General features: G+C 65.4%; 98 protein-coding genes, 2 pseudogenes and 1 riboswitch. Of the genes and pseudogenes, 42 read left to right on the plus strand and 58 right to left on the minus strand.

Features of this window, described 5'->3' with window-relative positions; all coding sequences use genetic code 11:
- The first annotated feature begins 365 nt into the window (after positions 1 to 365).
- On the plus strand, positions 366 to 1,859 hold the full coding sequence (locus tag D3I60_RS15235) for an alanine/glycine:cation symporter family protein (protein ID WP_262777249.1): 1,494 nt from the start codon (positions 366 to 368) through the stop codon (positions 1,857 to 1,859).
- Between the two features lie 111 nt (positions 1,860 to 1,970).
- On the plus strand, positions 1,971 to 2,270 hold the full coding sequence (locus D3I60_RS15240) for a hypothetical protein (protein WP_262777250.1): 300 nt from the start codon (positions 1,971 to 1,973) through the stop codon (positions 2,268 to 2,270).
- Positions 2,271 to 2,325: 55 nt separating this feature from the next.
- Here the strand turns inward: D3I60_RS15240 and D3I60_RS15245 are convergent, their stop codons facing one another.
- The 8 genes from D3I60_RS15245 to gcvP form a co-directional block, all read right to left on the minus strand.
- The gene (locus D3I60_RS15245; RefSeq protein WP_262777251.1) at positions 2,326 to 2,844 is read right to left on the minus strand and encodes a hypothetical protein; all 519 of its coding nucleotides are present in this window, start codon (positions 2,842 to 2,844) and stop codon (positions 2,326 to 2,328) included.
- A 162-nt stretch (positions 2,845 to 3,006) separates the two neighbouring features.
- Positions 3,007 to 3,414 (minus strand): ectoine synthase, encoded by a 408-nt coding sequence (locus tag D3I60_RS15250; RefSeq protein ID WP_025778555.1) that lies wholly within the window; start codon positions 3,412 to 3,414, stop codon positions 3,007 to 3,009.
- Between the two features lie 170 nt (positions 3,415 to 3,584).
- The gene (gene ectB, locus D3I60_RS15255) at positions 3,585 to 4,889 is read right to left on the minus strand and encodes a diaminobutyrate--2-oxoglutarate transaminase (RefSeq protein WP_262777252.1); all 1,305 of its coding nucleotides are present in this window, start codon (positions 4,887 to 4,889) and stop codon (positions 3,585 to 3,587) included.
- Positions 4,890 to 5,052: 163 nt separating this feature from the next.
- Positions 5,053 to 5,448 (minus strand): diaminobutyrate acetyltransferase, encoded by a 396-nt coding sequence (ectA, locus tag D3I60_RS19530; protein ID WP_440588583.1) that lies wholly within the window; start codon positions 5,446 to 5,448, stop codon positions 5,053 to 5,055.
- A gap of 643 nt (positions 5,449 to 6,091) precedes the next feature.
- Positions 6,092 to 7,624: an L-serine ammonia-lyase gene (locus D3I60_RS15265; protein WP_262777254.1), complete on the minus strand. Its 1,533-nt coding sequence runs from the start codon at positions 7,622 to 7,624 to the stop codon at positions 6,092 to 6,094.
- Positions 7,625 to 7,774: 150 nt separating this feature from the next.
- Positions 7,775 to 8,173, minus strand: coding sequence for a glycine cleavage system protein GcvH (gcvH, locus tag D3I60_RS15270; protein WP_262777255.1), 399 nt, complete (start codon positions 8,171 to 8,173; stop codon positions 7,775 to 7,777).
- 112 nt (positions 8,174 to 8,285) lie between these two features.
- Positions 8,286 to 9,548, minus strand: a complete 1,263-nt coding sequence (locus tag D3I60_RS15275; RefSeq protein WP_262777256.1) for a glycine cleavage system aminomethyltransferase GcvT — start codon at positions 9,546 to 9,548, stop codon at positions 8,286 to 8,288.
- Positions 9,548 to 12,481: an aminomethyl-transferring glycine dehydrogenase gene (gcvP, locus tag D3I60_RS15280; protein WP_262777258.1), complete on the minus strand. Its 2,934-nt coding sequence runs from the start codon at positions 12,479 to 12,481 to the stop codon at positions 9,548 to 9,550. Before gcvP ends, D3I60_RS15275 begins: the two co-directional genes overlap by 1 nt.
- A 98-nt stretch (positions 12,482 to 12,579) precedes the next feature.
- A riboswitch (glycine riboswitch) is annotated at positions 12,580 to 12,695 on the minus strand.
- A 412-nt stretch (positions 12,696 to 13,107) separates the two neighbouring features.
- Between gcvP and D3I60_RS15285 the strand changes: the two genes are divergently transcribed.
- Positions 13,108 to 13,722 carry a TetR/AcrR family transcriptional regulator gene (locus D3I60_RS15285; RefSeq protein ID WP_262777259.1) on the plus strand — a complete coding sequence of 205 codons (615 nt, stop codon included), beginning with the start codon at positions 13,108 to 13,110 and terminating at the stop codon, positions 13,720 to 13,722.
- Between the two features lie 160 nt (positions 13,723 to 13,882).
- On the opposite strand, the gene D3I60_RS15290 is transcribed toward D3I60_RS15285, so the two are convergent.
- Positions 13,883 to 14,710 (minus strand): SDR family oxidoreductase, encoded by an 828-nt coding sequence (locus tag D3I60_RS15290; RefSeq protein WP_262777261.1) that lies wholly within the window; start codon positions 14,708 to 14,710, stop codon positions 13,883 to 13,885.
- Positions 14,711 to 14,962: 252 nt separating this feature from the next.
- Between D3I60_RS15290 and D3I60_RS15295 the strand changes: the two genes are divergently transcribed.
- Positions 14,963 to 16,261: a DUF1990 family protein gene (locus tag D3I60_RS15295; RefSeq protein WP_262777263.1), complete on the plus strand. Its 1,299-nt coding sequence runs from the start codon at positions 14,963 to 14,965 to the stop codon at positions 16,259 to 16,261.
- A gap of 119 nt (positions 16,262 to 16,380) precedes the next feature.
- On the opposite strand, the gene D3I60_RS15300 is transcribed toward D3I60_RS15295, so the two are convergent.
- On the minus strand, positions 16,381 to 16,590 hold the full coding sequence (locus D3I60_RS15300; RefSeq protein ID WP_262777635.1) for a hypothetical protein: 210 nt from the start codon (positions 16,588 to 16,590) through the stop codon (positions 16,381 to 16,383).
- A 272-nt stretch (positions 16,591 to 16,862) separates the two neighbouring features.
- Positions 16,863 to 16,925 (minus strand): annotated as a pseudogene (locus tag D3I60_RS15305) (helix-turn-helix domain-containing protein); the annotation flags it as partial.
- Positions 16,926 to 17,202: 277 nt separating this feature from the next.
- On the opposite strand from D3I60_RS15305, the gene D3I60_RS15310 reads away from it, so the two are divergent.
- From D3I60_RS15310 to fabG, 3 genes are read left to right on the plus strand one after another with little or no spacing between them, the layout of a single operon-like run.
- The gene (locus tag D3I60_RS15310; RefSeq protein WP_262777265.1) at positions 17,203 to 18,438 is read left to right on the plus strand and encodes a CaiB/BaiF CoA transferase family protein; all 1,236 of its coding nucleotides are present in this window, start codon (positions 17,203 to 17,205) and stop codon (positions 18,436 to 18,438) included.
- 31 nt (positions 18,439 to 18,469) lie between these two features.
- Positions 18,470 to 19,633 (plus strand): acyl-CoA dehydrogenase family protein, encoded by a 1,164-nt coding sequence (locus D3I60_RS15315; RefSeq protein ID WP_262777266.1) that lies wholly within the window; start codon positions 18,470 to 18,472, stop codon positions 19,631 to 19,633.
- A gap of 30 nt (positions 19,634 to 19,663) precedes the next feature.
- Positions 19,664 to 20,473: a 3-oxoacyl-ACP reductase FabG gene (fabG, locus tag D3I60_RS15320; RefSeq protein WP_262777267.1), complete on the plus strand. Its 810-nt coding sequence runs from the start codon at positions 19,664 to 19,666 to the stop codon at positions 20,471 to 20,473.
- A 123-nt stretch (positions 20,474 to 20,596) separates the two neighbouring features.
- Here the strand turns inward: fabG and D3I60_RS15325 are convergent, their stop codons facing one another.
- Together D3I60_RS15325 and D3I60_RS15330 are read right to left on the minus strand one after the other, a co-directional pair.
- On the minus strand, positions 20,597 to 21,910 hold the full coding sequence (locus tag D3I60_RS15325) for an acyltransferase (RefSeq protein WP_262777269.1): 1,314 nt from the start codon (positions 21,908 to 21,910) through the stop codon (positions 20,597 to 20,599).
- Positions 21,911 to 22,009: 99 nt separating this feature from the next.
- Positions 22,010 to 23,884 (minus strand): amidohydrolase, encoded by a 1,875-nt coding sequence (locus tag D3I60_RS15330; protein ID WP_262777271.1) that lies wholly within the window; start codon positions 23,882 to 23,884, stop codon positions 22,010 to 22,012.
- Between the two features lie 180 nt (positions 23,885 to 24,064).
- Between D3I60_RS15330 and D3I60_RS15335 the strand changes: the two genes are divergently transcribed.
- Entirely contained in the window at positions 24,065 to 24,562 is a 498-nt protein-coding gene (locus D3I60_RS15335; RefSeq protein ID WP_262777273.1) for a hypothetical protein, read from the plus strand.
- A 346-nt stretch (positions 24,563 to 24,908) separates the two neighbouring features.
- On the opposite strand, the gene D3I60_RS15340 is transcribed toward D3I60_RS15335, so the two are convergent.
- The 16 genes from D3I60_RS15340 to D3I60_RS15415 form a co-directional block, all read right to left on the minus strand.
- Positions 24,909 to 25,571 carry an ATP-binding cassette domain-containing protein gene (locus tag D3I60_RS15340; protein WP_262777275.1) on the minus strand — a complete coding sequence of 221 codons (663 nt, stop codon included), beginning with the start codon at positions 25,569 to 25,571 and terminating at the stop codon, positions 24,909 to 24,911.
- Positions 25,568 to 26,608, minus strand: coding sequence for an ATP-binding cassette domain-containing protein (locus D3I60_RS15345; protein WP_262777277.1), 1,041 nt, complete (start codon positions 26,606 to 26,608; stop codon positions 25,568 to 25,570). The genes D3I60_RS15340 and D3I60_RS15345 overlap by 4 nt, the downstream gene beginning before the upstream one ends.
- On the minus strand, positions 26,605 to 27,387 hold the full coding sequence (locus tag D3I60_RS15350) for an ABC transporter permease (RefSeq protein ID WP_262777279.1): 783 nt from the start codon (positions 27,385 to 27,387) through the stop codon (positions 26,605 to 26,607). Before D3I60_RS15350 ends, D3I60_RS15345 begins: the two co-directional genes overlap by 4 nt.
- Complete coding sequence (locus D3I60_RS15355) at positions 27,384 to 28,394, minus strand: ABC transporter permease subunit (RefSeq protein ID WP_262777281.1); 1,011 nt, start codon at positions 28,392 to 28,394, stop codon at positions 27,384 to 27,386. Before D3I60_RS15355 ends, D3I60_RS15350 begins: the two co-directional genes overlap by 4 nt.
- Entirely contained in the window at positions 28,379 to 29,971 is a 1,593-nt protein-coding gene (locus tag D3I60_RS15360) for an ABC transporter substrate-binding protein (protein ID WP_262777283.1), read from the minus strand. The genes D3I60_RS15355 and D3I60_RS15360 overlap by 16 nt, the downstream gene beginning before the upstream one ends.
- 95 nt (positions 29,972 to 30,066) lie before the next feature.
- Positions 30,067 to 30,801, minus strand: coding sequence for an urease accessory protein UreG (gene ureG, locus D3I60_RS15365; protein WP_262777285.1), 735 nt, complete (start codon positions 30,799 to 30,801; stop codon positions 30,067 to 30,069).
- A gap of 115 nt (positions 30,802 to 30,916) precedes the next feature.
- Positions 30,917 to 31,798, minus strand: coding sequence for an urease accessory protein UreD (locus D3I60_RS15370; RefSeq protein ID WP_262777287.1), 882 nt, complete (start codon positions 31,796 to 31,798; stop codon positions 30,917 to 30,919).
- Entirely contained in the window at positions 31,776 to 32,531 is a 756-nt protein-coding gene (locus D3I60_RS15375) for an urease accessory protein UreF (protein WP_262777289.1), read from the minus strand. Before D3I60_RS15375 ends, D3I60_RS15370 begins: the two co-directional genes overlap by 23 nt.
- Before the next feature lie 8 nt (positions 32,532 to 32,539).
- The gene (locus D3I60_RS15380) at positions 32,540 to 34,252 is read right to left on the minus strand and encodes an urease subunit alpha (protein ID WP_262777290.1); all 1,713 of its coding nucleotides are present in this window, start codon (positions 34,250 to 34,252) and stop codon (positions 32,540 to 32,542) included.
- Positions 34,245 to 34,862: an urease subunit beta gene (locus tag D3I60_RS19535; RefSeq protein ID WP_262777291.1), complete on the minus strand. Its 618-nt coding sequence runs from the start codon at positions 34,860 to 34,862 to the stop codon at positions 34,245 to 34,247. The genes D3I60_RS15380 and D3I60_RS19535 overlap by 8 nt, the downstream gene beginning before the upstream one ends.
- A complete protein-coding gene (locus tag D3I60_RS15390) occupies positions 34,862 to 35,182 on the minus strand; it encodes an urease subunit gamma (RefSeq protein WP_216657116.1) in 321 nt (106 codons plus the stop codon). Before D3I60_RS15390 ends, D3I60_RS19535 begins: the two co-directional genes overlap by 1 nt.
- A 252-nt stretch (positions 35,183 to 35,434) precedes the next feature.
- A complete protein-coding gene (locus D3I60_RS15395; protein WP_262777294.1) occupies positions 35,435 to 36,235 on the minus strand; it encodes a gamma-glutamyl-gamma-aminobutyrate hydrolase family protein in 801 nt (266 codons plus the stop codon).
- Positions 36,236 to 36,315: 80 nt separating this feature from the next.
- Positions 36,316 to 37,035 (minus strand): gamma-glutamyl-gamma-aminobutyrate hydrolase family protein, encoded by a 720-nt coding sequence (locus tag D3I60_RS15400; protein WP_262777296.1) that lies wholly within the window; start codon positions 37,033 to 37,035, stop codon positions 36,316 to 36,318.
- On the minus strand, positions 37,032 to 37,853 hold the full coding sequence (locus D3I60_RS15405; protein WP_262777297.1) for a substrate-binding periplasmic protein: 822 nt from the start codon (positions 37,851 to 37,853) through the stop codon (positions 37,032 to 37,034). The genes D3I60_RS15400 and D3I60_RS15405 overlap by 4 nt, the downstream gene beginning before the upstream one ends.
- Positions 37,787 to 39,265 carry a glutamine synthetase family protein gene (locus D3I60_RS15410; RefSeq protein WP_262777299.1) on the minus strand — a complete coding sequence of 493 codons (1,479 nt, stop codon included), beginning with the start codon at positions 39,263 to 39,265 and terminating at the stop codon, positions 37,787 to 37,789. The genes D3I60_RS15405 and D3I60_RS15410 overlap by 67 nt, the downstream gene beginning before the upstream one ends.
- Before the next feature lie 147 nt (positions 39,266 to 39,412).
- Positions 39,413 to 40,621, minus strand: coding sequence for a cytochrome P450 (locus D3I60_RS15415; RefSeq protein WP_262777626.1), 1,209 nt, complete (start codon positions 40,619 to 40,621; stop codon positions 39,413 to 39,415).
- 412 nt (positions 40,622 to 41,033) lie between these two features.
- Between D3I60_RS15415 and D3I60_RS15420 the strand changes: the two genes are divergently transcribed.
- The 4 genes from D3I60_RS15420 (at position 41,034) to D3I60_RS15435 (ending at position 44,428) form a co-directional block, all read left to right on the plus strand.
- Positions 41,034 to 42,374 (plus strand): FAD-dependent oxidoreductase, encoded by a 1,341-nt coding sequence (locus D3I60_RS15420; RefSeq protein WP_262777301.1) that lies wholly within the window; start codon positions 41,034 to 41,036, stop codon positions 42,372 to 42,374.
- Between the two features lie 2 nt (positions 42,375 to 42,376).
- Positions 42,377 to 42,829, plus strand: coding sequence for a flavodoxin domain-containing protein (locus D3I60_RS15425; RefSeq protein ID WP_262777303.1), 453 nt, complete (start codon positions 42,377 to 42,379; stop codon positions 42,827 to 42,829).
- Positions 42,830 to 42,935: 106 nt separating this feature from the next.
- Entirely contained in the window at positions 42,936 to 43,700 is a 765-nt protein-coding gene (locus D3I60_RS15430) for a FadR/GntR family transcriptional regulator (protein ID WP_262777304.1), read from the plus strand.
- Between the two features lie 11 nt (positions 43,701 to 43,711).
- A complete protein-coding gene (locus D3I60_RS15435; RefSeq protein ID WP_262777306.1) occupies positions 43,712 to 44,428 on the plus strand; it encodes a cache domain-containing protein in 717 nt (238 codons plus the stop codon).
- 123 nt (positions 44,429 to 44,551) lie between these two features.
- Here the strand turns inward: D3I60_RS15435 and D3I60_RS15440 are convergent, their stop codons facing one another.
- The 7 genes from D3I60_RS15440 to D3I60_RS15470 form a co-directional block, all read right to left on the minus strand.
- Positions 44,552 to 46,048, minus strand: a complete 1,497-nt coding sequence (locus tag D3I60_RS15440) for an APC family permease (RefSeq protein ID WP_262777307.1) — start codon at positions 46,046 to 46,048, stop codon at positions 44,552 to 44,554.
- 512 nt (positions 46,049 to 46,560) lie between these two features.
- Positions 46,561 to 47,316 (minus strand): iron ABC transporter ATP-binding protein, encoded by a 756-nt coding sequence (locus D3I60_RS15445; protein WP_262777309.1) that lies wholly within the window; start codon positions 47,314 to 47,316, stop codon positions 46,561 to 46,563.
- Positions 47,313 to 48,341 (minus strand): iron chelate uptake ABC transporter family permease subunit, encoded by a 1,029-nt coding sequence (locus D3I60_RS15450; RefSeq protein WP_262777628.1) that lies wholly within the window; start codon positions 48,339 to 48,341, stop codon positions 47,313 to 47,315. The genes D3I60_RS15445 and D3I60_RS15450 overlap by 4 nt, the downstream gene beginning before the upstream one ends.
- A gap of 153 nt (positions 48,342 to 48,494) precedes the next feature.
- Entirely contained in the window at positions 48,495 to 49,577 is a 1,083-nt protein-coding gene (locus tag D3I60_RS15455; protein ID WP_262777311.1) for an ABC transporter permease, read from the minus strand.
- Positions 49,577 to 50,566: a siderophore ABC transporter substrate-binding protein gene (locus D3I60_RS15460; RefSeq protein WP_262777313.1), complete on the minus strand. Its 990-nt coding sequence runs from the start codon at positions 50,564 to 50,566 to the stop codon at positions 49,577 to 49,579. Before D3I60_RS15460 ends, D3I60_RS15455 begins: the two co-directional genes overlap by 1 nt.
- Positions 50,567 to 50,734: 168 nt before the next feature.
- The gene (locus D3I60_RS15465) at positions 50,735 to 51,700 is read right to left on the minus strand and encodes an inositol monophosphatase family protein (RefSeq protein WP_262777315.1); all 966 of its coding nucleotides are present in this window, start codon (positions 51,698 to 51,700) and stop codon (positions 50,735 to 50,737) included.
- Between the two features lie 502 nt (positions 51,701 to 52,202).
- Positions 52,203 to 52,355 carry a hypothetical protein gene (locus tag D3I60_RS15470; RefSeq protein WP_164742748.1) on the minus strand — a complete coding sequence of 51 codons (153 nt, stop codon included), beginning with the start codon at positions 52,353 to 52,355 and terminating at the stop codon, positions 52,203 to 52,205.
- A gap of 359 nt (positions 52,356 to 52,714) precedes the next feature.
- Here D3I60_RS15470 and D3I60_RS15475 point away from each other — a divergent pair, with 359 nt between their 5' ends.
- Positions 52,715 to 55,789, plus strand: a complete 3,075-nt coding sequence (locus tag D3I60_RS15475) for an FAD-binding and (Fe-S)-binding domain-containing protein (RefSeq protein ID WP_440588584.1) — start codon at positions 52,715 to 52,717, stop codon at positions 55,787 to 55,789.
- Between the two features lie 30 nt (positions 55,790 to 55,819).
- Here D3I60_RS15475 and D3I60_RS15480 read toward each other — a convergent pair whose 3' ends face one another.
- Complete coding sequence (locus D3I60_RS15480; protein ID WP_101546446.1) at positions 55,820 to 56,209, minus strand: universal stress protein; 390 nt, start codon at positions 56,207 to 56,209, stop codon at positions 55,820 to 55,822.
- Between the two features lie 135 nt (positions 56,210 to 56,344).
- Entirely contained in the window at positions 56,345 to 57,400 is a 1,056-nt protein-coding gene (locus tag D3I60_RS15485) for a helix-turn-helix transcriptional regulator (protein WP_262777320.1), read from the minus strand.
- Positions 57,401 to 57,525: 125 nt separating this feature from the next.
- Between D3I60_RS15485 and D3I60_RS15490 the strand changes: the two genes are divergently transcribed.
- On the plus strand, positions 57,526 to 58,128 hold the full coding sequence (locus D3I60_RS15490; protein ID WP_262777322.1) for a DinB family protein: 603 nt from the start codon (positions 57,526 to 57,528) through the stop codon (positions 58,126 to 58,128).
- An 86-nt stretch (positions 58,129 to 58,214) separates the two neighbouring features.
- Here the strand turns inward: D3I60_RS15490 and aceB are convergent, their stop codons facing one another.
- Both aceB and aceA read right to left on the minus strand, forming a co-directional pair.
- Positions 58,215 to 59,822 carry a malate synthase A gene (gene aceB, locus D3I60_RS15495; protein ID WP_262777324.1) on the minus strand — a complete coding sequence of 536 codons (1,608 nt, stop codon included), beginning with the start codon at positions 59,820 to 59,822 and terminating at the stop codon, positions 58,215 to 58,217.
- Between the two features lie 242 nt (positions 59,823 to 60,064).
- Positions 60,065 to 61,375, minus strand: a complete 1,311-nt coding sequence (gene aceA, locus D3I60_RS15500) for an isocitrate lyase (RefSeq protein WP_262777325.1) — start codon at positions 61,373 to 61,375, stop codon at positions 60,065 to 60,067.
- 238 nt (positions 61,376 to 61,613) lie between these two features.
- Between aceA and D3I60_RS15505 the strand changes: the two genes are divergently transcribed.
- Positions 61,614 to 63,008, plus strand: coding sequence for a helix-turn-helix domain-containing protein (locus D3I60_RS15505; protein ID WP_440588585.1), 1,395 nt, complete (start codon positions 61,614 to 61,616; stop codon positions 63,006 to 63,008).
- A gap of 90 nt (positions 63,009 to 63,098) precedes the next feature.
- Here D3I60_RS15505 and D3I60_RS15510 read toward each other — a convergent pair whose 3' ends face one another.
- From D3I60_RS15510 to D3I60_RS15520, 3 genes are all read right to left on the minus strand, one after another.
- A complete protein-coding gene (locus D3I60_RS15510) occupies positions 63,099 to 64,385 on the minus strand; it encodes an alpha/beta hydrolase-fold protein (RefSeq protein WP_262777327.1) in 1,287 nt (428 codons plus the stop codon).
- On the minus strand, positions 64,382 to 64,948 hold the full coding sequence (locus tag D3I60_RS15515; RefSeq protein WP_262777329.1) for a hypothetical protein: 567 nt from the start codon (positions 64,946 to 64,948) through the stop codon (positions 64,382 to 64,384). Before D3I60_RS15515 ends, D3I60_RS15510 begins: the two co-directional genes overlap by 4 nt.
- 130 nt (positions 64,949 to 65,078) lie before the next feature.
- Positions 65,079 to 66,707 carry an FAD-dependent oxidoreductase gene (locus D3I60_RS15520; protein WP_262777330.1) on the minus strand — a complete coding sequence of 543 codons (1,629 nt, stop codon included), beginning with the start codon at positions 66,705 to 66,707 and terminating at the stop codon, positions 65,079 to 65,081.
- Between the two features lie 37 nt (positions 66,708 to 66,744).
- On the opposite strand from D3I60_RS15520, the gene D3I60_RS15525 reads away from it, so the two are divergent.
- Both D3I60_RS15525 and D3I60_RS15530 read left to right on the plus strand, forming a co-directional pair.
- Positions 66,745 to 68,187, plus strand: coding sequence for a site-specific DNA-methyltransferase (locus D3I60_RS15525; protein ID WP_262777331.1), 1,443 nt, complete (start codon positions 66,745 to 66,747; stop codon positions 68,185 to 68,187).
- A 40-nt stretch (positions 68,188 to 68,227) separates the two neighbouring features.
- Positions 68,228 to 68,524 carry an antibiotic biosynthesis monooxygenase family protein gene (locus tag D3I60_RS15530; RefSeq protein ID WP_262777333.1) on the plus strand — a complete coding sequence of 99 codons (297 nt, stop codon included), beginning with the start codon at positions 68,228 to 68,230 and terminating at the stop codon, positions 68,522 to 68,524.
- A 115-nt stretch (positions 68,525 to 68,639) separates the two neighbouring features.
- Here D3I60_RS15530 and D3I60_RS15535 read toward each other — a convergent pair whose 3' ends face one another.
- Together D3I60_RS15535 and D3I60_RS15540 are read right to left on the minus strand one after the other, a co-directional pair.
- On the minus strand, positions 68,640 to 69,377 hold the full coding sequence (locus D3I60_RS15535) for a potassium channel family protein (RefSeq protein ID WP_262777335.1): 738 nt from the start codon (positions 69,375 to 69,377) through the stop codon (positions 68,640 to 68,642).
- A 110-nt stretch (positions 69,378 to 69,487) separates the two neighbouring features.
- Complete coding sequence (locus D3I60_RS15540; RefSeq protein ID WP_262777336.1) at positions 69,488 to 70,822, minus strand: TrkH family potassium uptake protein; 1,335 nt, start codon at positions 70,820 to 70,822, stop codon at positions 69,488 to 69,490.
- 166 nt (positions 70,823 to 70,988) lie between these two features.
- Here D3I60_RS15540 and D3I60_RS15545 point away from each other — a divergent pair, with 166 nt between their 5' ends.
- Positions 70,989 to 72,443, plus strand: a complete 1,455-nt coding sequence (locus D3I60_RS15545; RefSeq protein ID WP_262777338.1) for an APC family permease — start codon at positions 70,989 to 70,991, stop codon at positions 72,441 to 72,443.
- A gap of 295 nt (positions 72,444 to 72,738) precedes the next feature.
- Here D3I60_RS15545 and D3I60_RS15550 read toward each other — a convergent pair whose 3' ends face one another.
- Complete coding sequence (locus tag D3I60_RS15550; protein WP_262777340.1) at positions 72,739 to 74,022, minus strand: glycine cleavage T C-terminal barrel domain-containing protein; 1,284 nt, start codon at positions 74,020 to 74,022, stop codon at positions 72,739 to 72,741.
- Between the two features lie 164 nt (positions 74,023 to 74,186).
- Here D3I60_RS15550 and D3I60_RS15555 point away from each other — a divergent pair, with 164 nt between their 5' ends.
- The gene (locus D3I60_RS15555) at positions 74,187 to 75,047 is read left to right on the plus strand and encodes a methylenetetrahydrofolate reductase (RefSeq protein WP_262777341.1); all 861 of its coding nucleotides are present in this window, start codon (positions 74,187 to 74,189) and stop codon (positions 75,045 to 75,047) included.
- An 83-nt stretch (positions 75,048 to 75,130) separates the two neighbouring features.
- Here the strand turns inward: D3I60_RS15555 and D3I60_RS15560 are convergent, their stop codons facing one another.
- Positions 75,131 to 75,880: an IclR family transcriptional regulator gene (locus tag D3I60_RS15560; protein ID WP_262777342.1), complete on the minus strand. Its 750-nt coding sequence runs from the start codon at positions 75,878 to 75,880 to the stop codon at positions 75,131 to 75,133.
- Between the two features lie 118 nt (positions 75,881 to 75,998).
- Here D3I60_RS15560 and D3I60_RS15565 point away from each other — a divergent pair, with 118 nt between their 5' ends.
- The 6 genes from D3I60_RS15565 (at position 75,999) to D3I60_RS15590 (ending at position 82,304) form a co-directional block, all read left to right on the plus strand.
- Positions 75,999 to 76,775, plus strand: coding sequence for an IclR family transcriptional regulator (locus D3I60_RS15565; protein WP_262777344.1), 777 nt, complete (start codon positions 75,999 to 76,001; stop codon positions 76,773 to 76,775).
- A gap of 198 nt (positions 76,776 to 76,973) precedes the next feature.
- Positions 76,974 to 79,487, plus strand: coding sequence for a GcvT family protein (locus D3I60_RS15570; protein WP_262777346.1), 2,514 nt, complete (start codon positions 76,974 to 76,976; stop codon positions 79,485 to 79,487).
- A gap of 1 nt (position 79,488) precedes the next feature.
- Positions 79,489 to 80,301, plus strand: coding sequence for an electron transfer flavoprotein subunit beta/FixA family protein (locus D3I60_RS15575; RefSeq protein WP_262777347.1), 813 nt, complete (start codon positions 79,489 to 79,491; stop codon positions 80,299 to 80,301).
- A complete protein-coding gene (locus D3I60_RS15580) occupies positions 80,298 to 81,296 on the plus strand; it encodes an electron transfer flavoprotein subunit alpha/FixB family protein (protein WP_262777349.1) in 999 nt (332 codons plus the stop codon). The genes D3I60_RS15575 and D3I60_RS15580 overlap by 4 nt, the downstream gene beginning before the upstream one ends.
- Positions 81,297 to 81,433: 137 nt before the next feature.
- On the plus strand, positions 81,434 to 81,829 hold the full coding sequence (locus tag D3I60_RS15585; protein WP_262777351.1) for an acyl-CoA thioesterase: 396 nt from the start codon (positions 81,434 to 81,436) through the stop codon (positions 81,827 to 81,829).
- A gap of 67 nt (positions 81,830 to 81,896) precedes the next feature.
- Positions 81,897 to 82,304, plus strand: coding sequence for a VOC family protein (locus tag D3I60_RS15590; protein WP_262777353.1), 408 nt, complete (start codon positions 81,897 to 81,899; stop codon positions 82,302 to 82,304).
- A 103-nt stretch (positions 82,305 to 82,407) separates the two neighbouring features.
- Here the strand turns inward: D3I60_RS15590 and D3I60_RS19210 are convergent, their stop codons facing one another.
- Complete coding sequence (locus D3I60_RS19210; protein ID WP_262777355.1) at positions 82,408 to 83,157, minus strand: AraC family transcriptional regulator; 750 nt, start codon at positions 83,155 to 83,157, stop codon at positions 82,408 to 82,410.
- Between the two features lie 134 nt (positions 83,158 to 83,291).
- Here D3I60_RS19210 and D3I60_RS15600 point away from each other — a divergent pair, with 134 nt between their 5' ends.
- From D3I60_RS15600 to erm, 6 genes and pseudogenes are all read left to right on the plus strand, one after another.
- On the plus strand, positions 83,292 to 83,966 hold the full coding sequence (locus D3I60_RS15600; protein WP_262777357.1) for an HAD domain-containing protein: 675 nt from the start codon (positions 83,292 to 83,294) through the stop codon (positions 83,964 to 83,966).
- Positions 83,963 to 84,745, plus strand: a complete 783-nt coding sequence (locus tag D3I60_RS15605) for a glutamate racemase (RefSeq protein ID WP_262777359.1) — start codon at positions 83,963 to 83,965, stop codon at positions 84,743 to 84,745. The genes D3I60_RS15600 and D3I60_RS15605 overlap by 4 nt, the downstream gene beginning before the upstream one ends.
- 96 nt (positions 84,746 to 84,841) lie before the next feature.
- Positions 84,842 to 85,888, plus strand: coding sequence for a slipin family protein (locus tag D3I60_RS15610; RefSeq protein WP_262777361.1), 1,047 nt, complete (start codon positions 84,842 to 84,844; stop codon positions 85,886 to 85,888).
- Positions 85,889 to 86,004: 116 nt separating this feature from the next.
- Positions 86,005 to 86,601, plus strand: a complete 597-nt coding sequence (locus D3I60_RS15615; RefSeq protein ID WP_262777362.1) for an HdeD family acid-resistance protein — start codon at positions 86,005 to 86,007, stop codon at positions 86,599 to 86,601.
- Between the two features lie 349 nt (positions 86,602 to 86,950).
- Positions 86,951 to 88,453: an inorganic phosphate transporter gene (locus tag D3I60_RS15620; RefSeq protein ID WP_262777364.1), complete on the plus strand. Its 1,503-nt coding sequence runs from the start codon at positions 86,951 to 86,953 to the stop codon at positions 88,451 to 88,453.
- Between the two features lie 575 nt (positions 88,454 to 89,028).
- Positions 89,029 to 89,724 (plus strand): annotated as a pseudogene (erm, locus tag D3I60_RS19540) (23S ribosomal RNA methyltransferase Erm); the annotation flags it as partial.
- Positions 89,725 to 90,199: 475 nt separating this feature from the next.
- On the opposite strand, the gene D3I60_RS15630 reads toward erm, so the two are convergent.
- Positions 90,200 to 90,862 carry a metal-dependent transcriptional regulator gene (locus D3I60_RS15630; protein ID WP_262777367.1) on the minus strand — a complete coding sequence of 221 codons (663 nt, stop codon included), beginning with the start codon at positions 90,860 to 90,862 and terminating at the stop codon, positions 90,200 to 90,202.
- Positions 90,863 to 90,994: 132 nt separating this feature from the next.
- On the opposite strand from D3I60_RS15630, the gene D3I60_RS15635 reads away from it, so the two are divergent.
- The 3 genes from D3I60_RS15635 to D3I60_RS15645 all read left to right on the plus strand — a co-directional run bounded on the left by D3I60_RS15635 (position 90,995) and on the right by D3I60_RS15645 (position 94,446).
- Positions 90,995 to 91,549: a hypothetical protein gene (locus tag D3I60_RS15635; RefSeq protein WP_262777369.1), complete on the plus strand. Its 555-nt coding sequence runs from the start codon at positions 90,995 to 90,997 to the stop codon at positions 91,547 to 91,549.
- A gap of 299 nt (positions 91,550 to 91,848) precedes the next feature.
- Positions 91,849 to 93,378, plus strand: coding sequence for a lipase maturation factor family protein (locus D3I60_RS15640; protein ID WP_262777371.1), 1,530 nt, complete (start codon positions 91,849 to 91,851; stop codon positions 93,376 to 93,378).
- Positions 93,379 to 93,384: 6 nt separating this feature from the next.
- Positions 93,385 to 94,446 carry a hypothetical protein gene (locus tag D3I60_RS15645; RefSeq protein ID WP_262777374.1) on the plus strand — a complete coding sequence of 354 codons (1,062 nt, stop codon included), beginning with the start codon at positions 93,385 to 93,387 and terminating at the stop codon, positions 94,444 to 94,446.
- Positions 94,447 to 94,526: 80 nt separating this feature from the next.
- On the opposite strand, the gene D3I60_RS15650 is transcribed toward D3I60_RS15645, so the two are convergent.
- A complete protein-coding gene (locus D3I60_RS15650; RefSeq protein WP_262777376.1) occupies positions 94,527 to 95,798 on the minus strand; it encodes an Nramp family divalent metal transporter in 1,272 nt (423 codons plus the stop codon).
- An 85-nt stretch (positions 95,799 to 95,883) separates the two neighbouring features.
- Here D3I60_RS15650 and D3I60_RS15655 point away from each other — a divergent pair, with 85 nt between their 5' ends.
- From D3I60_RS15655 to D3I60_RS15675, 5 genes are all read left to right on the plus strand, one after another.
- Positions 95,884 to 96,579: a TetR/AcrR family transcriptional regulator gene (locus tag D3I60_RS15655; protein WP_262777378.1), complete on the plus strand. Its 696-nt coding sequence runs from the start codon at positions 95,884 to 95,886 to the stop codon at positions 96,577 to 96,579.
- Entirely contained in the window at positions 96,576 to 96,935 is a 360-nt protein-coding gene (locus D3I60_RS15660; RefSeq protein WP_262777380.1) for a DoxX family protein, read from the plus strand. Before D3I60_RS15655 ends, D3I60_RS15660 begins: the two co-directional genes overlap by 4 nt.
- A 253-nt stretch (positions 96,936 to 97,188) precedes the next feature.
- Positions 97,189 to 98,004 (plus strand): class I SAM-dependent methyltransferase, encoded by an 816-nt coding sequence (locus tag D3I60_RS15665; protein WP_262777381.1) that lies wholly within the window; start codon positions 97,189 to 97,191, stop codon positions 98,002 to 98,004.
- 167 nt (positions 98,005 to 98,171) lie between these two features.
- Positions 98,172 to 98,684, plus strand: a complete 513-nt coding sequence (locus tag D3I60_RS15670) for a hypothetical protein (protein WP_262777383.1) — start codon at positions 98,172 to 98,174, stop codon at positions 98,682 to 98,684.
- A 415-nt stretch (positions 98,685 to 99,099) separates the two neighbouring features.
- On the plus strand, positions 99,100 to 100,572 hold the full coding sequence (locus tag D3I60_RS15675; RefSeq protein ID WP_262777385.1) for a uracil-xanthine permease family protein: 1,473 nt from the start codon (positions 99,100 to 99,102) through the stop codon (positions 100,570 to 100,572).
- 82 nt (positions 100,573 to 100,654) lie between these two features.
- Here the strand turns inward: D3I60_RS15675 and D3I60_RS15680 are convergent, their stop codons facing one another.
- The 3 genes from D3I60_RS15680 to D3I60_RS15690 form a co-directional block, all read right to left on the minus strand.
- Entirely contained in the window at positions 100,655 to 101,866 is a 1,212-nt protein-coding gene (locus D3I60_RS15680; protein ID WP_262777386.1) for a LacI family DNA-binding transcriptional regulator, read from the minus strand.
- A gap of 121 nt (positions 101,867 to 101,987) precedes the next feature.
- Complete coding sequence (locus D3I60_RS15685) at positions 101,988 to 102,698, minus strand: sulfite exporter TauE/SafE family protein (protein WP_262777388.1); 711 nt, start codon at positions 102,696 to 102,698, stop codon at positions 101,988 to 101,990.
- The gene (locus tag D3I60_RS15690; RefSeq protein WP_262777390.1) at positions 102,698 to 104,296 is read right to left on the minus strand and encodes an amidohydrolase family protein; all 1,599 of its coding nucleotides are present in this window, start codon (positions 104,294 to 104,296) and stop codon (positions 102,698 to 102,700) included. Before D3I60_RS15690 ends, D3I60_RS15685 begins: the two co-directional genes overlap by 1 nt.
- A gap of 116 nt (positions 104,297 to 104,412) precedes the next feature.
- Here D3I60_RS15690 and D3I60_RS15695 point away from each other — a divergent pair, with 116 nt between their 5' ends.
- From D3I60_RS15695 to D3I60_RS15705, 3 genes are all read left to right on the plus strand, one after another.
- Complete coding sequence (locus tag D3I60_RS15695) at positions 104,413 to 105,666, plus strand: methyltransferase domain-containing protein (RefSeq protein ID WP_262777392.1); 1,254 nt, start codon at positions 104,413 to 104,415, stop codon at positions 105,664 to 105,666.
- 399 nt (positions 105,667 to 106,065) lie between these two features.
- Complete coding sequence (locus tag D3I60_RS15700) at positions 106,066 to 106,446, plus strand: VOC family protein (protein WP_262777394.1); 381 nt, start codon at positions 106,066 to 106,068, stop codon at positions 106,444 to 106,446.
- Between the two features lie 307 nt (positions 106,447 to 106,753).
- Positions 106,754 to 108,469: a BCCT family transporter gene (locus tag D3I60_RS15705; RefSeq protein ID WP_262777396.1), complete on the plus strand. Its 1,716-nt coding sequence runs from the start codon at positions 106,754 to 106,756 to the stop codon at positions 108,467 to 108,469.
- A 143-nt stretch (positions 108,470 to 108,612) separates the two neighbouring features.
- Here the strand turns inward: D3I60_RS15705 and D3I60_RS15710 are convergent, their stop codons facing one another.
- The 5 genes from D3I60_RS15710 to hutI form a co-directional block, all read right to left on the minus strand.
- On the minus strand, positions 108,613 to 109,356 hold the full coding sequence (locus D3I60_RS15710; RefSeq protein WP_262777398.1) for an IclR family transcriptional regulator: 744 nt from the start codon (positions 109,354 to 109,356) through the stop codon (positions 108,613 to 108,615).
- A gap of 3 nt (positions 109,357 to 109,359) precedes the next feature.
- Positions 109,360 to 110,754 (minus strand): formimidoylglutamate deiminase, encoded by a 1,395-nt coding sequence (locus D3I60_RS15715; RefSeq protein WP_262777399.1) that lies wholly within the window; start codon positions 110,752 to 110,754, stop codon positions 109,360 to 109,362.
- A complete protein-coding gene (locus D3I60_RS15720) occupies positions 110,751 to 112,019 on the minus strand; it encodes an allantoate amidohydrolase (RefSeq protein WP_262777401.1) in 1,269 nt (422 codons plus the stop codon). The genes D3I60_RS15715 and D3I60_RS15720 overlap by 4 nt, the downstream gene beginning before the upstream one ends.
- 120 nt (positions 112,020 to 112,139) lie before the next feature.
- Positions 112,140 to 113,816, minus strand: a complete 1,677-nt coding sequence (hutH, locus tag D3I60_RS15725; protein WP_262777402.1) for a histidine ammonia-lyase — start codon at positions 113,814 to 113,816, stop codon at positions 112,140 to 112,142.
- A 115-nt stretch (positions 113,817 to 113,931) separates the two neighbouring features.
- Positions 113,932 to 115,203 carry an imidazolonepropionase gene (gene hutI, locus D3I60_RS15730; protein WP_262777404.1) on the minus strand — a complete coding sequence of 424 codons (1,272 nt, stop codon included), beginning with the start codon at positions 115,201 to 115,203 and terminating at the stop codon, positions 113,932 to 113,934.
- Between the last annotated feature and the right edge of the window lie 140 nt (positions 115,204 to 115,343).

Genomic DNA, 115,343 nt, shown 5'->3' on the forward strand with positions numbered 1-115,343 from the left:
GGTGGGGGTGGCGAGGGTGATGGGCATTTCAGAACTCCTCCACGGAGACTGCGGGTGGCGTTCGGGCGCCGGATCCAACTGCTGCGCGGTGGCCGAACGATGAGTACTAGGCCGCCCAGATTAGGTGGCCAGAGCAAGTTCCGGATGATGCGAGAGTGGACGGAACATGAATCCTGACGGTGTCGACACTGGTCGTCGCCTGGGCCGATGCTGACCCGCTCGAATGAGAACGGCACCCTTCGGGCAGGGGCCACTGCCACAACCTCGGGAGCCGGGGTGGCAGACTGGGTATAACCACGGACGGAGTTCCCGCGTTCTGCACCTCCGATCCTCTCCAGCACTATTGCCGAAGGAGGCGCAGTTCGATGGAGATGCTCCAGAGTGCTTTCGACAGTGTCAGCACCGTATCGTCATACATCCTCGTGGCTGTTCTCATCCCCACTGGTCTGTATTTCACCATCCGCACGGGAGTCGTGCAGGTCCGCCTGCTGCCCGAGATGTTCCGCACCCTGACGGAGCCGGGCGGACGGGATTCCGAGGGCAATCGGAACATTTCTCCTTTCCGTGCCTTCTCGATCTCTGCGGCCTCGCGCGTGGGAACAGCGAACATCGCCGGTGTCGCTCTGGCGATCTCGCTGGGCGGTCCGGGTGCGATGTTCTGGATGTGGCTCACGGCCATCGTCGGCGGGGCCACGGCCTTCGCCGAGTCTGCCCTCGGCCAGCTGTACAAGCTCAAGGACGGCCCGAACTTCCGCGGCGGACCCGCCTATTACATCAAGCACGGGCTGAACATGAAGTGGCTCGGACTGGTCTTCGCCGTCATCGTCGCCATCACCTACGGCATGGTGTTCAACTCGGTGCAGTCGAATTCCATCGTCGACGCGGTCGGGGCCTCTTTCGGAGTCGAGAGCTCGGACGGCGTCTTCGCTGCCGTGGCCGGGGCGATCATCGCTGTTGCCGCCTTCGCGATCTTCGCAGGCGGCGCCAAGCGCATCTCGAATATCTCGGCTTATCTGGTGCCGATCATGGCCGGCCTCTACCTCATCGTCGGCATCATCGTCGTGGTGCTGAACATCGGTGCCGTGCCGTCGATGATCGCAACGATCGTCACCGACGCATTCAGCATGGATTCGATCGCCGGCGGAACACTGGGGTCGATCATGCTCATCGGTGTGCAGCGCGGTCTGTTCTCCAATGAGGCCGGCATCGGTTCGGTGCCGAACGCGGCCGCCACCGCATCGGCGTCGCACCCGGCCAAGCAGGGCTTCGTGCAGGCGCTGGGTGTGTACTTCGATACGATCCTCGTCTGCTCGATCACAGCGTTCATCATCCTGCTGTCGAACCCGGAGTACGGCAGCTCGGCTGAGGGCATCCAGCTCACGCAGACAGCGTTGAGCGGTCAGCTCGGGCAGTGGGCGATCCACTTCCTCACCCTGGCGATCTTCCTCTTCGCGTTCTCGTCGATCCTCGGCAACTATTACTACGGCGAGGCGAATATCGAGCATCTGACGACGAACCGCGTCGCGCTGCGCGTGTATCAGGTCATCGTCATGGTCTCGGTGTTCATCGGTGCGATCGCAGCCCTCGATCTGGTCTGGACCGCGGCGGACATCTTCATGGCGATCATGGCTCTCATCAACCTCTTCGCTCTGCTGATGCTCTCGCCGCTGGTGTTCTCGCTGCTGAAGAACTACCAGCAGCAGCGTAAGGCGGGCTTCGAACCGGTGTTCCGACGCGGCGACCTGCCCACGTTCAAGCGCATCAACACCGATGTCGACGCCTGGGACGGCACCGACGAGGTGACCACGACGAAGTTCTGGCATGACCGCGGGAAGAAGGTTCGCTCCGACAACGAGTGAGGCTGCCGAACAGCAGTCGACAACGCATATCGGGCGCCCCCTTTCGGGGCGCCCGATATGTTTTCATTTCCCAGGGTCCGCAGGCAGTCCCCTGACCATAAGGAGGTCCCGATGAGTATCGACCGCGCTGAGTTGGCGAACGCCCTCGCCGAGGCGACCGGATGGTCGGTCACGGCCGATCCCCACCGTGTGACGTTCACGAATGATGATCCACCACAGGTGGTCATCTGGAGCGTTACCGACGCTGAGATCGGTCAGCTGCGATACAGCCAAAATCTCACTTCCCGGGAAGCCGGGGGTCGTCAGAGCGCCGAGCTCGGCACCTTGGGCCTCCCACTCGACGGAGCTTTAGGCCCATTCGAGGGATCCCGTGGATATATGGATGGGACGGATCTGACGATTCGCGAGTGAAAAGGCCGGTCCGCATCACGCTCACGTTGCAGACCGACCTCTCACGCCGAGACTGTCAGCGCTTGACCGACTTCGAGGTGGCTCCGGTGGCCCAGCTGACCTGGCTGAAGGTCACGCGGTAGTACCGCTTGCGCTTCGAGGACAGAGACGTGTAAGACTTGCCCCGGACGTAGAAGTAGCCCTTGGTGTGGTCCGTGAATGCGTCCCACGAGTAATCGTTGTCGACGTTAGCTTCTGATGGGCCGATTCGGTATCTGCCGAGCCCGTCAAGACTCGGACAGATCATATTGCGGTCTTTGGTGCTGGGATTCTTGTAGCTGCCGAAGTACGCATCGGTCGTGTATCCGTGTCGACCAGCAATTTCTGAGTCGACCGTCCAATAGCCGACGTCGTCCTTCTTGTATTTGCGATAGACACTGAAATATCTGCAGTTGTCATTCGAAACAACCATGTTGGCGGCTGACAGCTTCGTCACGTCGAATGACATAGACGCAGCCTCGGCGAAGACAGCGGGACCGATGGCAAGAGCAAGAGCGGCAACAGAGGCCACGAGGGCGCGTTTGAGGAACTTCACGGAGACTCCAACTGAAGATGGGATGGAAGAGGGAAGTGTCCTCGGGTTCGGCTCACGCGCACAACTCAACCGCACGAAAAAGGCGGCCCGAGCGCAATGCTCGGGCCGCCTCGGCGAGTGAAGCTCAGTCGGTGTCCGCCGACTCAGCATTCAGAAGCCGAATCAGTTCGCGGGTGCTGCTTCATCTTCGAGGATGAGGGGGTACACGCCGTTCTCGTCGTGAACCTCGCGGCCGGTGACCGGCGGGTTGAACACGCAGGCCATGCGCAGCTCTTCCTCGGCCACGACGGTGTGCTTCTCGTTTCCGTCGAGCAGGTACATGACGCCATCGTGGAGCGGGTATTCCTTGCCGGTCTCCAGATCGGTCAGCGTTCCCTTGCCCTGCACGCAGTACACGGCTTCGACGTGGTTCTGGTAGTGGAACGTCGAGGTGGTTCCGGCGTAGATCACGGTGTCGTGGAACGAGAATCCGACGCGCTCCTTGCCGAGCACCATGCGGCGGCTGCGCCAGGTCTCGGACTTCACATCGCGGTCGGTGTCGTTGAGGTCATCGCGGTTGACTACGTACATCTGTGGTCCTTTCGCAAAAGGTCGGTGAAAGTGTTCAGAGGCGGGCGGCCGACACCCATCGCACTGCGACGGCATCCGCCGGCCCGGGTGGGCGATCGAGCCGGTGAGCTCGGTTCGGCCCAAAGCTCAGGCCGGCGCCACTGCTGCGGCGCCGGCCCGGCAGAGGTGGGTCAGGCCAGTGCGGCCGTCGTGGCGGCGGGAGCGAACTTGAGCACTCCGGCCTCGATGATGTCCAGGCCCGCCTGCAGATCGCGCGAGTCGATCGTCAGCGGCGGCATGATCTTGATGACTTCGTCATCGGCACCCGAAGTCTCGAGCAGGAGACCGTTCTCGAAGGCATAGGCTGCGACTTTCTCGGCCACCTCGAGGTCTTCGAAGCAGACGCCGGCCAGCAGGCCGCGTCCACGGATCGAAGCGCCTTCAGCCTTCTCGACGATCGTGTCGAGACGCTGGTGCAGCGCGGCGATGGTGTCGGCGAGCTGGTTCTGGAACTCGTTGTCGGCCCAGAAGGTCTTGATGGCGGCGGTCGCGGTCACGAACGCGGGGTTGTTTCCACGGAAGGTGCCGTTGTGCTCGCCGGGCTCCCAGACGTCGAGCTCGGGACGGAACAGGGTCAGTGCCAGCGGCAGACCCGAACCGGAGATCGACTTCGACAGGCAGACGATGTCGGGCTCGATGCCAGCCTCTTCGAAGCTGAAGAACGAACCGGTGCGGCCACAGCCTGCCTGCACGTCATCGACGATGAGGAGGATGTCATGTTTCTTGCACAGGTCGGACAGTGCGCGCAGCCATTCGGCGCGAGCGGCACGCAGTCCGCCCTCGCCCTGCACGGTCTCGACGATGACAGCGGCGGGCTTGTCGACGCCCGAGCCGGAGTCCTCGAGGACCTTCTCCAGCCACAGGAAGTCCGGGACCTCTCCGTCGAAGTAGTCGTCGTACGGGATCTTCGAGCTGTTGGTCAGCGGGATGCCCGCGCCCTCGCGCTTCATCGAATTGCCGGTCACTGACAGCGATCCCAGCGTCATGCCGTGGAACGCGTTGGTGAACGAGAGCATGTGCTGACGGCCGGTCACCTTGCGAGCGAGCTTGAGAGCCGCCTCGACGGTGTTGGTTCCCGTCGGTCCGGGGAACATCACGGAGTAGTCGAGTCCGCGCGGCTTGAGGATGAGGTCCTGGAAGGTCTGCAGGAACTCACGCTTGGCCGGGGTCTTCATATCCATCGAGTGCAGAACGGCACCCGACTGCAGGTACTCGATGAGCGGGCCCATCACGGCCGGGTTGTTGTGGCCGTAGTTGAGGGCACCGGCACCGGAGAAGAAGTCGAGATACTCGTTGCCGTCCTCGTCCCACTGCTTGGCGCCCTGCGAACGGGCGAAGGTCGCGGGCCAGGAACGGCAATAGCTGCGCACGGCAGACTCGCGAGTTTCGAAGATGTCGGGCTTGTCAGTGGGTGTGGGCTTAGCGCTTTCAGTCATGACTTGAGTCCTTTCGACTTCTTTAAGTTCTGCGTCTGCATCGGATGCAGTCGCCGAGGCGGTGGCCGCTGCCGCTCGAGTGCGGGCGATCTCTTCCGCCTCCTGGCGCCTGGCGCGTCCGCTCCCTTGCAACAGGGGCCCGCGCGGCGCCGGTCAGTGCTCGTTACAGGGGTGCGATCTCGTAGAGGTACTCGGTGTCGTGGCCGTCCGGGTAGAGATCCGGGGTGAACAGCGGGCGACGGTTGAATCCAGCCCCACGCTTCTCAGCGAACGCCTGGAACAGGCGGTTGGACGCCGCATTGTCCTCGGTGATCGTCGTCTCCATGCGGAGAGCGCCGGTCCGGTCGGCCAGCTCATGGAGCATGGTCGATGCGAGTCCGTGTCCACGGAAGTCCTCATTGACGGCGACCTGCCAGATCATCAGGGTGTCCGGATTCTCCGGACGCGTGTACCCGGTGATGAAGCCGGCGGGCGCTCCGTCGATTCGCGCAATCACCGAGGTGTCCGCGAAGTCGCGGCACCACAGCAGGTACGAGTACGAGGAGTTCAGGTCGAGCACGGCTGTGTCTTTCGCGAGCCGCCATAGATGTTGACCGTCCTCCAGGTCTGGAGTCCGGACGTCGATTTGCGTCTTCGGTTCAGCGAGTGCGTTAATCACGCCAATAAACCTAGCGGGATGAGAATGAGCGTCAACCTCGAAAGTGCCGATTCCGGGGCACTTCCGCAACGATCGTCCCGACCTACTGACATGTAACGGACCGGACCTTCCCCATGGCATCTCTGGGATGTGACGGGGCACTCCTTCGCGCTCATACCGCGCCAGAGGTTCGTTATCGTTTCGTTACATTTGGCAGGAGTTGGAACAGGGGTTCCACGTGTTCCATGTCACTTCGGTCGAATTGGGACAGCAAGGAGGCCTGTTGCCCGAGGCGGCCTTCTCAGGCTCTGTGAGCGGCTTCGCAGATGTTTCGGGGCGCAGGTGGCCTGAGGACTGGGACTTGTGGTCGCTATCGGATGCCTGCCCCAAAGACTTAGGTCGCTATCGGATACCTTTCGGCGCTGAAAGTATCCGATAGCGACCTATTCTCCGAGGGCAGACCGCTGGTGGTTAGGCGGACGGCTGGTCCGAGGGCATGCGGGTAGGCGAGGCGTGCGACCGTGAGCGGGCGGCCAACCCACTCGCCCGGCGACCATTCACCCGCTCAGCACTCGACGACGTTGACGGCGAGGCCGCCCATCGCCGTCTCCTTGTACTTCGAGGACATGTCCGCGCCGGTCTGTCGCATCGTCTCGATCACCTCGTCGAGGCTGACCCGGTGCTGGCCGTCGCCCCACAGAGCCATTCGGGAGGCGTTGATGGCCTTGCCGGCGGCGATCGCATTGCGTTCGATGCACGGCACCTGCACGAGCCCGGAGATCGGGTCGCAGGTCAGTCCGAGGCTGTGCTCCATCGCGATCTCGGCGGCGTTCTCCACCTGCTCGGGCGTCCCGCCCATAACGGCGGCCAGTCCCCCGGCGGCCATCGACGAGGCGGATCCGACCTCTCCCTGACAGCCCACCTCGGCGCCGGATATCGACGCACGTTCCTTGTAGAGGACTCCGATGGCCGCCGCAGTGAGCAGGAAGTCGACGATGGCCCGGTGCTTCGCGGACTCGCCGCCTTCCATCACCGCGGGCACGTAGTTGAGCACGTAGTGCAGCACGGCGGGGATAATGCCGGCCGCTCCATTCGTCGGCGCGGTGACGACGCGGCCTCCCGAGGCGTTCTCCTCGTTCACCGCCATCGCGATGAGGTTGACCCATTCGAGGTAGTAGCCGGGATCCCGGTCGGGGTCCTCGGACTTGAGTTTGAGGTACCAGTCGTGTGCGCGGCGGCGGACCTTGAGCCCTCCGGGCAGATAACCGGAGCGGTCCAGGGACGCCGAAGCGCATTCCTCCATCACCGAGTAGATGTGGAGCAGTCCGTGCCGGATCTCGTCCTCGTCGCGCATCGACAGTTCGTTGGCGTGCATGATCTCGGCGATCGACAGATCGTTCTCGCGGCAGCGCTGAAGCAGCTCGACGCCGGAGTGGAAGGGATACGGCAGCTCTTCGTCGTAGGACTCGAGTTCGGCGTCGACGACAGAATCCGCGACTGCGTACTCGGCGCCCGCGCCTGCACCGCTGCCGGCAGCCACATCGCCGCCGTCGTCGGCCGCACCGTCGCCGCCATCATCGTCAGCTGCACCATCCTCGGCGGTCTTCTCCTTCTCGAGGAATTCGGTCTCGGAGGTCACGAATCCGCCGCCGACAGAGTAGTAGGTCTCCTCGGCGAGGGTCTCCCCCGCAGCGTCATAGGCGGTCACGGTCATGGCGTTCGTATGGCGAGGGAGGACGGTCAGCGGTCGTTTGACCATGTCATCCTCGGTGAACTTGAGTTCGACGCCGTTGCCGGTCGAGTCGCCGAGGATGATCGTCCCGGTCTCGGACATCCGTGTCCGTCGGGCGGTCAGTTCGTTGGCTTCGATGAGATCGGGACGGCAGCCTTCGAGCCCGATGAGGATGGCGTCGAAGGTCCCATGACCGGCACCGGTGGCGGCCAGGGAACCGAACACGTCGACGCGCAGATCAGCCACGGATCCAAGCGTTTCGCCGAGGAGGTCGATGAAGCTCGCGCCGGCACGCATCGGTCCGACGGTGTGGGAGCTCGACGGTCCGATGCCGACCGTGAAGAGGTCGAAGACACTCAATGGCATGGCAATCACTTCGTTTCTGATGAGATGACGACGGGGCCGACCGAACAGCCGTGCACTCACATGCACGGCGAGCCGATGCCGACGATGTGTCGGCACCGACCTCGACCGACCCCGTTTCAGGGTTTATATCCTCCGCCCGGAGGATGAGGCTCAGAGGGAGTTCGCCTCGGCGTAGTTTGCGGCGTCCATGACTTCGCCGACCTCGGTCACGGCGACCTCGAACAGCCAGCCCTCGCCGTAGGGGTCGGAGTTGAGCAGTCCGGGTGAGTCCACGGCCGCCTCGTTGATGGTGACGACCTCGCCGGTCACCGGGGTGTAGAGGTCGGACACGGACTTCGTGGATTCGACCTCGCCGCAGGTCTCACCTGCGGTGATGGAGTCGCCGACTGCTGGCAGGTCGACGTAGACGACCTCGCCGAGGGCATCGGCGGCGACGGCGGTGATGCCGACCTTGACGGTCTTGCCGACGAGTTCATCGGCAGCGCCGTCGACCCATTCGTGTTCGGCGGAATAGGTGAAGTTCTGCGGGAGCGGGGGCAGCTGTGCCATATGTCTTCCTTACTGTGACTACCGCCGGAGGGGGCGGTCACGACGTTGTTGTGCCTGGTGGGACCAGTCTACGAGCCACGGGTCCCACCAGGATGAATAGTGGGTGAGAGCTTCAGTCGGCCTGGCGTTTGTAGAACGGCAGCTGTGTGACGGTGAAGTCGTGTGCCTTGCCGCGGATGTCCACAGTCACGGCGGTGCCCACCTCGGTGCGGTCCCGATCGATGTAGGCCAGGGCGATCGGGTGGCCGAGTGTCGGCGAAGGCTGGCCGGAGGTGACGGTGCCGACCTCGGCGCCGTCGATCGACACGACGGCACCGGAACGGGCGGCACGGCGTCCCTCCGAGCTCAGGCCGACGAGCACGCGCGGCGGTTCGGTCTCTCCGAGCCTCGCCAGCGCCTCGCGGGCGAAGAAGTCGTCCTTCGTGTTGAACCCGATCATCCGGCCCAGTCCCGCATCGTACGGGGTGGTGTTCTGATCGAGTTCGTTGCCGTAGAGCGGCATTCCGGCTTCGAGGCGAAGCGAATCGCGTGCGGCCAGACCGCAGGGAACGAGTCCGTAGTCCGCACCCGAAGTCACGAGCGTGTTCCACAGGCGGGAGGCGCCGATGTTCGGGGTGTAGAGCTCGAACCCGTCCTCACCGGTGTATCCGGTGCGGGCGAGCATGAGGTCGATCCCGGCGATCGTCAGCGGCATCCACGCGTAGTACTTGAGTTCACGTACCGCCTGACCGATGGTGATCTTCGCATCCCCCGCCGAGGTGGCTCCCCCGTTGGCATCGTCGGTGACCTGGGCCTTCGCCTGGTCCCCGGCGCCGGTACGGGGTCCGAATTCGCCGTGGCCGGACTCGTCGAGGGCGCGCAGGATGATCGCCTCGGAGTTCGGGCCCTGCACAGCGATGAGCGCGGTGGCGTCGGATTCGTCGGTCAGGTGCACATCGGAGCCGGGTGCGACGGTCTGGACGAATTGGTGCACGCGGTCCTTCAGCGCGGCGACCACGGTGGGCGTGTTCGAGGCGTTGGGGACGATGAGGAACTCTTCGTCGCCGATGCGGTAGGTGATGAGGTCGTCGAGAAGGCCGCCTGACTCGTTGACGATGACTCCGTACTTGGCCTTGCCGATCTTCATCTTCGAGTACTTCGCGACGAGCGCGTAGTCGAGGAAGGCGGCGGCGTCGGTTCCGGCGATGCGCACCTCACCCATGTGGGAGAGGTCGAAGAGGCCTGCGGCCTCACGCACGGCACGGTGCTCGGCGAGTTCCGAACCGTACTTCAGCGGCATGTCCCAGCCGCCGAAGTCGGTGAACGAGGCACCGAGCTCGGCGTGGATACTGTGCAGCGGGGTCTCTTTGGGCGTGTTCGCGGTCGTATCGGTCATCACTTGTCCTCTTCCTCGAACTCTTCGAAGGCCTCTGGCGGCGGGCAGGAGCACACCAAATTGCGGTCGCCGTAGGCTCCGTCGATGCGGCTGACCGGCGGGAAGTACTTCGTGAGGCGCAGCCCGGGAACGGGGAACACCGCGGTCTCGCGGCTGTATTTGCCGTCCCAGTCGTCCATGACCACCGTCGCCGGGTGCGGCGCGAGGGCCAGCGGCGACTCTTCGTAGGTATACGACTTGCCGATCTCGTCGATCTCGGCGCGGATGGTGCGCATGGCCTCGATGAAGCGGTCGAGCTCGTCCTTGTCCTCGGACTCGGTGGGTTCGACCATCAGGGTGCCGGGCACCGGGAAGGCCAGGGTCGGGGCGTGGAAGCCGAAGTCGACGAGGCGCTTGCAGACATCCTCGGCGGTGACTCCCGTCGCCGAGGTGATCGCACGGAGGTCGAGGATCGTTTCGTGGCCGACGAGTCCGTTCTCACCCGAGTAGAGGATCGGGTAGACGTCGCCGAGCTTCTTCGCCAGGTAGTTCGCACCGAGCAGAGCCGAGCGCGAGGCCTCGCGCAGTCCTTCGGCACCCATGAGTTCGAGGTACGCGAAGCTGATGGGCAGGACTCCTGCGGAGCCGAACATCGAAGCGGAGATCGGCAGCTCCTTGGCATCCGGGTCACCGGCGACGAGCTCCGGCAGCGTGGCATCGCCGGGCAGGTACGGAGCGAGGTGTTCGCGAACCGCCACGGGGCCGACTCCGGGGCCGCCTCCTCCGTGGGGGATGCAGAAGGTCTTGTGCAGGTTGAGGTGGGAGACATCGCCGCCGAATTCGCCCGGCTTGGCGAGTCCGACCATGGCGTTGAGATTCGCACCGTCGACGTAGACCTGACCGCCGGCGGCATGGACCTTGTCGCAGACTTCGCGGATCTGCGGTTCGAACACACCGTGGGTCGACGGGTAGGTGATCATGATGCCGGCGATCTTGCCTTCGTGTTTGGCGATCTTCGCATCGAGGTCGTCCATGTCCACGGAGCCGTCATCGGCCGTCGCCACGACTTGCACCTGGAGTCCGGCGAGCACCGCGGAGGCCGCGTTCGTGCCGTGAGCGGACTGCGGGATGAGCACGACGGTGCGGGCATCGTCGCCGTTCGCCACGTGGTAAGCGCGGATGGCGAGCAGTCCGGCCAGCTCACCCTGCGAACCGGCGTTGGGCTGCAGGGACACACGGTCGTAGCCGGTGACCTCGACGAGGGAGTCCTCGAGGCGGCCGATGAGTGCGCGCCAACCCTTGGTCTGTTCGGCCGGGGCGAAGGGGTGGATGGAGGCGAATTCCGGCCATGTGATGGGTTCCATCTCGGCGGCGGCGTTGAGCTTCATCGTGCACGAGCCCAGCGGAATCATCGTCCGGTCGAGTGCGAGGTCACGGTCGGCCAGGGTGCGCAGGTAGCGCATCATCGAGGTCTCGGAGCCGTGGGCGCTGAAGACGGGGTGGGTGAGGAATTCGGTGTCCCGGTGGAACGACGCCGCGAATGCGGGTTCCGGAACGGCGTTGGCTCCGAAGGTTCCCGCCGAGGCGGCTTCGAAGTCGTCCGCGTCGACCCGGGCAAGGATGCCGAGGGCTTCGAGCAGACCGTTGGCATCGGCGACGGTGTGAGGTTCGCCGAAGGAGACGCCGACGGTGGTGTTGTCGATGACGCGGATGTTGTATCCGGCCTGGTCGGCGACGTAGCGGGCGGCTTCGGCGTCGGCCACGCGCAGGGCCACAGTGTCGAAGAATTCCCAGGTGAGAACCTCGGCGCCGGGGGCGGTGTCCGCGGCACCTGCGAACGCGTGGGCGAGACGGTGGACGCGGGAGGCGATGCGGGTCAGACCGACCGGGCCGTGGTAGACGGCGTACATCGAGGCGACGTTGGCGAGCAGGGCCTGCGCGGTGCAGATGTTCGATGTCGCCTTCTGGCGGCGGATGTGCTGTTCGCGGGTCTGCAGGGCCAGACGGTAGCCGGGCTTGCCCTGGGCGTCCTTGGACACTCCGACGAGGCGGCCGGGCAGCTGGCGCTGGAGTCCGGACTTCACAGCCATGAAGCCGGCGTGGGGGCCGCCGAAGAACAGGGGCACACCGAAGCGCTGTGCGGAGCCGACGGCGATGTCCGCACCCTGGGAGGCGCAGTCCTTGAGCAGGGTCAGTGCCAGCAGGTCGGCGTCGAAGGTGACAAGCGCACCGCGGTCGTGCGCTCCGTCGACGGCTTCGGTGAAGTCGCGGATGGCGCCGGTGGTGCCGGGCTGGGCGCAGACGATGCCGAATATGTCTTCGCCTACGAGGCCCTCGGCGAGGTCGGCGACGGCGACGCGGAAGTCCATCGCCTTGGCACGGGCGCGGACGACGGCGATGGTCTGCGGGTGGAGTTCGGAGTCGAGGACGACGGTTGTCCCCTTCTTCACGGCTCGACGCATGAGCAGTACCGCCTCGGCGACGGCGGTGGCCTCATCGAGGAGGGAGGCATTGGCGATGTCGAGGCCGGTGAGGTCCTGGACGACCTGCTGGAAGTTCAGCAGCGCTTCGAGCCGGCCCTGGGAGATCTCGGGCTGGTACGGAGTGTAGGCGGTGTACCAGGCGGGGTTCTCGACGAGGTTGCGGCGGATGACGGCCGGGGTGATCGTGTCGTAGTAGCCCTGGCCGATGAGCTGGGTGCGCATGACGTTCTGGTCGGCGAGGTCGCGCAGGTCGTTCAGCACGTCGAATTCTGAGCGCCCGGCGGGCAGGTTGAGCTCATCGTTCTGGATGGATTCCGGGACGGCAGCGGAAGAGAGCGCTTCCAGGGAGTCATAGCCGAGTTCGGCGAGCATGGCCGTTACGTCGTCGGCGCGGGGGCCGATGTGGCGGTCGGAGAAGGGGCGTGCGGTGTCCCCTGTTGCCTGCGTCGTATGGGCGAGTGAACTGGTCAATTGCCGTCCTAGGGTCGGTGTCGCGTCCACCGATGGGAGGACGCAGCGTTCGCTGAGTGTCCTCCCCGATCTGTCGGACCGAGGTCCTTCAGATATGCCTGCAATCGGTGGTACTGGGCCTGAGAGTTTCCCGGGGAGGGAATTGCACCTACGGCGCTGCTCGGAAGTCCGGCTCGATTCGGCCTGACGGCGGCAGCTCTCCCACGTCTTGTCTTAGCGGCGTATGAAGTTATGTGCAGAACCAGATGGGCTTCTGAAGCAGGTGGACCTCTGGAGCCCCCGGCTGAGACTGCGCCTCCGATTCTAGTGAATGAAATCACCCCCGACAAACCCCGTGCTGGTCCCCTCACTATGACCGCTCTTCCAACCGCCGCGAGGACCAGCTCCCCAGTTGTACCTCCAACGCGAAAATAGGTCGCTATCGGATAGTTTTCCTGCTCAGAAGTATCCGATAGCGACCTATTTTCGGGGTGCCGAAGTCCGTTGGCGACCTAAATTCGCCGAGGCGGCGCTACGGTCCCGCTGCGATGTTCAGATCGCGTTGAGGTCCTTGCCCTTGGTCTCGGCGCGAATGGCCGTAGATTAGGGGTGAGAAGACAGTGGGACGGAGCAGGCAGGGACAACTCTTGAGCAATGCAACCATGACGAACTGGCGGGACTACGACGCCCCGCTGCTGTCGCCGATCCTTCAGTCCGCTCTCGACAGCTTCGTCACGGGCGGATTCCACGGCACGAGTATCCGCCAGCTGGCTGGCGCGGCCGGACTGTCAGTGCCCGGCCTCTATCACCACTTCGCATCGAAGCATGCGATCCTCGCCGAGATCGACCGCCTGGCGATGGAGGATCTGTGGCAGCGCAGCGTCGCGGCACTCGCCGACGGCGGGCAGGAGCCGACCGCCCGCTTCGACCGACTCATCGAATGCCTGCTGCTCTTCCACGCGCACCAGTCCGATCTCGCTTTCATCGCATTCAGCGAGATCCGAGCGCTGAAAGATCAGCACCGGGATGCTCATATCGCCGCTCGTGACCGGCAGCAGAAACTCCTCGACGCGGTGGTCGAGGAGTGCGTTGCCGACGGCAGCTTCACCACGGAGTTCCCACGGGATGCCTCACGAGCGATCACGACGATCTGCACGGGCGTCTCGCAGTGGTACCGGGCCGGCGGTGAGCTTGATCCTGCTGGCGTGGCCAAACGCTACGGCGAGATCTGCGCGCACGCCGCCGGCCTTCCGGTGAAGTAGGGGTGGCGCCTCAGAATGGCACTGCAGAAAAACTTAGGTCGCCATCGGATACTTTTCGTCAGGAGAAGTATCCGATGGCGACCTAGATTCGGGTGCAGATGTCCGATGGCGACCTGATTTCGGGCTGCCGCCTACCGGCAACCGACGCTCAGCCTCGGTTTCAGGCGCTGCCGCCGGCCGTGACGACTCCTCCATCGGCGGTGAGCACCTGCGCGGTGATCCAGTCGGCGTCCTCCGACGCCAGATAGGCGACGGCACCGGCAATGTCCTCAGGAGTGCCGAGGCGCTTGACCGGGTACGCGGAGGCGACCTCCTCTTCCCTGCCTTCGTAGAGCGCGGTGGCGAACTTCGTCTTGACCACGGCCGGAGCGACGGCGTTGACGCGGATGTCGGGCCCGAGCTCGACGGCCAGGGTCTTCGTCAGATGCGAGACCGCCGCCTTCGAGATTCCGTAGAAGCCGATGCCTTCACTCGGGATCTGGCCGGCGACCGACGACAGGGTGACGACGCGGCCCTTGTTCTCACGGAAGTTCAGGCCCTCATGGTGGACGGCGTCCTGCACCCAGGCCAGCGTGCCGAGGACGTTGACCTCGAAGATCTTCCGCGCGGCATCGAGTTCCATGTCGACGAGCGGGCCGTAGACCGGGTTGATTCCGGCGTTGGCCACGAGCACATCGAGGCGACCGAACTTCTCAGCGACGGTGTCGAACACCTCTGCCCTGTGCGCCGGGTCGTCGGCCTTGCCGGCAATGGCGAGCGCCGAGCCTTCGGGGAACTCGGCGACCGCCTCACCCAGTGCTTCGGGCTTGCGCGCGGTGAGGACGACGGTGGCGCCCTCGGCGCCCAGCCTCCGAGCGATTCCAAGCCCGATGCCGCGACTGGCGCCCGTGATGACGGCGACCTGGCCTTCGAAACGACGACCGGATTTCGGAGCCGCCGAGGTGCCTGCCGACTGAGTGGCTTGAGTGGCTGAGGTGCTGTCTGACATAGATGAACTCCAGTGTTCGTGCAGTGACATGGTCATTCGGCGCTGACCTGGCGATTCGCCCTGTAGCGAGCGTTCGTTCAGCGATTAGTTCTCATCGTAGGCACAGCCGTTCGGATATGACAAGGACGACATCATCAGGCGGAACATATCACCGCGAGAGGCCGGCACAATCGTCTGGCGGATCGGAGGAATTCAGCCCACGGGCCGGTCGCGTTCGACCTGCGCTCGACTGGGCTGGACGAGAATGGAGTCATGAATCATCTCGAGTTCCATCTCGACCTCGGCTCGGGCGACCAGTTCCCGATCGCCCGAGATGCGATCTTCTCCTGGATGCTGCAGGACCTCGCCGGCGTCGTCGTCCACCCGGCTCGTCGAGTGGCCGAAGGCCAGATCGTCAGCCTGGGACTCAACCCCGTTTGGCCGGCCTCGCCGAGGCGGCTGCGCGGTCGCGATCTGCTCGTGCCCGTCGGTTCGTGCGTCGTCACACGGGTGTTCGATGAGGAAGATCGCGCCGGTTTCACCTATCGCACCCTGCCGGGCCACCTCGAAAACGGCGAGGAGACCTTCCTCGTATCCATCGACGCTGACGGCCGCCTCGGCGTGACCATCCGCGCCGATTCCGTCCCAGCACATGCCCTCCTGCGCCTGGGCACTCCGGTCACAGTGGCGGCCCAGGAGTTGATGGCCAGGCGCTATGCCGAAGGACTGAAGAGTCAGCTCAGGACCGCCGAGCGAAGCCGCCGATCCCGCGCCCTCGCTACAGCCTCGGCCCTGATCGGCCGGGAGCTGAGGTTTGTCGGGACCCTTGCCGGCGGTCAGCACGCACTGACCATGGCGGCCCGGGACGGAGACGCGGAGCTCGTCGTCCGCGCATTCCCCGCCGGCCATGATGCGGCGGTCAAAGAGGCCGCAGTGCTCGATCGGCTGAGCCCGCTCGGTGATCTCGTCCCCCGCCTCATCGCCCACAGCGCCGACACCGACGATCCGGTCATCATCACGACCCGCGTCCCAGGCTCACCACCGGATCCGGCGACGCCTCTGACCACCATCGCCCGCGAGATGGCCGCAACATTGGTGCGCATCCACTCACTCGACGGCACCGGTCTGCCGCTGACTCCGCAGTCCCCGCCGCCCGGAGACTCTGCCATCGCGATTCGCGCCCAGCGGGAGTGGGCGAGCCTCGACCGTGACGAAGAGGTCCTCACGCACACGGATTTCTGGGCAGGAAATGCCTTGTGGGCCGGCGGGCGCCTGACCGGAGTCGTCGACTGGTCGGGCGCGAGCCGCGGACCTCGCGGAGTCGACCTCGCCTGGTGCCGTCAGGATCTCGTGCTGCTCGGCTCCCCCGAGGCGGCCGCCGACTTTCTCGACGAGTACGAACGACTCCTCGGCCGCCGCATCCATGACATCCGCGCGTGGGACGTCCAAGCTGCGGCACGTGCCCATGATCGCGTCGAGACCTGGCTGCCGAACTACCACGGGATCGGCCTCGCCGACATGACCGCCGAGGATCTCCGCCACCGCCTCGACACCTGGAACGCGCAGCTTTGAGCCACAGCAGACGGCGGAACTGACCTCGCGCTCGTCCACCGACGAGAGGAACTGACCACACATTCATCCGGCTGTGAACCGGCCGTCAGCCCCGCCGAACGACGGGGTTTACCAGGCCATCATTCCACGGTCGGCAGGACCTCCTCGGCGAGGGTGAGCGCCGCTTCCACGGAGGCCTTGCCGAGGTCGGTGCCGGGGGCGAGGTAGAGCTTCGCGGGCGCATCGGGAATATCGAGGGGCACGGCCACGGTGCCGACCTCACGGGTGACTGCGGACACCGAGTCGAAGGTGATCGAGATGCCGCGGCCGGCCGCGACCAGGGCTTCCATCCTCGGCGTAGACGTCTGAGTGGAGGCCGAAGCTGACCCCCGGCCTGTGCGCGGTCGATGCAGTCACAAGCGCTGCGGCCAGCCCGCACGATGACGAGTGGGCGAATCCGAATTCGATGTGCCCGGTCTGCCCGTCGGCGGCCCGGCGCACCGCCTCGGCGGCCACGGTTCGGTACTCGATCATCTTCCGGGCAGGCTCCACCAGTGCCTCCCCCCGCCGAGGTCAGCGCCACATTGCGGGTCGCGCGTCGGAACAGATCGACTCCGAGGTGATCCTCGAGCGCGCGGATCGTGCGACTCAGCGGCGGCTGCAGCATTCCGAGCCGTTCGGCCACACGGCCGAAGTGCAGTTCTTCGGCGACTGCGAGGAACGCTTTGACCTGCTGAATCTCCGTCGACTGCCTCTCTTCCGAATCCCTGTCGGACTCTGTGCCGTCAACCCGGGCGACATCCCAGCCAATACCTGTTCCGATAATAATCCATGAATATTATTGCCGATCCTGCTATATAGTGGGACGGACCACGCGCCTGCCGCCCAAGCACAGGCCCAGAATGCCGTGCTCGACAGCACACAGCAGCGCCGCCGGCCCGACGAGAGGAAGACTTTCACCGATGAAGCAGTCGACCACTTCTGAGCACCACGACAGCGGCTCCGGGCGCGACCACCATCGGTCGCCTGCCCGCGACCGCCTCGAGGAGTTCCTCCCCCGTGCCGGCTCAGGTCCCCTGTCGGGACAGATCGTAGTCGACTTCTCCCGCGTCCTCGCTGGACCGTACTCGACGATGATGCTCGCCGACCTCGGCGCCACCGTCATCAAGGTCGAAGGACCCAAAGGCGATGACACCCGGCACTGGGCGCCGCCGGTGCGCGATGAGGATGCCACCTACTATCTGTCGATCAACCGCAACAAATACGACATCGTCCTCGACTTCACCGATTCCGACGACCTCGCCACCGCGCAGAAGCTCGCGGCCGAAGCCGATATCGTCGTCGAGAACTTCAAACCGGGCGGGCTGGCGAAGTATGGCCTCGACTACGACAGCGTCTCCGCTGCCAACCCGACGGTCATCTATGCCTCGGTGACCGGCTTCGGGCCGCAGAACCCGCTGCCCGGATACGACCTCCTCATGCAGGCGCTGTCCGGCTTCATGTCGGTCACCGGCAGCCCCGACGGCTCGCCGTACCGCGCCGGGGTCGCCATCTTCGACGTGATGACCGGTCTGCACACGACGATCGGCGTCCTCGCCGCGATCCAGCACCGCACGCTCACCGGCGAGGGCCAGCTCGTCGAAACCAACCTCATGTCCTCGGCGATGTCCGGTCTGGCCAACCAGTCCGGTGGCTACGCGGCTGCAGGAGTGAATCCGACGCGGATGGGCAACGCCCACCCGAGCCTCTACCCCTACCAGCCGATGGCCGCGAAGTCCGGTGAGATCATCATCGCCGCGGCCAATGACGGCCAGTTCCGGATCCTCGCCGAGGTGGTCGGCCGCCCCGATTGGTGCGACGACGAACGATTCGCCCAGGCAAAAAACCGCAACGCCAACCGCGACGCCCTTGAGCCTGAACTTCTCGAGGCTCTCCAGGCACACACCGCACAGGAATGGTTCGACAAGCTCTCGGCCGCTGGCCTGCCCTGCGCCCCGATCAACACGATCGCCGAAGGCGTCGAACACGCCAAGAGTCTCGGTTTGGAACCGGTCGTGGACACCGGCACCGGCGATCGCGTCATCCCGACGGTCCGCAACCCGATCACCCTGTCGAAGTCGCAGGTCTCCTACGACCTCGCTCCCCCAGAGCTCGGAGCAGACTCCGATCAGGTCCGCGCCTGGCTCGACAGCCTCTGAACCGTTCACCACAGACAAAGGAGATACACCGATGGACAACACGGAACTCGACGACATCCTGTCTGCCGTCCGAGAATTCGTCCGCGAGAAGGTCGTCCCCCTCGAGACCCAGGTCGAGGACGAGGACGCTTTCCCCGAAGCCATCATCAAGGAATCCGCCGAAATGGGACTCTTCGGCTGGGCCCTGCCCGAGGAATACGGCGGCCTCGGACTCAATGCCGAACAGGACGCACTCCTGGCCATGGAACTCGGCTACACCACCCCGTCCTTCCGGTCCCTGTTCGGCACGAACAACGGCATCGCCGGACAGGTGCTCGTCAACTACGGCACCGACGAGCAGAAGTCCGAATGGCTGCCCCGCCTGGCCTCCGGAGAGGTCGTCGCCTCCTTCGCCCTCACCGAATCCGAAGCCGGCTCCGACCCCTCGGGCCTGCGAACGAAGGCCACCCGCGACGGCGATGACTACATCATCAACGGCTCCAAGCGGTTCATCACCAACGCCGAGGCATCCGACGTCCTCATGGTCTTCGCCCGCACCGACCCGAACGCCACGGGCTCAAAGGGCATCTCGGTCCTCCTCGTGCCCACGAAGTCCGAAGGCGTGACCGTCGGCCCACACGATCACAAGATGGGTCAGGCCGGCGCCTGGACCTCGGAGATCTTCTTCGACGACGTGCGCGTGCCTGCCGCCAATCTCATCGGCGGTGAGGAGGAGAAGGGCTTCTACGCGGCCATGGCCTCACTCAACAAGGGACGCCTGCACATCGCCGCGATCTGCGTCGGTCAGTCGATCCGCATCCTCGACGAATCCGTGCGTTTCGCCGCCGATGCTAAGCAGGGCGGGGAACCGATCGCCCGGTTCCAGCTCGTCCAGGCGATGCTCGCCGATATCTACACCGACGTCGCCGCCGCCAAGGCCCTCGTCCTCTCGGCCGCACAGCGCTGGGACGCCGAGACCGATCGCAAGCTGGGCCCCTCCTCGGCGAAGCTCTTCGCCTCCGAAGCACTCGCCCGGATCGCCGACAAGGGCGTGCAGATCCAGGGCGGTATGGGCTATATGCGCGAGTCCGCGGTCGAACGGTTCTACCGTCACGCCCGCCTCTTCCGCATCTACGAAGGCACCTCCGAGGTCCAGCGCGTCGTCGTCGCCAAGCAGCTGCTGGGTGGCGCACACAAACCGCAGTTCAACCTCTGAGTACAACCGACCACGCACGAAAGGCATCCCATGACTGAATCCACAACCGCGAACTCCGGCATCACCGTCACCGAAACCGGCGGAGTCACCGCCATCCCCGGCCTGCTGAGCGGCAAGGTCGCCGTCGTCACCGGCGGCGGACAGGGCCTCGGCCTGGCGATGGCGCGCAGCCTCGTCGACTCCGGCGCGAAGGTCGTTCTCGCCGATATGAATGAGAAGAGTCTGCAGGCTGCTGTGGCCGAACTCGGCGGAGACGGCATCGCCACGGGCGCGGTGTGCAACGTGTCCGACCTCGAGGCCGTCGAAAAACTCGCCGAGGCGGCCACGACCGCGTTCGGCGGTATCGACATCTGGGTCAACAACGCCGGCATCACCCGCGATGCGACGATCCGGAAGATGACCGAGCAGCAGTTCGATGACGTCATCTCCGTCCACTTGCGCGGCACATGGAACGGGCTCAAGGTCGCCACCGCGCTCATGCGCGAGCAGGACCGCGGCGGCTCGATCATCAACGTGTCCTCGATCAGCGGCAAGGTCGGCAACCCCGGACAGTCGAACTACTCCGCGGCGAAGGCGGGCATCGTCGGCATGACGAAGGCCGTGGCCAAGGAGGTCGCGTTCAAGAACATCCGCATCAACGCGATCCAGCCCGGCTTCATCAACACCGCCATGACCGCGGCCATGCCGCAGCACGCGATCGATTCGAAGCTCGCCGACATCCCGCTCGGTCGCGCCGGCGAACCCGAAGAAGTCGCCTCCGTGGTGCTTTTCCTCGCCTCCGGACTGTCGAGCTACCTCACCGGCACCGTCACCGAGATCTCCGGCGGTCGCCACATCTGATCGAGTTCGCCCTCGCCGAGGCGGCCCGACGTCTCTGCGGGGACGTCGGGCCGCTGTCATTCCGTATGTCCGCGGCCGACGCGGCAACGTTTCAGCGTGACGGTCCGGCCGCCTCGGCGAGGATCAGGTCTTGGCGGATCGCCGACCGGGCAGGCGGACGACGCCGAAGGCGACCATGCCGATGAGCGGCAGCAGCGGCCAGATCCAGGTGACGCCGTGGCCGTCGACCATTCCGATGTCGGCCAGGATGGCCAGGCCCGCGCAGATGGCCACTGAAGCGGCGATCGGCATCCACACGGGAGGGGCGGGACGGTCGTCGGGGGACGGAGTTTCGAACCGGCCGAAGATCGCCACGAGCACCCCGGTGATCGCCAGCAGACCGAGTGCCCAGAGCGGACGGGTGAGCCACCAGATTCCGGTCAGCGGAGTCGGCAGCAGGGCATCGGCGTCGAGTCCGATGAGGACGTTGGCCAGGGCAGTCAGCGCGGTCAGGTGCCAGAGGAACCAGGTCATGATGCGCTGGTTGACGAGCACCGTGAGGAACCACAGTCCGGGGCTGCGCAGCAGTTTCGCCAGTGGGCGCTGGAGCATGAGCACGATTCCGGCCTGGGCCATGCCGAGGAAGGCCATGGTCACACGGGTCGGGGCGGAATTCGAGATCGTGTCGGTGCCTGCGGTGATCATCGACACCGGGTAGGGGCCGAAGCCGACGAGGAGCCCGAGCCCGGCGGCGCCGATGACGAAGAGCAGCAGGCAGCGTCTGATGCTGGAGAGTCGGCCGTCGAGCCAGGCATAACCGAACTGATGGAAGCTCGCCCAGACGAGCAGGTAGTTCGGATAGCCGGCGAGCCTGCTCTCGGTGACGATGCTGATGAGGTCGATGATGCCGGCCAAGCCGATGCCGGCGATGATCGACCACCAGCCCCATCTCTCCCACAGGATCAGACACGGCGGCGCGACGATGACGACGAGCAGATACGCGGCGAGGAACCAGGTCGGCACGAGTGCCATCTGGGAGGCCAGCTGGACGGAGGCGGGTTCGGCGCCGGCGGCCAGGGCGATGACGCAGGTGGCCAGCCAGACGAGCAGCAGCGGGATGAGCGGAAGCCCGAGGCGGCGCAGGCGTGCCCGCAGCCATTCGGCGTAGCCGGTCTGACGCCGCCTGGCCGAACGCCAGGACAGTGCGTTGGAATAGCCGCCGACGAGGAAGAAGATCGGCATCACCTGGAACACCCAGGTCAGAGGGTGCGTCCACTTGGCCTGGTCGAGCAGTCCGTGAGGTTCGATTCCGCCGGTGGCGCTGACGGCGATGATCGTCCAGTGGCCGAGCACGACGACGGTGATCGCCGCGGCGCGCAGGAAGTCGACCTCGCGGCTGCGAGAGTCCGGGGTCGCCTCATCGACCTTGCGAGCCTGGGCCAGAAACGAGCGGGGCATGCGGGGACGTCCTTGTCGGTTGGTCGAGGGAGCGGTTGGTCGAGGGAGCGGGCAGTGCGGGCCCCGCCCATCGCCGAGGCGGTCGTCCACCTCGGCGATTCAGGCCCGGTATTTCACCTCGCCGCCGACGACGGTGAGCGCGACTCGGGTGTCGCGGATCGCCTCGGCGTGGGCGAACAGGGCTTCTTCGGAATCGTAGCCGAGAAGGCCGTCGCGCTCTGCCGCGGCGACACTTGAGTGGTCAACGTTGAGCCCTTCGGCCGCGCACGGATCGGTGTCGACGACGATGAAGTCGGCATCCATGCCCGGCGCCAGATATCCGCGCCGGTCCTCGAGCCCGGCGGCGAAGGCAGGTCCCTGAGTGTGCAGGCGGATGGCCTCGACGGCACTCAGGCGACGGTGCGGCTGGAAGGTCGTCGACGCGTCACCGGAGATGTTCGCCCTGGTCATCGCGGCATAGATCGCGGCGAAGGGGTTCGCATGCTCGACCGGACCGTCGGAGCCGAAGACCACGTGCGCCCCGGCATCGAGCAGGTCGGGCCAGGCATAGGCGGCTAGCTGCGCGGACTCGTCGATGAGGTGAAGCAGGTGCAGGTCGGAGATGCAGTGGCGCGGCTGCATCGACGCGAGCACCCCGAGCTCGGCGAACCGGGCAACGTCGGCCGGCTGGATGAACTGAGCATGTTCGACGCGGTGACGCAGGGGTCGGCCGAACTTCTCTTCCGCGGCCGTCGTCGTTTCCCGCAGGCGGTCGTAGACAGCGAGCACATGGTGGTTCGCCTGATCGCCGATGGCGTGGATGGCCACGGAGATTCCCGCCTCGGTGGCGACGTGCGCCTGGTCGAAGAGTTCGTCTTCGGTCATCTGCACGACACCGAAGTTCTCGTCCGCACCGTCGACCGCGGGAAACGCTGAGGACATGTGCGAGGTATGCGAGCCGAGCGCCCCGTCCGAGAACAGCTTCAGCCCGCCGCACTGCAGCCAATCATCGCCGTCACCGGTGTGCCAGGCGGTTTCGATCGCCCACGGCACTTCGGGTGGACGCAGGAACAGGGTCACGCGCATGTCCTGGCGACCGGCCGCGTGCAGGTCGTTCCAACCCAAGGTCGAGGCGATGCCGTCGAAGTCATGGATCCCGGTCAGCCCCTGAGATAGGAAGAGTTCCTGGGTGGTGGCGAGGCGTTCGACCTGGTCCTCGCGACTGGGTTCGGGGATGAAGCGGGCGACGAGATCGGTGGCGTCCTCGCGCACCAGACCGGTGAGCTGACCGTCATCGTCGCGGACGAAGCTGCCGCCCGAAGGGTCGGGGGTCGCCTCGTCGATGCCGGCGATCTCGAGAGCGTGGGCGTTGACCCACAAGGTGTGCAGATCAAGTGACCACATCGCCACCGGGTGGTCGGGGATCTCCGCGTCGAGGAGTTCCCGGTCAGGGTAACTCGGGTCCTCCCACTTGTTGAGGTCCCATCCGGAGCCGACCACCCAGGTGCCCACCGGGAGGGAATCGGCGCGTTCACGGATGGCGGCGACCGCCTCGGCGAGGGATTTCGTCTGGGACAGATCGAGGTCGGTCAGGGAGTCGGCGTACATGATCGAGTGGATGTGCCCGTCGACGAATCCGGGCAGAATGATCTGCCCGCTGCAGTCGATCTCATCGATCTCGAGGCCGGGGATGACCGTAGTGGCACCGGCCCCACCCGCCGAGGCGAGCGCCGCCGTTGTCGACGACTCCGCGGCGGCGATGTCGAGAAGTTCGGCCCGGGTGCCGATGGCCACGATGGTCTCCCCATCGACGAGGATCGCGTCCGGGGCTGCGTGTGTGAGGTCGAAGGTCGGCGTGGAGGTCGGGTCGGGGGCCTTGTCTGTGTACGATTCGCTCGGGTCGGATGCGATCGACGCAGGGGTGTTCGAGTCGGGGGCACTCGAGGCGGCTTGGGGTGCGAAAGTGCGCACTACGGCGTTGGAGAACAGACGCATGGACACCAGTCTAGAGCGGGTGCGGCGAAGTCGCTGAGTGGGCCGATCACCACCCCCTCATTGCTACCCGACGGCGGCCCAGATACCTCGCGCGAGGTTGCTGCGCCGCCGTCAGGTAGTAATTGGGGGTCGAAGGTGAGGGCGCAGCCGGGCCTTTCTACGAAGAGTAGAATCGAAGGCATGACTCATATCTTCAGCACCTATGACTCGCGGCTGGCGGCGAGCGCTCGGATCATCTTGCCCGCCGTCTGGCTCGGGCTCATCATCGGCATCTCGCTCATCGAGGCGCCGCTGAAGTTCACAGCCCCCGGCATCACGATCCCGCTGGGGCTGGGCATCGGTCGGCTGGTGTTCGGAGTGATGAACTGGGTCGAGCTCGTCATCGCCGTGATCCTGCTGTGGGCGCTGCTGAAGTCGGGTGTCGATCGTGTCTACCGCAGCGTGGCCTGCGGGCTCATCGGAGTGCTCATCATCAAGGTCATCGTCATTCGGCCGCTGCTTAATCAGCGCACGGATGCGGTTCTCGCTGGCGTCGACGAGGGTGGGTCGTCCCTGCATCTGCTCTACATCGCTGCCGACGGACTGCTCATCGTGGGGTTGGTTGCCGCACTCGTGCTGGCAATGCGCCGTTGGGTGACGATCCGGCCGGCCGTCGGTGCAGGCTCCTCGGCTGAGTGACTGTTCGCCCGGCAATCGGAACCGGTTCCTCGGCTGGGTGACTTTCCGACCGGCTGAGTGACTGTTCGCCCGGCTGTGGGCGCAGATTCGCCAGCTGATCAGGCGGCAGCGACACTGTCATCGGGTTTCGTCCCATCACTCATCGGCATTTGCGCCAGTCATCGGGATCTAACTCGATGCCCTGATCAGAACTCGATGACGAACCTGAGGCTGGAGGCTGACGAACCACAATCGGAGCACACTGCTTCACATTTGGCGCAGGTGCGGCTCACATGTCGTCCGACACCTCTGTTCGATTCCTGATGCGCTGGACGAATTGTGGTCGTTCCCGGCGTGAAGTGCGGACTCAGAGCGTGATGAAGGAGTAGCCCGCGTCGGTGGCGGCGACGAGGTCGCGGTCGTGGGTCGCCCAGACGAGCGTCTTCCCTGCCTCGGCGAGGTCGTTGATGAGCCAGGCGATGCGTGCGGCATTCGACGAGTCGAGCGCGGCCGTCGGCTCGTCGCAGACGATGGTGTCGATGCCGCTGGCCAGCGCACGGGCAATGCAGACGCGTGCCGCCTGCCCGCCGGAGAGCTCACCGCAGCGGTGGCGAGCCAGATCCGGGCCGAGCAGCACGCGGTCGAGCAGGGCTTCCAGGCGACGATCGTCCCCGACAGCCCCGGCAGCCTCACACCCTCGCTCGGCACCAGTCGCACCGCTGCCGGCACCGCCTGCGCCTCCACCACTCGCACCCCCGGCATCACGCACGGCCCAGGTGTGTTCGATGACCTCGGCGACCGTGTGCCGCGGGTTGAGCCATTCGCGCGGGTTCTGCGGAACGAGCACCCCGAGGTCCCCGTCGACCTGCCCGCTGCTCGGGGGCAGGAAACCTGTCATGGCCAGACACAGACTGGTCTTCCCGCTGCCCGACGGACCTTGCAACACCGTCACCGTCCCCGCAGGCACGTCAGCGTCGACGGGCCCCACTCGGGACGAGCCGTAGTCGATCACCACCTCAGTCAGCTTCATTCCGGCACTCCCCCGTCGACGATTCGGTTCCGTCCCGTCCCGGCCCCGGCAGGCCCCGGCCCCGGCAGGGTCCGGCCACCCGGCTGGGTCCGGCCACCCGGCTGGGTCCGTCCGCCTGCCCCGACCGCACCTTCGCCGAGGCGGCGCAGCTCGTCTCCGCCCCGGTACGTCCACGGTGTCGGTCGAGCCCCATCGGCCAGCGGCAGCGGGTGTGCACCGGACGCCGGTGCGGCCGCGGCCAACGCCTGCGCATAGGCGTTCACGGCGAGCTCGGCGAAGAAGTCCTCAGCCGAACAGTCTTCGACGATATGCCCGTTGAAGATCACCGCCACCCGGTCGTCGGGCCGGGCATTCCGCTGCAGACCTGACAGGTCATGCGTCACTGCGAGCACCGCGCGGCTGCCGGTCGATGCCTGCTCATTGAGCACGCCCACCACGGCGTCGGCCTGTTCGGGGTCGAGCCCCGCGGTCGGCTCATCGCAGACGAGCAGCCGCGGGGACTTCGCCACGGCTGCGGCCAAGGAGATGCGGGAGATCTGACCTCCCGAGACCTGGTGAGGCCGCCTGCGCAGGATCGAGTTCTCCAAGCCGTACGCCGCCAGGTCGAGACCTTCGATCCCCGCCCGTGCGAACCAGTCAGTCAGACGCATGGTCGGCGGGAATGTGTCCATGGCGTTCTGCGGAGCCCAGGCGATCAGACCGGTACGACGCATCGTCGCCATCGCCCGACGACCCGACCCGGTCCCGAGGTTGATGCGACCGCATCCGGGGACAGCCGCCTCGGCGATATCGCGCTTCTCACTGACACCCCGCCCGTCTGGGACCGCGACGATCTCACTGAGATCCAGCACTCCGCGGACCTTTGCATCGACGGGGCTGAGGCCGGCGAGCAGATTGCACAGCGTGGACTTCCCGGCCCCCGATTCGCCGACGAGCCAGGTGATGCCGCCGACGCGCATTGCGAGGTCGAGAGTGGACAGAACCTCGCCGGTGCCTGGCAGACTCAGCGTGATGTCACGGAGGTGAAGAGCAGTCACAGTGATCTCGGCCTTTCTCCGAGGCGGCGGGCGAGGATCGTCGGCGGCAGAAGCAGCACCATGAGCGCACACGTCGGCACGACCAGAGTCCACCACGCCCCGACCGTCATATCCGACTGCCCCCAGGCGATGAGCGGCCCCAACGACACCGCGGCCGGGTCGACGCCGATCCCCAAAAACGCCGTCGTCGCCTCATGCACGACCGCCGACGGGAAGATCACGGCCATCGCCGCCGCCACCCGTCCCCCGGCCGCCGGCAGCACATGCCACCTGAGGATCTGCCATCGACCCGCACCGAGGCGGCGATCGAACCGCACCCACCCGGAGTCCCATTCCTCCCGCACCTTCGGCCCGATGAGCTGAGCCGCCAACGGCCAATGCGTGAGCGCGACGGTGACCATGATCGCCGTGCGACCCCCGCCGAGGATGCCGACCACGATGAAGGTGAACAGCATCGAGGGCACGACCAAGGTCGCGATGAGCAGTCCCGTCGACATCTTCGACAGCGCGTTCGACAAAGTCGAGACCACACCGATTCCGGCTCCGATCGCGGTGGTCACGACCGCGGTGATGAGCGCGGCCAGGGCCGAACCGCCCGCGGCATCCCAGACGGTCACGGCCACGCTGCGGCCGAAATGGTCGGTCCCGAGCAGGCCGCCGGCACCGGGTGGGAGAAGTGCGCGCGAGAAGTCGGTGCCCTCGCCGGGCAGGAATCGTCCGCAGATGAGCAGGACGAGCACGATTCCGAGGATGACGGCACCCCACACTCGTCGGTTCATGCGTACCCCTTTCCGAGCACGCCGGTACTGGCACCGGCGGCCAGGAGCCGGTCGCCGCCACTGACGCCGAATGACCGCACACCGAGCACCAGCCCGGTGGTCACCGCCGCGGCGATCGCCGTGACCGTGGCCAGCAGCGGCAGATCGGCGCCGGCGGCCGCCTCGACGAGGGCATTGCCGAGTCCCGGATAGGACAGGACGGCCTCAACAGCGGCTTCACCGAGGATGATCACGGGCACGTAGATGACCGCCGGTGCCCGCACGGCCGCCACGATCGACGGCAGCACGGTGCGCACCCGGGCCATCGGGGAGAATCCGCGGCCGATGAGGGCCCGCGCCCAGGGAGTCGACCACACCTCGGCGGCCGCGGACCGCGCGGCGGCGATGAGCATCGCCGACCATGCCAGAGCGATCGTCCCCGCCACAGAGGGAATGAGAGTGATCGGGGCGCTCGTCGCCGGGTTCGGCAGCTGCCGGCCGAAGAGGACGACGATGATGAGCGCGATGAGGAACGAAGGAACGGCCAGCCAGGCACCGATGAGCCCCGAGGTCGCCGAATTGTGGGCGAGCCCGGGGAATCGTGCCAGCAGCACGGAAGCGACGAACACGATGACTGCGGTGATCGCCGAGGCGCACAGGGTCGCGGCCACGGTGTTGAGTCCGCGGCCGAGGACCACCTCGCCCACGGTCGTGTGCAGCAGCCGCGAATACCCGAGGTCGCCGGTCGTGACCGTGGTCAGCAGCCACTGCCACCACGCGCCCAGCCAGCCTCCTGTGTCATAGGCGGCCGCGAGGTTCTCCCGAGCCTCGGCGGATGCGAACTCCCACCCGGCGACGGTGTGGGCCAGGGGGTTGGACGGGGACGCCGCGGAGAGGGCGAACACCCCAGCCCCGCCGGCCAATCCGGCAAGGATCATCCCGCCGAGGACGATGCCGCCTCGGCGAAAGATGTGCCGGAACCGGGATGACCCGGATCCGGTCGGGTGCGGCGTCAGCTCCTCTTCCAATCGGCCAGGTTCCACCACGGTCCCCAATCGGAGCCGTGGACGTGCGGTTCGAAGGTGGTGGCGGGAATATCCCAGCCTTCTGTGTCGGCGACGTAGGTGTGTTCGAGGAAGGCGACGATGAGGTAGCTCGGCGCGTCCATGTACTTCGACTGCACTTCACGGTAATCGGCATCGGCCTTCGCCTCGTCGGTTTCGACGGCGGCGTGATCGAGCAGCTCGTCCCCGCCTGGGACGGCCATATTCGCGGGGTTGTCGAAGACTCCGGAGGTCTTCGTCTGTGTGTGCAGTGAGGCTCTGATCTGGTGGTCGATATTGAAGGGCTGCTCGCCACCGGCGTAGACGATGGCCTGACCGGCGAGGTCCTTTTCGATCTCGTCCCATTCCTGACCCTTGATCTCGAGCTTCACGCCCAGCTGTTCCAGTTGGGCGGAGATCTCGGCGGCGATGTCACCGCGCACCGTGTCTCCGGCCGGGTAGGTGACATCGATGACGGCTTTCTTCCCGCCCTTGGCTCGCACTCCGTCGGAGCTGGCCTTCCACCCGGCCTCGTCGAGCAGCTTCTTCGCCTCATCGAGGTCGAAATCGAACTCGGCACCAGAGTCATAGGCGTCGCCGTAGAATTCGCCGACCGGTGTCGAGGCGGGTGTGCCGTGTCCGCCGAGCACTTCGTCGACGAGCTTCTCCCGGTCGATCGCGAGGTTGAGGGCCCTGCGGACCGTCGCGTCCTTGGTGAACGGGTTGTCACTCGGCAGGGTGAGTCCGCGCCAGTCGGCGGTGCGGGCGGTATAGATCTCCTGCCCCTCTCCCTTGATCTGGTCGACCGAGCGCGGCGGCACGGCGGCGCCGGAGATCTTGCCGTCCTTGACCGCGGCTGCCAGCGCGGAGGTGTCGGCATAGGCCTGCAGGGTCACGGATTTCAACTCCGGAGTCGTCCGCCAGTAGTCGTCGCGGGCCTTGAGCACCGCGGTGTCCTCGGTGAGCGAGTCGAGGGTGTAGGCGCCGGTTCCGACGGGTTCGGAGTTGACCTTCCAGTCCGCGGCCGGGGTGCCCTCTTCGATGGCTTCGGACGGCAGGATGCCGACGGCCAGGCGCGAGGTGAAGGTGGGGGTCGGTTCGTCGAGTTCGAAGACGACCGTGTGATCATCGGGGGTCTTCACCATCTTGATCATGCGGAAGGCGTCGACCGATTCGGATGCCACCTCGGGATCGACGATGGCCTCATAGGTGGCGGCGACGTCCTTCGCGTCGAAGTCCGATCCGTCGGAGAAGGTGACGTCGTCGCGCAGCTTCACCGTCCACTTCGTCGAATCGTCGTTCGGCTGCGGATCCTCGGCGGCCAGTGCCGGTGCGAGTTCGGGCATTTCCCCGGAACCGGAGTCTTCTTGCAACCGCAGCAGGCCGTCGTAGAAGGGAGAGTTGCCGTCGACGGAGTAGCCGTTGACGGGGTTGTACCCGCCGAGGTTCTCCGTGCCAATGACCAGGTCCGAGTCTCCCCCGCTGGGAGCTTCACAGCCGCTGAGCAGGAGCGCAAGTGCTCCCGCACCGGCCGTCCAGGCCGTCGCCTTCCGCATCTTCATCCGTTCACCGGCCGCCGAGGAGGCCGTCCTTCCTGTTCGTGTCGACGCGTCGAGGTGGGGGCCGGGATCCGACCCCCACCTCGGCGCTGGTGTCATCAGTGGCTGTGCGCGGCTTCGCCCTCGCCGTGGGTGTGCATGTAGCCGCCCTCGGCGTCTTCGTCGGCGTGGAAGTGCGGGGCCATCGGACCCGGATCGACGGGAGTGTGGTCGCCCTTGACGAAGCGGGCGTGGACCTCGCGGACCCAGTCGGCCAGAGCCTCGACGGTCTCGGGAATCTTCCGGGAGACACCGAGGACGGGGTGGCCTTCGCGCGCCTCACGGGCATCGGCGAGCATCTGCTCGACGTCGACGTCGACGTGCTCGCCGAGGTCGATCTTGTTGATCACGAGCAGGTCGGCGCGGCCGATTCCCGGTCCGCCCTTGCGAGCCACATCGCCGCCGCCGGCGACGTCGAGGACGAAGAGCTGCGCGTCGACGAGTGCCGGGGAGAAGGTCGCGGTGAGGTTGTCGCCGCCGGATTCGACGAGGACGATGTCGAGCGGGTCGAAGTCCTCTTCGAGTCCCTCGACGGCGAGCAGGTTCATACTCACGTCATCGCGGATCGCGGTGTGCGGGCAGGCACCGGTTTCGACGGCGCGGATGCGCTCTTCGGGCAGGACGCCGGCGGCCTTGAGGAAGCGAGCGTCCTCGTCGGTGTAGATGTCGTTGGTGATGACGCCGATGCGGAACTCATCGGCCAGGGCCGTGCAGATGTTCGCGATCGACGAGGATTTGCCGGTCCCGACGGGTCCGGCGATTCCCAGGCGCAGTGCGCGCTTTCCGTTGCTCATGTTCTCCTCCTGATTGTCGTGTGTGTTCAGAAATTCTCATCGACTCGCCGAGGCGGCCCCGGCGATTCCGTGTTCACCCAGGTGGGCGGCCGGTAGGCCCTCACCTCGGTGTCCGTCATCGGGGCACCGCGGACCATCCGGTCTCCCTGCCCCAGGGCTCGCCGAGCGCGGCCAGTGCTGCGTCGAGACGTTTGCGCAGGGCCAGCCCGTCATCGCCGAGCGAGTTGACCTGCACGCAGGTGTCGTCGATGGGCAGCAGAGCCGATTTCGGGTCGGCGATCGCGGTCGCATCCGGCAGGCCCCCGTCGGGTTCGACGATGACGACCGAACCGACGCCGAGTGCTCCTCCGACCACGGACGGGGTGTCGAAGCCCTTCCCAGCAGGGCCGAGATCGAAGCGTTGGATGCTCAAGGCTCGGCCGCCTCGGCGAACATTGAGTCGGGAACTCAGGCTTCCCGGTTCTTCACCGTGGCGGCCGAGCAGCAGCTCCTCGCGGTAGAACAGGCGGGCATCCTCGGCGAGGTCGATGTCGACACGGTGCGTGTGGTGGCAGCCCTGGGCGGCGATGACGGGTTCGGGCACCCAGATCAGGGTGCCGCCGGATTCGACGGTGACTCGACAGTGCATGAGTGAGGGGTCTCCGTGGGCTCCGGGCAGGACCAGGGTCGCCGAGACCTCGCGCAGCAGCAGGGTCGAGCCTGCGCCGACGTGGACGTCGAAGATGTAATGGTCGCCGCCCAGCGGGCCTGCCGCCGCTGTCGTCAGTGCCACTCTGGCGATGTCCGGATCGCCGTCGACAAAGGGTTCGAAACCGCTGGCTCCGGTGGGGCGCGGGACGAGCGGGGCCTGGCGACGCAGTCCATCGATGCGGGAGCGGGTACGGCCACTCGAGCCGGTGCCGTCCGTGGATGTTGCGACCGAGGCCCGGCAGGTCATACCGCTGGCCGAGCCCGTCGGGTTGAGCGCCCAGGTCTCAGGAAGCGAAGAGTCGAACATTGTCCCCCTCGTGCAATTCGGCGGCGAAGTCCGACAGCGGTGCGCTCAGCGCCGGGATCTCGGCCGGGTCGCCGCGGCCGAAGTCGGTGGCACGCTCAGCTGCCTCGTCGAGGTCGGCGGCGAGGTCGATGATCGCGCCATGAGCCTGGAACGGGTCGATGTGCATGAGCTTGACCGCTGCCGTCGCCGGTCCCGTGACCGCCTCGTGGAGGATGGTCGCGGCCGTGTCGGCATCGGACAAGCCCAGCACCCGGCCGACCGCACCGTAGACGAGCGGCTGTTGCAGGTCCTTGGGCAGGGTCTCCAGCAGCGGGTGCGGGTGGATGCTGCGCATCGACCGGAGCATGAGTGTGCCCAGCCACGCCCCGATCCGACGCAGGGCCGGGGACGGGGTGCGCGCGATGAGTTCGGCGTTGAGAGTCAGCAGGGCCTCTGCAGTCGAAGTCGTCGATGCCGTGCCGGAGGTCGACTCTGAGGTCGACTCCGCGTTCGATGATCGGGCGGGGGCCGCCTCGGCGAGCATGAACTCATCCACGGCATTCCACGCTGCCACGGCGAAGGCCGCGTTCATCAGCCCCGTTGTGTGCAGGCGACCGCGCAGGAAGTCGCGCAGCCCGCCGATCTCGGTGACCCAGCCTTGGCGGATGGCCTGTTCGAGCCCCGCCGAATGGGCGTACCCGCCGGTCGGCAGGCGCCCGTCGGCGAGGACGAGCAGTGCGGAACGAGATCTCAAGCGCTGCCTCAGAACAGGAAGTAGCGCTGGGCCATGGGCACGAAGTCGGCGGGCCGGTGTTCGACGAGTTCCCCGTCGATCTTGACTGCGTAGGTGTCCGTGTCGACCTCGATGTCGGGGCGAGCGGAGTTGCCGATCATGTCGTCCTTCGTGACCTTGCGCGTCGAGGTGATCGGCACGAAGTCGCGCTGGACGCGATCCAGCTTGTCCGCGATATCGTCCTCGATGGCCTGCTCGGACACGAACGCAAGGCTCGTGGCTGCCGCCGAGGCGGTCCGATAGTTGAATCCGAGACGTTCGGACACCGGCTGCGGGGTCGGGATCGAGGCGTTCGGGTCGCCGAGAGCGGCGACCGCAGCCATTCCGCCCTTGAACACGGTGTGCGGGCGGACGGCGAACATCGAGGGCTGCCAGAGCACGAAATCGGCGAGTTTGCCCGGTTCGATCGAGCCGACATAGGAGTCGATTCCGTGGGCGATGGCCGGGTTGACCGTGTACTTCGCGATATAACGGCGGGCCCGGTTGTTGTCGGCACGGTCGTCGCCGGGCAGGAGGCCGCGCAGCTTCTTCATCTGGTGCGCGGTCTGCCAGGTGCGCATGGCGACCTCACCGATGCGGCCCATCGCCTGCGCGTCCGAGGACATGATCGACAGGGCGCCGAGGTCCTGGAGCACGTCCTCGGCCTCGATGGTGCCGGCGCGGACGCGGGACTCGGCGAAAGCTAGGTCGTTGGGCACCTGCGGGTTGAGGTGGTGGGCGACCATGACCATGTCGAGGTGCTCATCGACGGTGTTGACCGTGAACGGACGGGTCGGGTTCGTCGAGGCCGGGAGCACGTTGAGCTCCGAGGCGATCTTGATGATGTCGGGGGCGTGACCGCCGCCGGCTCCCTCGGTGTGGAAGGAGTGGAACGTCCGGCCGGCGACCGCTTTGAGCATGTCTTCGACGAATCCGGCTTCGTTGAGTGTGTCCGAGTGGATGGCGACCTGCACCCCGGTGTCATCGGCCACGGACAGGGCCTTGTCGATGACGGCCGGGGTCGCGCCCCAGTCCTCGTGGATCTTGAAGCCGGCGGCTCCGCCGCGCAGCTGCTCATACAGCGCCTCTTCGTTCATCGTGTTGCCGCGGCCGAGGAAGAGGACGTTGACCGGCCACGGGTCCATCGATTCGAACATCCGGGCCAGCCACCAGGGGCCGGGCGTGGCCAGGGTGGCCTTCGAACCCTCGGTGGGTCCGGTGCCGCCGCCGACCATCGTGGTGGTGCCGGCCATGAGGCCGACCTCGAACTGGTCGGGGCCGACGAAGTGAATGTGGGTGTCGATGGTGCCAGGGGTCATGATCAGACCGTTGCCGCTGGCCACCTCGGTGTTGGGGCCGACGACGAGGTCCGGGTGGACGCCATTCATCGTGTCCGGGTTGCCGGACTTGCCGATGGCGACGAATTTGCCGTCGCGGATGCCGACATCGGCCTTCACGACGCCCCAGTGGTCGAGGATGATCGCACCGGTGATGATGAGGTCGGGGGTGCCTTCGGCGCGGGTGCGCGAGGACTGCGCCATCGATTCGCGGGCGGACTTGCCGCCGCCGAAGACGACCTCGTCGCCGCCGGCGCAGTAATCCTTCTCGATCTCGATGACGATATCGGTATCGGCCAGGCGCACCCGGTCGCCGACCGTCGGTCCGAACGACGCGACGTATTCCGAACGCGAGATCTCAGCCATCCAACTCTCCTCTGCACTCTCCGCGGAATCCCAGTGCGATGCGCGCACCCTGGATCGGGATCAGTTCGACTTCTTCATCGGCGCCGGGTTCGAAGCGCATGGCACCACCGGACAGCACGTTGAGGCGTTTGCCCCAGGCGCGGGCACGGTCGAACTCGAGACCGGGATTGACCTCGGCGAAATGGAAGTGAGATCCGATCTGGATCGGACGGTCCGAGTTGTTGGCCACGCGCAGGGACGTCACGGCCAAGCCGGCGTTGATCTCAACCGGTTCGTCCTTGAGGAAGATCTCACCAGGAATGACACGATCGGCCGAGGTCACCGGGGCATCGTGTTCCTGCCTGGGCGCCTGACGTGTGCCGGAGCCGGGACGGCGGGGACTCGACGGGCTGCTCTCACCCGAGGATGGGTGGCGTTCGCGGTCGTCGTCGATGCCTGGTTCGTCGATGACGGTGGTCTCGGCTTCGTCGTATTCTCGGCCGGGGTCGTCGGTGGCGTGTTCGGGCTCGACGTCGCGTTTCTCTGGCTGGAGCTCGTCGTTCTCGAAGGGGTTGTCGTCGAGGGGCTGTGTGTCCTCGTTCTGCTCGCCGGGGGCGTTCTCGTTGCTCATCATTGCAGCGGCCCCGTCACCGTCACGAGCTTCGTTCCGTCGGGGAACGTCGCCTCCACCTGGACCTGTGTGAGCATTTCGGGAACCCCTTCCATGACATCTTCTTTGGCCAGCACATGGCGGCCAGATTCCATGAGGTCGGCGACGGACTTGCCGTCGCGTGCTCCTTCGAGCAGGTACGAGGTGATGATCGCGGTCGCCTCGGGCAGGTTGAGTTTGAGGCCGCGCTCTTTGCGCTCGAGCGCAAGCTTTCCGGCGGTGTAGATCATCAACCGCTCTTGTTCATACAGACTGAGAAACACTGCTACTCCCGGTGACATCGGCTGGACAGCGTCGATTCGCTCGGATGAAGTGGAATGCCTGCGTCGCACCGGGTGGTTCGGACCCGATTCGCAACCGACATCTTCTATGCCGGATTTCGGCCTCTCACCCGCGAGAATCCGCTTATGCTCGCTACTCTACCCATCGGTCGAGGGCAGTCAAACCCGCTGTACGCGCCGGTTCCGATCGGTGACGAACACCACCGGAACGACGCCCCGGGAGGGGTCCATCGGGTCCGGGAGACGCCGAGCTCACACCGTCAGTGCTGACGCCTTCCGCGTCCTCACCTGATCGAGAAAAGCTGAGAAGAGGATCCGACGGTCACGAACATCGGCGCCGTTCTCTTCGGGGTGCCACTGCACTCCTAGGATCCAGGTGTTCTCGATCCGCTCGGTCGCTTCGACGATGCCGTCGGCAGCTCGTGCGGCCACGCGCAGGCCCTCCCCCACTCGGTCGACTGCCTGGTGATGGCCGTTGCGCACCGTGAGTTCGTCCTGCCCGTAGAGCCCGCAGATGATGGACCCGGGAGTCAGCGCCACGGTCTCATCGATGAACAGCGGCTGGCCCGGAGCACCCTTGTGCAGCTCGAACGGGTCGAGGTCGGGGATGAGCGATCCCCCGCAGGCGACGTTGAGCAGCTGCGAGCCCCGGCAGAGCGCAAGCAGGGTGGCATCCTCGGCGATCGCCGTCCGAATGATCGCGATCTCCCGATCATCGGCCCGCCGATCCTTGCCGTATTCGTTCCGCACCGGCGCGGTGTGCCCGTACAACCGGGCATCGACATCGCCTCCGCCGAGCACGAGGATGCCGTCGGCTCGAGCGACGGCATCCGCGTCCGGTGCGCTCTCGCCTCCGACGTCGTGGATCGACACCCGAGCACCGAGACGGTGCAGATCGTCGACGGCCGTAACGGTGAGGTCCCGCTGCAGGGCGACCGAATCCTCGGTCTGGCCGGGCATATTCAGCTGCACGACCACCGCAATCTCGACAGCCGCTGTCTCAGCGGGTGCGGACCGCAGCACCTCGTCGTGGGTGAGGATGTTCAGATTCACTTCACTCCTTGGACTGGTGGATTCATCCACTGACAGTGTGGCTGATACCGCGCACCGAGCCGTTTGGCTGCGGTGTTGGTTCAGATGGCTGCCCTGAGGCGACTGTGCATGCGCTCTCTCGCCTGAGCAATCACCCAGTCAAAGAGTGCGCTGTCGACGGGCTCGCTCTCCGCACGGTCTTCGGGGTGCCATTGCACCGCCACGATCGCATGGTCCGGATCCTCGACGGCTTCGATGCAGCCGTCCACGGCACGGGCAGTGACCTGCAGACCCTCGCCGAGGCGGTCGATGGCCTGATGGTGATAGCTGGAGACGTCGACCGCACCGGCCAGACCGAGGGCTTCGGCCAGTCTCGATCCCTCCGTCACCTCGACCGCATGGACGGCTCCGACATGGTCGACGCCGGCGTCGGGCCAATGCTGATAGAGGCTGCCTCCGCGTTCGACGTTCCACAGTTGGAGTCCGCGGCAGATGAGCAAGGTGGGAATGCCCTGTTCTTCAGCGGCCGCTATCGCGCGTGAATCGGCGTCATCCTGGTCGGCGAAGTCCGTGCCCGCGTACGCCTCATCGGGTTCCTGCCCATACCGTCTCGGATCGATATCCGAACCGCCCGGCAGCACGATGCCGTCGACACGGGACAGCAGTCCGCTGGTCACGACCGGTGGAATGATGACCGGTTCTCCTCCGGCCTGGGCAATGGCACGGAGCACAGCATCCGCCACGACGCTTCCGGAACGACGCAGCCCATTCACCTGTGCCGACGACATCGCAGGGACGCCGATGAGCGGCTTCTCACTCACGCCGAAGCTCCTTGGGAATCAACGGCGGCAGAAGTCGTCGCCTGTCCCGCTTCGAGTGTCTCGGCGGGGAACGGGAGATGAGGCATCCAGGCCGACCACACACGTTCGAGTGAGCCGTCCTCGATGACCTGCCGGATCCCTGCATCAAGTCGCGCCAGCAGGTCCGGTCGTTCCTTGGAGACTCCGACGCCCCAGGGGTTCCGTGTCTGGGCCGTGAAGGCGAGATCGAACTCCGGCTCATCGCCGAGGGGAACGGTGACCACATCGTCGTCGACCATCGCGTCGACGGTGTGGTCGCGGACTGCTTGGATCATGTCGCCGAAGACATCATCGGTGGGACCGAATGGAACAAGTTCGGCTCCGGCAAATGTTTCGGCCAATGCCATGTTCGCGCTGCCTTCGATCGCTGCGACCCTGTATCCGTTGAGGTCCTCCGGACCGCGGGCAGGATCGCCGGCCCGCACCAGCACGGATTCGTTGAATACGGCATAGGGACGGGTGAAGTCGAGCTGTGCCACGCGGGAAGGAATGACTCCCTGCCCGCACCACACGCCGTCAGACTCACCGCGCTGGACCGACGGAATCATGTCGTCCCAAGCCACCACGTGCCATTCGAGGCCGAGGCCGAGAGCATCGGCGACCAGCGCGGCGGCTTCAGGCTCATAGCCGGTGCGGGTCGCTCCGCCGTCGATGGATTTGTCGAACAGAGGCGCGGCGGCCGAATCGATGCACGCCAAGCGCAGAACCCCGCTCACGGGATTGCCTGCCAGTACTGGTCGAACTCCCATTGCGTGAGCGCGCCACAGTACTGCGCCCATTCGTTCTCCTTCATCTCGAGATAGGTGTCTGCGAGCTGAGGAGGCAGCGCTGTGCGGATGAACTCGTTGTCGCGGAACGCCCCGACGGCGTCACCGAGTGTCCGCGGCAGATCGATGCCCTTCGCTCCCGCTTCCGGCGGTTCGACCTGGTTGCCGATTCCATCTGCTGCGGCAGCAGCCAGCAGCGCGTGGGAAAGGTAGGGATTGACCGAGGCATCGGGGACCCGGACTTCTGCGCGCCCGTTCGAGGAGATGCGGATCATCGAGGCACGATCGTCCAGACCCCAGTCGGCGGTGGCCGGAGCGAACTGGCCCGGATCCCAGAAGCGCTTGTACGAATTCACGGTAGAGGCGAAGATGAGCATCATCGCGGGGGCGTTCTTGATGATGCCACCGACGACCCAGCGTCCGATCTGCGAGAGGTGGAGGTCCTTGACTCCCACATCCTCGAAGGTGTTGCGGCCGCTTTCGTCCCACAGTGAGATGTTGTGGTGGCATCCTGCGCCCATCTCGCCGATGAACGGTTTGGGCATGAAGGAGGCTTCGACGTCGAACTCGCGGGCGACCTGGGAGCAGATCTGGCGATAGGTGACCAGGCGGTCCGCGGTCCGCTCGATCTCGTCGAAATTCCAGTTGAGCTCAATCTGCCCTTTGTCCTCGTAGTCGCCTTCGATCATGTCGAAGCCAAGGGCATTCGCGTATTCGTGGACGCGTTTGTAGATGGGACGCATGCCTTCGAGGTATTCGACCTGGTAGGCGGGGTTGTAACCCGGAATCGTCTTCGGCTTGATCGACTCTCCGACCCACACCATCTCCGGTTCGGTTCCCGACTTCATGGTCAGTCCGAAGTGATCTTTGAGCAGCTGGTGCGTGCGCTTCATATGGGCGCGAGAATCATGGAAGTTGGGTCGCCCGGCGATCTCGCCGAGGTGGTCCGGCTCGTAGGTCGAGCAGAATATCCGCCCGATCGACTGGTCCCAGGGGAGCTGATTGAACGACTCCGGTTCGGGCATTGCGACGAATTCCTTCGACCGGATGTCGGCGCCGATGGGGTTGCCGAACACGTCGTTCTGGAAGTCCATGAGGGCGTTTCGGGTGAAGTTCACACCCTTGTCCAGATTGCGCACGATGTGCTTGGCCGGCACCACCTTCGCGACGGTGCGCGACCGCAGCGTCGGGACCATGTAGTAGAGGTATTCGACGCCCGAACGCTCGATCTTTTCCTTGATCTCCTCGACGGTGTCATTGTCCATGTTCGCCAAATGGTGGCGTTCGAGTGCGCTGTTGTCGAAGAGATCGTTCTGAATTGAGGTCTTGAATGCCTCGGCGAGGTTCGTGTCGGACGAATCTCTCCGGCGCAGGATCTCCTGCAAGCACGGATCTTCAGTGGTGGGCGGGGTCGTGATGGTCATCATTCCTCTTCTCGCGAACCGTCGACGATGCCGGTTTCTGTGTCCGGCTGGTGCCGAAGTTGTGTGCGGTCGATGGTGAGTTGGGCGTTTCGCCGGGCTGGTGGGTTCTCATCGTTCTGAGCTGCCGGCGTGCCGGGCTTTCGATTCTCAGCTCCGGACGTCGAACGTCAGCGGCAGGCTGATCGGTCCGGTGTTCCCCGAGTCCGGCAGCCAACTGTCGCCTCCGGGGCAGGCGAGATTGGTGATTGTGGCGGCCAGCAGCGGCAGAGCCTGGCTCATATCGGCTCTCGCGATGTAGTGGCCCAGGCAGTGATGGATCCCGCCGCCGAACGTGAAGTGGGGCTTTCTGTCCTCAGCCGTGATGTCGATATCGGGATCGGGATAGGCGCGTTCATCGGTACCGGAACTATGGGTGAACAGATGGACCGTTGTGCCGGCTTCGAAGTGCACGCCCTGGAAGTCGAAATCCTCGATGACTTCCCGGGTCACCCAACGCGTCGTCGGATTGACGCGCAGCACTTCTTCCAGCGCCTGCTTGGCCAGCTCGGGCCGCTGTGCGAGGCTCTCCCACTGATCGGGGTTCCGGATGAATGTCTGGATAGCCAGACCAAGCTGGTTGCGGGTGGTGTCCATCCCGCCGAAGAGCATGAGCACGAGGGCATTGCGAAGCTCGTCGGCGTCCAGCTTGTCTCCCGACTCACTGAAGTGGACGAGGCGAGACACGACATCCTGACCGGGCTCAGCCCGCCGTTCCTCGATGAGGTCTTCGACGAAGGCGTACAGCTCCCTCACCGCTTCATCGACTTCGTCGATCTTCTCCTTGACCTCGACCGACAGCGCGTAGCCCACGGTGTTCGCACGGGAGGCGATGAATGGCCAGTGTTTGTGGTCGAGACCCATCATCGCGCACAGCGCACGCGTTGCGAACGGTTCGGCGAAGTCGCGCACGAAGTCGCATACGCCGTTGTCGACGAAGGCGGCGATGAGCTCTTCGGCGATCTCTGCGAATTCCGGTTCGAGCTTGCGCGCCATCGACGGCGAGAACGCAGGGTTGAGGAGTCGGCGGATGCGGTGGTGCTCATCGCTCTCGAGGACGAGCAGATTCCGCCTCCACCATTCGTGGAACGCGCCCGAGAGGACGCCGTGATGATCGGGCCACCGCGCGCTGCCCTGTGAGAGCTTCTGATCCTTGAGGAGGGCGGCGACCTCGTCATAGCGCAGCACTGCGAAGCCGTAGTTGGTCTTGGCGATCCATGACTGCTCCCGTGCGTCTCTGACCTGTTCTGAGGCCATGGCGAACGCCGGGTCCGAGATGTCGAGATACGGAATCTCTGCTGTATCGACCGTGGTGGTCATCGTGTTCACACTCCCGCGAATCCTCGTTGATCTACGCCTGAACTAAACATTCATTTATGAATGAATGATCTTTATGAATCAAATCACAGTCCCCGCGGTCCCGCAAGACCTCAACGGCAATTTCCAAACCCCGCCGGCAGACTCGACAGCACCGGCCAAAGCCCACGATCACTGATTTTCAGACCTACTTCGACGGCAAGGCCATGCCAGCCGGCAGAGAAGATCTGGCTGCGAGGGGTTGCCGAAACCACAGCGATCCGCAATGATTGAAAAACAGATGTTATTGATTCCTGTTCCCGATCGCTGGCAGATGTCCCGAATCTAACGTCACTGACGGTTCCGGCGATCACGACGACTGGTGGACGATCACCGGAGTTCAATGGAGAAATCGTCGACCGATGGAGGCCGAACAATGAATGCCCAGACACCTCGACGCATCGCCGTCATAGGCAGCGGGCCGGGCGGCTGCTTCACAGCGCAAGCGCTGAGACGTCACTGGAAAGATGCAGAGATCACGATTTTCGATCGTCTCGCCGCACCCTACGGACTCATCCGCTATGGAGTTGCCGCCGACCACCAGCACACGAAGGCCGTGACCCGGCAGTTCGATCGCAACTTCGGCTCAGAGGACTTCCGCTTCGCCGGAAACGTCGAGGTCGGCCGCGACATCGACCTGGCCGAACTGCGCGACGCCTTCGACATCGTCGTCCTCGCCACGGGGCGCTGGCGCGATCGTGCGCTCACGGTTCCGGGATCGCATCTGGACGGAGTGCTCGTCGCCGGCGACATCGTCAATGCCCTCAACACGGTTCCCCGACCTAACCTGCCGATGCCTGACATCGGCGAACGAGTCGTGGTCGTGGGAGCAGGCAACGTCGCTCTCGATATGGTGCGGTTCCTCATCAAGACCGCGTCCGACTACGTCGACAGCGACATCAGCCCAGAGGCCCTCGATGCCTATTTGGCGCGCCCCGCACGCGAAATCACGGTGCTCAGCCGCTCGCCGATCGCTTCGGCCAAGGCCGATGTCGCCATGGTCCGCGAACTCGGCAGAATCCCCGGAGTCGCCTTCACGGTCGACAATTCGTCCACGGCAGCCGAGGACAATACTCTCGGTCGTAAGCGAGAAGCGGCCTTCGCGGACCTCTCGGCCATCGTGCCCGAGCAGACTCGCGCGGAGGTCCACTTTGTCTTCGGTGCCACGCCGTCGCGCATCCGGGGCGGCGACCGTGTCGAGTCGGTCCACCTCGCAGAGGCGCCTGCCGGAGTGCCCGGCGTCATCGAGGCCGATACTGTCATCTCGGCGATCGGCTTCGACGTCAATGCGCCCGGCCACTGGCACTATGCCGAAGAGTACGACTTCGCCCCGTCCGACGGACCGGGCCGGCTCGAATGCGGTCTCTACCGCGCTGGCTGGCTCAAGCGAGGCCCGGTCGGAGCCATTCCTGCCAATCGCGCCGACGCGCATCAGGTCGCGAAGGAGATCATCGCCGACGTCGAGTCGGGCAGGTGCCCGATCGGAGTCGATCCCGGCGGATTCGAATCGCTTCCCGACGCGCTCCGCAGCCAGGCAGTGAGCTTCGCTGACTGGCAGAACGTCGATGCCGCGGAAGTGGCCAACGCCCAACCCTCGCGAGTCCGGACGAAGTTCCGCACTCATGCCGAGATGCTCGACACCGTCGCGGAACTCCGAGCGAACGGCACTGCCGCCGACACTCATACCGCCCCCTCACGACCTCTGGTGAAAGGATAGTCATGAACATCGTCGTCCTCTATGGAACCGAGTCGGGAAACTCCGAGCTCATCGCTCAGGACCTCTCCGACAAGATCAATGCGGACGGACAGTCCGCCGAAGTATTCGACCTGCAGGACTTCGAACCGGAGTCCATCACGGCAGAGAACTTCTACATCATCGTGTGCTCAACACACGGCGACGGCGAGCTGCCCAACACCGCCCAGGACTTCTTCGCGAAGTTCTCCGATTTCGAGGGCGATCTCACCGGCGTCCGATATGCGATGTTCGGTCTCGGTGACAGCTTCTACGAAGAGACTTACTCACAGGGCAGCGAGCATATCGATCGCCGCTTCACCGAACTCGGTGCAGAACGAGTCGGTGAGTACGGCCGCCACGACGCGTCTTCCTGGGATCTGCCGAGCGATGTCGCGCTCGAGTGGCTGCCCTCGGTCGTCTCCGCCGCGCACGCCTGAGCGCTCGGCCGCCCCGCTCCTGGAGCAATCGCCGAAGCCGCCGGGCTGGTTCCGTCCAGACGGTAGGATCGAGCCAAGCGATGCGACCTCAGGAGGTGCAGGACTGTTGAGCCAGGCATTCAGGTACGTGCTTGCTTCTCACGGATCGAGCGGACCATTCGGCTACGGCGACGCCCTTGCCGATCAGATCGTGTCTGCGATCTCTCTGGGATCGATCTCTGTCGGCGAGCGCCTGCCTGCCGAGGTCGAGCTGGCCGCGGAATTCAATGTCGCCGTAGCGACGCTGCGCAAGAGTCTTGCGCTGCTGCGAGACAAAGGCATCGTCGAAACCCGTCGGGGTCGAGGCGGCGGGACCTTTATCGTCAAAGTCCCCTTCCCCTCCGACGAACAGATCAGCACCTATCTCGCCAGTCTGTCCATCGTGGCCTACCGCGACTACGGCGATGAGCACACCGCCGTCGCCACCGGAATCGTCCGTCTGGCCTGTCAGCGCGCTCATTCCCAAGCCGTCGGCGAACTCCGCCATGCCGCGCAGAGACTCGAGGACGCGACGACGCTGGCTGAATGCTCCGCCGCTGATTCCCGCTTCCACACACAGCTGGGGGTCGTCTCACAATCACCAAGGCTGCTGCGCGCATCCATGCGCCTGCAGAGCGAGATCCTGGCCCTGAAATGGTCTCCTGCCGGAGCAGCTGCACAGAAGCACGAGGTCCTCGCCGACAATGCCGAGATCATCGAAGCTGTCGCCGCTCAGGACATCGACCGGGCCGAGCGTGCGGTCGAAGCGAATATCAGGAAGACTGTCTACAGTCTCATCGACGTCAAGCTGACCATCGAGTCGCACGACGCGAACCAGGCGACGGTGCAGTAAGGAGGAGCGACATGACCGATTCATCGGTGCGTGGCGTTGTGCAGAAACTCTCTGCGTGGGCAGACGGACTGTTCGCCGATCTGGAGGAGCTCGAACGGACGCTCAGCACTCATCTCACAGCTGACTTCGCCGGGGAGCCTCCGTTCGAAGTCGGCCGGACTGCTCGTGCCGGTCTAGGAGCGGCTGTCTCTGATTTCCTCAGCGCACATCCCGGATTCGATGGAGCTGGACTCATCTTCAAGCTCGACCTGCTCGAACCGTCGACCGCCCGCCTGGAGTGGTGGATCACCGACGGTGACGACGTCGCACGAAGGGACTTCATCCTCGATCGCAGCTCGGACCGCTTCTACGACTACGAGTACCTCGAGTGGTTCGAAGGCGGTTTCAACGCCGGGAGCCGGACTTTGGCCGGCCCCTACATCGACCACCTCGGGGTTGATGACTACATTCTCACTCTCACCGTGCCGTGCCATGTCAACGACCGCAGAGTCGGCGTCGCCGGCATGGACATTCTCATGAATGACGTCGAAGCGCAGCTGCTTCGGATACTCGCTCCGCTCGGGCATGGCGCAGCTCTGCTCAGCCGGCACAATCAGGTCCTCGTCGGAAACTCGGGAGAGCTGAGCACCGGTGTGCGCATCGCTGTGATGCCGCCGGGATACTCACGCGTGCCTCTCGACGTGAGCGGTGTGGACCTCAGCCTGCTCCACCACGATGGCGAAAGCTGAGTCGGCGAAAGCTGAGTCGAACAGCCGGCGGCACCTCGACCACCAGAGCGGCTCCTGTCGATATCGACAGGAGCCGCTCTCATTCATCTGCGAGACGATGGTGCCGCCCAGCAGAACCCAGGATCAGTCGAGCTTCGTCAGTTCGGGCACAGCATGAGCGAACTGCGTGGCATCTCCGCCTTCTCGCCCACGGCGCTCGGGGTGGGAAGTGAACAGATACAGTGCACCGATACCGACGACGGCCAACGACATGAGCCCCACAATCCAAGCGTCGTACCAAGGCACATCCGGCACCGGCCACACGACGATGACCATGGCGAAGACCTGATAGACCAACGCTGAGATCGAGATCAGCCATCCCCACTTGCCCATGGTGAACTCGCCGCTGGGCTTCCAGCCCTTCACTCGTGCCCTGATGGAGGCGAACACCACCGAGGCGAAGGCCAGGTAGATGCCGAAGGAGGCGAAGGAGATGATGGCCAGCAGGGCATTCTCGCTCAGCAGGGAGATGAGGATGACGGCCGACGGGATCGCACCGGCCACTATGAGTGCGTACGGAGGAACCGCACGAGTCCGACTGAACTTCGCGAGCAGATGTGAGAACGGAAGCTGGTTGTCCCGCCCCATCGAGTACATCAGACGGGATGCGGCAGCCTGCAGTGAGATCGTGCAGGACAGGAACGACACGAGGACGACCGCCATCACCAGTTTGAAGCCGACCGGGCCGAAGGCTTCCATGAAGATGACGGTGATCGGATCCGGAATCGTTCCGTTGATGATGTCTTCGAAGCTGCCGACGGCCAGGATCAGGCCGAGGGCGATGAACATCGAGGCGAGACCGCCGACGTAGATCGTCATCCGCATAGCTTTGGGGATGACTCGACCAGGGTTGCGCACCTCTTCCGCTACGTCGCCATTGGCTTCGAACCCGTAGTAGAGGTAGATACCCATGATCGCAGCGCCGATGAAAGCGAGCGCGAACGGCGTCTGATCCTGCAGATCTGCCGGGCGGAAGTCCTGGAACAGTACCGACAGGTCATGCTTGCGCACCGTGAACAGCAGCCAGACGCCGATCGCAGCCGTCGCGAAGATCTCGACGACGAATCCGACGAAGGCGACGTTGGCCAGGAACTTCGTCCCGCACAGGTTGGCGATGGTGGCGAGGAAGATGATGAACAGCGCCAACAGGACGTTGGCGATCGGTGACATCTCGATGCCCAGGAGCGCGCCGAGGAAGGGTCCGGCACCGTAGGCGACAGAAGCGATGGTGACGTTGATGGCGATCATGTAGATCCAGCCGCTCATCCACCCCCACTTCTTTCCCCACAGATGTTTGTTCCAGGGGTAGATTCCTCCGGCGATCGGGAACTGGGAGACCACCTCGCCGAAGACAGTCGCGACGAGGAGCTGCCCGGCTCCGGCGAGGATGAGCATCCAGAATGCCGGAGGCCCTGCCAGCGCCATCGACGCGGCAAAGGTCGCATACACGCCGACGACTGGGGACAGATAGGTGAATCCGAGGGCGAGGTTGCCCCAGAAGCCCATATCCCGTTTGAAATCTCCGCCCTCGTCGTGAGCAGTGCTGCCCGCAACGGAGTTGAGTGATGAGTGAGTGTCCATGCTCCCGATTCCTTCTTTGGAGTCGAAGCTCGCCTTGTGCTGCGCCTTCGGTCCGACAACGGTCTGCTCGAACCACGTAGAGGACGTGGACGGTCCCGGCGGAAACGAAGTGTTGGCACGGCAAGGTTCGCTGAACTAAAACCTATGTATATGTTTCTTTAAATGGTCCGGAATCCAAATGGACCGGACCACAAGCCGATGCATTGCGCCCCGAAAAGCCTGAAGTTGAACGTCTCCCCCTTGAAAAGTCACGGCTTCGAGGTTTCTATGAAGAGGCAGTACTTCGGTGTTCTGCCCTGCGGGTCATCAAAATACTATCAATTCTAGATGTTTAAGCAAGGGATTCTCGGCAACAGTTGTGACACAAGTCTCCACGACTCCGGTCAACCGCACATTCGGCACGGACCGCCGATTTCATCTCCACCGGACCACCCCAGCCACCGCACAGGCAGACCTCACCCACGGACAGCCGTCCCCGCCACCAGCAGATCAGCAGCACACAGCCAGAAGCCTCAGAAGTACACCGCCAAGGGGCCGCGGGGGCCGTCGATGACGTCGACGGGGGTGTCGAACACCCTGGACAGCACCTCGCCGGTCATGATCTCTTCGGGCGCACCGAATTCGATGACGGCGCCGTCTTTGACCGCGCATATGTGGTCGGCGTAGTGACCGGCGAAGTTGATGTCGTGGAGGACGATGACGATGGTCCTCCCCATCTCGGCGGCGGCCCGGCGCAGGTGCTGCATCATCTGCACCGATCGCTTCATATCGAGGTTGTTCAACGGCTCATCAAGCAGCACGTAGTCGGTGTCCTGTGCCAACACCATCGCCACGTAGGCGCGCTGCCGCTGCCCACCGGAGAGCTCGTCGAGGAATCGATTCTCCAATTCACCGAGCTCGAGGAAGTCGATCGACTGCGAGATCATCTCCTCATCGGCGGCCGTCAGTCTCCCCTTCGAATGCGGGAAGCGACCGAAGCCGACGAGCTGGCGGATCGTCAGACGAGTGATGAAGTGATTCTCCTGCCGCAGGATGGACACGATCTTCGCGAGATCCTTCGACTTCGTCGAGCTGACGTCATAACCGGCCACCGAGATCGCGCCGGAATCCATTCCGAGCAGCCGCCCGATCATCGTCAGCAGAGTCGACTTTCCGGCACCGTTCGGCCCGACCAGGGCGGTGACTCCTCCGGCCGGGATCTGCAGATCGACGGGCCCGATCGAGACTTCGTCGTCGTAGGATTTGCGGACCGATTCGAGCGTGATCACAGGCGCCCCTTTCTCAGGATGACGAACAGGAAGGCGCCGCCGCCGACGATCTCGATGATGATCGACACGACCCCCTCGGCGTAGAAGATGTTCTTCATGACGAAGTACGCCCCACCCAGAACCACGAAGCCGAGGAGCGCGGCCATCGGGAAGAGACGTTTGTGGTCATAGGTGTCGGCGAACTGGTAGGCGAGCATCGCGACGAGGAATCCGAGGAAGACCATCGGCCCGATCATCGACACGGACACCGCCATGAGGATGGAGACGAAGAAGAGAACCTTGAGCAGCTCGCCCTTGTAGTTGAGCCCCAGATTGCGAGTCATGTCCCGGCCCAGCGCCATCACATTCAAGCGTGAGGAACAGAGGTAGAGCCCGAGGCAGGCCAGCACGCACAGCGGGATCGATACAGGAAGGTAGCTCGAATCCGAATTCGAGATCGACCCGAACAGGCGGGCGGAGAGGACGTCGAACTCGCTCGGCGTCAGCGTCCGCTGCATGAATGTCGCCACCGATCCGAGGCCGCCGCCGATGACCACGCCGATGAGCAGCATGAGCGCCACCGAGGAATGCCGTCCCGACAGCAGCCACCCGTAGAGCGCCAGAGACAACCCGACCATGAGCACCAACTGGACGACAAAGGGCACGAGTCCCTTGAGTTCGACGATCGCCGTGACCCCGAAGAAGTACATCGCCGAGGTCTGGATCGCCACGTAGAGGGATTCGAATCCCATGATCGAGGGCGTGATGATCCGGTTGTTCGTCACCGTCTGAAAGGCGACCGTGCCGAACGACTGGCACAGCGCCACCATGGCGATGACGACGAGGTTCGTCAGACGCAGCTCCGCGATCAGCCAGAATCCCGGGTCCGTGATCGGCATCGGATTGTCCCAGGCCAGGATGCCCAGAGCGATCCCCGCCGAGGCGACCGAGAGAACGATGATCATCGTCCAGTAGCGACGCGCCGACTTCGCCGTCGGAAGCGGACCCGACGACCTGCGGACAGAGGCAGACTCGCGCCGAGGCAGCCCACTGTCGCGTACGCCTGCACCGGAGCGATCTCCGCTGGCTTCGCTCGCGGAGCTCAGACGATCCCCACCGGGAACGTCGGTGACCGCGGTCGGGTCGACCGCCTCGGTGCCGGTGCCAGCCGGGGATTCGTCCTTCGCACGCACCGGAACTCACCCGACCTTTCGCTGACGCAGGAGCAGGGCGACGAACACGGCGGCCCCCACGACACCGAGAATGAGGGAGACGGGCACCTCGAAGGGCATGACGATGATCCTGCCGATGAGGTCGCAGATGGTGACGATCGCGATGCCGAGCAGACACACCCAGGGCAGGTTCGAGCGCAGGTCGTCGCCGCGGATGAGAGAGACGATGTTCGGCACGATGAGGCCGAGGAACGGCAGGTTGCCGACGACGACGGTGACCACTCCGGTCGCAATCGCCACGAACACGGTGCCCAGCAGCAGGATCTGGGTGTAGTTGAGACCGACGTTGGTGGCGATCTCCTTGCCGAGCCCTGCCACGGTGAAGCGGTCGGCGAGGATGAAGATGGCGACGACGACGGCCGCGACGATCCACAGAGTCTCGTACTGGCCGCGCAGGATCGACGTGAAGCTGCCGGCGAACCAGATGCCCAGCGACTGCAGCATATCCGTCTGCACCGCGATGAAGGTCGAGACGGCGCCGACGACGGCGCCGAGCATGATGCCGACGATGGGCACGATGAGCGAGGATTTCAGAGAGACGCGGCGCAGGAAGACGAAGAAGACGAGGGTGCCGACGAACGCGGCGATGATCGCGCCGACCATTCGCGCGACGATCGAGGCGTCGGGGTAGACGATGACGGTGAGCATGAGGCCGAGCCCGGCCCATTCGGTGGTGCCGGTCGTCGTCGGCTCGACGAAGCGGTTCTGGGTCAGCAGCTGCATGACAAGTCCGCACATCGCCATGGCGGCGCCGGACAGGACGAGTGCGATCGTACGCGGGATCCGCGTGATCTGGAACATCTCGGCCCCGCCGTCACCGCCGAAGATGTCGTAGACGCCGGTGAGCAGCGAGAGCGCGAGGAGGATGGCGACCCCGACGATGCCCAACAGCAGGGGCCATCCGAACAGAGGTGCCTTCGCCGAGGCGACCCCACGTGCGGACGGGGCTGCCGTCCCGCTGGGGGACGGATCGACCGTTCCCTGCGGGGACTCAGCCGTCCGGTTGCGTCGGGCTTCGTTCCGACGTCGGGCCGCCTCGGCGAGGTTCATCACTTCTGAGCTTCGAGCTTGTCGGCGAAGTCGTTGAAGAACTCGGTGTACGTCTGGATGCCTTCGTTGAGGTAAGTATCCTCAGGGAAGTAGACGATCTTGTCGTCCTTGATCGCAGGAACGTCCTTGAGTGCTTCGGAGTCTTCGAGGACTTCGGCGGCCGGGGCCGAACCTTCGTCGCGTTCTTCGGGCGCGAAGGAGGCGTCGCGATCGAGGACGATCATGAGGTCGGGGTTCGACTTCGCGATGGCTTCGACGGAGACGTCGTCGCCCTGGTGGTCTTCGCTGCCCTCTTCGACCTCGAGGGCCGGGTCGAGGTCGAGGATGTCGAAGACAGGGCCGACGGTGCGGCCGACCGACGGTGCAGCATAGCCGATGTCGCCGGCCGAGGTGATCAGGCCCATGGCCTTGTCGTTGTCGTCGTAGGCTTTCTGGGCACGCTCGATGGAGGCGTCGAAGTCGTCGACGAGCTTCTTCGCTTCATCCTGCTTTCCGAAGACCTCGCCGAGGACCTCGGTCTGGCGGCGCAGCTCGGCATCGAAGTCCTCTTCGTCGCGGGGATCGAGTTCGAGCACGGTTGCTTCGGGGGCCAGCTTGGCCAGGTCGTCATGGAACTGGGCGAATCGCTGACCGTTGACGATGAGATCGGGCTTGGCCTCGACGACCTTCTCGAGGTCGGGTTCGCGGTGGCTGCCGAGGTCGAGGATGGAATCATCCTGCGTGTAGTCGAGGTCGTCGCTCATCAGGGAGACGGCGCCGCCGCTGAGTTCGATGCCCCAGTCGCTGAGCGTCTGGAACGTGCGGTTGTCGGTGGCGACAACGGACTTCGGCGGGGAGGCGACGGTCTGCTTGCCGTTGTTGTCCTCCACCTCGATCGTGGATCCGGAGTCTTCGGCCTGGGCCGAATCGGAGTCTGCCGAGCCGCAGCCGGCCAGAGTCAGAGCGACAACGCCTGCCAGGGCGCTCAATTGAAGGCGAGTCGAAACCATGGAGTCCCACTTTCAGGAATGTACGTATGAGAAAACGTGTGCGCACACTGAAAGTAAGCTTAGCCTATGCTTTGAAAATAAAGTCAAAAAAGTATGACGTTATCTGCATCACACCTGAAGTGAGGTCGGGTGGGCGTGTGGTGGGGTGGGCACGCGGTGGGCCTCAGATCAGATAGCGGCGATGAGGCGGTCGACCTCTTCCTGAGTATCGGCGGCGGCGGTCGGCCCGCCGGATCCTCCGCGACTGACCTTGAGTCCGGCCTCTTCGACGATGACTGCCCCACCGGCGTAGTCGTAGATGCCCAGTCCGCGTTCGGCGTAGCCGTTGACCCGACCTTCGGCGACCATGCACAGGTCGAGTGCCGCCGATCCGCAGCGGCGGATATCGTCGTAGCCGGTCATGAGGTCGTCGAGCTTGGCCAGTTGGGCGCCGCGGTTGCTCAGGGCATAGGCGAATCCGGTGGCCAGGAGCCTGCCGGACAGCCCGGGCGGAGTCCCGTGCAGTCGTCGCGCCGGAATGGCGGAGCCGGCCTCGCGGTGGTCGGCCATGCGTCCGTCGACCCGAAAGGCACCGCGACCGGCAGCTGCCAGCCATGTGGCATTCAATCCCGGCGATGCGACGAGTCCGATCTGCCAGTCGCCGAGTCCGCGGCCGGCAGCTGCCTCATCCGCGGCCGCACAGACTCCGACGGAGAACGCGTGGTGTTCGATATTGCGGACATAGTTGACTGTGCCGTCGATCGGGTCGACATGCCATTCCAGACGCGGACCGTCGTCAGCAGCCTCGTTGAGCGCACCGGTCTCCGGATCGAAAGCGTTGAGTTTGAGCAGGAAGTCCGCCGGGAAGAATTCGACCGGATCAAGGGCTTCCGAACCCTCTTCGCCGACCATGAGGTCATGAGGCCTGACTCGGTTGAGGTAGCCGCGCACAAGCGCCTCGATCTGCGCATCGGCGCGAGTGACGAGGTCATTCGGCGAGGTCTTCGTGTCGACGACACTGGCGTCGAGGCTCGCGCCGAGCAGCGGCCTCCAGGCGAGCATCTGCTCCCACGCCATGAGTGAGAGGTCGGAGGCGATGCGGATCAGAGAGTGGTCGATGATCTCAGCGGGCAGCGATTCGAGCTCGGAGTTCATACGGCTACTCTAGACAACCCACTCCGCATCTCGCCCGAGTGTCCGCCGCCGGCCGGGAACCGCCCAGATCCGCGTCGTGTGTAACAAGACTGCAATACATCGGCGAATATGTACTTCTTGTATCTAAGCTGTCCGAGGCGGTCGGGAACTCCGATTGCACGGCTTTTCCACCGAACTGGAAACGCACCTGAGGTTGTCGGCAGGGCACTTCAGCATCTGATATTTCACAAACAGTCGAAGAGTCGAATCGTGAAGCGATTTCCGCACGCAGGGCAGAATCTTTCTGAAGACTTTCTCAGCCCATCAGCCCTGTTGTCTCCGTTCGTGCAATTCCCGCTTCCGGCTTCACGAAGATTCGGTCGCGGAATCGTCAGAAAACGTCCATGAATCGCACAAGAGCGGTGATCCATATCGAGTGTGGATCACCGCCCTGGTCTCTGCGCGGGAAGTGCGAACGCAGAGGGGGCCGGCGAACGCCGTTGTGCCCCTGTACTCCCTGGGATCAGGCGGGGTCGGCGACTCCGGCCTTCGGCTCGCTGCGCTTGACCGGTCCGTGCCTGCGCACGATCTCCTGAACGGCCTGCGAGGAGGTGCCGGCTGCCTCGGCGATCGCACCGAAGGTCGCGCCTTCTTCGCGGGCGCGCAGAATCGCCATCACATAGTCGGTGTTGATTTTCGAACGCTGCCGTGCGACCTTTCGGACGACGCCGACTAATGCAGTCTGATCAACTGTCAATTCACGAGCTCGACGAGACATGGTTTCTTCCCTTGCATTCATGTAGTGGCCCGTTGCCACGAATTGGTGTAGTCCCATTAGATACCACGAATATGTCAAGACGCCAAGAATTCCCGGATATAGGAACTCAGGCTACTGATTAGCACCGTTCTGAGCACGTAAGATAACGAACGCATAACTTTCCCTGGGGCGGAACGATGACTCTCACTCGCCACCCTCCGCCGTGGAAGGTATCGATGTTCCGGCAATCCAAGTGGCACAATGCGGACATGACGACTATGGCCCATCCCACTGGAGCGAATCGGGCGACCGTCGACGAAGACGAGTCCCAGACAGCGCTTCCCACCGCACTCGCCGAACAGTTCCGCACCGCGGGCATCCGTGATTTCAGCATCGAGGACACCGATCGCGCCGCGTACTCCTCCGACGCTTCGCTCTTCCGGCTCGTTCCTGCCGCCATCGTCTTTCCTCACGACGAAGACGAGGTGGCGCGGATCCTCTCCGTTGCCCGCCGCCTCGGTGTGCCGATCACCAGCCGTGGCGCCGGCACATCGATCGCCGGCAATGCCATCGGCCGCGGCATCGTCCTCGACTTCTCTCTCCATATGAACGCGGTTCTCGACCTCGACTCGGAGGAACAGTCGGCCTGGGTGCAGTCCGGCTGCGTCCACGCTCATCTCCAGAAACAGGCCAAACCGCACGGTCTGCGCTTCGGCCCGGACCCGTCCACCCACACTCGCTGCACGATCGGCGGGATGATCGGCAACAATGCCTGCGGCCCGCGCGCTTTGGGCTACGGCCGCACGGGCGACAACATTCTGGCGCTGAAGATCATGCTCATCGACGGCACCGTCATCACCCTCGATGATTCGGACGCCTCCACGACTTTCCCGCGGCTGCACGAACTCGTGGCACAGAACCTCGGCACCATCCGCACGAACTTCGGCACATTCTCCCGCCAGGTCTCCGGGTACGGGCTCGAGTCCCTCCTCCCGGAGAACGGCTTCGACGTTCGCCGGGCATTCGCCGGCACCGAGGGCACCTGGGGCGTCATCCTGGCGGCGAAGATGCGCCTGGTCAAGGATCCGAGCTTCACCTCGGCGGTCGTCCTCGGCTACGCGGACATGGTCGCCGCCGCCCACGATGCGCCGCTGCTGAAGGACTTTCCCGTCGCCGCCTGTGAGGGACTCGATTCGCGCATGCTCGACCGGGTCATCGACACCAAGGGCGCCGAGGCGGTCCCTCCCCTGCCGGAGGGCGCGGGCTGGCTCGTTGTCGAGCTCACCGGCGAGAACGAGGCAGAGCTCGAGGCCGAGACTCAGCGCCTCATCTCCGAGTCGAAGTCACTCGACTCCGCGGTCCTCGACGCCCAGGCGGCCGCCGAGGTGTGGGCGATCCGTGCCGATGGCGCCGGCCTGGTCTCACGCACGCCCGATGGTCGCGACGCCCACGCGGGATGGGAGGATTCGGCGGTTCCGGTGGACCACCTCGGCGATTATCTGCACGACCTCATGGAGCTGCTCGAGGAGCACGGACTGTGGGCCATTCCCTATGGACACTTCGGTGATGGCTGCCTGCACATGCGCGTGGACTTCCCGCTCGAGGATCCGAACGGCGGGCAGGTGATGCGCGATTTCATGGTCGCGGCCACGAAGCTCGTCGCTCGCTACGGCGGCTCGGTCTCCGGGGAGCACGGGGATGGTCGGGCGCGCTCCGAACTGCTGCGGCTCATGTACGCCCCGGCAGCGCTCGATCTGTTTGCCCAGGTCAAGCGCCTCTTCGATCCTCAGCATCTGCTCAATCCGGGTGTCATCGTCGACCCCGACGCCCTCGACGAATCGATCCGCCTGACTCAGCTGCCGCTGCGTCAGGAGCTGCCCGGCACTCTGGCGATGGCCTATGAAGGCGAGTCCGCCGGCTTCGCCTCGGCGGTCCACCGGTGCACCGGAGTCGGCAAGTGCCGCGCGGATTCGGCAGCCGGCGGCGGCATCATGTGCCCGTCGTATCAGGCCACCCGGGACGAGCGGCATTCGACGCGGGGGCGGGCACGCGTGCTGCAGGAGATGGTGTCCGGCGATCTGCTCGAGCCTCGCTGGGACTCCCCCGAGGTGCACGAAGCCCTCGACCTGTGCCTGTCGTGCAAAGCCTGCGGGACCGAGTGCCCGACCGGCACGGACATGTCCACGTACAAGGCCGAGGTCCTGCACCAGACCTATCAGGGACGGGTGCGGCCGATGAAGCACTATTCGCTCGGGTTCCTTCCACAGCTCGCTCGCCTGGTCACCCCGCTCGCGCCGGTCGTCAACCGGGTGTCGGGGCTGCCGGGGCTGACGACCCTGGCGAAGAAGATGGCCGGCATCGACGTTCGTCGCTCGATCCCGCAGTTCGCGTCCACGACGTTCAGAAAATGGTGGACCACCACCGCCGCCGAGGCGGCACCGGGCTCGCGTGCGAATACCGAGTCTCGCTCGAACGGCGAGGCGCCGGCCGAGGCGTCGTCGCCGGCCTCGGATTCGCTGCGACCGAACGCTGAGGTCGTGCTGTTCGCCGATTCCTGGTCGAACCATTTCGCTCCGCGCATCCTCGCCGCGGCCGTCGCCGTGCTCGAACAGGCCGGCGTGCACGTGCGGGTGATCGATCAGACCGTGTGCTGCGGGCTGCCGCTCATCTCCACCGGTCAGCTCGATGCCGCGAAGGCGAATCTCTCGGAGACGATCACGGCTCTCGATGCCACCGGAGATGTGCCGATCATCGGCGTCGAGCCTTCGTGCTTGGCGACGCTCAAGGACGATTCGCTCAAACTCGTCGCCGATGAGGCTTCGCACCGGGTGGCCGACCGGGTGCAGACTCTGGCCCAGTATCTGCTGAGCATCGGCGCCGAACTGCCGGACCTGTCAGGGATCGAAGCGCTCGTGCAGCCGCATTGTCACCAGTCGGCGATCTTCGGCAACGCGGCAGATAAGGAGCTGTTGGCCAGGGCCGGAGCAAACACGGAGTTCCTCGGCGGGTGCTGTGGTCTGGCCGGGAACTTCGGCGTCGAAGACGGCCATTTCGAGACCTCGGTCGCCGTCGCCGAGGTGGCCCTGCTGCCGGCGCTGCGCAAACGGGGACAAGCCGCCGGCGTGGGGGCTGGGACTGGTTCAGGAGTCGATGCTTCGCCGACCGGTGAGACAGGGTCCGGCACAGATGTGTCGCCGAATCGTGCGACGGAGTCCGATGCAGGCGCCCGGCTGCAGGTCGTGCTTGCCGACGGGTATTCGTGCCGCACGCAGATCAAGGATCTCAGTGACGCCGATGGCGTGTCGTTGGCCGAGCTCCTCGCCTGGGGATGGGGGCTGCAACCGCGGCGATGATCCCGAGGTCAGAGCCGCCTCGGCGAGATTTCAGGCCTTGGCCGTCAGCACCGGGACCTCGGCTTCGAGAAGGATGCGCTGTGCCTGCGAGCCGAGGATGAACTTCCCGATCGCTGAGCGTTTGCGCAGGCCGATGACGATGAGCTGGGCTTCGTATTCTTCGGCGAGGTCGTTGAGCGTGCCGGGCAGATCGTCTTCGTGATCGGGCTGGAGCACCTCGACGTCGACGTCCGATTCCTTGCCGAGGTCGACGATCCGTTTGATCTCGTCCTCACCGATCTCGGTCGGAGCTCCACTGGCACCTCGTCGCTGTGAGTTGATCACGACGGCAGCGCTCGACCGCAGTTTGGCTTCTGCGAATCCCGCGCGCAGAGCAGCCTCACCCTCGGGAGCGGGTAGGTAGCCAATGAGAATCGTCATGGCCCCCAGTATATGGACTCACCCATGATTCGTTCACTTCGGGATCACGCTTCGGTCAGCAACCCGCAACCCCCATTGTCCCAATTACTACCTGACGGCGGCCCAGCAACCTCGCGCGAGGTTGCTGGGCCGCCGTCAGGTAGTTCTAGACGCTTCGACGACCGCCTGTGCTCTCTCTGCGTGGTCGCGCAGGGCGTCGATGAGCTCGGGTGGGTGGAGCACTTCGATCTCGGCGGGGATGGACGCAAGGGTGGCCGCGACCCACCTGAGGTCCCAGAATCCGCAGGTGATGCGCACACCATCGGACGCCTCAGTGATGGTGGCGCTCCGGGTGGGGAACCATTCCTTCGCTTCCCGCGCCGAGGCGGCCGTGCGCAGAACGACGGTGTGCGGGTACGCGGTGGTGGTCACGGCTGCGGACACAGCCGCCTCGGCGTCGGGGTGCTCACGTGGGGTGATGCTCAATGTCGTCGCGTGGACCCAGCTCATCCGGTCGAGGCGGAAGACCCGATGGTCATCGCGATCGAGGTCGAAGGCGAAGAGGTACCAGTGCGCACCGAAGACGACGAGACGGATCGGTTCAACGCGGCGGGGCGTCGAGGGGTGGTCGCCGGTCGGGCCGGCGGACGCTTTGGCAGTCGCGGTGCCGGACGCGTCGGCGATCGGGCAGTCGGCCGGGCCGGTGACGATGCGGTAGTCGACGTCAGGGCGTTGCATCTTCCGGTAGTCGAAGGTCGCGATCGTCGACGCATTGATCGCCGAGGCGAGCGTGATGACCGCGCTGATGTCGACTCCGGGTGCGTGGCCTTCGGAAACAGACACAGCCGTCGAGATATCGGCGACGGTCGCGCGCATCGCCGCCGGGAACATCGTCTGCAGCTTCGTCGTCGCCGATTCCGCGTGTTCGGTGTCCAGGCCCGCTCCGCGCAGGAGTGCCAGGCCGACCGCGGTGGCCAGCGCCTCCCCTGCCTCGAGCTGCAGAGGCGGCAGCACCGTCCGCGATTCGGCGCGATAGCCCCCGGTCAGGCCCGGTGCCGAGGAGATGATGTAGCCGAGACCGCGCAATTCGGCGATATCTCGACGGATGGTTCGTGGGGTGACGCCGAAGCGGTCGGCAAGCTCGACGGCAGTGGAGCTCCTGCCGGATGCGAACAGACCGAGCAGGCTCAAGAGTCGCGTCTCCGACCGCATTCCACCTCCGAACGAGAAACATTCGTCGACCTTGTTGATGCGGACATTATATGTCCGCGTCACATCTGACGATAGGATCACCGCTTCAGCAATCCGGCCGCGGCGGACATCGCATAGGAGAGATCATGCCGTTCTTCACCCCTTCCGTCACGAGCGAAGCCGACGCAGCGTTCACCTACCTCACGCAGCAGTGCACCCAGCTCAAGCTCACGGCTCTGGGCCTGACCGATGAGCAGGCCCGCAGCACGCCGAAGGCCAGTGGATTGAGTATCGCGGGCCTCATCGTTCACGGAGCCCAGGTGGTCAATAACTGGCTCATTCAAGTCAAGGAGCCGACGCGAGAGGTCGGCGAGGACGACTACCGGGCGGTCAACGAAAAGTTGGGGCTGATGGCGATGTTCGACGGGTCCGCTCTCCCCGACCTCGACATCACCGAGGCGGTCGCAATCTTCGACAAGGTCATCGACGGGATCGAAGACGCGAGGGCCGCAGTCGACGACGCAGGGACCGACCTCGGCACCGAAGTTCCGATGCCCTACAACCCGTGGATGCCCAACGATTTCACTATGACCGTGCGCTGGATCCTGTGGCACCTGGCCACCGAGATCGCCCGCCACGCCGGTCACGCGGACATCATCCGCGAGTCGATCGACGGCGCGATCGCCTACCAGCTCAACGCTCAGGCGGACGGCGAACCGTGGCCGCCCGAGGGCATGGACTGGAGCTGAGTCCCCACACGACCCCGCCCAAAACTACCCGACGGCGGCCCAGCAACCTCGCGCGAGGTTGCTGGGCCGCCGTCGGGTAGCAATTGTTAGGCGACGAAGGCTTCGCTGGCCTTGGACACCCGGTCGACCAGGTGGTCGGTGTAGGCCGGCATGGTGAGGAACTCGGCGAACTCCTCGCCCATTGCCGTCTCGCGGAAGATCTCCACGGCCTCATCGAAGTGATCATCGGCGATGCGCTGCATCAAAGCCAGCTCCTCGCCGAGGTAGCGCTCCACCAAACGCGAGGTCAGCTGCTGACCGTTGTCCAGAGTCACCTCGTGGCGGATCCACTGCCAGATCTGCGAGCGGCAGATCTCAGCCGTCGACACGTCTTCGAGCTGGTTCTCCAGAGCCACGTGCCCGTTTCCGCCGAGCCATTCGTTCATGTATCCGATGGCCACGCGGATGTTCACCCGCACACCCTCTTCGGTCACGACCGGCTCGAGACCGGTGATGTCGAGGATGTTCTCGCTGGTCACCTGCACATCGGGACGCTTGTTCTCCAGCTGGTGCGGCTGCGATCCCAGAGCAGCGTCGAACACGGCCAGAGCTGCCGGAACCAGAGCCGGGTCGGCCACCCAGGTGCCGTCGAAGCCCTGCCAGGCCTCTCGGGCCTTGTCCTCACGCATGCGCTCGAACTCGGAGGCCACGAACTCCTGATCCGGGTGATCGGCCATGAGGTTGGACATCGTGCCGATCGCGTGTGCTCCGCGACGGTGGCAGGTGGCCACGAGCCGGTCCGTGAAGGCCTTCATCAGCGGCAGGTCCATCGTCAGACGTTCGCGGTCGGGCAGAACGTAGTCGGTGGTGTTGCGCAGGTTCTTCACCACGGAGAACAGGTAGTCCCAACCGGCGGCCTCGAGACCTGCGCAGTGCTCGCGCAGCTCGAAGAGGATCTCTTCCATCTGGAACACCGCAGTGATCGTCTCGATGTGCGCGGTGGCCCGGATGGTGCCGTGCGGGATGCCCAGCATGTTCTGCGCCAGGACGAACACCTTGTTCCACAGGCGTGCCTCCTGCGAGGACTCGAGCTTCGGCAGGTAGAAGTACGGGCCGGAGCCGTTGTCGATGAGGTAGCGGGCGTTGTGGAAGAAGTACAGGCCGAAGTCGACGAGGGCACCGGAGGTTGAGAATTCCTGGCCGTTGTCATCGACGTAGATCAGGTGCTTCTCGGGCAGGTGCCAACCGCGAGGGCGCAGTCCGATGGTCGGCTGGTTGTCGTTGTTGACGCCGGGCAGCTGTCCGCGGATAGCGCGGAAGAGGTTGACCTGCCCGCCGATGACGTTGGCCCAGGTGGGGCTCGTGGCGTCTTCGAGGTCGGCCAGCCACACCTTCGCCTGCGAGTTCAGCGCCGCCACGACCTCATCCTCGGTGACCGGGCCGGTGAGCTCCACGCGGCGGTCTTCGAGGCCGGGGGCGCCGGCGGATCCGGCGACCGACCAGGAGCGGTCGGCGCGAATGCGTGCGGTCTCGGGCTTGAAACGGGGGAGGGTTCCGCCGTTCATCTCGGTCGCGCGGGCACGGCGCGTGCGCAGCACGTCGCAGATGGTGCCGGCGAACTCGTCGTGGAGCTTGGCGATGAACGTCAGAGCAGGCTCCGAAAGGACGGTGCCGAAGCCGGTTTCGAGCGGCGCGTTGATCTTGATGTAAGACATGGGCTTCTCCTCACCCGTCGTAGTGTGTGCCTGGAATGTGCGGCTGGTTCTGTGGGTGATCCTCGCCGAGGCGGCTCTGCCGTGATCGTGAGCGTTCCCGTGGGATCGTGGCGGGGTTTCGATTCGTCTGTGGTGTGACGGAGCGGATCGACAATGTAAACCCCGTGAAAACACTGCCGATCCGCCCCGGGTTCTGGGTGGGTTCATCCCCGCTGGTCAGCGGGGTGTGAACCCGGTGCGGCTCAGTGGAACTGAGCGGTTTCGGTGGAGCCGGCCAGTGCGGTGGTCGAGGACTCCGGGTTGACCGCGGTCGAAACCAGGTCGAAGTATCCGGTGCCGACCTCGCGCTGGTGGCGGGTCGCGGTGTATCCGCGTTCTTCGGCTGCGAACTCGCGTTCCTGCAGGTCGACGTATGCCTTCATCTGTTCGCGGGCGTAGCCGTGAGCCAGATCGAACATCGAGTAGTTGAGGGCGTGGAAGCCGGCCAGGGTGATGAACTGGAACTTGTAGCCCATGGCTCCGAGCTCGCGCTGGAACTTCGCGATGGTCGAATCGTCGAGGTGCTTGCGCCAGTTGAACGACGGCGAGCAGTTGTAGGACAGCATCTGATCCGGGTACTCGGCGTGGATCGCCTCGGCGAACTTCTTCGCAGCTTCGAGGTCGGGCGTCGAGGTCTCCATCCACAGCAGGTCCGCGTAGGGAGCGTAGGACAGGCCGCGGGCGATGCCGGCTTCGAGTCCGTTCGTGATCTTGTAGAAGCCTTCGGCGGTGCGCTCACCGGTGACGAACTGCTGGTCGCGCTCGTCGATGTCCGAGGTCATCAGCGTGGCTGCCTCGGCGTCGGTGCGTGCGATGACGAGGCTGGGCACGTTCTCGACGTCGGCCGCGAGGCGGGCGGCGTTGAGGGTGCGGATGTGCTGCGAGGTCGGAACGAGGACCTTGCCGCCGAGGTGGCCGCACTTCTTCTCGGATCCGAGCTGATCCTCGAAGTGCACACCGGCTGCGCCAGCGGCGATCATCGAGCGCATGAGCTCGTACACGTTGATCGTGCCGCCGAAGCCTGCTTCCGCATCAGCGACGATCGGAGCGAACCAGTCATCGACCTGCTTGTTGCCTTCCGAGGTCTCGATCTGGTCTGCGCGCATCAGAGCGTTGTTGATGCGGCGGACGACCTGCGGCACCGAGTTGGCCGGGTAGATCGACTGGTCGGGGTAGGTCTGGCCGGCGGCGTTCGCGTCGGCGGCGACCTGCCAACCGGAGAGGTAGATGGCGTTGAGGCCGGCCTTGACCTGCTCGACTGCCTGGTTGCCGGTCAGCGCACCGAGGGCGTTGACGTAGTCACCGGAGTGGATGTCGCCGGCGGTGATCTGGTTCCAGAGGCGCTCGGCTCCGTGACGGGCCAGCGTGTGCTCCTCAATCAGCGAACCGCGCAGTTTGACTACATCCTCGGGCTCGTAGTCGCGAGCGATTCCCGACCAGCGGGCGTTGGTGGCCCAGTCGCGGCGGATGGCTTCAGCATCGTGCAAGCTGCTCTGCGTGGTGTTCTCAGTCATTGTCCTTCTCTTTCTCGATCTCTCGGGGTTGTTGATGTATCCAGTCTGCGGGGGCCGCAAGGGCTCTCGCACTGAATTTTTGGATGAATAATCTCGATATTTCTGGTTCCAGAAATTTCGCGGTTCTGTCATACTGTTTTTCAACCATGTGAACCAGCACACAGAAACCGAGGGAGGCGCCTTGAACAGCGTTGGCGCGGAAGTTGAGAGCGAAGATCAGCAGACCGATCCACTCAGCATCGGCAGAAGAATCCGCTTTTTTCGCAAGAAGCGCGGTTTGACCCTCAACGAGCTGGGGCAGGAAGTGGGGCGTGCGGCCTCTCAGATCTCGACGATCGAGAACGGCAAGCGAGAAACTTCTGTCACGCTCCTGGCCGCGATTGCGAAGGCGCTGAAGACAGATGTCTCCGAGCTCATCGACCCCGCTCCGATCGACGAACGACAGGCCCTCGAGCTGGAGGCCGAACGCAATCAGGCCTCCCCCATGTACTCTGCCCTGGGCCTGCCGCAGGTGCGGATCAAGTCGCTGCCGGCCGACGCCCTCGAGGCGATCGTGGGGCTTCAACGCCAGCTCGGCGAGGCCCTGGAACGGCGTGCGGCCACACCGGAGGAGGCCAGGCGGGCCAACCGTGAGCTGCGGGAACGGATGAAGGAGAAGAACAACTACTTCGCCGACCTCGAGGCCACCGCCGCCGAGCTGCTAGACCTCGTCGGCTACGAATCCGGAACGGTGTCTCAGCGGCAGACGGCGCTCATCGCCGAGAAGCTCGGCTTCAGCCTCCACTACGTCTCCGACCTGCCCGAATCGACCCGGTCGATCTCGGATACCGCGAACAAACGGCTGTATCTACCCAACGCCGACGCCGCGTTCGATCCGCGGTCGCACCTGCTCATGAGCCTGGCTCCGCATGTGCTCGGCTATGACTCCCCGAAGGACTTCCACGAATTCCTCCAGCAGCGCGTCGAGGCGAACTATCTGGCGGCCGCGATCCTGCTGCCCGAGTCCGCGGCCGTGCCGATGCTCGAGGAGGAGAAGAAGAAGCGGGTGCTCTCCGTCGAGCATCTGCGCGATATGTTCGGCGTCGGCTACGAGATGGCTGCCCACCGGTTCACAAACCTCGCCACCGAGCACCTCGGGCTGCCCGTGCACTTCATGAAGGTCCACAATTCCGGCACGATCCACAAGGCGTACTCGAATGACGGGCTGCCGTTCCCCACCGATCCGCTGGGTGCGATCGAGGGACAGTTCGCGTGCAAACGCTTCACATCGCGCACCGTCTTCCGCGTCGCCGACCGCTTCAGCCCCTACTACCAGTACACCGATACCCCTCACGGATCGTTCTGGTGCACCGCACGCGTGCTGCCCGGCGGCGACTTCGCCATCAGCGTCGGCGTCCCGTTCTCCCACGTCCGCTGGTTCGAAGGACGGGAGTCACCGATCCGCTCGCAGTCCGGATGCCCGGATCCGTCCTGCTGCCGGCAGGCCCCGGATGACCTGGCCGAGAAATGGGAGGATCAGGCGCTGCCATCAGCCCGCATGCACGCCTCCCTGCTCGCCGCGGTCCCGCCCGGTGCGGTTCCCGGCGTCGACGACACCGAGGTCTACGAGTTCCTCGAACGCCATGCCGATTGATCAACGGCACCGATCAACGGTGCAGAAAACCCTCGCCGAGGCGACTCCCCCACTTCGGGTGCGCCCTGACCGCCGCTGACGCGAGGGGGCCTACTCCGCCAGGACTTCGGCCAGACGGACGAGCATGAGTTCGCGCCACCACAGATACTCGTGCCCGCCCACGAACGGTCGGGGTACGAAGTCGATGCCGCGAGCAGCGAACTCCTCGGTCGCCTCGGCTACTGAGTCCGCAATGACAGACTCGAGGATCCCGTGGTCGACACTGAACGTCGGATGAGCGACGGTCGTCGTCCGGGTTTCCAACGTCGGAGATTCCGGTTCTCCCGCGGTTCCACCCGGCTCACCGTCGGCTCGGCTCGGCGAGAGATCCCAGATCCTGCGCCCCCGATCGTCGGATTCCCAGAACGACGGCGAAAGGCAGATCCCGCGGAACGCTTCCGGATGTCGCAGGGAGAAGAAAGCCGCGGCCAGTCCGCCGTACGAGGCGCCCGCGACGATCGTGCGGGCCGAAACCTCCGGCGCCATCTGACGAACGAGTGCGAGGACGCTGTCGCAGAACCGCGGATTCATCACGAGGTCATCGGCGCGCTGGCCGACGGCCGCGTCCTCGTCGGGGCCGTCGTCCCCGACGGGTGCATGGTCGACGGCGATAACCACCGACGGAGGAGACACAAGCTCGTCGATCGCAGCGAGCAGTCCCCCGCGGATGAACCGCTCTCCGTCGAAGACGACGAGCACCGGAGCCGAGGCGGGACCTCGCTGCGGCCTGTGGGTCCAGATCCGCCTCGGCGCGGAACCGAGGGTGATGACCTGTTCGTCGACGTCGGATCGACCTTCGCCTGCCCCGCTGTGGGGGTCGGTCACCGGCCGGTCCCCACCCGTCCAGATCAGGGGCCGGGCATCGGGTGCGGCGAGCTCGAGGACCTGTTTCCTGCGCATGTCCGTGACCGTGCGCAGGTCGTGGTCACCGGCGGGCACGAATCCCCGCTCGAGGACATCGAGCCAGGTCGGACGGTCGGCGACCTGGAGTCCTCGCGGCACGGGCAGGAAGCGAAGCGCCCCGCGATACCCCCGCGGAACCGGCAGCTCGATCGAATACCTCGTCGCGTCGGCACCGTCGACACTGTCGCCAGCCTCGTTCCGGGCTGAGCGCCGGGTCATGATCCCGCCGGGCACATTCCGCCGGTCGGTGACTCCGTTGAGGTCGACGAAGATCTCCTGCTCGTCTCCGGGGACCGCCTCGGCGGGGATGGCTGAGGTGGGAAGTTCCACCTGCAGCCTCCAGTTCTCGTCAGAACCGATTTCGGTCCATGTGCACAGGGCTGAGACCGAACCGGTCTGCTCCGCCGAAGAATTGACCGCGCTGGTCCCGGTCATGATCCGACCGCCGCCGCGTCGAGCTTCTCCAAGGACAGACTGCCGGGGACCGATCCGTCGGCCATCTTGTCGGCCACGGGGTCGAGCGTCAGCCCGAGTTCGCTGAAGAACTGGACGGTGGCCGAGTCCCGATCGGTCAGCACTCCCACCTCGTCGGGACTGTGGAAGAGCGCGACGAGGAAGGACCTGTCGGTGAGATCCGGGTGGTCCTCTGCCGCATCGTCGATCGCCGTCTGCGCCGCCTCGCTCGTCTCCTCCGCCCACGACATCACGGGTTCGACCGGAGCTTCGGTCATCGCCACTGGGACCACACCCACGGAAAGAGCAGCGTCCGCATCGGAGACGGAGAGAGCAACCACACGGTCGGCCTTCCCGATGTCAACGGAGCCGAAGGCGTCGTCGACGCTGCCTGCACTCGCCCGTTCCGCATCGGCCCCGTCGGCGGAACCGCCACCGCACCCGGTGAGCGCCAGAGCAAAGGCGAAGGTCAGGGCCGCCAGTCGGCGCCGGCGGACCGCCGATGTCGGAGACGTCGAGGTGGAGGCGGGTCGAATCGCGGGCACAGGCATAGTCCCTTTCGCTTATAGTTTGGTTAGCCTAAGCTAAGTTACCATAAGAGCTGTCTGCGCCCCAGAGCGGCCGTGCAGGTCAGTTGGGAGCGTCAGCGCGGCACGGACCGCCGGCGAGGAGATCTCAGCGGGCCGCGTTCTCGAAGGCCCGATCGACGATCGTTTCAGCAATCGCCAGCGCCGAGGTGGCAGCCCACTTCGGCACGGACCTGACCACGGTCAGCCTGCCGCGCCTGGTCATGGTGAGATCGTCGACGAGTTCGCCTGCGGCGGTCATCGCCTGAGCTCGGACTCCGCGGGTCCCGGGCGCCACGGCGTTCGGGTCGAGCTCCGGGACGAAGCGGCGGATTCCGTCGACGAAGGCTGTCTTGCTCACCAGGGGTTTGACTCCGCGGGCCGCTGTCTTCGCAGTCTGTGCGGCGAACTTCCAGAACCCCTTGGATCTGGCCGTCGAGGTGATGTCAGCGAGGTCGAATCCGTGCCGATCGTAGGCTTCACGGCCGAGGGCGACGAAGGTGTTCGGTCCGAGGATGAGCCCGTCGTCGAGTCCGCGCACGATCGAGGTTTCGGCGAAAGGGGCCTGCGGGTCGGGGACGGACCCGATGATGCCGCGGACCACCTCGGTGTCGGTGGCCGGGCTTCGGTAGAAGTCGCTGGTGAAGGGCACGATCCTCGGTTCGGCATCGAGTCCCGCAGCGACTGCTAGGCGATCGGTCTGGAGACCAGCGCAGACGATGACGATGTCGAAGCTGCCGAGCACTTCCTCGGCTGGTGCCTCGCTGCGCGACCTGCCGCTGGGAGCGTCACCGGCGCGTGAGCCAGAGTCGCCGAGGCGTGAGCCAGAGTCGCCGAGGCGTGAGCCGTCGCGGTTCGCCCACGCGTCGGAGACCTTCTGCGTCCACTCGCCGAGCGTCGATTCGGCCTGTTTGAACCAGTCCTGCTGTCCGAAGCGTTCGCGCAGCTCGTCTGCAATGCCGATGACGGGTTCGCGGTCCTCTTCTCCGCGATAGGTGCGCGGACGGTCATGGACCTGATCGTCGCGTTGGTCGCGGTCGTGGACCTGGTCATCGACGGCATCCTTACCCGACCCGCCCCGTTCGCCGGCCGTGTTCGCACCACAGTCGTCCTCATCGGACTCTCCGGCTGCGGCCCCGTCCCCCGTCGGCGAGTCATCTGCCGGAACCGAGCGCCCACGCAGTCGGACTTCGTTGCTCATGGTGTCGAATCCGGTGACCTCGGTTCCGAAGCGGAATGTCCCTCCGGCGGCGCGCACATCGGAGGCGAGCGCTGCGGTGAACGCCGAGAAGTCGGCGATGGCCGCATGGGGTGAGAAGAGCCCGAGGACTCCCCTGACGGCCGGTTCGACGACTCCGATCTCGTGACGCTCGAGCAGTCTGGCGCCTGGAACCTCGTTGTCTTTGGCGCGGGCGAAGATCTCTTCGAGGCGTTCGGCCTCATCGGTGTTCTGGGCGATGAGCAGCTGCCCGCATTCCCTGTAGGGGACGCCTGACTCAGCCATATAGGGAATGAGCAGCTCGAGGCCCCGACGGGTGAGTTTCGCCTCCGCTGAGCCGGGCTTCTGGTCGAGTCCGGAGTCGACGATTCCGGAAGTGTGGCCGCTCTGATGTGCAGCGACGCTCTCGGCTTTGTCGAAGACGGTGATCTCGGCGTCGGGGAACCTCGTGGTGACTTCGCGGGCGGCGGCGACGCCGAGGATGCCGGCACCGACCACGGCCACTCGTGAAATACTCATACAGCAATCTTGGCACCGTTCGGGGAGAAGGAGAAGGATGACGACCGTCTTGGAGTGGACCGGCAAGGCCGCCGCTTTCGCACTCGGTCGCCGCCTCATCGCCGATGCCGAGCCCGGGCCTTGCCCCGGTCAGGGTGAACAGGAACCTGGGTCCCGCCTCGTGGACGGTGACCCTGCGCCGAAGGGCCACCTCGGTGATGGTCGTCCGCATCTGCGGGACGTCGACGGTACCACTCACGTTCCCGATCCACACGAGAATCTGCTCGTCGTCGGGGACAATCTGCCCGCGCTGACCGCCCTGCTGGCCACGCACCGCCGGCAGGTCAAGGTCGTCTACATCGATCCGCCGTACAACACGGGCAACGCGCACACCTACAAAGATCACGGGCACGATCACGCGAGTTGGCTGTCGTTCATGACGCCGCGGCTGCTGCTCGCGCGTGAGCTCATGCGCGAGGACGGGGTGCTGTTCCTCCATCTCGATGACAAGGAGAGTGCGTGGGCTCAGCTGCTCGGGCACGAGATCTTCGGTGAGGACAATTCGCTGGGCACGCTCATCCATCAGCGCGCGAAGGGCGGCGGCAATGCGCGCTCCTTCGTGCGCGGGCACGACTATGTGCACGTATGGGCCCGCGATGCGAGCCGGGTCGGGCCGTTCCTCACAGAGAAGAAGTCACCGGCGAAGCTCGAGGTCATCGACGGCAGGCGGATGCTTGTCGAAACGGATGTGCTGCGCGCCGGCTTCGGCCGATACGCGCGCGGGTCCGAGCGGCGGCTGATGTACGAGGACATCGTCGCCGTCAAGGGCGAGGGGAAACTCGCCGAGGTGGACGCAAAGCTGGCATCGGGCGAGTACATCCTGCGCCCCTGGGGCAGCGAGGACAAGCATGCGGTGGTGCGGGTGACCCCGGCGGAGAAGGCGAGTTCGAAGCTGTATTCGATCATCAAGGCGCTCGGCGGGCAGAACGATCTGGAGCCGCTGGGCTTGGCGGGCGTATTCAGCTATCCGAAGCCGGTCGAGCTGGTCAAGGCGCTCGTGGCCTCGCAGACGTTCTTCGACCCCGATGCCATCGTCCTGGACTTCTTCGCCGGGTCCGGGACCACAGCACAGGCCGTGATGGCCGCGAACGATCGGGATCAGGGGTCCCGATCGTTCGTGCTCGTGCAGACCCCGGAGCCGCTGCGGTCGAAGACGGCCCGGGCCGTGGTGACGGCAGCTGATGGCGGAGTCGAGCGGACCGGCGCGGCCGGAGCAAACGGTCAGGCAGCAGAAGGCGCGGTCGGCACAGACGGTGCGACCGCTGCCGGCGACGCCGAGTTCCCCACGATCAGCGAACTCACCGCCGAACGCATCCGTCGCGCCGCCGACGTCCACTCCCCCGGACTGATCTTCACCCAGCTCGAGGTCGTCGACGGCGGATCTGAGACTCTGCGGACGAACAATCGGACTCCTCAGACAGCACTCGGGTCGAAGCCGTAGGGTCGAAGTGACTCAGCTGCCAACCCGAACAGGAGCAACCATGTCAGTCGTCGCCATCAACGCGCTCTCCGTCCCCGAACCAGCTCGCGCCGAACTCGAGAAGCGCTTCGCCGAACGCAAGCATTCGGTCGACGGGGCTCCCGGCTTCGAGGGCTTCCAGCTGCTGCGCCCGGTGGCCGGCGGGGACCAGTACTTCGTCTACACCCAGTGGGCAACCCGCGAAGACTTCGAGAACTGGCGCGCCAACCGCTCATCCGCCCACGAGTCCAGCGGAAAGAAGCCGGTCTCCGAGCAGGCGAATCTCCTCGAGTTCGAGGTCGTCGACCTCGGCGACTGAAGCCCTCAGCAGCGCCCCGATCGCCTGCACCCGACTACGGGGCCGCCTCAGCGAGGGCCTTGAAACGTCAAGCGCCGCCTCGGCGAGGGAATGCCGATCGTCCAAGGACGTCGACCTATGCGTCGGCGTCCTTGTCCAATTCACTGAACGCTTCGACCTTCTTCGGGCTGCCGGCCACGAGGATCTCGTCGTCGGCATAGAGGGTGACATCCCGATCGGCGATGTCCCAGTGGGTGCCGCCGCGACGTTTGAACGCGACGATCGTGACGTCGTACGCCGTGCGCAGCCCCAGCGAAGCCAAGGGCACGTCGGCCGTGCGCACCGGCGGAGTGGTGCGGGCCAGGACGAAATCCTCGTCGATGGGCAGGAAGTCCGAGATATGCCCCCTGATCAGGTGGGCAAGCCTGCGACCCATATCGTTCTCGGGGCTGATGACGTTGCCGATGCCCAGCTGGTGGAGGATCTCGGCGTGGGTTTCGCTGATCGCCTTCGCCCAGATGTGCCGATTGCCGAGTTTGAGGATCCGCGAAGCCACGAGGATGCTCGCCTCGAGGTCGCTGCCGATGGCGATGACGACGCGAGAGACCTCGTCGATGCCCAGCTGTCGCAGCACCACCTCATCGGTGGCATCGGCGCGGGAGGCATGAGCGAGGACGTCGGCGAATTCGGCCACGACCGAATCGTCGTGGTCGACGCCGATGACCTCGACCCCGTGTTCGGCGAGTTCACGCGCCAGGGACCCGCCGAAGCGGCCGAGCCCGATCACGGCCACCGCACCGTCCTTCGCCAACGGCGAGGGGTCGCCGGTGAAGAACGACGCTGACCGCGCCATCCAGTTCTTCTTCTCGTTCATGGTCGTGTCCTTTCTGGGCCGCGGATCTCATTCCGCGTCCCGATGTGACGTCGGGGCCGCCTCGGCAAAGGTCTCAGCGGTCGATGTTTCGGCTCTCGATGTTGCGGAACTCAGCCGATCAGCGGACGCTCCTTCGGCAGTTCGTAGCGGATGGGGCGCTCGCGCAGGGCCAGGCCGGATGCCACGGTCACCGGCCCCAGCCTGCCGAGCGCCATGGTGAGGATGAGGACGATCTGGCTGGGGGCGGACAGATCCGCAGTGATCCCGGTCGACAGGCCGACCGTCCCGAAGCCGGAGATGACTTCGAAGAGGACCCGGCTGAGGCCGAATCTCGGGTCGAAGAGCAGGATGACCATCGTCGCGAGCAGCACCCACCCCAGGGCCAGGACGATGACCGTCGTCGCCTGCCGGTGCACGTCCCGGGAGATGCGGCGACCGAACAGGGTGACAGACCGGCCGCCGCTGACCTCCGTCCACGTCGTCGCCGCGAGCACGGCCATCGTCGTGATCTTCACACCGCCCGCCGTGCCCGCCGGTCCGCCGCCGATGAACATGAGGACATCCATCCCGAACCACGTCGCCGTGTGCATCTGGCTGATGTCGATCGAGTTGAACCCGGCCGTGCGCGTGATCGTCGATTGGAACGCCGCTGCCTGGATCTTCCCCCACGCATCGAGGTGGCCCGTCGTCGCGGCGTTGTTCCACTCGATGACTGCGATGAAGACGGTGCCGCCGATGAGCAGAACCGGGGTGAGCACGACAATGATCCGCGTCGTCAGACCCCATTTCAGCGGGGTTCGGTACCGCCGGACGAGTTCGATGAGGACGGGATAGCCGAGCCCGCCGAGGATGACCGCCAGCCCGATCGGACCGCAGATGAACGGGTCGGCCACATAGTCGACGAGGCTGTCCTGGCGCAGCCCGAAGCCGGCGTTGTTGAACGCGGAGATCGCGTGGAAGATCGCGTCCCAGAGAGCCGCCGTGACGGGTTCGTCGTAGTGGAGGAAGAACCGGCAGAACAGCACCGAGGCGACCACGAGCTCCGTCCCGACGGTCAGTGCCGTGATGCGCAAAACGAGCGGTTTGACACCGCCGATCGCGTCGCTCTTGGTCTCCGAAGCCACGGATTGGCGAAGCCGCAGGCCGGCCTTTCCCGCCAGCAGCAAGGCGAGCAGGGTGGTGAGCAGGAGCACGCCGAGACCGCCGGCCTGGATGAGGCAGATGATGACGATCTGGCCGAAGAGGGTGTAGTCCTGACCGGTGTCGAGGACGACGAGTCCGGTGACACTGAGCGCCGAGGTGGCGGTGAAGAGAGCCTTGAGCAGCGAGATGCCGCCGTCAGCGACGGTGGCCGCCGGGGTCATGAGCAGAGTGGTACCGGTGACCAGTGCTGCCAGATAGCCCGCGATGACGCGGACGATCGCTGAGCGATGTGAGCTGTGCACTCACGCAATGTAGCACCATCGGCCCGGAATGAAACCACGCGCAGTCAACTCACCGGTAACGGTCAGAATCCTGCTACTCTGCCTTATCGGAACACCGCGGGACCACACGTGCCCGCGGCGCTGCCCGTATCTGATCGTCCATCCACAGAGAAGTGTCGAGGGAACCATGAGTCAACCGCAGACGGCAACAACAGATCGAGATCACGGCTTCGTCAAAGCCCTCGGCTCGATCGATGCGCTCTTCATCGGCTTCGGTGCCATGATCGGCTTCGGCTGGGTCGTCCTCACCGGTGAATGGCTGTCCGGCGCCGGCACCATGGGTGCCATCCTCGCATTCGTCGTCGGCGGCATCATCATGTGCTTCGTCGGCACCGTGTACTCCGAGCTCGTGGCCGCCATGCCGCATGCCGGAGGTGAGCACAACTACCTCATCCGTGCGATGGGGCCACGAGTCTCCCTCTTCGGCTCATGGGCGATCACCGGCGGCTACATCAGCGTCGTCATGTTCGAAGCCGTGGCCGTGCCGAAGACGGCCCTCTACCTGTTCCCGGATCTCGAATTCGTCAAACTGTGGACGATCGCCGACTTCGATGTGTACCTGACCTGGGCCCTCGTCGGCACGGTCACCGCGATCATCATCTCCTGGATCAACATCCGCGGTGTGAAGGTCGCCTCACTCGTGCAGACTTTCGTCGTCTCCTTCCTCATCATCGTCGCCCTCATGCTCTTGGCCGGCGGTCTCACCGGCGGCGAGGCGGCCAATGCCGAGCCGCTGTTCACCGGGGGCGGGTCCGGTTTCATCGCCGTCGTCGCGGTCGTCCCGTTCCTCTTCGTCGGCTTCGACGTCATCCCGCAGTCAGCCGAGGAGATCAACCTGCCTCCGGCGAAGATCGGCAAGCTCGTCGTCATCTCGGTGCTCATGGCGATCACCTTCTACGTCATCATCATCTGGATGACCTCGCTGGCCATGCCCGCCTCGGAACTGGCCACCCACGATCTCGTCACCGCGGACGCGCTCACGGCCATGTTCAACTCCGCCATCTGGGGCAAGCTCGTCATCGCCGGTGGTCTGGCCGGCATCATCACCTCGTGGAACGCCTTCCTCATGGGGTCGTCTCGCCTCATGTGGGCGATGGCCGTGGCCGGCATGATCCCGGCCTGGTTCGGCAAGCTGCACCCGCGCTACCGCACCCCCGTCAACTCGATCCTCTTCATCGGTGCGCTCTCGGCTCTGGCACCGTTCCTGGGCTCGGCGGCACTCGGCTGGATCGTCGATGCGGGTTCCCCGGCGATCGTCATCGCCTATTTCCTCGTCAGCGTCGCGTTCCTCGTCCTGCGCAAGCGCGAACCGGCGATGAACCGTCCGCTGCGCATCGGCGGCAAGGGCAATTCCGGTTTCGCCATCGGTGTCGTCTCGGCCGTGCTCACTCTCATCCTCTTCGTCCTCTACCTGCCGATCACCCCGGTCTCCGCGCAGTTGGCGTGGCAGTCGTGGGCGATGTTCGGACTGTGGCTGGTCATCGGAATCGTCTTCATGTTCCGGCTGCCGCGCGGCGTCAAAGCCGGCCCGAATGCGGAGAACGAGCTCCTCGCGAAGGTCAGGGCGCTGCGCGGAAAGTGATCGCGGGATCCCCCGCTTCGTGCTGCTGGCCGCGCATCCCTCACCGTTGGTCGCGTTCCGCACCGACGCCGGCAACCCGCACCCTCAGCGACATATCACCCCTTTGCACCGGAGTGGTTTGTGGCTGCGGGTGAGGGGTGCTCTGTCATCGGTAGGAGAAGCCACTCCGGGTGAGGGATGCCGGCATTACCAACGGGAGGATTCGGCACCAACGGCGCGTGATGCCGGCATGCGAACGCGGCCGCCGGCTTTGCGCAACGGCGACCGCGCTCGGTCTCGAGGAACGGGAGTCGGCTCAGACGGCGGCGTCGAGGCCGCGCATCTTCAGACGCTCACGCTGGTTGGGGTTCACACTCGGGCGGAACGGCATCTCGACCACCTCGGCGCGAACCGGGACTCCGGGAGTATCCGCGAACGGCTCCGGCAGATGCACCCAGTATTCGGTGCCGAGCTCGGTCGCCGACACCGGCACGTGCGCCATCGCGATATTCGCTTCGAGTTCCGGCGAATACCACGGCGAGGTCACGTACCCGACTGCCTCTCCGTCGGCGGAAGCGGAAACGAGCCAGAAGTCGGGTGCATAGTCTGTGATCGGCTTCCCGCCGACCAGCAGACCCACCAGCTGCGTGCGATACGGCGGGGTTCCGGCTTCGATCAGCCCGCGCACTTCTTCGAGCCTGGCCTTTCCGATATAGTCGGCCTCCTTCTTCCGCGGCACCTGGTAGGACAGGTTGACCTGGAACGGGAGTGTCTCGAAGTCCATGTCCTGGCCCCATGAGAGGATGCCCGCAGCGATCCTGCGGTGATGGCTGGGGGCGACGACCTTGAGGTTGTAGGGTGCGCCGGCTTCCAGGACGGCGTTCCACATGTCCTCGGCGTACTTCGTCGCATCCTTGAGATAGATCTCGTAGCCCTTCTCACCGGTGAATCCGGTCTGGGAGATGATGACGTCGCGGCCGCCGACCTGAGCCTCCATGAGTCCATAGCTCGGCAGTGTGCGTCCCTCCTCCCCGACGAGATCGGCGATGACGTCGACGGACTTCGGGCCCTGGACCTGCACGGGAGCGACGTCGATCTCGCTGATCGTGACGTCGAATCGGCCGCCCACGTTGACCCCCTGCAGCCAGAGCATGAGGTCGGTGTCGGAGAGGCTGAACCAGAATTCGTCGATGCCGACCCGCAGCAGGATCGGATCGTTGAGGATGCCGCCTGCCTCGTTGCACAGGATGACGTAGCGGGCGCGCATCACCGGGATCTTCGTTGCGTCACGGGTGATGACGAAGTTGACGAACGCCTCGGCGTCGGGGCCTTTGACCTGGATCTGCCGTTCGACGGCGACGTTCCACAGGGTGACGTCATTGACGAGGGGCTGGTACTCGGCCATCATCCCGCCCTCGTCGCGGGGAATGTAGCCGCGCGGGTGATACATCCGGTTGTAGATCGACGCCCGCCAGCAGCCCTGCTGCATGGACAGCTCCCAGTAAGGGGACTTGCGGACACGGGTGTCGATGAGCATTTCCACCGGGGTGGGGCCGGATTGACGAAGGTTGATCGGGACTTCTCTGTCGCTTTGATCCACTGACGGGACATTGTTATCCATGGTGTTCCCCCTGCTCGCACAGTTTTATATTATGGAACTTGATTCCCATATCATGGGTATAATGAGTGTAGGATCGGACACACCGGGACGCAAGGGACTCGAACTCCGAGTTTCATGAATCGACCTCCGAGAAGGAGACGAGGATGTCACAGACAACGCTGCGCACTCTCCTGACCACCGCCCGTTACGAGGTTCTGCCCACGGCCGGAATCGTCGAACGCATCGAGGAATACGTGGCGCCCGGCCGCGAGATCACGGTGACTGCGTCGACGGGGCTGACCCTCGAGGCGACCCTGTCCACGGCCGAGCAGCTCCAAGCCCTGGGGTTCCGCGCCGTGCCTCATCTCGCGGCGCGGATGATCCACGGCAGACCCGAACTCACGGAGATCGTCGATCGCCTCGCCGAGGCGGCCGTGGACCGGATCTTCGTCCCCGCGGGGGACGCCACTCCCCCGGCCGGCGGGTACGCCGGTGCGCACGACCTCCTCGTCGATCTTTCGAGCATGGCCGCACCGTTCCAGCACATCGGCGTCAGCGCCTATCCGGAATCGCACCCGATCATCCCCGACGATGTGACCATTCAGGCCATGTGGGACAAACGCGACTACGCCACACACCTGGTGTCGAACCTGTGCTTCGACCCGGCCCTCACCGCCTCGTGGGTGGGCAGGGTGCGAGCGCGCGGCATCGAACTGCCGCTGGTCCTCGGCATCGCCGGGAAAGTGGAGCTGGGAAAGCTCGCCCGAGTCGCGACGAAGATCGGGGTGGGCGAATCCACGCGGTTCCTGCGCAAGAACACGGCGACGTTCACGCGGATGGCCAAGCCCGGCGGGTACAACCCTCGGAAGTTCCTCGACAAGATCGCCCCGGTGCTCGACGACCCGGATATGGGCGTGGCCGGTCTGCACATCTATACGTTCAATCAGATCAAGGACACCGAGGTCTGGCGCCGCAAGCAGCTCGCAGCACTCGGCGGTGCCGAAGAGGTCTCGACCGCGTGGTGAGAAGCCACCGCACTCAAAAATAGGTCACTAACGGATACTTTCAACGCCGGGAAATATCCGTTAGTGACCTATTTTCGGCTCGTCTACCGGTGGGTGACCTTGCGTTTGAGACTGCGCGAGAGCAGTCCCGCTTCGTCGACGAGCAGCGCACCGAGGCGATCGTGGTGTTCGGCGATGCGCATCGTCGGTCCGGAGATTCCCACGGCTGCGACGACGTCTCCGTCGATGCCGAACACCGGTGCGGCCAGGGCGTCGAGGCCGATCTCGAACTCTTCGTGGACGATGGCGAATCCGCGATCGCGAACCGTGTCGAGGTCGTCGGTGAGCTCCTTGCGTGAGCCCAAGGTCTTCTCGGTACGACGCTCCAGCCTGCCGGTCGGCAGCGGGATGACGTCATAGGCGAACATGACCTTGCCCAGAGCCGAGCAGTGCGGCGGAACCTCAACGTCGGCCCAGTTCGTGGCGCCGAGGACGAACGTCGAATCGACCTGAGCGACCTGGACGACTCCTTTGGGCCCCGGCATGGCGAGGTTGACCGTCTCGCCGGTCTCCTCGCTGAGGCGTTGCAGGGTCGGATCGGCCGCGGCGACGAGGTTCTCCACCCGGTCGAAGCGGGAAGCATAGGTCGCGAACAGCGATCCGCCCCGGTAGAGGCCGTCACCGTCGCGTTCGACCAGACCGTTGCGTTCGAGGGCGGAGAGCAGCCGCGAGACCGTCGACCGAGCCAATGCGGTCTCTTCGACCACCTCGGTGTAGGAGATCGGTTCGTCGGACCTCACAACCAACGACAATATCTCTGCCGCCCGGTCGATCGACTGGGTCCCATTGCTCATCGTGCTCAGCTCCGTTGGGGAAAGGGGGTCGGCGGAATCGAGGCCCACCAACCGCACTCACCCTACCCCACGTCATCAGACTCTGGCCGGGTTGCGCGTCGTGAGTTAGAGTTTCGAAATGAGCAGCAAAGATGCGGGCTCGGGCGGCGTCCAATCCGTGGATCGGGCCGTGACGATCCTCGAGATCATCGCCCGCACAGGGCTCGCCGGGATCACCGAGATCGCCGGTGAACTCGGCGTGCACAAGTCGACGGCTTCGCGCATCGTCTCCACCCTCGAGGCCCGCGGACTCGTCGAACAGGACCACCACCGAGGCAGATATCGCCTGGGCCTGTCCATCCTCCGCCTCGCCGGAGCAACGACCGCGCGTCTCGACATCGTTCAGGAGGCCCGCCCGATCACCAAGATGCTCGCCGAGGCGACCGGCGAGACGGTCAACGTCGCCGTCCTCTCCGACGGCGCCGCCCTTTACCTCGATCAGGCTTCGTCGTCCTCCTCGGTGCAGAGCCACAACTGGGTCGGGCAGCGCATTCCGCTGCACGCGACTTCCAACGGCAAGGTCCTGCTCTCGGGGCTGAGCGAGGCAGGCATCCGCGAGACCCTGGGTGCGAAGCTGACCCGCTACACCCCGCACACGGTGACCTCGATTGCGCAGCTTCTCACCCAGGTCGCCGAGGTGGCCGCCACCGGATTCTCGCTCGTCGTCGATGAGCTCGAGGTCGGGCTGACCGCGGTGTCCGCTCCCGTGCGCAATGCCCACGGCGACGTCATCGCCTCGATCTCCGCGTCGGGACCGAGCTTCCGGTTCACCGCGGACAAGGCCGCCTCTGCCAGAGATCTGCTCACTCAGGCCGCCGCCGACATCTCGGCTCGCCTCGGCTGGCGCGAACACTGAACCGCACACAGCCGGCACTGACACACTGACGGCAGTTTCACTGCTCAGCTCTGCCTCGAAGCGGGCACTGCCCACCCTCTTGACACTCCCGCCTCGGCGGAGGACGATCATCGTACGCAGTTCCACATAGCGCGCATCGTTGCATAATTCGCAACGATGCCGGTGTAGGCGAAGATGCCTTCAGAGAGGAGCCTGCTCATGGCTTCCGTCCCCGCCCAGGCCAGCGTCGTCGTTGTCGGAGCCGGCATCGTCGGCAACAGTCTGGTCCATCATCTCGCCGAGCTCGGCTGGACCGATATCGTCCAGGTCGACAAAGGCCCGCTGCCGAACCCCGGCGGTTCGACCGGGCATGCCTCGAACTTCATCTTCCCCGTCGATCACTCGCGTGAGATCACCGACCTCACCCTCGACAGCATGCGCCAGTACAAGGAACTCGGGGTTTTCACCGAGTCCGGCGGCTTCGAGGTCGCCCGCACCGAAGAGCGCATGGAGGAGCTGCGGCGGCGCATGGCCTCGGCACGCTCGTGGGGCATCGAATCCTCGCTCGTCACCCCCGCCGAGGTCGCCGAGAAGGTGCCGTTCCTCGATCCCGAGGTCATCCTCGGCGCCTTCTGGACTCCGACGGTCGGAGTCGTCGATTCGGTCCGAGCGGGCACGATGATGCGCGAATCCGCCGAAGCCAAGGGAGCGCTCACGGTCTCGCCCAACACCGAGGTGACCGGCATCGATGTCGATGACGGGCTGATCGTCGCCGTGCACACGACGAAGGGCGAGATCGCGACGAACCGCATCCTCATCGCCTGCGGTGTCTGGTCCCCGCGGATCGCCGCCATGGCCGGAGCCGCGATCCCGCTGACTCCGGCGGTCCACCAGATGATCAGCGCCGGGCCCGTCCCGCAGCTGGCCGAACGCCCCGGGGAGATCTCGTTCCCGATCGTGCGGGACATGGACACCTTCTGCTACGAACGTCAGCACGGCTCCGACATGGAGATCGGCTCCTACGCCCACCGGCCGATCCTCCACGACCCCGATGAGATCCCCTCGATAGAGGCAGCGAAGCTCTCGCCCACGGAGATGCCGTTCACGGACGAGGACTTCGATCCGCAGCTCGAACAGGCCGTCGAACTCATGCCCGAGGTGCTGTCGAACCCGGACGTCGAGATCCGCTATGCCATCAACGGCCTGCTCTCCCTGACCCCGGACGGGGCGCCCATCCTCGGCGAATCACCGCAGGTGAAGGGCTTGTGGTCGGCGGCTGCCGTGTGGGTGAAGGAAGGGCCGGGAGTCGGTCGCGCCGTGGCCGAATGGATGACGGACGGGTGTCCGGAGATCGATGTGCAGGGCGCCGATATCGCGCGCTTCCACTCTCACCAGCGCACCCGAACCCACGTCAGAGCCCGTACCTCTGAAGCGTTCAACAAGACCTATGGGATCGTCCACCCCGGCGAGCAGTGGGCCAGCGACCGTGACGTCCGCCGCTCCCCGATGTGGCAGCGCGAAGTCGATCTCGGGGCGGTGTTCTTCGAAGCCGGCGGGTGGGAGCGACCGCAGTGGTATGAGTCGAATGTCGGCCTGCTCGAGGAGTTCGGCGACGCGGTCATGGACCGCACCACCGAATGGGATTCCCGATGGTGGTCCCCGATCATCAACGCCGAGCACCTGGCGATGCGGCAGCGGGCCGGGCTCGTCGACCTCTCCAGCTTCGTCATCTTCGACGTCTTCGGCCCCGCCGCCCTCGACGCGGTCCAGGCCATCGCACTGGCGCAGATGGATGTCGCCATCGGTCGGGTCGTCTACACCCCGATCCTCGATGAGAACGGCGGATTCCGTTCGGACCTGACGATCATTCGCCTGGCGCACGACCGGTTCCGCGTCGTCACGGGCGCCGCCCACGGAATGGTCGACGTGAAATGGTTCGGCGATCGACTGCCGGATACGGGGGCGCAGATCGCCGACCTCACGAGTTCGTGGACGACGATCGGGCTGTGGGGACCGCGAGCCCGCGACATCCTCAGCGGTCTCACCAGTGCCGATGTCTCCCATGAGGCATTCAAGTTCGGCACCGCCCGGGCGATCGAAATCGGTTCGCTAGAGGTGCTCGCCTCCCGCATCTCCTATGTCGGCGACCTCGGCTGGGAGCTCTACGTGCCGATGGAATCGGGGCTGAAGGTGTGGGACATGCTCATGGACGCCGGATACGAGCACGGGCTGGTCCCCGTCGGTCTCGGCGTCTACGGCACCACCGGTCGGATCGAGAAGGGCTACCGCGCATTCGGCGCCGAGCTCGATTCCGAACGCAGCGTCGTCGAGGTCGGGATGAGCCGACCGAAGGTGAAATCCCAGGACTTCGTCGGCAAGGCCGCGCATCTGCGCCACCGCGAGGAGGAGCCGAAGACGGTGCTGTGCTCGCTCACCGTCGACGATCACACGAGTGCCAGCGGGGAGAAACGGTACATGCTCGGTGGGGAACCCATCGTCTCCGCGGACGGCGATCCGCTGATCGACGGGCACGGTCGCCCCGCGTATGTCACCTCGGCGGGATCGGCCCCCAGCCTGGGCAAACACGTGCTCATGGCGTTCCTCCCACCCGCCGAGGCGGTGCTGGGCAACCGTCTGCAGGTCGTGTACATGGAGGAGTTCTTTCCCGTGACGGTGGCGTCGGTCGATTCGACGCCGCTGTTCGACCCCGATAATGAGCGCATCAGGAGATGAGATGAATATCCTCGTCTGCATCAAACGCGTCCCCGATATCGCGGGCTCCGTCACCCTGGACGCCACCGGCACCGGGATCGACGAAACCGGGCTCGGCCACGCCATGTCCTCGCATGAGGAATGTGCCGTCGAGCTCGCGATCCAGACAGCTGCCGCAACCAGTGGGACCGTCACGGTGCTCACTCTCGGCCCCGCCGAGGCGGTCGAGCAGCTGCGGGCGGCCGTGGCCGTGGGGGCGAACGACGGCATCCTCGTCGAGGCGGCCGACCCGTCCGTGTTCGCGCCCGAGGACATTGCCCAGGTCATCGGCGACGTCATCCGCGATCGTGCCGAGGCGGGGCAGACCTTCGATCTCGTCCTCACCGGCGACGATGCCGCCGATACCGGTGACTTCCAGGTCGGGATCCGCCTGGCCTACGACCTCGAATACCCGGTGCTCACGAACATCCAGACTCTCAATGCCGGTGGAGCGGATGGGGGTGGCGGGCCCGGCGGCGAGCGCGGCTCCGGACGGATCGAGGCGCGCGGGATCGGACCGGCGGGAACGGAGATCTTCTCCCTCGATCTGCCCGCGGTCGTGGCCGTCCACGAAGGCGGGGTCGATCCGCGCTACCCCTCGATCACCGGGCGGATGAAGGCGAAGAAGGCGCAGGTTGTCGAATACGACGCACCCGTTCCGGGGACGGGCAGCCCCCGAATCCGGCTCGAATTGCCTGAGGTGAAGGCGAGTTCGGTGACCATCCTCGGCGAAGGCCCCGAAGCGGCTCCCGCCCTGGTCGATGTGCTCGAAGAGATCGGAGTGATCCGGCCATGACTGTGGTTTTCGTCGAAACGGACCCGGCAGGCGAGGTGACGCTCACCTCCGCCGAAGCCATCACCTTCGCCCGCTCCCAATTACTACCTGACGGGGGCGCAGCAACCTCGCGCGAGGTATCTGGGCCGCCGTCGGGTAGCACGGAGGGGGTGGTGATCGGCCCGCTCAGTGACGCCGCCGTTGACGCGCTCGGGCGGCTCGGGGTCGGTGTCATCCATCATCTCGAGCATCCGGAGCTCGCGGAGTATTCGGCGGCGGCCTGGGCACAGGCGATCGTCGACGTCACTCCGGAATCCGGCACGCTGCTGGCCTCGGGCACCCCGCGAGGCATGGAGCTCATGGCCCACGCCGCGGTCCGCACCGGCGCTCGTATGGCTGCCAATGTCATCGCCGTCGACGAGGAGGGCCTGCTGCGGCAAGTCCACGGCGGCACCGCCTTCGAACGCCTCCGCCTCGACGGGGATCTGCAGGTGCTCACGATCGCCGGCCACGCCTGCACACCCAAAGAGACAACGCCGACCATCCCGGAGATCATCGCCTATGATCTCACCGTCGCCGAGGCGGACCTGGCCACCCGTGTCCAGCGCACCGAGGTCGAGGCCGCCGATGATGCGTCCGGACTGACCTCGGCCAGGGCCGTGGTCGGGGCCGGTCGCGGGGTCGGTTCGGAGAACGGGTTCGCCGAAGTCCTCGAACTCGTCGACCACCTCGGCGGGGCCCTGGGTGTCTCTCGTGTGGTCACGGGCCTCGGCTGGCGCCCGCACGCCGAGCAGGTCGGCCAGACCGGCAGCCGCATCTCCCCCGACGTCTACATCGCCTGCGGGATCTCGGGAGCAATCCAGCACATGGCCGGAATCGAAGGGGCGAAGACGCTCGTGGCGATCAATACCGACGCGGAATCGACGATGGTCCAGCGGGCCGACTACGCGATCATCGGCGACCTCCACGAGGTGGTCGCGGCCGTCAACGAGGAGATCGTCCGCCGTCGCGGCTGAGCGCAGTTCGGCCCGGGCTCCGCCAAGACCTCTCCGGACAGCACCGATCCATTGACAATTTCCATTGGCTCCGGCCACCTGATTAACTATGGAACGATCGTTCAGATATCATTCCCAATCAGCTCCTGGAGGCAGTCATGGCCACTTTCGAACTCTCACCCGAAGTGCGCTGGTCGGATCAGGACCTGCTCGGCCACGTCAACAACGCACGGATGATCACCCTCATCGAGGAATGCCGTGTGCGCTGGATGCACGAGATCCGGGCCGGACACATCACCGGCGGCGGACTGCTCGTGGCCCGCCAGACCATCGACTACCTCGTGCCCGTCATGTACGGCCCCGAGCTGAAGATGACGGTGACGGTGAAGAAGCTCGGCAACTCCTCGTTCACGGTCAACACCCGCGGTGACCAGGACGGACGTCAGGTCTTCGACCACGACTGCGTGCTCGTCCACATCGACCGGAACTCGCAGAAGCCCATTCCGCTGACGCCCGAGCTGCGCAAAGTCTTCGAACCCTACCTGCAGGACTGACGCCCGGGCCGCGATCATGGCCGATTCGTTCAAGCCGGCTCCCTGCGCGTCCGCATAGTCTGAAGTCATGAAACTCGACGCGATCTCGATCATCACCGCAGACATGCCCGCCGCCATCACCTTCTACTCCGCGCTCGGCCTCGAACTCGCCGACGGCGGCCCGGACGCACCACACACCGAGTTCACCTCCGGATCCCTGCGGATCCTCCTCGACACCGAAACTGTCATCCTCGGCATCGATCCCGAATGGACCCGCCCGACCGGTGGGCACAAGATGTCCTTGGCCTTCGACTGTTCCACCGCCGAGGCAGTCGATTCGACATTCGCCAAGCTCACCGGGTCAGGGGATGCGGGAGGCGATCCCGTGGCCGGAGTCGTCCACGAACCCTGGGACGCGTTCTGGGGACAGCGCTACGCCGTGGTCGCCGACCCCGACGGCAACACGATCGATCTCTTCGCCACCCTCAACTCCTAATTGCTACCCGACGGCGGCCCAGCAACCTGGCGCGAGGTTGCTGAGCCGCCGTCGGGTAGTTCTGGGTGAGAACGAACTTACGGGACGAACGCCAAGAGTGCCATCATCCGATGAGCGAGCGCTCATCTCTCCGCAGATGAGCGGCGTCGGCATACCCGACCTCGGCCGCGGCCGCTGTCCGCGACCGGCCCGATTCGATGAGGTCTCGCGCGGCCTGCCAGCGCAGGATCTTCGCCAAGTGTTTGGGTCCATAGCCGAACCATTCCGCGCTCAGCCGGCGCAGCTGCCGCGGTGAATACGCGAACTCCGCGGCCGCCTCGGTGACGGTCTGAGTCGGCGAACTCGAGCGCACGTCCAAGGCCCGAGCCAGGGCCATCGGCCGCGGATCCAGCGCAGCCCGGTCCGTCAGCACGCCGGCCGTGTCGAGCAGCACCCGGGCAGCTCCCGTCACCGAGGCGGCCCCGCCCTCACCGACGCTCCGCATCGCAGAATGACGGCCGCCGATCGCCGAGTTGAGAGGCGTCACTTGATCGGCCAGTTCCCCCGCCGAGGTGGTCAGAAGCTGTGGAAGCACACCCGAGTCGAAGCGCAGACCCACAGTCGGAGAGGCCGAACCGTGGAACATCCGTGCCGTGGAATCGGCGCCGGCGATGAGGATCTGCGAATCGATGACGATGAGGTCCATGCACCCGTCGGGAACGATGAGCGAGGGAGCTGGAGAACGCGCGGCATCCGGCCCGAAGGCAAGGTTGCGACGGTCGGAATCTCCCGCCTCGACGAGGAAACCGGCCTTGTCGGGAACGGAGACCCACAGGCTCGCCCGCAGGCGCGGGATCCGGGTTTCGCGATACACGGACTCGGCCTCCTGACACTCTCGGCGGTAAACTCGTCTGTGTTCATCTGGTGCGGGCGGCGCGATCTGCCCCCAGAATAACGCGCGAATGGCCCCAACAGAGGGTCGAACGCCCAAGCTCATGGGAAGGAATGATGGCTGCAGCATCCTCGGCGCCGGTATCGGCGCGCAGGCAGGCTCGCCATGTCACTGTCTTCCTCGATGTCGATGGCGTCCTCAATTCCTACCCGGTGCCCAAGCTGCGCAGCATGGCCGAGGGTCGGAAGAAGCTGCATGCGTGGCACTACGAACTCCACTACCGACCCTCCGTCGTCGAATTCTTCGACCGCATCGTCGAGACCCATGAGGTCGACGTCGTGTGGCTCTCGACCTGGTCGCAACGGTGCAAGTCCGAACTCGAACCGAAGTTCGGTCTGCGCAACTCCTTCGACGTCATCGAAATGCCCGATGAGACGCACAATCGCTTCGCTCACGATCCGCAGCAGTGGTGGAAGGCCCGTGCCATGGAGGACTGGTTGGCCACCCACGAGCAAGGGCGCGCGATCTGGATCGACGACGACCTGGCCTGGCCGGCCACCCGCGAGTACTTCCTCGAGCACTACTCACCCAACCGCCTCAAACTCATCGCCCCGGACTTCGCCCACGGCCTGACGAAGGCCCACCTCAAGGAGATCCGGGAGTTCGCCTACCCGAAGACCGAGGCCGCCAAGTCCAACGCCACGTCCGACGGCCCGACAACCGACGACGCCAAGTCCGGCAATGGGAACGCCGGCGATTCGACGACATCCGAACCGAAGGGGACTTCATGACGCGCATCGGCCTGCTCGATTCCGGACTCGGACTCCTGGGCACCGCCGACGCGCTGTTCAACCTCGCCCCCGACGCCGACCTCGTCCTCGCCATGGACCCGGACTTCACCCCGTACGGCAGCCTGAGCACCGAGACCCTCGAACAGCGGGCCCTGCACTCGGCCGGAGTACTCGCCGAATGGGAACCCGACGCCATCGTCATCGCCTGCAACACCGCCTCGGTGCAGGCGCTTGAAGCCGTCCGTGCCCGCTACGAACCGACCATCCCCGTCATCGGCACCGTGCCCGCGGTGAAGATGGCCGCCGGCACCGGCCAGGACTTCGCGATCTGGGCGACACCGGCGACCACGGGCAGTGAGTATCAGCAGAACCTCATCGACTCCTTCGCCGCCGACCTGCACGTGGCCAAGGTCGCCTGTCCCGGACTGGCCGAAGCCATCAACACCGCCGATCTGGACCAGATCGACACCGCCATCGAGGATGCCTTCACCCAGATGGGCCCCGGAATGGAGACCGTGGTGCTCGGCTGCACCCACTACGGACTCGTCGCCGACCGCATCATGGCCGCCCGAGCCGGAGCCCTCACCGTCTTCGACTCCCCCATGCCGGTGGCCAAACAGACGCTGCGCCGCATCGGCCTCGAACCCGCGGGAGTCGGCGAGGATCAGCCTGGCTCCGGACGCGTGCTCGCAACTTTCGCGTCCGGCCGACGCGTCAGCCTCCCCCAGGCCCTCGATGCCTACCCGGCCGGCAAAAGGCTGCTCGCCCGAGAAGCCTGAGCACCTCCGCTCCGCGTTCCCTCCGAGCCGGGTCTTTCCGCGCCGCACAGGCGTAGAATAGACCAGACAGTCAATCGTCAAAGGAGGCGATTCGACATGTTGGCGCTCAGTATCCTCGCCGCACTTGTCGCACTCGGAGCAATCACGCTGGGAAACAGCCTGAAGATCGTCAAGCAGTACGAGCGCGGGGTGGTCTACCGCCTCGGCAGAGTCAACGCCGAGCCCCGTCCGCCCGGAATGACCGCGATCGTCCCCTTCGTCGACAAACTCGAGAAGGTCAACCTCCAGATCGTGACGATGCCGATCCCCGCGCAGGAGGGCATCACCCGCGACAATGTCACCGTCCGCGTCGACGCGGTCATCTATTTCAAGGTCGTCGACCCGCGCAGGGCCGTCGTCGACGTCGAGGACTATCAGCTCGCCGTCGGTCAGGTCGCTCAGACCTCGCTGCGGTCGATCATCGGCCAGAGCGAGCTCGACGATCTGCTCACCAACCGCGAGCGCCTCAACCAAGGATTGGCGATCATGATCGACAGTCCCGCCGTCGACTGGGGCGTGCACATCGATCGCGTCGAGATCAAGGATGTTGCCCTGCCCGAGTCGATGAAGCGCTCGATGTCACGCCAGGCCGAGGCCGAACGCGAACGTCGGTCCCGCGTCATCATCGCCGATGGTGAGCTGCAGGCATCGAGCAAGCTCGCCCGGGCCTCCGAGACCATGGCCCACACCCCGTCCGCCCTGCAGCTGCGCCTGCTCCAGACCATCGTCGAGGTGGCCGCGGAACGGAACTCGACCCTGGTCCTGCCCTTCCCCGTCGAGTTGCTCCGCTTCCTCGAGAACAACACTCCCGCTGCTCCTCCCACTGTCGAGGCGGGAGCGAAGTCGACCACGGAAGCAGGAGTCACACCCACCACGGACACCCCCGCCGAGGCGGCCGACCGGTCCGAATCGGACACGGCGTCGAGTGCCCCGGCTGACCTCGACGCCATCGTCCAGGCCATGTCCGAATCGCTCAAGCTCACCGGGCTGATGCCCGAGCAGGAGCGCGTCACCTCGGACATGCCGGAGCAGGAGAGGACCACTTCGGATGCGGCCGAACGGTCCGACTCAACAGAACGGGAGGAGCACTTCGGCCACGCCTGAATCGCACCAACCGTCGGCTGACGCAGCTTCTCTCGTCGGCTGACTTCGGCGGCCCGCACACCGAACCCGCCCCTCGTCTTCAGCGACTGTCCAAACCCGAGGACTAGGCTGGGTACATGGACCTCAAGCGCACTGGAAGAACGGTCATCGTCAACGGCGTCATCGCCCTCGTGATGGGCGCGCTGATGATGGCCTGGCCCGGCACCTCCGCCGAGGTGGTCGTGCGGATCTTCGCCTGCTGGCTCGCTGTCATCGCCATCTCCTCCCTCGTCTTCGCACCGCAAGGAGGCCGCACAGGCAGCATGGTCACACGTGCGGTTCTGCTCGTCCTCCTCGGTGTGCTCATCTTCCTCACCCCGATGCTGTTCGCGTCCATGGTCACGGTGCTGACCGGATTCGCGATCATCTTCTTCAGCTTCCTCGCCCTCACCGTGTCCTTCTTCGTCCGTCGGATGGGCGTCCGGTCCTGGTGGGTGCTCACCGTCATCGGCGTGCTCGGCATCATCCTCGGCGGATTCTTCCTCTTTGCGCCGGGCGCCGGGGTGACCGCGCTGATCTTCACCCTTGCCGGATTCATCATCCTCGTCGGCATCGCCCTCATCGCCCTCGGCCGTCGCCTGCGCAAAGCCGACCGGCGGATGAGAACCGATCCGCACCGCAATCGTCCCGACGACGGCGGCGGCGATGTCATCCGCGGGGAGATCATCGACTGATCTCGACCGCGAGCTGCTCCCACATCGGCAGAGCCCGGATCCGCGCAGAAGCGGATCCGGGCTCCGTCGTACCTGCGCTTCGGACCGAAGTGGTCATTGTCACAACGCGGCTTTCCGTCTACGGCACCCATGTGCATTCTCACCGAAAGAACCCGTCCGCATAGCACCTGACCTGGAACATTGCGTGAACGGAGAGCGAAGAGCACCGGTTGTGCATGAGCATTTCGCGCGGCTCAGAATCGGAGTTCACCGTCCATTCATCTTCTCCGTAACCTGGCGGTCATCCGACCTGCGAATCATGGAGGCAGACAGGCACTGCCACATCGACTGAAACTCGCGAGGAGAACGAATGACCCAGGTTCTGGCCCCGGAGCGACACACTCCGCCGGCTGCCGTCGGCCGCAGCAACGACCGTCTCTGGCATCTGGCCTTCGGCGGCCTGCTGGCGATCACCCTCATCGCCTTCACCCTGTGGTCCTTCGACTTCGTCGGCCGAGACGCCCCCCGCATGGTGCTCATCACCACGGTCATATTCGGTGCTTTCATGGCGTTCAACATCGGCGGCAACGATGTCGCCAATGCCTTCGGCACCTCCGTCGGGGCCGGCACCCTGACGATGAAGCAGGCACTGCTCATCGCCGCAGTCTTCGAGGTCAGCGGTGCGCTGCTCGCCGGCGGCGACGTCACCGACACGGTCAAGAGCGGAATCGTCGACCTCAGCGGGGTGGCGATCAACCCGATGGACTTCGCGTTCATCATGATGGCAGCCCTCCTCGGCGCCGCGGTGTGGCTGCTCCTGGCGACTCGGATGGGCTGGCCGGTATCGACGACGCACGCCATCATCGGCGGCATCATCGGTGCGTCTCTGACGATCGGCTTCGTCACCGGCACCGGCGGACTCGCCATGGTGCAGTGGTCCGAGGTCGGTCAGATCGCGATCTCCTGGGTGCTCTCCCCCGCCCTCGGCGGACTCGCCGCGTTCGTCATCTACGGACTGATCAAGAAGTTCGTGCTCGGCACGTCCCTGTCGCACACGCTGAAGCCGCATATGCTCGCCCCGGTCTCGGCGGCCGAGGGTTCCGTCGATGCACAGATCGATGCCGCCGCTGAGGATGCTCCCACGGACGGAGGATCGATCGGCACTCACTCGGCCCTGCAGCGGTGGGTTCCCCTCATCGCCGCCGCCGGCGCGGTCATCATCACCGCGATGCTGCTGTTCAAGGGTCTGAAGAACCTCGACATGAGCGTGACTACCGTCGGCGGCCTGCTCATCATGGCGATGGTCGGGGCGGCCGTGTGGCTGGCCGTATTCGTCTTCGCCAAGACGCTGCGAAAGCAGACGGTTCCCCGTGCGACCTACATCCTGTTCTCCTGGATGCAGGTGTTCACGGCCTCCGCGTTCGCCTTCAGCCACGGTTCGAACGACATCGCCAACGCCGTCGGCCCCTTCGCCGCCGTCCTCGATGTGCTCCGCACCGACAGCATCAACGGCGAGGCGACCGTGCCGTTCGCTGCCATGCTCACCTGCGGCATCGCCCTCATCGTCGGTCTCTGGTTCATCGGCCGCAAGGTCATCGCAACCGTCGGCACGAACCTCACCGAGATCCACCCGGCCTCCGGATTCGCCGCGGAACTCGCTGCCGCTGGAATCGTCATGGCCGCTTCGGTGAGCGGTCTGCCGGTGTCGTCGACGCACATCCTCATCGGCGCGATCATCGGTGTCGGTCTGGTCAACCGCTCGGCGAACTGGAAGCTCATGAAGCCGATCGCACTGGCATGGATCATCACCCTTCCGGCCGCCGCGGCCATCGGTTCGGTCGGCGTCATCACCCTGCGCACCATGATGGGCTGAGCCGCTGACACGAACGTTCCACTCGTGTTCGCCGGACCACGTTCGAGTCATCACGCCACGGTGATCCGGCGCCCCTCCCCGTCGACTTCCGCGCGAAGTCGACGGGGTGTTCTTCGTCCGAACTCTGGTCTCGGCAATGACTCCTGTGCTATCTTGTTCGGCATGGGAACATTGAACAGCAGCGCAGTGACTGCGCCTTGCTTCTACATTCGTCACCGCAGCGCCTGACAGCGCGCCTGGCGAGTACTTCTGCGATCGGCTGACCGACGACGGTCACCCTGATCTCCTCTGCAAGCGCGTTGTCCTCCCGGAGAGCCCTCGGCATCCGGGCGATGCGGCAATCGGCTGATCCCTGTCCGATTCCGTGACCACCTCGATCTCAACGGTCGATCAGGTCATCGCGAATCGATCTGACTCACCATCATTGCGCTGCCTCGGGTGCCTCCATCGTCTTTTTGGAGCACATCCCATTGCGACCCCACAACTCACGAAACCGTTCGACACGCGGTCAGTCCCGTTCGCGCTCGACCCCGCGGTCACAGCACGGCGGGCGGCATGAACTCGGCCAGAACTTTCTGCGCTCACCCACCACCATCTCAACGATTGCGAGCCTGGCTCGTTCCACCTCCGGACCGATCATGGAGATCGGCCCCGGCGATGGAGCAGTCACCGCCGAGCTCTACCGGCTCGGGCGAGAGCTCACACTCGTCGAAATCGACGAAACGAGGTTGGACCACCTTGAAGACACGTACCCGCGGGCCGAGGTCCGGCACGCCGACGTCCTGACCACCCGGCTCGATCGGCCGGTCGTCGTCGGCAATCTGCCGTTCCATCTCACCACTCCCATCCTCCGCAAACTGCTGCGTTCCGGGCGCTGGCAGCGGGCGATCCTTCTCACCCAATGGGAGGTCGCCCGCAAACGCGCAGGAATCGGCGGATCGACCATGATGACCGCGCAATGGACCCCGTGGTTCGACTTCCGTCTCGTCACCCGCGTCCCCGCCGACGCGTTCACCCCGAAGCCCAGCGTCGATGGCGGCATCCTCACCATCGATCGCTGTCCCACCGGATCGATTCCAACCAATGATCGATCCGAATATCAACAGTTCGTCCGTTCTGTCTTCACCGGTCGCGGGCGAGGAATGAAAGGAATTCTGACGAAGATGAGCATCACCGATCACCGGACTCTGCAAACGACCATGGACCGCAACGACATCAGAGGAGACACCTTGCCCAAAGACCTCACCCCCGACCAGTGGACCGGACTGTTCACCGAACTGGTCACCGAAAAAGATCAGAGGAATGCGAAGAAGGGACAGACCGTGCGAAACAACAAAGCACCCAAGCAGAACCCCATCACCGAGGCGGCCTCGGAGAAGCCGTTGATCACCGGGGAAATGCCAATCGTCGGCGCCGAACCGGCGACCGAGAAGCTGCAGGCTTCCATACCTGGCGCCGACCCGAAGGCGAAGAGCCATGACAAGGGTCATCTGCAGGCCGAGCGCGGTTTCATGAATCAGCATCAGAAACCGAAGCAGCCTCAGCCGAGGTGGAACCTGCCGCGAAGGTGAGTCTCCAGTGCCTCGGCCCGACGCTCTTCCCCCGTCGGGCCGAGGCACTGTCACGCCGCTGCGCCGCCTCTTCGCGCCGACTGTCGACAGAGGCTCAACCCTCTCTCCGGGACTCGGCGACGATCGGGCCGCCGACTCCGATTAAGAAGGACTCGTTCAGCCTCGCAGTCCCGGCTCAGCCGGCCGCGCGCAGATACACGGCCTCGGCAAGCGCGGAGGCGATCGTCTCCCGCGTGCCTCCGATGTCGACGGCCACCTCATCATCAGTGCGGTCGACGACCTCGAGGGAAGCACCTGGAAGCACCCCCGCCTCGGCGAGCTTCCCGAGAACAACAGGATCGGCGTCGGAGACCCTCAGCACGGCGTATGACCCGGCGGCCGCCTCGGCGAGGAGGGTCGGAGTATGGGAATCGACGGCACCATCGGGACCCGGAATCGGATCGCCGTGCGGGTCGGACGTCGGGTGGCCGAGGAACGCGTCGATGCGGTCGATGAGCCGATCTGAGGCGGCGTGCTCGAGGATCTCGGCCTCATCGTGGACCTCATCCCAGCCGTACCCGAGCGACTTCACGAGGAACGTCTCGATGAGCCGGTGCCTGCGCACCATCGACAACGCGATCGTCTTGCCCTGCTCGGTGAGCACCGGCGGACGGTAGGGCACGCGAGTGATGAGACCGAGCTCATCGAGTCGCTTGAGCACCTCGGTGACATTGGCCTTCGTCGTTCCGAATCGGTTCGCAAGCTCGGTGGCCGTCATCGGATCCCCGCCCCATTCCTGGGCCGACCAGATGGCCTTCAGGTAGTCCTGGCTGACCTCGGAGACTTCACCTGCACGCATGCCTCCAGTATCCCATGGACGCATCGCCCCGCCCCGGCACTTCACCCGAAGTGAGGGATCGGGCACAGATGTTCCCAAACGATTACCTGCACGCCCTCCCCTCGCCGAGGCGGCCCTGCCAGAATCACATTCATGACCTCCCATTCCCTCCCCTCAGACCCGGTTCCCCCAGCCGACGACGCCGGCCGGTCGGGGCCGATACGGCCCGCCGTCCCCGACGGCCCCTCCTCCACGGATGGCGGTCCCCTGTTCCGCGCGTTCCGCCGCTGGACGAGGACCGGAAGGTCGGAGTCCCGCGCAGCAGCTCACCGGAAACCGACCGCCCCGACCACCCCGGACACTCCGCGCGCACGACCGGAGCGGATCACAGCGACCGCCCTGTTCCGGCCCGGCGAGATCGAATATGCGAGGCTGCAGAGTCTCCCGCCCTTCGACACGGATCTGCTCATCGTCACCGACCTGCGGATCATGCGAGTGCGCACCGATGCTCAGGGCTTCATCGCCCAGCTCTCGGAGGCGGCTCCTCGGCAGGTCGGCGCCGTCCGAGCAGAAGAGTTCCGTGGACGAGCGACCGTGACTGTGGAGCTCCGCGTCGGATCGTCGATGCGGCTGGAGGAGACCACTCCCGCCGAGGCAAGGCGTTTCGTCGACACCCTCACCGAGGTAGCCGCCCGTTCCAGGGCATGATCCAACGCTCCTGAGCATGACCGCACCGGCTCCCGAGCCTGGCCTGGACGGGTCTGCCGCTTATGGCCTGGACGGCCTGGCCGCTTAGTCTGCTTCCTGAAAAGACTGGATGATGGATTTGTGAGAAGCCTCCACCCCTACAATAGATCGGGCCCAATTCCGGACCCTGTCCACGATGTCTACCCGAGGTCGATGCGTGCAGGATCCGAACGACGAGACGTTGAAGCGCCCAGTCGTCGACCGCGAATGATTCGGCGGCACCGATCGCCCATCTGCCGCAGGAGGAGGAGACCTAAGCCATGGAACCCAGCCAGGTGGCCGCTCTGCTCACCGCCGGCGACTACACGATCTCCCGTGAGATCATCCAACGTGGCTTCGGCGTGCTCTTCCTCATCGCCTTCGCCTCCGCGTTCAACCAGTTCCCCGCGCTCCTCGGCGAAAGGGGGCTCACTCCCGCCCCACGCTTCATCGCTCTGACCTCGGCCCGACAGGCGCCGACGATCTTCCGCTGGAACCGGTTTGCGTATTCGGACCGACGACTGCGCCTCGTCTGCGTGATCGGAATGGTCCTGGCCGGCTCGGCGATCATCGGTCTGCCCCAAGCCGGCCCCGCATGGGTTCCCATTCTGGTGTTCCTGGCGATGTGGGCGCTGTACTTCTCGATCGTCTCGATCGGGCAGCGCTTCTACGGCTTCGGTTGGGAATCGCTGCTGCTCGAAGCCGGGTTCCTCGTCGGCTTCCTCGGCTCCCACGATGTCGCCCCGACTCTGCCGATGATCCTGCTGCTGCGCTGGTTCGTCATCCGCATCGAATTCGGCGCCGGCATGATCAAAATGCGCGGGGATTCGTCCTGGCGCGACCTCACTGCGATGGACTATCACCATCAGACCCAGCCGATGCCGAACCCGCTCTCTCGCCGCGCCCACCTCATGCCCGGCTGGTGGCACAAGAGTGAGACCTTGGGCAGCCATATCGTCCAACTCGCCGCACCGTGGCTTCTGTTCCTGCCCCAGCCCATCGCCTCTTTCGCAGCTGTCGCCATCATCGTCACTCAGCTCGCGCTCGTCATCAGCGGCAACTATGCGTGGCTGAACTGGGCGACGATCCTGCTCGCCTGTTCCGGAATCAGCGACACGTTCTTCCGGTGGATCGGCGGCGGCCCGTTACCAGGATGGGGGTGGAATGTCGGTGTGTTCACCGATCCCATCACCACCGAGGCGGCCGACTTCGTCGCTGTCCCCGATCCGGTCGAGGCGCTGCCGGTCTGGTGGCTGATCATCGTCCTCGTATTCGTCGCGTGGCAGGCCTGGTTGAACGTGCCGGCGGTGCGCAACCTCTTCTCATCGAATCAGCTGATGAACGCGAGCTTCAATCGGCTCGGGCTCGGCAATGCCTACGGCGCATTCGGGTCGATGACCGAGACCCGCAACGAGATCATCATCGAGGGGTGGATCGACGACGGAGGCTGGCGCGAGTATCGGTTCAAGGGCAAACCCGGCGATGTCCACCGACGTGGCCCCCTCGTCGCGCCCTATCATCTGCGGCTCGATTGGCTCATGTGGTTCGCCGCGCTCGGTGACTATCGGCAGACCTGGTTCACCGAACTCGTGCGGAAGGTCGGCTCCGGCGACCCGCAGATCCGCCGCCTCATGGGTCCCGACCCCTTCGACGGTGCCGCACCAGAGCTCATCCGCGTCCGTGTCTTCACCTACCGCTATGCCACCCGCGCCGAACGCCGAGCGGCCGTCGCTGCCGGGGAACCGAAGCCGTGGTGGGTGCGTTCGGACCCGAGGGTCCTCGTCCGGCCCATCGACCTGCGGAAGGGCTGAACGGCGATGAGCAGACGCAGCGGAATCTTCACCCACGCCCTCACCGGCGCCATCACCCTCAGCGCCGTGGCCACGGTGGTCTTCTTCGTCACCAACACCGGCATGGCCCGCGCCTCCAGGAGTTCGGATCACATCATCGACGCCAAGGCGGCCGGACCTCTGAGCTTCGCCTTCATCGGGCTCATCACCTTCGTCGCCATCGTCTTCTTCAGCGGCACCGACCACGGTGAGGGCCCGCACGCCGAACTCGACGGCGCCCCACGCGGGTCACGCACGCTCTTCACCAGGGACCCGCTGGTCGGGCTGATGAGCATCGGACCACTGATCGGGCTCTTCTTCTGCGCAGCTGCCCTGCTCTGGCACAACTTCGCCGCGGCGCCCGGAACGCCGGGGACGGTATGGGGTGATTTCACAAGCTCACCGCTGCCGTTCGTCGTGCTGTTCGCGGCGACTCTCGCCTCGACGAACTTCGGTCTGACCCTCGCCGGCATCACGGTCGCAGTGCGCAGCCGCGTGCGCCTCGCGCTCTCACTCGTCTTCGGCACAGTCATCGCGGGCATCGGCTCCGGCGCCCTCTTCGCGTGGCTCGCCTATGCGAGCACCGTCATGGCCGCGGTCATCGCGGTGCCGGCCGCGGCAGTCTCCGCCTACACCCTGTACGGCGCCCGCCGACTTGCGGTCTCCACGCTCTCCCAGGACACGTCGATGTCTGCTCGTGCCCGCCGTCGCGGCCCGACCCCACCGCCTTTTGACGCCCTCGACCGCGGCGAGTCCGTGCTGGTGAAGATCGGCAACCGGCATCCACGCGAGCAGGAGTTCCTCATGGCCACGGCGGTGCGCATCGTTCACGCGCGCACCGCCGTCGCCGATCCCACTGAGATCCTCGACGAAGCCGCGCCGAACCAGCTGGTCGAGGCGAGCACACGCTCCGACCACGGGCACACGACAACGGTCATCCGGTTCCGCGACCGGCCGGCGATGCGCCTCATGGGCACCGACGCCGAGGAGGCCGCCGACTTCGCTCACAAGCTCACCGTCCTTGCCCGCACAGGGATCCTTCCGGACTGAGGAGCCGCCTCAGTGCCACTGTTCTCCGTTCCGCAACGGGACGTCGGTGACGCCGATGCGAGGAGCCGCCTCGGCGAGGGTCAGTCCACCCCGAGCGCCAGCAGAACGATGAGGACGACGTTGAGGACGATGATGAGCGCCGAGGCGGCCACAGCAACGAATGTGATCCATCGTGCGTTCGCGAATTCCCCCATCACGCGGCGGCTGCTCGTGAGCCTGACCAGAGGGATCATCGCGAACGGGATGCCGAGGCTGAGCACGACCTGGCTGAGCACGAGCGCCCAGGTCGGGTCGACGCCGATGGCGAGGACGATCAGTGCAGGGATCATCGTGAACGCGCGCTGCCACACGATCGGGAAGTTCACGCGCAGCAGCCCCTGCATGATCGAGGCGCCGGCGTAGGATCCGACGGCGCTCGAGGCCAGACCTGAGGCGAGGAGTCCGATGCCGAAGAAGAGCCCGACGACCTCGCCGAGGTTGGCCGTGACGACCGCGTGCGCACCTTCGATGGTGTCCGTGCCGGTCTGACCGCGCAGGGCCGCAGCAGCCAGCAACAGCATCGCGATGTTCACGGAGCCTGCGACGACGAGGGAGAGCACGACGTCCCAGCGGCTGGCGCGCAGCAGCTGCTTTGTCGATACGGTCGCATTGTCGCGATGACGGTCGACCGAGAGAGCCGAGTGCAGATAGATCGCATGGGGCATGACGGTGGCACCGAGCATGCTCGCGGCGAGCACCACGGAATTCGTACCCTCGAGCCGCGGCACGATTCCACCTGCGGCTTGCCCCCAATTCACATCGCCGACGAACAGGCCTGCTAGAAAGCCGATGGCGATGATGACCAGGAATCCGATGATGACGAACTCGAAGGGACGCTGACCGCGGGTGGACTGGATCGAGAGCAGGAAGAGCGAAACCACGCCGACGATGACGCCGCCGAGAAGGAGCGGGAGATCGAAGAGGATCTTCAGGGCGATCGCGCCGCCGATGACTTCGGCGAGGTCGGTGGCGATCGCGACGACCTCGGCCTGCCCCCAGTACGCGAGGCGGCTTCTCCTGCGGAGGCGGTCGCCGAGGAGGCCCGGCAGCGACTGCCCGGAGACGAGCCCGAGCTTCGAGGACAGGTATTGGACGAGAACGGCGATGAGGTTCGCGGCCACAAGCACCCAGACGAGGAGGTACCCGTATTCCGCACCGGCGGTGAGGTTGGCCGCGACGTTGCCCGGATCGACATAGGCGATGGCGGCGACGAAGGCCGGTCCGAGGAGGACCGCGGTGGAGATCTTCTTCCGGTTGTTCTTCTTCGGCTCACCTTCGCGGGTGCGCACCGATGCAGAGGGATCGACGTTCATAAAGTTAAGGTACATTAACTTTCCTGCCTGAGGCAACACGACACATGGTCTGGAAAGTGAACACGGAAGGACTTAAGGTTCGAGCATGCGCAGTGAACACGTTCACCCCAGGTCCGGCAAGCGCCGTCAGACCGAAGACCGGATCATCGGCGCGGCCGCAAAGCTGTTCCTCGACCGCGGCTTCAAGGCCACGACCATTCGTGCCGTCGCGAAGGCCGCCGAGGTGTCGGTGGGCCGAGTGATGGCGGTCGGCGACAAGGACGCCATCCTCGTCCGGTGCTTCGATCGGTGGATCGGGCAGCTGCAGGACGGGACCTACACACCACCACCTCGTCGAGGGAGTCTCTCGGAGCGCGGGAGCTCGACGGCCATAGGCTCGGTCGGGGTGAGAGCCAGCGCTGGGGCAAGCCCCAGGGACACGGGCCCATCCCACCCATCCTCGGCGGTGCAGCGTCATCTGCTCGAACTCTTCCTGCCCTTCCTCGAATTCTTCGCCGAGCACGAGGACCTGTCGCGGGACTATGCGGCGGCCATGATGCGGGTCAAGGGCGAACCCGAGGTGTTCAACACTCTCGCCGTGGACCTGCAGGGCCACCTGAGCGAGTCGCTGACCTCGATCGGGATCAATGAGGATCATGCACGGGCGAGCGCCGCAGCGCTCTACGACTCCTACCTTGGCATCCTCTTCCGGTGGGCGGCGACGGCGATGAGTCCCGACGACGCCGTCGAGGCGATGCTGGCCAGCATCGTCTTCCACACTCGAGTCAGGAGCTCGCTGTGATCCTGCTGCCCGACCCGGTCTGGCCGATCGTCGTCCTCGCGGTCATCGTCTTCGGTGACGGTCTGCTCACCTTCCGTCCGCCGCGCGCGATCGCCGCCTGCCTCGACGGTGTCGGCTTCCCGCGGGAATGGTGGTGGGTGCTCGCGGTCGTCAAGTTCCTCGCCGCGGCAGGACTGGTGACAGGGGTCTGGATTCCCGGGCTCGGCGCGGCGGCTGCGGCGGGCCTCGTCGTCTACTTCCTCTGCGCCGCTGCCGCGCACCTGCGGGCTAAATATGTCGGTCGGGATTTCTGGTTCAATTGTCTGGGCATGCTCGCCGCCTGCCTCGCCGTGCTCGTCTTCTGCTTCGTCGTATAGGCGCCCGTTTTTTTCGCGAAGGCGCCCGCCTCTTCGCACAGAAGTCACCTCTCCTCGCAGAAGAAGCACCAGATACTCTCGCAGACCCGCCCAGGTCTCGGCCCGGAGAATTCTTCTCCCACATCCCGCACCTCGAAGCTGTTTTGACCTAGAGTCGGAGTACGGCACCGGCGCCTCTGGGCGCTGAGCCGTCCGGCAGAATTGCTGAACTGCTCGGTGATGGTGCCGAGCCTCCCGGCAGAGGAGTGTGGACATGCCCGAATATGCCGACAGCAGTCGCACGCGCGACGAGACTCCCCACGAACGCCATGAGCGATGGGCGTGGATCCATGAGACGGCGTCGATGACAGGGTGGGATTTCTCCCCGCTGTCCGGTCGCCTCGTCGCCGATGATCCGCCATGGGACTTCGATCAGATCTGCCTCGATGCGATGGCCGAGTCGAGCAGGTGCCTTGACATGGGCACGGGAGGCGGCGAGCGCCTCAGCGAACTCATCGATCGCCTCGACGAGGCCCGGCCTCCCGGCGAATCGTCGCCGACGGTCTCCGCGACCGAGGGCTGGGAACCCAACGTTCCCCTGGCCACCTCGACGCTGGAGGACTACGGGGTCGAGGTCTCCCGCTACGACAGCGACCACCACTCGGAGATGCCGTGGGGCGACAGTGAGTTCGACCTCGTGATGAACCGGCACGAAAGCTATGACCTCGCCGAGGTGGTCCGCGTGCTCTCCCCAGGCGGATTGTTCCTCACCCAGCAGGTCGACGGCACCGAGGCTCAGGAATTCCGCGACCTCTTCGGCGGCGGGGTGGGCGATCTGCACCAGCAGCTCGAGCCGTGCATCAGCGATGTCGAGAGTCAGGACCTGGCAATCGAGGCGGCCCGCAAATGGCAGGGAACGATGCGCTTCACCGACGTCGAGGCGGTCATCGAGTACCTCGCCTATATTCCGTGGGATGTCCCCGGGTTCACTGTGAGGTCCAACCTCGAGGTCCTGCGACGACTGGCCGATTCGAGCGATCCGATCACGGTCACACAGAAGCGGTTCCTCATCGTCGCCCGCAAGCCCTGAACCACAAACTCAGGTCACTAACGGAGGTTCTTCGCGCCCGAAAGTATCCGTTGGTGACCTAAATTCGCGGCAGCTGGCCCCGGCTCTGCCCGCAGGGAGGTTTTCCCGACCCCACTCTTGGGATAGCAGGATGGGACACCGCCGGTCCGCGTCGATAGCGTCGAGGCATGACTTCGACGGACTTCTCGTACCCTCAGCCCACTGATGATGAGCTCGCGGCACAGCAGCCCCGGGTCCCGAACCGTTCCGCCCAACCCGTCTATGCCTCTCCCCGACCGGACGACATGGCTCAAGCGCAAGACGCCGCCGGCGCTCGAATGGATGGCGCCGCCTCGGCGAAGTCGCCGACGCTGGGCAAGGCGGCCGTGGCGCTGTCGATCATCGCCATGGTCCTCAGCCTGGCCGCCTCGGTGATCCTGGGTGCCACCGTCGGACCCTCCGAAGCGGCGTCCGGCTACTACTTCGCCGACACTCCGGACTGGTATCAGACCCTGGCGATCGTGCTCTTCGGAGTCCAGGGGCTGTGCACCTGCTTGGGCATCACAGGCATCATCCTCGGCATCACGGCCGCCGTCGCCGGGCGGGGCCGAACACCCGGAACCATCGCCATCGCAGTCGCAGCGATCGCCCCATTCGTCTCGTTCGGCACCTTCATCGCCCTCAGCTTCATCGCCGCCTGAGTCCCGGCCCTCTCCTCCGCACCCGCGAGAGACTCAACTCTCCGAATCCAGGTCGCCATCGGACATTTCTGAGCCGTGAAAGTGTCCGATAGCGACCTATATATCGGCCCAACCATCCGATAGCGACGACAGCTCGGCCCTGGCGGGCCCTTCACTCGCACCTCCCGCATTCACCGGCCGCCTCCCCTGGCTGGCCGCCTCCCCTGGCCGGCCGCCTCCCCTGGCCGCCATCTCCTCTGGCCGGCACCGGGCTTCCACCCGCGTTCTCAGCGCCTGCCGCGCCCACTGCCTCTGCGCCATCTGTCCGAATTCCGAATCACTTATTGACACCGACTCTCCCTCGATGCACGATTGAACAAATCGATTTGGCCACTGCATTTCAGGCCGATCACGATGCGCATCGAGGAGCCGTGCCATGCCCGCAACGCCCGATCCGGACAAAACCGACAGCACGGTCGGCAACGACGCTGACGCCGCCGTCGACACCGACTCGACCCCGCCTTCGGACGCCGCCGCGTCCGGCAGGGCGGTCCACCCCGTCGATCAGCTGCGGCCGATCCGCAATCTCGTCCCGTTCGCCATCCAGCACGTGCTCGTCATGGTGGCCACCCCGATCTCATCGGTGTTCCTCATCGCCACCGCACTGGGGCTGGACGCGCGGACCACCTCGGCGGTGCTGTCGGCAGTCTTCGTCTTCTCCGGTCTCGGGTCGATCCTGCAGTCGGTGGGCGTGTGGAAGATCGGCGTCCGGCTGCCGTTCGTCATGCTCCCCGGCGGGGCCGCGACGATCCTGTTCATAACGATCGCTCAGGGCACCGACGTCGAGACAGCCGTAGGTGCAGTCCTGCTCACCGGTGTCTTCTACATCCTCGCGGTGACTCTGTTCGTCAAGGTGCTCAAGTTCTTCCCGCCGCTGGTCATCGGGATCATGGTCATCGTCATCGGCATCAACCTCGTTCAGGTCACCGGCAAACTCATGGTCGGCGAACCGGATTCACCTGACTTCGGCGACCCACAGAACCTCCTGCTCGGCCTCATCACCATCCTCATCACCATCGTGTGCTTCCGGTTCTTCCGCGGGATGCTCGGCAAACTCTCCGTGGCGGTCGGCCTCGTCGGCGGCACCATCGTCGGCACGTTCATGGGAGTCACCGACTTCTCCGGCCAGACCGACGGCCCGCTGTTCGCCGTCCCGACCCTCTTCCCGTTCGGTTCACCGAAGTTCGATCTCATCGCCGCGATCCCCATGCTGCTGTGGGCTCTCGCATCGATGGCCGAGGCGACCGGTCAGACGATCATCAACGGCGAGATCGTCGGAAGGAAGGTCGAACCCCACCGCGCGGTGCCCCGCCTCATCCGCTCCGACGGCATCATCACCGTCCTCGGCGGTCTCTTCGGCACCCCCGCGATGGTCACGAGCGGCGAGAACGTCGGAATCGTGCGTGCCTCCGGTGTGCGCAGCCGGTACGTGACCGCAATCGCCGGAATCCTCCTCATCCTCATCGGACTCAGCCCCGTCGCCCGCATCCTCAACGGAGTGCCCTCGGCCGTCGTCGGCGGCACCGCCGTGGTCGTCTTTGCGATCATCGCCGTCCTCGGAATCCAGATGCTCGCGAGGATCGACTTCAATCAGACGGGCAACCTCATCACCGCGACCGTCGGCCTGGCCGCGGGCCTCATGCCGGTGCTCCTTCCCGGAATGTACTCGAAGCTGCCGCAGACGGCATCGTCCCTGCTGGGAAGCGGTGTCGCCATGGCCGCATTCGTCTCGGTGCTGCTCAACCTGCTCTTCCACCACACCGGCAAGCGCAACCGTCACCCGAAGGCCCGGACTCCGATCGCCGACCCGAGCAAGCTCGACCAAAGACCTGCCGACTACCGGATCTGAGGTTCGGCTGGTGGCCGGATCTGAGGTTCGGCTGGTGGCCGGATCTGAGGTTCGACGCGGAACCGTACCCCTGGCCCGAGAGTCAGGCTCCGTCCTTGTTCCTGTCTGGCGAAGGGCCGGCCGTCGACTCCCTGACGACGAGAACAGGACCGGATGAACCCGCCGAGGAGGCCGACCCCGATTCGTCCATCGCGGCGGGTTTCGCGTCGCCTCCGTCCAAGGCGACAGATTCCGTGTCACTGTCCAGAGCGGCGGCCGCATTCGAAAAATGATCTCCGTCGAGAACGGTCACGAGCATCTCGACCGCCGCACTCGAGATCGCCTCGAGGCCGAGATCGACGGCGGTCAGCGGAGGATTGCTCGTGCGTGCGCGCAAGCCGTCGTAGCGGGTGGCGATGAGCAGGTCCTCGCCGACCGTTCGGCCGGATTTCTGTGCGGCTCTCACCGCGCCGGTGGCGAAGGTGTCGATCGGGGCGAACACCGCGTCGATGTCCGGGTGCTCGGCCAACAGCTCCTCGGCGGCGGCGAAGGCTCCGTCTTCTCCGGAGGTCTCATCCGCTTCTGCGATCAGCGGTGCGAAACCGCGGGCGGCGGCTGTTTCGGCATAGACCTCGCGGGCCGCGATCTGTGCTCCGCGCTGGCTGCGGCTGACCAGCAGCGCCGGCTGAGTCGCGCCCTGGGCGAGAAGGTGGTCGAGCAGCAGCTGCGCCGTGCCCCGATGGTGGAGGTCGATGCTCCACTTGCTGTCGGCTCCGGTCGAAGCTGTCGATGCACGCGCTGGACCTGCCTCGTCAGAGGTCAGGGCGTCGTCGCCAGCTCTCGAACTCGGTCCGTCGATCGTGACGTAGGGGATGCCTCGGTCACGCAGCGCCTCGGCGAGGGGATCATCGACGGTGGGCTCCAGGAGGATCGCGCCGTCGATGTCGAGCAGATCGACGGGGTTAGCTGCCTCGGTGGGTGGAGCAAGGACGAAGACGTAGCCTTCGAGCAGAGCGGTCCGCGCACATCCCATGGCCAGTTCGGTGAAGAAGCCCAGCTGAGACGGCCCGGCGGACACTGCCGCGGGCATCGAGGACAACAGGGCGAGGGTCTGCGACTTGCCCGAGCGCAGACTGCGGGCACGGGCGCTGGGCCGATAGTTCAGCCGCTCAGCGACCTCTTTGACCTTGGCCCGAGTGGCGGCATTGACCTTGCCCTGGCCGCTGAGCGCATGGGAGACCGTCGTCCGCGACACTCCGGCCTCACGTGCCACATCGGCGATCGTGACGCGGTGCGCGCGCCGGAAGTCAGACATGGAATCAGCCTACTTCACGCCGACCGCGGGAGGCGGGCCCGCGAAATTCAGGTCGCAATCGGATATTTCTGAGCGTGGAAAGTAAGCGATGTTGACCTATATTTCCGACCAGCCGTCACCTTCACGCCTGAACGATGACGATGATGCCGGAGACGATGGCGAAGCCGAGGACGATATAGCGCAGCACGGGCCCGTCAAGGCGGTGGTGGACGTAGCGTGAGAGGAACGAACCGACCGCGAGGAACGGCAGCATCCACGCCGTCGTGACCATCGTGTCCGCCGAGACCTGCCCGCTGAAGGCGAGCACGATGAGGGAGATGATCTCCCCGACGAGGAAGCACACCGCCACCGTCGAGCGCAGCTCCGGACCGGGACTGTGCTGATAGGCCAGCGCATAGGGTGGGCCGCCGATGCCCGTCGAGGTCTCCGTGACACCGGTGACCAGCCCGACCGTCGCGAGCACCGGCTTGTTCGGCGTGAACTTCGGCGCCAGCAGTGCGACGACCGCGGCGATGAGCGTCGACCAGCCGATGAGCAGCGCGAGCTGGTGCAGGTTGACGATGACGAGGATCCACAGTCCCGCGAACGTGCCGGCGAATCGTCCGACGCTGATCCATTTCACGCCGGTCCAGTCGATGTGCTCGCGTTCGCGCGCGGCGATGTAGAGATTGAGCGGGATCATCAGCACGAGCAGCATCACCGGGATGAGACTCGGGTCGATGAACGTCACGACCGGCGCGAGGATCATCGCGAACCCCATCCCCGTCGATCCCTGCACGAATGCAGAGATGAGGACGATCGCGGCGATGACCCCGAAGGCGAGCATCGACATCAGAAGTCATCCCTCGCCGAGGCGGCCCCACCCTGCCGTACCCCGTCTGCCGAGGCAGCTTCCCGGCGCTTGGCCGAGGCGGCTGCTGCGTGCGATTCCGACATCGGCTCGTGCTCGGCCCTCCACCGTGCTCGGTGCTCGGCCGCGGACGGGTCGATGCGCGTGATCGGGGAGTTCTCCACGACGCGACGGGAGACGTCCTTTGCCCGCTCGAGGAATGCCCGGCCGTCCCAGTCGACGGGCCAGCCGTGCTCGAGGCGCAGCTTGCCGTCGACGATGACCGCTTCGAGCTGGTCGCGGTTGGCCAGGCGGACGAGTTCCCACGGCACATCCCACGAGGGTACGAATTCCGGGGTGTCGATGTTGAGGACGAGCAGGTCGGCACGGGCACCGGGCGAGATCTCACCGATCTGCCCACCCAGCCCGACGGCGTCGGCACCGCCGCGCAGACCCTGTTCGAGCCAGGTCCAGCCGCCGCCGGCCGAGGAGTCGATGACGTCCATGCCGCCGGTGAGACGCTGCGCGGTCTCGGCCGCGTCGAGGAGGCGGAAGGCATCCGAACGGGTGCCGTCGGTGCCGAGTCCGATGCGCATTCCCAGTTCGTGCATGAGCAGTGCTGGCGCCACGGCATTGCCCTTCCACGAGCTCGCGACCGGGTTGTACGCGATCGCGCCTCCGGAGTCGCGGAGCAGCCGGATCTCGCGCGGAGTGAGCAGGGTGGCGTGCGCGGCGAGCAGCTCCGGACCGAGCGCCCCGAGGCGGGCGAGACGTTCGAGCGGGCGCTCACCACCCGAGATGAGTGAGCGTTCGACGGCGATGATGTGTTCGTTGAGGTGGGTCTGGAAGGGCACTCCCGCGCCCCGGGCCATCTGCGTGATCGCCACAAGTGCTTCGTCGGAGGCGACCTCGGGAATGGACACCGCGAGGGAGGGGTGGACGAGGGACTGAGCGTCCCACCGGCTCAGGTGGCGTTCGGCGGCGGCGACCACCTCGGCGAGGGTCAAGGCGCGTACTCCCCCACCCAGGTCATTGCAGATGACACCGAGCACGCAGCGCAGTCCGACGTCGGTGGTGACGTCGGAGATCGCGGAGACGTCGACACTGGAGCGGGTACCGGCGTCGGTGACGGTGGTGAAGCCGCCGCGCAGGGATTCCCAGGCGGCCAGCCGGGTGGCGACGTCGATGGCTTCGGCGTCCATGTTCGACTCCATCGGCACCCAGACGCGTTGGAAGATCTCGGAGGGTTCGCCGAAGACGAGGGACTTGCCGAAGGTCTGGGTCAGGTGGTGGTGGGCGTCGATGAACCCGGGCATGAGCAGGCGTCCGGGCAGATCGATGCGGACGGGTTCGGCGGGCGCACGGTCGGCATTCGGACTCGGACCGGCGGCGTTCGCTGTGGCACCGGGATTCAGGTCGGGAGCGTTCGCGGCGGTCAGCAGTGATTGAGCCTGGGCGGCCACCTCGGGGAGAGGACCGACGGCGAGGATCCGACCGTCGTCGACGAGCACCGCGTGGCCGGTCTGCGCGCCTTCGGGCAGGAGTACCTTCTCCGGGACGAGCAGGGTCGGCGATTGGTGGAGGCTGCGCAGCTGTGTCATGGGGTCCTTCGAGGTTCGAGGGCAGAGCCAAATCGATTTGGCTACGTTCATTCTACGGTTGTCCAACGGTCCGGGTCAACGATTCTGCAGGGACGATCGCCGTCTAGAATGAGGGCATGACGACCTTCCCGCTCTCCCCCGCCTCGGCGGGTCATGGGCACCTGCACTGCGGGTATTTCGAGCGCGGGGAATGCCGCTCCTGCGCCCTCATCGAAACCCCTTATGGGCAGCAGATCACAGACAAGGAAGCCTGGTGCCGAGAGACCCTCGCCGAGGCGGCTCCGCGAGTGTGGCTGCCGACCTTCGCCGGTGGGGTACGGGACTTCAGGAACCGGGCGAAGCTCGCGGTCGGCGGGGAAGCCGGGCAGGTGACCTTGGGCATCCTCGACCAGGAGTTCCACGGGGTCGATCTGCGTGACTGCGGAATTCAGGCCCCGGCGATCCGCGCGGTGATCCCGGTGCTTGCGGACTTCCTCGATGCCACCGGGCTCGCACCTTATGATGTCTCTGCCCGCCGCGGTGAGCTGAAGTTCGTCCATGTCACGGCGGCGCCGTCGGGTGCACTGATGATCCGCTTCGTCGTGCGCAGCCAGCACGGGCTGGACGTGCTGCGGTCGCGGAAGGATGCGCTCTTTGACCTCGTCCCGGACGCGTCCGTGGTGTCGGTGAATCTGCTGCCCGAACACAAAGCCGTGCTCGAGGGCAGCCGCGAGGAGATGCTGCGCGGCGAATCGCTGCGGATGAACCTCGACCGCGTCGATCTGCACTTGCGGCCACAGAGTTTCTTCCAGACGAATACCGCTGTCGCCATCGGACTGTACAACCAGGTGGCCGAGTGGGTGGACGCTGTTGACGCGTCGACCCTGTGGGATCTCTACTGCGGTGTCGGAGGGTTCGCGCTCTACTGCGCTTCTCCTACTCGGCGAGTCACCGGGGTCGAGGTCAGCGAACAGGCGATCGAGTCGGCAAAAGTCAGCGCCGCCGAGCTCGGCATCGACGCTCGGTTCCTCGCCGGCGATGCCACGGGATTCGCCGAAGCGAACCTGGCGGCATCAGCCAATTCGACCAGCACAGTCGATGCGGCAGGCTCAGTGGACTCAGTCGATGCCGACGCTGCGACCGACTTTGCCGGTGTCGAACGGCCGGACTGCGTGATCGTCAATCCGCCTCGGCGGGGGATCGGAGCACGTCTGTCGGCAGCACTGGAGAACTCCGGCGTCGAGCACATCGTCTACTCGAGCTGCAATCCCGTGTCGCTGGCGAAGGATCTCGCCCGGATGCCTGCCTACGAGGTCGCCCAGGCACGGATCTTCGACATGTTCCCGCACACGAAGCACCTCGAAGTCGCGGTCCTGCTCCAGCGGCGGTGACAGCGGCGGTGAGCGACCACCCGCCATCGCCGACCGCTTACGTTACCGCCGACCGCTCGCCTTGACTCAGCCTGCACTCGCCCACCGCTCGACATGCCGCCCAGCGCACGCCGCATAACTCGGTACAGCGACGGTAACTCGAGCGGTCGGCGACGTCGGGCGCTCGCGAAAGCTGTTCCGCTTCGGCCCCGCAGGTTATATGCTCGTTGACGATGACCGGACAGGCGGAAAGCCGCTCACGGATCGGTAACTCGGTCGACAGTTGAGCCGCAGAGGTCACGAGCATTCTGCTCGCGGCCCTCCTCATCATGAAGCCCATTTCTCAATTCTCAGTTATCCCTGCCCGAAAACGTTCTTGGGCGATCAGCGAACCAACAAACATCCGAAAAGGACTTCATCATGTCAGCTCAGTTCAACCACACCATCGTCGCCGCTGCGGATCCAGCCGCCTCCGCGCAGTTCTATGTCGATATCCTCGAGGCCGAACACACCGAATCCTGGGGACCGTTCGCCAACATCAGGCTCTCCGGCGGAGTCATGCTCCAATTCGCCACTCCTCCGCCGGGGTCCGACATTCTGCCCGTGCACATGGCCTTCCTCTGCTCGGACGACCACTTCGACCGAGCCGTTGACCTGCTCAAACGGCGCGGCCTCGACTTTTGGGCCGACCCACAGCGAACTCGCCCGCAGGCGACGAACACCGAGCACGGAGGACGCGGCGTGTACTTCCTCGACCCCTCCGGGATGTACCTCGAGCTCATCACCCGCCCATATCTCTGAGCACCTGGTGCCCCTCGCCGACCGCTCGAGTCAGCTTCCACCGCTCGCCGCATACCACGGTACAGCGACGGCAACGTGAGCTGTCGGAGAGGCCCGGCAGCGTCAGCGCTCCACCGCGAGAAGACTCACACTCTGCCGTTTCCGTCCTCACGCATGCGGTGATTCGACGCCGAGCGCATAGACTCGGCAGTCGCACGGCCCCACGAACGACCCAGTTCGCGGGGCCTGTTGTGTAATCTGCCGATCCCGACCGACCCGACGATCGCTCATACCTGCCGCCGAGGCAGCCACGAGCGCGGAGACCACGATGACGATGCTGAACTCACCCTCCCCCGAACCCGCCAGCAGCACTGCAGGCGGATCCGACCGCTCCACTGCGTCCACCTCCTCGGGCGGGTCGGACGACCCTCCCCCTGCCGCTGGGGCCGGACCCGAGGCAGGGACAGAGTCCAAACCTGCTCCTGGCACCACGCATACCGCATCTGTCGCGGCCCCACATTCCAACCGGATCGGGACAGTCTTCATATGCTCCGTCGCCATCGTCATCGCCTTCATGGTGTGGGCGACGATCGCACCCGAAGCCCTGTCGGACATCATGACGCGGGCGATGACGACGGTGTCCACCGGATTCGGCTGGATCTACCTTGTCGTTCCATTCGCCGCGATCGCGATGCTGGTGTGGTTCGCAGCCAGCCGCTTCGGTCGCCTCCGCCTCGGCTCATCCGACTCCCGCCCCGAATACCGCACGATCACCTGGCTGGCGATGATCCTCGCTGCCGTGATGGGGATCGGCCTGGTCAGCTACGGAGTGGCCGAGCCGATGTCCCACTTCATGACCCCGCCCCACGGACTGGCGGAACCGGAGACCATGGACGCTGCGATTCGCGCGATGCAGTTCTCCTACCTCGACTGGGGCTTCCAAGCCTGGGCGATCTTCGGCGTCTTCGGACTGGCGATCGGCTATTCGACGCATCGAAAGGGACGACCGGCACTCGTGTCCACGATGCTGCGCCCTGTCCTCGGTCGCTTCGTCGACGGCTGGGTCGGCAGCTTCATCGACATCCTCACCATCATCGCCACACTCTTCGGGACGACGACGTCCCTGGGACTCGGTGCCTCGCAGATCGGCGAAGGCCTCAACACCGTCCTCGGCATCGCCTCCACCATCATCCTGCAGATCATCGTCATCACCGTGCTCACCCTCCTCTTCACCGGTTCGGCACTGACCGGAGTGAGCCGCGGCGTCAAGTACATCTCCCAGATCACGCTGACCATGGCGACCCTGCTCGGACTCTTCGTCTTCATCACCGGACCCAGCGGCTTCGTCTCCAACCTGTTCGTCCGCTCCATCGGCGCCTTTGCCGGAGACTTCGTCGAACTCAGCTTCATGACCCCGACCAGCGCCGAGGACAGCGAATGGATGCTCGGCTGGACCTATTTCATGATGGCGTGGTGGCTGTCCTGGAGCGCCTTCGTCGGCATCTTCCTCGCCAAGATCTCAAAGGGCCGGACAATTCGGGAGTTCGTCGCCGGCGTCCTGCTCGTGCCCAGCGCCGTGTTCTTCGTCTGGTTCACCGTCATGGGCGGTTCGGCGATCAAGTTCGACATCGACGGGGCCGGGATCGGCGAGGCCACTCAGTACAACCTCGACACCGCCTTCTTCAGCCTCCTCGACCAGCTGCCGCTGTCCATACTCGCCTCGGTCTTCACGATCGTCATGGTCATCCTGTTCTTCGTCTCCTCGGCAGACTCGAACACCTTCGTCCTCAGCTCGCTGTCCTCACAGGGATCCTTCGCGCCCCGGCGTCCGGTCATCGCGACCTGGGGGTTCCTCACCGGAGGCTGCGCGGTGGTCCTGCTCCTCGTCGGCGGGCTGCAGGCCCTGCAGCAGGCGGCGATGCTCTCGGCGGTGCCGTTCACCGTCATCGTGGTCGTCCTGGGCATCGCCCTGATCAAGGAGCTGCGCAGCGATCACCAGATCGTCGAAGAGGTCGCCCGAGAGCGACGTGTGCTCGGACTCTGACACTCGATCCGATCACACCGACCGCTCACGTTACCGCCCACCGCTCACCGCATAACTCGGTACAGCGACGGCAATGTGAGCGGTCGACGAGGACTGTCAGCTCCGGCTGCCCAAGGAGGTGGCGTGACCAGAACTGAACACCCTCACCGCAGCTTGGCGGTCACCTCGGCGGCGGCGGCCTTGACCTGGTCGACCACAGGACCGGTGTCCTCGGGCAGGGTCTCGGTGACGAATGAGAGGCCGATGGCCGCTATCGGGCGACCCAGCACATCGAATACCGGTGCCGCGAGCGTCGAGATTCCCGGCGTGACTTCGCCGTGTTCGATCGCGCTTCCGGTCCGTCGTTCCTGTGCGAGCACGGCATTGAGCGCTTTCACGGAGGTCGGGCCCTTGCCCGTGCGCGTGACGAACTCGGTTTCGGACTGCAGCATCGCCAGCACCTCGGACTTCGGCAGCTGAGCGAGGATCGCCCGCCCGGTCGCCGTGAGGTAGCTCGGCATGCGCACACCGGTGGCGGTGATGACCGCGACGGATTTGAGCGACTGCTCCTTGAGCACGTACTCCGTCTCCCAGCCGCGGATGACGGCCAGCTGCGCGGTCGTGGCGGTATCCTCGGCGAGCCGACGGACGATCGGCTGCGCCAACCGCTGCAGGGGATTCGTCCGCAGGTAGGATGCCCCGAGCTCGTGCACACCGGCTCCGAGCACATATCCGGATTCGGTGCGCGCCACGAGGCCGAGCTCCTCGAGCACCGCGAGGATGTCATACGCGCTCGATCTCGGGATCTCGAGCGACCTGACCAGGGCACCGGCCGTGATAGACCGATTCGACGAGGCCATATGCCGCAGGATCGCGATCGCCCGCCGCAGTGCCGGAACCTCAGCCATGACTCAGCCCTCCATCTCCAAGACCGCGAAGGCCTGAGAGTAGAGTTCGGCGATATCGCCGAGTTCGGTGTGCACTCCGTCTCGCACGCGGGCCTGGCCGCCGCTGACGGTCAGATGCACGTCCGCCGAGGTGGCCGTGAGGATGATCTGCTCGTCCAGGGATCCCATGGTGCGCATGCTGTCGGTGCGCAGGGCGACGAAGTCGCACGCCTTCCCGACCTCGAGTCCACCGACCGGAAGATCGAGGCTGCGTGCCCCGCCTTCGGTGAGGGCAGTGATGAGTTCGGCCGGGGAGAACCGTCCGCGCTGACCCGACCGCAGCCGCTCTCCCGCCTCGAGCCCTTGAGTCTCTCGCAGGGCGTCGAGGACGACGTGCTGGTCGGAGCCGAGGGAGATCACGGCTCCGGCGTCGGCGAGTTCACGTGCCGGTCCGATGCCGTCGGCGAGATCCGCCTCGGTGCACGGGCACATGACGATCGTCGACCGGGATCCGCCGAGGAGCGCGATGTCCTTCTCGCTCAGGTGAGTGGCGTGGACGGCCGAGAGTCGGTCGTCGACGACGCCCGAGCGGGCGAGCACCTCGGTGGGGCTGGCCCCGTACGCCGCCTGTGAGGCGTCATTTTCGGCCGGCTGTTCGGACAGGTGCACGTGCACGGGGCCGGACAGTTCGGTGAAGCGAGGCAGGTTTGCGGCTGGGACCGCGCGGATCGAATGGATCGCCGCACCCACGTGAACGAAGCTCTCACCTGGGGCGTTGACGGGGAATTCGTCGGCAAAGGTGTCGATCAGGCTAGTGTGCCGGTCCATGTACCCGTCGATTGTGCCGTCGCCGAAACGGGCCTGTTCGGCCGAGAGCTCGGAGTCGATGGCGCCGGTGAGGTAGCAGGTGTCGAGCAGTCGGATGCGGATCCCCGCCGAGGCGGCCGCCCGTGCCAGCGCTCGTTCCATCGCGTGGGCGCGAGGTTCGGCATCGTCGTTCGCGTCGCCACCGGGACGCTCAGCACCGTAGGGCGTTCCGTCCTGAGCGTGGTGGACGTAGTGGAACTCCCCCACTGAGGTGTAGCCGCCGGCTAGCATCTCGGCGAACACGGCGCGGGCCACGGTCTCGTAGGACTGGGGGTCGAGTTTCGCGGCGACGGAGTACATGACTTCGCGCCAGGTCCAGAAGGTGCCGCCGTCGCCGTGGGTGCGGCCGCGGAGCATCCGGTGGAAGGCATGGGAGTGTGCGTTGACTCCGCCGGGCAGGATGAACCCGTGCACCGCCTCGGCGTCAGACGGAGCGGTGTCGATCCCGGTTTCGACGGCGGTGAGCGTTCCGGTGTCGTCGGCGCTCAGCAGGACTCCGTGGGCGACGGCTCCGTCGACCCAGGCGGATTCGCACCAGTAACGGGTGCTCATCGTGCACCTCCGTTCGTCGAGCTTCCGGCACTGCCGTCGGCAATGGCGTGTTCGATGCCGAGTTCGCGGGCGAGCACCTTGACGAGCGCGTCGACTCCGGCCCTCTGGTCGTCGACCTCGCAGGCCTCTTCGGGAGCGTGAGAGACGCCGGTCGGATTGCGGACGTAGAGCATCGCCGACGGCACGTGGGGTGCGAGGATTCCGGCATCGTGTCCGGCTCCCGAAGGCAGCAGCGGAGCGTCCGGCAGCACCGAGGTCAGGCGCGAGTTGAGGTCGGCGGTGAAGTGGGTCGTCGGCGAGTAGGACTCCTGAGAGATGGTCACCTCGACTCCGGAATCAGCGCCGTGGTCCTTCGCACGTCGGCTGATCGCCTCGAGCACCTGCTTGACAACAGCGTCGTCAGGGTGACGGATGTCGAGCCAGAAACTCATGGACGAAGCGATGACGTTCGTCCCACCCGGATGGATGAGGGTGCGGCCCACGGTCGCCACGGCGCTCGCGTCAGTGGCGGCCGCTAGGGTCGGGATGTCCCCGATCACGCGGGAGGCCGCGACCACCGGGTCGGCGCGATGGCTCATTGGCGTCGTGCCGGCGTGGTTGCCCTGACCGGAGAAGGCAAAGTGCCAGCGCCCGTGGCCGATGATCGAGGAGCCGATGGCGACGGCCTGATCGGTGTTGATCAGACCGACGCCCTGTTCGACATGGAGTTCGATGAAGGAACCGATTCCGGCCAGCCGAGACTGGTCACGCCCGACCCGATCCGGGTCGAGGCCATAACCACGGGCGACGTCGGCGAAGGTGTCACCGGCGGCGTCCTTGAGGCCGAGTGCGCGGTCAGCGTCGATGGCGCCGGTGAGCAGCCGCGAGCCGAGGCAGGCGACGCCGAAGCGTGAGCCTTCTTCTTCGGGGAACACTGCCAGAGCGAACGGTCGGGTGGACTGGTCGAGTGCGCCGGAGGCCTTGAGCACATCGAAGGCCGCCAGCGCCGAGGCGACACCGAGGGGGCCGTCGAACTCGCCGCCGCCGGGCACGGAGTCGAGGTGGGAACCGGTGACGACGGCGTTCGCACCCCGCGGGGTTGCCCATGCCCACGTGATTCCGTTGGCGTCGATCTCCGTGTAGAGGCCGCGCCGGTCCGCCTCGGCGAGGAACCACTCACGCAGCTCCCGTTCGGTGGCCGAGAATCCGGGCCGCTGGTAGCCGGGACCGCGGGTGTCGCGGCCGGTGTCCTCGATCTGGCTCAGCAGCGAGACGACATCGCTCATTGTCAGTTCACTCCGTTCGAAATCGGTCGGGTCCGGTGATGTGTCGGTGCCGTGGTCGGCCAGCCCTGGCATCAGAGGCCCGCCGGTCGGGTCCGGTCGGTGACCGGCCCCTGCCCGGTGTCAGTCCTGGTGGGTGGTGGCCGCTGAGGTGCCCGAAGCCTCGGCGGCGGCTTCGAGGTTACCCAGCGCAGTGAACTCTGGATCGTTGACGGCCGGTCCGCCGTCTTCCGGCTGCCAGGTTCCGGCAGCAGCGGTGACGGTGTGGGTCAGCGGCGCGACCGACTCGGCGGCGGCGACGAGCGAGCCGTCCTTGACCTTCGCGATGGTCTCGGCAAGTTCGGGCGAGAGGAACCGGTCGGGTCCGGGTCCGGGCACAGTCTCACGGATCGCCGCGATCACGGCTCCGGTCACCGGTGCCGGTGCGGCGTCGCGCATATCGCAGGCACGGGAGGCGGCATAGAGTTCGATGCCGACGACGGAGGCGAGGTTGTCGACGACCTTGCGCAGCTTGCGTGCGGCCGACCACCCCATGGACACGTGGTCTTCCTGCATCGCCGAAGACGGGATCGAGTCGACCGAGGCCGGAGTCGCGCCGCGCTTGGCCTCGGAGACCATGGCCGCCTGCGTGTAGTGGGCGATCATCAGGCCGGAGTCGACGCCGGCGTCATCGGCGAGGAATGGAGTGAGGTTCTGGTTACGGGCGACATCCATCATCCGGTCGGTGCGGCGTTCGGACATCGAGGCGACGTCGGCGGCGACGATGGCGAGGAAGTCCAAGGCATGGGCAAGCGGTGCACCGTGGAAGTTGCCGTTCGAGGACACCATTCCATTGGTGAGCACGACGGGGTTGTCGATGGCAGCACGCAGTTCGCGTTCGGCCACACCGGTCGCGAAGGCGACGGCGTCGCGGGCGGCACCGTTGACCTGCGGGGCGCAGCGCATCGAGTACGCGTCCTGGACGAGGTGGGTGGAGTCGCGATGGCTGGCCGTGATGCCGGAGTCGGCCAGCGAGGCGAGCATGTTCGCAGCCGAGGCGGCCTGCCCGTCGTGTGGGCGCAGCGCGTAGTGGAGTTCGGGGGCGAAGACGGCGTCGGTGCCGAAGAGTCCTTCGATGCTCATGGCCGCTGACACGTCGACTGCGGTGAGCAGGTTCTCGAGGTCGGTCAGGGCCATGATGAGCATGCCCAGCATGCCGTCGGTGCCGTTGACGAGCGCGAGGCCTTCCTTCTCGGCCAGGGTGACCGGGGTGATTCCGGCCTTCGCGAGGATCTCGTCGGCGGGCCCAGCCACACCGTCAGGTCCCTCGGCCACGCCTTCGCCCATGACGACGAGGGCGCATGCCGACAGTGGTGCGAGGTCACCGGAGCAGCCGAGTGAGCCGTACTCGTGGACGACCGGGGTGATTCCGGCGTTGAGCAGGTCGACGTAGGTCTGGAGGACTTCGGCGCGGACGCCGGCCCGACCGGTGGCCAGGGTGCGGGCGCGCAGCAGCATGAGGGCGCGCACGACCTCGCGCTCGACGGGTTCGCCGACGCCGGCGGCGTGGGAGCGGATAAGGGATTTCTGCAGCTGGGTACGCAGTTCGGCGGGGATGTGGCGCTGGGCGAGCGCACCGAATCCGGTCGAGACGCCGTAGACGGGCTTCTCCGCCTGAGCGAGGGCATCAATGGCCTCGCGGTACTTGTTCACCCGGGCCAGGGTGGCTTCGGACAGGGAGACCTTCGCGTCGCGACGGGCGACGTCGACCACCTCGGCGAAGGTCAGCGTATCGGGGTCGAGATCGATGAAGGTGGTCATCGTGTGCCTTTCTGTGAGTGCGTCAGTGTGATGTCTGAGTCGTGGATGAAGTTCTCATACGCCGGCGCCGAGGAGGTTCCTCGCCGTCGACGCACTGTGCTCGTGCGTAGGTGGTTCAGTCGCGGGGTCGGTTGTCGACGATGAGCTCACCGCCGGAGTAGACGCGTTCGACCAGCTGTACACCGGGCCGGTAGGCCAGGTGCCTGTAGCTGGGCGCGTCGAGGATGGCCAGGTCGGCGCGGGCCCCCGCTCCGAGGTGTCCGACATCAGTGCGCTGCAGGGCGTTGGCGCCGCCGGCTGTCGCCGCCCACACCGCCTGTTCGACGGTGAAGTGCATGTCCCGGACGCCGATGGCTATGACGAAGGGCATGCTGTTGGAGAAACCGGAGCCGGGGTTGCAGTCGCTGGCGATCGACAGCGATACTCCCGCATCGACGTAGCGGCGGGCGTCGGGGTAGGGCTGGCGGGTGGAGAATTCGATGCTCGGCAGCAGGGTGACGACGGTGCCCGTCTCGGCGAGGACGGCGAGGTCCTCATCGGAGGCGAAGGTGGCATGGTCGACGGACACGCAGCCGAGTTCCGCACCGAGCTTGAGCGCCCCGCCCTCGGTGAGCTGATTGGCGTGCAGCCGCGGTTTCATGCCGACGGCCTTGCCGGCTTCGATGATCCGCCGAGTTTGGACCTCGGTGAAGGCACCGGTTTCGCAGAACACGTCGATCCACTTCGCCTTGCCTTCGGCCGCCGGGATGATCGCGTCGATGACGAGGTCGACATAGCGTTCCGGCTCGTCTTTGAACTCCGGCGGGACGACGTGCGCGGCGATGAGCGTCGATTCCTCGGTGTGCCGGTTGATGATGTCGAGGGCCTGGATCTCGTCGGGGACGGTCAGCCCGTAGCCGGACTTGATCTCGAACGTCGTCGTTCCCTGCCGCTTCGCCTGCTCGAGCAGGTGGACGAGGTTGGCCTCGAGTTCGGATTCCGTGGCGGCGCGAGTGGCGGCCACGGTGGTGGCGATGCCCCCGGCCGAGTATTTCTGACCGGCCATCCGGGCCGCGAATTCCTCGGACCGATCGCCGGCGAAGATGAGGTGGTTGTGGCTGTCGACGAAGCCGGGGATGACGGCTTTGCCGCCGAGGTCGATCGTTTCGAGTCCGCTGAGGTCATTCGCCGAGGTGACTTCCCCGTTAGCGATGTCGTCGTCGTTCAGCTTCGATCCAGCCCACTCGCCGAGGCGGTTCGATACCGCGGTGTCCGCCTCAGCGGACGGACCCGACCAGATGATCCGACCGTCGTCGATGAGCAGCGCGGCATCGGTGATGACGCCCAGCTCGCCGAGGGTGTCGAGGTCGTTGACGACGAGTTCGCTGATGCCGGTGATGAGCTGCATGGCGAGTCGGACCTTTCCGATCGAGAATGAGTCCCTCTCAGTATGGACCGCTCGCTGGCGGGGCAGAACCTCTCCCGCAGATATTCGTCCGATATTTCGGACACAGTGCGATCCGGTGCTCACGACTCGGATGGCTTGCG

The sequence above is a fragment of the Brevibacterium permense genome, from assembly GCF_025506275.1.
GTDB lineage: Bacteria > Actinomycetota > Actinomycetes > Actinomycetales > Brevibacteriaceae > Brevibacterium > Brevibacterium permense_A.

Excerpts from the sequence above, each read along its gene's own strand:
- D3I60_RS15235 (WP_262777249.1), top strand. The coding sequence starts at position 366 with ATGGAGATGCTCCAGAGTGCTTTCGACAGTGTCAGCACCGTATCGTCA.
- D3I60_RS15240 (WP_262777250.1), top strand. The coding sequence starts at position 1,971 with ATGAGTATCGACCGCGCTGAGTTGGCGAACGCCCTCGCCGAGGCGACC.
- D3I60_RS15250 (WP_025778555.1), bottom strand. The coding sequence starts at position 3,414 with ATGTACGTAGTCAACCGCGATGACCTCAACGACACCGACCGCGATGTG.
- ectB (WP_262777252.1), bottom strand. The coding sequence starts at position 4,889 with ATGACTGAAAGCGCTAAGCCCACACCCACTGACAAGCCCGACATCTTC.
- D3I60_RS15265 (WP_262777254.1), bottom strand. The coding sequence starts at position 7,624 with ATGCCATTGAGTGTCTTCGACCTCTTCACGGTCGGCATCGGACCGTCG.
- gcvH (WP_262777255.1), bottom strand. The coding sequence starts at position 8,173 with ATGGCACAGCTGCCCCCGCTCCCGCAGAACTTCACCTATTCCGCCGAA.
- D3I60_RS15275 (WP_262777256.1), bottom strand. The coding sequence starts at position 9,548 with ATGACCGATACGACCGCGAACACGCCCAAAGAGACCCCGCTGCACAGT.
- D3I60_RS15290 (WP_262777261.1), bottom strand. The coding sequence starts at position 14,710 with ATGTCAGACAGCACCTCAGCCACTCAAGCCACTCAGTCGGCAGGCACC.
- D3I60_RS15295 (WP_262777263.1), top strand. The coding sequence starts at position 14,963 with ATGAATCATCTCGAGTTCCATCTCGACCTCGGCTCGGGCGACCAGTTC.
- D3I60_RS15300 (WP_262777635.1), bottom strand. The coding sequence starts at position 16,590 with ATGGAAGCCCTGGTCGCGGCCGGCCGCGGCATCTCGATCACCTTCGAC.
- D3I60_RS15310 (WP_262777265.1), top strand. The coding sequence starts at position 17,203 with ATGAAGCAGTCGACCACTTCTGAGCACCACGACAGCGGCTCCGGGCGC.
- D3I60_RS15315 (WP_262777266.1), top strand. The coding sequence starts at position 18,470 with ATGGACAACACGGAACTCGACGACATCCTGTCTGCCGTCCGAGAATTC.
- fabG (WP_262777267.1), top strand. The coding sequence starts at position 19,664 with ATGACTGAATCCACAACCGCGAACTCCGGCATCACCGTCACCGAAACC.
- D3I60_RS15325 (WP_262777269.1), bottom strand. The coding sequence starts at position 21,910 with ATGCCCCGCTCGTTTCTGGCCCAGGCTCGCAAGGTCGATGAGGCGACC.
- D3I60_RS15330 (WP_262777271.1), bottom strand. The coding sequence starts at position 23,884 with ATGCGTCTGTTCTCCAACGCCGTAGTGCGCACTTTCGCACCCCAAGCC.
- D3I60_RS15335 (WP_262777273.1), top strand. The coding sequence starts at position 24,065 with ATGACTCATATCTTCAGCACCTATGACTCGCGGCTGGCGGCGAGCGCT.
- D3I60_RS15340 (WP_262777275.1), bottom strand. The coding sequence starts at position 25,571 with ATGAAGCTGACTGAGGTGGTGATCGACTACGGCTCGTCCCGAGTGGGG.
- D3I60_RS15350 (WP_262777279.1), bottom strand. The coding sequence starts at position 27,387 with ATGAACCGACGAGTGTGGGGTGCCGTCATCCTCGGAATCGTGCTCGTC.
- D3I60_RS15360 (WP_262777283.1), bottom strand. The coding sequence starts at position 29,971 with ATGAAGATGCGGAAGGCGACGGCCTGGACGGCCGGTGCGGGAGCACTT.
- ureG (WP_262777285.1), bottom strand. The coding sequence starts at position 30,801 with ATGAGCAACGGAAAGCGCGCACTGCGCCTGGGAATCGCCGGACCCGTC.
- D3I60_RS15370 (WP_262777287.1), bottom strand. The coding sequence starts at position 31,798 with ATGTTCGACTCTTCGCTTCCTGAGACCTGGGCGCTCAACCCGACGGGC.
- D3I60_RS15380 (WP_262777290.1), bottom strand. The coding sequence starts at position 34,252 with ATGGCTGAGATCTCGCGTTCGGAATACGTCGCGTCGTTCGGACCGACG.
- D3I60_RS19535 (WP_262777291.1), bottom strand. The coding sequence starts at position 34,862 with ATGAGCAACGAGAACGCCCCCGGCGAGCAGAACGAGGACACACAGCCC.
- D3I60_RS15390 (WP_216657116.1), bottom strand. The coding sequence starts at position 35,182 with ATGTCACCGGGAGTAGCAGTGTTTCTCAGTCTGTATGAACAAGAGCGG.
- D3I60_RS15405 (WP_262777297.1), bottom strand. The coding sequence starts at position 37,853 with ATGGGCGCAGTACTGTGGCGCGCTCACGCAATGGGAGTTCGACCAGTA.
- D3I60_RS15410 (WP_262777299.1), bottom strand. The coding sequence starts at position 39,265 with ATGACCATCACGACCCCGCCCACCACTGAAGATCCGTGCTTGCAGGAG.
- D3I60_RS15415 (WP_262777626.1), bottom strand. The coding sequence starts at position 40,621 with ATGACCACCACGGTCGATACAGCAGAGATTCCGTATCTCGACATCTCG.
- D3I60_RS15420 (WP_262777301.1), top strand. The coding sequence starts at position 41,034 with ATGAATGCCCAGACACCTCGACGCATCGCCGTCATAGGCAGCGGGCCG.
- D3I60_RS15425 (WP_262777303.1), top strand. The coding sequence starts at position 42,377 with ATGAACATCGTCGTCCTCTATGGAACCGAGTCGGGAAACTCCGAGCTC.
- D3I60_RS15435 (WP_262777306.1), top strand. The coding sequence starts at position 43,712 with ATGACCGATTCATCGGTGCGTGGCGTTGTGCAGAAACTCTCTGCGTGG.
- D3I60_RS15440 (WP_262777307.1), bottom strand. The coding sequence starts at position 46,048 with ATGGACACTCACTCATCACTCAACTCCGTTGCGGGCAGCACTGCTCAC.
- D3I60_RS15455 (WP_262777311.1), bottom strand. The coding sequence starts at position 49,577 with ATGAACCTCGCCGAGGCGGCCCGACGTCGGAACGAAGCCCGACGCAAC.
- D3I60_RS15460 (WP_262777313.1), bottom strand. The coding sequence starts at position 50,566 with ATGGTTTCGACTCGCCTTCAATTGAGCGCCCTGGCAGGCGTTGTCGCT.
- D3I60_RS15465 (WP_262777315.1), bottom strand. The coding sequence starts at position 51,700 with ATGAACTCCGAGCTCGAATCGCTGCCCGCTGAGATCATCGACCACTCT.
- D3I60_RS15470 (WP_164742748.1), bottom strand. The coding sequence starts at position 52,355 with ATGGCGATTCTGCGCGCCCGCGAAGAAGGCGCGACCTTCGGTGCGATC.
- D3I60_RS15475 (WP_440588584.1), top strand. The coding sequence starts at position 52,715 with ATGGCCCATCCCACTGGAGCGAATCGGGCGACCGTCGACGAAGACGAG.
- D3I60_RS15480 (WP_101546446.1), bottom strand. The coding sequence starts at position 56,209 with ATGACGATTCTCATTGGCTACCTACCCGCTCCCGAGGGTGAGGCTGCT.
- D3I60_RS15485 (WP_262777320.1), bottom strand. The coding sequence starts at position 57,400 with ATGCGGTCGGAGACGCGACTCTTGAGCCTGCTCGGTCTGTTCGCATCC.
- D3I60_RS15490 (WP_262777322.1), top strand. The coding sequence starts at position 57,526 with ATGCCGTTCTTCACCCCTTCCGTCACGAGCGAAGCCGACGCAGCGTTC.
- aceB (WP_262777324.1), bottom strand. The coding sequence starts at position 59,822 with ATGTCTTACATCAAGATCAACGCGCCGCTCGAAACCGGCTTCGGCACC.
- aceA (WP_262777325.1), bottom strand. The coding sequence starts at position 61,375 with ATGACTGAGAACACCACGCAGAGCAGCTTGCACGATGCTGAAGCCATC.
- D3I60_RS15510 (WP_262777327.1), bottom strand. The coding sequence starts at position 64,385 with ATGACCGGGACCAGCGCGGTCAATTCTTCGGCGGAGCAGACCGGTTCG.
- D3I60_RS15520 (WP_262777330.1), bottom strand. The coding sequence starts at position 66,707 with ATGAGTATTTCACGAGTGGCCGTGGTCGGTGCCGGCATCCTCGGCGTC.
- D3I60_RS15525 (WP_262777331.1), top strand. The coding sequence starts at position 66,745 with ATGACGACCGTCTTGGAGTGGACCGGCAAGGCCGCCGCTTTCGCACTC.
- D3I60_RS15530 (WP_262777333.1), top strand. The coding sequence starts at position 68,228 with ATGTCAGTCGTCGCCATCAACGCGCTCTCCGTCCCCGAACCAGCTCGC.
- D3I60_RS15535 (WP_262777335.1), bottom strand. The coding sequence starts at position 69,377 with ATGAACGAGAAGAAGAACTGGATGGCGCGGTCAGCGTCGTTCTTCACC.
- D3I60_RS15545 (WP_262777338.1), top strand. The coding sequence starts at position 70,989 with ATGAGTCAACCGCAGACGGCAACAACAGATCGAGATCACGGCTTCGTC.
- D3I60_RS15555 (WP_262777341.1), top strand. The coding sequence starts at position 74,187 with ATGTCACAGACAACGCTGCGCACTCTCCTGACCACCGCCCGTTACGAG.
- D3I60_RS15560 (WP_262777342.1), bottom strand. The coding sequence starts at position 75,880 with ATGAGCAATGGGACCCAGTCGATCGACCGGGCGGCAGAGATATTGTCG.
- D3I60_RS15565 (WP_262777344.1), top strand. The coding sequence starts at position 75,999 with ATGAGCAGCAAAGATGCGGGCTCGGGCGGCGTCCAATCCGTGGATCGG.
- D3I60_RS15570 (WP_262777346.1), top strand. The coding sequence starts at position 76,974 with ATGGCTTCCGTCCCCGCCCAGGCCAGCGTCGTCGTTGTCGGAGCCGGC.
- D3I60_RS15575 (WP_262777347.1), top strand. The coding sequence starts at position 79,489 with ATGAATATCCTCGTCTGCATCAAACGCGTCCCCGATATCGCGGGCTCC.
- D3I60_RS15580 (WP_262777349.1), top strand. The coding sequence starts at position 80,298 with ATGACTGTGGTTTTCGTCGAAACGGACCCGGCAGGCGAGGTGACGCTC.
- D3I60_RS15585 (WP_262777351.1), top strand. The coding sequence starts at position 81,434 with ATGGCCACTTTCGAACTCTCACCCGAAGTGCGCTGGTCGGATCAGGAC.
- D3I60_RS15590 (WP_262777353.1), top strand. The coding sequence starts at position 81,897 with ATGAAACTCGACGCGATCTCGATCATCACCGCAGACATGCCCGCCGCC.
- D3I60_RS15600 (WP_262777357.1), top strand. The coding sequence starts at position 83,292 with ATGGCTGCAGCATCCTCGGCGCCGGTATCGGCGCGCAGGCAGGCTCGC.
- D3I60_RS15605 (WP_262777359.1), top strand. The coding sequence starts at position 83,963 with ATGACGCGCATCGGCCTGCTCGATTCCGGACTCGGACTCCTGGGCACC.
- D3I60_RS15610 (WP_262777361.1), top strand. The coding sequence starts at position 84,842 with ATGTTGGCGCTCAGTATCCTCGCCGCACTTGTCGCACTCGGAGCAATC.
- D3I60_RS15615 (WP_262777362.1), top strand. The coding sequence starts at position 86,005 with ATGGACCTCAAGCGCACTGGAAGAACGGTCATCGTCAACGGCGTCATC.
- D3I60_RS15620 (WP_262777364.1), top strand. The coding sequence starts at position 86,951 with ATGACCCAGGTTCTGGCCCCGGAGCGACACACTCCGCCGGCTGCCGTC.
- D3I60_RS15630 (WP_262777367.1), bottom strand. The coding sequence starts at position 90,862 with ATGCGTGCAGGTGAAGTCTCCGAGGTCAGCCAGGACTACCTGAAGGCC.
- D3I60_RS15635 (WP_262777369.1), top strand. The coding sequence starts at position 90,995 with ATGACCTCCCATTCCCTCCCCTCAGACCCGGTTCCCCCAGCCGACGAC.
- D3I60_RS15640 (WP_262777371.1), top strand. The coding sequence starts at position 91,849 with ATGGAACCCAGCCAGGTGGCCGCTCTGCTCACCGCCGGCGACTACACG.
- D3I60_RS15645 (WP_262777374.1), top strand. The coding sequence starts at position 93,385 with ATGAGCAGACGCAGCGGAATCTTCACCCACGCCCTCACCGGCGCCATC.
- D3I60_RS15650 (WP_262777376.1), bottom strand. The coding sequence starts at position 95,798 with ATGAACGTCGATCCCTCTGCATCGGTGCGCACCCGCGAAGGTGAGCCG.
- D3I60_RS15655 (WP_262777378.1), top strand. The coding sequence starts at position 95,884 with ATGCGCAGTGAACACGTTCACCCCAGGTCCGGCAAGCGCCGTCAGACC.
- D3I60_RS15665 (WP_262777381.1), top strand. The coding sequence starts at position 97,189 with ATGCCCGAATATGCCGACAGCAGTCGCACGCGCGACGAGACTCCCCAC.
- D3I60_RS15670 (WP_262777383.1), top strand. The coding sequence starts at position 98,172 with ATGACTTCGACGGACTTCTCGTACCCTCAGCCCACTGATGATGAGCTC.
- D3I60_RS15675 (WP_262777385.1), top strand. The coding sequence starts at position 99,100 with ATGCCCGCAACGCCCGATCCGGACAAAACCGACAGCACGGTCGGCAAC.
- D3I60_RS15680 (WP_262777386.1), bottom strand. The coding sequence starts at position 101,866 with ATGTCTGACTTCCGGCGCGCGCACCGCGTCACGATCGCCGATGTGGCA.
- D3I60_RS15685 (WP_262777388.1), bottom strand. The coding sequence starts at position 102,698 with ATGTCGATGCTCGCCTTCGGGGTCATCGCCGCGATCGTCCTCATCTCT.
- D3I60_RS15690 (WP_262777390.1), bottom strand. The coding sequence starts at position 104,296 with ATGACACAGCTGCGCAGCCTCCACCAATCGCCGACCCTGCTCGTCCCG.
- D3I60_RS15695 (WP_262777392.1), top strand. The coding sequence starts at position 104,413 with ATGACGACCTTCCCGCTCTCCCCCGCCTCGGCGGGTCATGGGCACCTG.
- D3I60_RS15700 (WP_262777394.1), top strand. The coding sequence starts at position 106,066 with ATGTCAGCTCAGTTCAACCACACCATCGTCGCCGCTGCGGATCCAGCC.
- D3I60_RS15705 (WP_262777396.1), top strand. The coding sequence starts at position 106,754 with ATGACGATGCTGAACTCACCCTCCCCCGAACCCGCCAGCAGCACTGCA.
- D3I60_RS15710 (WP_262777398.1), bottom strand. The coding sequence starts at position 109,356 with ATGGCTGAGGTTCCGGCACTGCGGCGGGCGATCGCGATCCTGCGGCAT.
- D3I60_RS15715 (WP_262777399.1), bottom strand. The coding sequence starts at position 110,754 with ATGAGCACCCGTTACTGGTGCGAATCCGCCTGGGTCGACGGAGCCGTC.
- D3I60_RS15720 (WP_262777401.1), bottom strand. The coding sequence starts at position 112,019 with ATGAGCGATGTCGTCTCGCTGCTGAGCCAGATCGAGGACACCGGCCGC.
- hutH (WP_262777402.1), bottom strand. The coding sequence starts at position 113,816 with ATGACCACCTTCATCGATCTCGACCCCGATACGCTGACCTTCGCCGAG.
- hutI (WP_262777404.1), bottom strand. The coding sequence starts at position 115,203 with ATGCAGCTCATCACCGGCATCAGCGAACTCGTCGTCAACGACCTCGAC.